General features: G+C 63.2%; 88 protein-coding genes, 1 tRNA gene and 4 riboswitches. Of the genes, 45 read left to right on the forward strand and 44 right to left on the reverse strand.

The genetic code is table 11. The annotated features are described in order from the left end of the window. Together gltA and gltX are read right to left on the reverse strand one after the other, a co-directional pair. Window positions 1-869 (reverse strand): citrate synthase (gene gltA, locus J0I79_RS05325; RefSeq protein WP_292855567.1); only part of this gene is annotated, 869 nt, incomplete at its 3' end. 182 nt (window positions 870-1,051) lie between these two features. Next, a complete protein-coding gene (gltX, locus tag J0I79_RS05330; RefSeq protein WP_292855568.1) occupies window positions 1,052-2,476 on the reverse strand; it encodes a glutamate--tRNA ligase in 1,425 nt (474 codons plus the stop codon). Between the two features lie 103 nt (window positions 2,477-2,579). Here gltX and J0I79_RS05335 point away from each other — a divergent pair, with 103 nt between their 5' ends. Next, the gene (locus J0I79_RS05335; protein WP_292855569.1) at window positions 2,580-5,039 is read left to right on the forward strand and encodes a ComEC/Rec2 family competence protein; all 2,460 of its coding nucleotides are present in this window, start codon (window positions 2,580-2,582) and stop codon (window positions 5,037-5,039) included. On the opposite strand, the gene lexA is transcribed toward J0I79_RS05335, so the two are convergent. From lexA to J0I79_RS05350, 3 genes are all read right to left on the reverse strand, one after another. Next, the gene (gene lexA / locus J0I79_RS05340; RefSeq protein WP_292855570.1) at window positions 5,033-5,791 is read right to left on the reverse strand and encodes a transcriptional repressor LexA; all 759 of its coding nucleotides are present in this window, start codon (window positions 5,789-5,791) and stop codon (window positions 5,033-5,035) included. The genes J0I79_RS05335 and lexA overlap by 7 nt on opposite strands. Window positions 5,792-6,151: 360 nt before the next feature. Beyond that, window positions 6,152-7,126, reverse strand: a complete 975-nt coding sequence (locus J0I79_RS05345) for a pyridoxal-phosphate dependent enzyme (RefSeq protein WP_292855571.1) — start codon at window positions 7,124-7,126, stop codon at window positions 6,152-6,154. Next, window positions 7,123-7,896 carry a GntR family transcriptional regulator gene (locus tag J0I79_RS05350; RefSeq protein ID WP_292855572.1) on the reverse strand — a complete coding sequence of 258 codons (774 nt, stop codon included), beginning with the start codon at window positions 7,894-7,896 and terminating at the stop codon, window positions 7,123-7,125. Before J0I79_RS05350 ends, J0I79_RS05345 begins: the two co-directional genes overlap by 4 nt. A 153-nt stretch (window positions 7,897-8,049) precedes the next feature. Here J0I79_RS05350 and J0I79_RS05355 point away from each other — a divergent pair, with 153 nt between their 5' ends. The 4 genes from J0I79_RS05355 (at window position 8,050) to kynU (ending at window position 12,075) form a co-directional block, all read left to right on the forward strand. Further along, window positions 8,050-9,036, forward strand: a complete 987-nt coding sequence (locus J0I79_RS05355; protein ID WP_292855573.1) for an ABC transporter substrate-binding protein — start codon at window positions 8,050-8,052, stop codon at window positions 9,034-9,036. A 63-nt stretch (window positions 9,037-9,099) separates the two neighbouring features. Next, window positions 9,100-9,879 (forward strand): ABC transporter ATP-binding protein, encoded by a 780-nt coding sequence (locus J0I79_RS05360; RefSeq protein WP_292855574.1) that lies wholly within the window; start codon window positions 9,100-9,102, stop codon window positions 9,877-9,879. A 6-nt stretch (window positions 9,880-9,885) separates the two neighbouring features. Continuing rightward, window positions 9,886-10,809, forward strand: coding sequence for an ABC transporter permease (locus tag J0I79_RS05365; protein ID WP_292855575.1), 924 nt, complete (start codon window positions 9,886-9,888; stop codon window positions 10,807-10,809). 18 nt (window positions 10,810-10,827) lie between these two features. Then, window positions 10,828-12,075: a kynureninase gene (kynU, locus tag J0I79_RS05370; RefSeq protein ID WP_292855650.1), complete on the forward strand. Its 1,248-nt coding sequence runs from the start codon at window positions 10,828-10,830 to the stop codon at window positions 12,073-12,075. 61 nt (window positions 12,076-12,136) lie between these two features. Here the strand turns inward: kynU and kynA are convergent, their stop codons facing one another. Next, complete coding sequence (gene kynA, locus J0I79_RS05375; RefSeq protein ID WP_292855576.1) at window positions 12,137-12,973, reverse strand: tryptophan 2,3-dioxygenase; 837 nt, start codon at window positions 12,971-12,973, stop codon at window positions 12,137-12,139. Further along, window positions 12,970-14,595, reverse strand: coding sequence for an AMP-binding protein (locus tag J0I79_RS05380; RefSeq protein WP_292855577.1), 1,626 nt, complete (start codon window positions 14,593-14,595; stop codon window positions 12,970-12,972). Before J0I79_RS05380 ends, kynA begins: the two co-directional genes overlap by 4 nt. A gap of 306 nt (window positions 14,596-14,901) precedes the next feature. On the opposite strand from J0I79_RS05380, the gene J0I79_RS05385 reads away from it, so the two are divergent. Continuing rightward, window positions 14,902-15,732: an alpha/beta hydrolase gene (locus J0I79_RS05385; protein WP_292855651.1), complete on the forward strand. Its 831-nt coding sequence runs from the start codon at window positions 14,902-14,904 to the stop codon at window positions 15,730-15,732. Between the two features lie 46 nt (window positions 15,733-15,778). Here the strand turns inward: J0I79_RS05385 and glp are convergent, their stop codons facing one another. Genes glp through J0I79_RS05410 form a run of 5 tightly spaced genes read right to left on the reverse strand, consistent with a single transcriptional unit; the run spans window position 15,779 to window position 21,185 of the window. After that, window positions 15,779-16,984, reverse strand: coding sequence for a gephyrin-like molybdotransferase Glp (gene glp, locus J0I79_RS05390; protein ID WP_292855578.1), 1,206 nt, complete (start codon window positions 16,982-16,984; stop codon window positions 15,779-15,781). Then, entirely contained in the window at window positions 16,984-17,466 is a 483-nt protein-coding gene (gene moaC / locus J0I79_RS05395; protein ID WP_292855579.1) for a cyclic pyranopterin monophosphate synthase MoaC, read from the reverse strand. The genes glp and moaC overlap by 1 nt, the downstream gene beginning before the upstream one ends. Before the next feature lie 2 nt (window positions 17,467-17,468). Further along, complete coding sequence (trpC, locus tag J0I79_RS05400; protein WP_292855580.1) at window positions 17,469-18,281, reverse strand: indole-3-glycerol phosphate synthase TrpC; 813 nt, start codon at window positions 18,279-18,281, stop codon at window positions 17,469-17,471. A 4-nt stretch (window positions 18,282-18,285) separates the two neighbouring features. Continuing rightward, window positions 18,286-19,296, reverse strand: coding sequence for an anthranilate phosphoribosyltransferase (trpD, locus tag J0I79_RS05405; protein ID WP_292855581.1), 1,011 nt, complete (start codon window positions 19,294-19,296; stop codon window positions 18,286-18,288). After that, complete coding sequence (locus J0I79_RS05410) at window positions 19,293-21,185, reverse strand: SurA N-terminal domain-containing protein (protein ID WP_292855582.1); 1,893 nt, start codon at window positions 21,183-21,185, stop codon at window positions 19,293-19,295. Before J0I79_RS05410 ends, trpD begins: the two co-directional genes overlap by 4 nt. A gap of 145 nt (window positions 21,186-21,330) precedes the next feature. Here J0I79_RS05410 and tpiA point away from each other — a divergent pair, with 145 nt between their 5' ends. From tpiA to J0I79_RS05435, 5 genes are all read left to right on the forward strand, one after another. Next, window positions 21,331-22,101 (forward strand): triose-phosphate isomerase, encoded by a 771-nt coding sequence (gene tpiA / locus J0I79_RS05415; protein WP_292855583.1) that lies wholly within the window; start codon window positions 21,331-21,333, stop codon window positions 22,099-22,101. Window positions 22,102-22,267: 166 nt separating this feature from the next. Continuing rightward, window positions 22,268-22,744: a preprotein translocase subunit SecG gene (gene secG, locus J0I79_RS05420; protein WP_292855584.1), complete on the forward strand. Its 477-nt coding sequence runs from the start codon at window positions 22,268-22,270 to the stop codon at window positions 22,742-22,744. A 212-nt stretch (window positions 22,745-22,956) separates the two neighbouring features. Next, window positions 22,957-24,093 (forward strand): L,D-transpeptidase, encoded by a 1,137-nt coding sequence (locus tag J0I79_RS05425; RefSeq protein ID WP_292855585.1) that lies wholly within the window; start codon window positions 22,957-22,959, stop codon window positions 24,091-24,093. Between the two features lie 215 nt (window positions 24,094-24,308). After that, window positions 24,309-25,946 (forward strand): CTP synthase, encoded by a 1,638-nt coding sequence (locus J0I79_RS05430; RefSeq protein ID WP_292855586.1) that lies wholly within the window; start codon window positions 24,309-24,311, stop codon window positions 25,944-25,946. Between the two features lie 127 nt (window positions 25,947-26,073). After that, window positions 26,074-26,619, forward strand: coding sequence for a DUF1697 domain-containing protein (locus tag J0I79_RS05435; protein WP_292855587.1), 546 nt, complete (start codon window positions 26,074-26,076; stop codon window positions 26,617-26,619). A 35-nt stretch (window positions 26,620-26,654) separates the two neighbouring features. On the opposite strand, the gene J0I79_RS05440 is transcribed toward J0I79_RS05435, so the two are convergent. After that, a complete protein-coding gene (locus J0I79_RS05440; protein ID WP_292855588.1) occupies window positions 26,655-28,112 on the reverse strand; it encodes an NCS1 family nucleobase:cation symporter-1 in 1,458 nt (485 codons plus the stop codon). An 85-nt stretch (window positions 28,113-28,197) separates the two neighbouring features. On the opposite strand from J0I79_RS05440, the gene J0I79_RS05445 reads away from it, so the two are divergent. Next, a complete protein-coding gene (locus J0I79_RS05445; protein WP_292855589.1) occupies window positions 28,198-28,722 on the forward strand; it encodes a DUF982 domain-containing protein in 525 nt (174 codons plus the stop codon). 81 nt (window positions 28,723-28,803) lie between these two features. On the opposite strand, the gene J0I79_RS05450 is transcribed toward J0I79_RS05445, so the two are convergent. Both J0I79_RS05450 and J0I79_RS05455 read right to left on the reverse strand, forming a co-directional pair. Beyond that, window positions 28,804-29,163 (reverse strand): nuclear transport factor 2 family protein, encoded by a 360-nt coding sequence (locus J0I79_RS05450; RefSeq protein ID WP_292855590.1) that lies wholly within the window; start codon window positions 29,161-29,163, stop codon window positions 28,804-28,806. Window positions 29,164-29,279: 116 nt separating this feature from the next. Further along, window positions 29,280-30,182, reverse strand: coding sequence for a LysR family transcriptional regulator (locus J0I79_RS05455; protein WP_292855591.1), 903 nt, complete (start codon window positions 30,180-30,182; stop codon window positions 29,280-29,282). Between the two features lie 262 nt (window positions 30,183-30,444). Between J0I79_RS05455 and J0I79_RS05460 the strand changes: the two genes are divergently transcribed. From J0I79_RS05460 to J0I79_RS05490, 7 genes are read left to right on the forward strand one after another with little or no spacing between them, the layout of a single operon-like run. After that, entirely contained in the window at window positions 30,445-31,959 is a 1,515-nt protein-coding gene (locus J0I79_RS05460; RefSeq protein WP_292855592.1) for a leucyl aminopeptidase, read from the forward strand. Window positions 31,960-31,994: 35 nt separating this feature from the next. After that, complete coding sequence (locus J0I79_RS05465) at window positions 31,995-32,900, forward strand: proline iminopeptidase-family hydrolase (protein ID WP_292855593.1); 906 nt, start codon at window positions 31,995-31,997, stop codon at window positions 32,898-32,900. A 17-nt stretch (window positions 32,901-32,917) separates the two neighbouring features. Beyond that, window positions 32,918-34,579 (forward strand): ABC transporter substrate-binding protein, encoded by a 1,662-nt coding sequence (locus tag J0I79_RS05470; protein ID WP_292855594.1) that lies wholly within the window; start codon window positions 32,918-32,920, stop codon window positions 34,577-34,579. Window positions 34,580-34,602: 23 nt separating this feature from the next. Continuing rightward, window positions 34,603-35,622: an ABC transporter permease gene (locus J0I79_RS05475; protein ID WP_292855595.1), complete on the forward strand. Its 1,020-nt coding sequence runs from the start codon at window positions 34,603-34,605 to the stop codon at window positions 35,620-35,622. Continuing rightward, complete coding sequence (locus J0I79_RS05480) at window positions 35,622-36,593, forward strand: ABC transporter permease (RefSeq protein WP_292855596.1); 972 nt, start codon at window positions 35,622-35,624, stop codon at window positions 36,591-36,593. Before J0I79_RS05475 ends, J0I79_RS05480 begins: the two co-directional genes overlap by 1 nt. Further along, window positions 36,590-37,549 (forward strand): ABC transporter ATP-binding protein, encoded by a 960-nt coding sequence (locus J0I79_RS05485; protein WP_292855597.1) that lies wholly within the window; start codon window positions 36,590-36,592, stop codon window positions 37,547-37,549. Before J0I79_RS05480 ends, J0I79_RS05485 begins: the two co-directional genes overlap by 4 nt. Before the next feature lie 8 nt (window positions 37,550-37,557). Beyond that, on the forward strand, window positions 37,558-38,544 hold the full coding sequence (locus J0I79_RS05490) for a dipeptide ABC transporter ATP-binding protein (RefSeq protein WP_292855598.1): 987 nt from the start codon (window positions 37,558-37,560) through the stop codon (window positions 38,542-38,544). Window positions 38,545-38,571: 27 nt separating this feature from the next. Here the strand turns inward: J0I79_RS05490 and J0I79_RS05495 are convergent, their stop codons facing one another. Both J0I79_RS05495 and J0I79_RS05500 read right to left on the reverse strand, forming a co-directional pair. After that, window positions 38,572-38,706 (reverse strand): hypothetical protein, encoded by a 135-nt coding sequence (locus J0I79_RS05495; protein ID WP_292855599.1) that lies wholly within the window; start codon window positions 38,704-38,706, stop codon window positions 38,572-38,574. Window positions 38,707-38,800: 94 nt separating this feature from the next. Further along, window positions 38,801-39,649 (reverse strand): hypothetical protein, encoded by an 849-nt coding sequence (locus tag J0I79_RS05500; protein WP_292855600.1) that lies wholly within the window; start codon window positions 39,647-39,649, stop codon window positions 38,801-38,803. 308 nt (window positions 39,650-39,957) lie between these two features. Continuing rightward, window positions 39,958-40,169, forward strand: a riboswitch (cobalamin riboswitch). A gap of 102 nt (window positions 40,170-40,271) precedes the next feature. Here J0I79_RS05500 and J0I79_RS05505 point away from each other — a divergent pair. Both J0I79_RS05505 and J0I79_RS05510 read left to right on the forward strand, forming a co-directional pair. After that, the gene (locus J0I79_RS05505) at window positions 40,272-43,166 is read left to right on the forward strand and encodes a ribonucleoside-diphosphate reductase subunit alpha (protein WP_292855601.1); all 2,895 of its coding nucleotides are present in this window, start codon (window positions 40,272-40,274) and stop codon (window positions 43,164-43,166) included. 97 nt (window positions 43,167-43,263) lie between these two features. Continuing rightward, entirely contained in the window at window positions 43,264-44,397 is a 1,134-nt protein-coding gene (locus tag J0I79_RS05510) for a ribonucleotide-diphosphate reductase subunit beta (RefSeq protein WP_292855602.1), read from the forward strand. A gap of 72 nt (window positions 44,398-44,469) precedes the next feature. On the opposite strand, the gene J0I79_RS05515 is transcribed toward J0I79_RS05510, so the two are convergent. Further along, complete coding sequence (locus tag J0I79_RS05515; RefSeq protein WP_292855603.1) at window positions 44,470-45,495, reverse strand: LysR family transcriptional regulator; 1,026 nt, start codon at window positions 45,493-45,495, stop codon at window positions 44,470-44,472. A gap of 110 nt (window positions 45,496-45,605) precedes the next feature. On the opposite strand from J0I79_RS05515, the gene J0I79_RS05520 reads away from it, so the two are divergent. Then, on the forward strand, window positions 45,606-46,928 hold the full coding sequence (locus J0I79_RS05520; protein ID WP_292855604.1) for an aromatic ring-hydroxylating dioxygenase subunit alpha: 1,323 nt from the start codon (window positions 45,606-45,608) through the stop codon (window positions 46,926-46,928). Between the two features lie 105 nt (window positions 46,929-47,033). On the opposite strand, the gene J0I79_RS05525 is transcribed toward J0I79_RS05520, so the two are convergent. Beyond that, window positions 47,034-48,455, reverse strand: a complete 1,422-nt coding sequence (locus J0I79_RS05525) for a short-chain fatty acyl-CoA regulator family protein (protein ID WP_292855605.1) — start codon at window positions 48,453-48,455, stop codon at window positions 47,034-47,036. Window positions 48,456-48,640: 185 nt separating this feature from the next. Here J0I79_RS05525 and J0I79_RS05530 point away from each other — a divergent pair, with 185 nt between their 5' ends. From J0I79_RS05530 to fdhA, 9 genes are all read left to right on the forward strand, one after another. Continuing rightward, on the forward strand, window positions 48,641-50,158 hold the full coding sequence (locus J0I79_RS05530; protein ID WP_292855606.1) for an MmgE/PrpD family protein: 1,518 nt from the start codon (window positions 48,641-48,643) through the stop codon (window positions 50,156-50,158). Between the two features lie 24 nt (window positions 50,159-50,182). After that, window positions 50,183-51,349, forward strand: coding sequence for a 2-methylcitrate synthase (prpC, locus tag J0I79_RS05535; RefSeq protein WP_292855607.1), 1,167 nt, complete (start codon window positions 50,183-50,185; stop codon window positions 51,347-51,349). A 9-nt stretch (window positions 51,350-51,358) separates the two neighbouring features. After that, the gene (gene prpB, locus J0I79_RS05540) at window positions 51,359-52,279 is read left to right on the forward strand and encodes a methylisocitrate lyase (protein WP_292855608.1); all 921 of its coding nucleotides are present in this window, start codon (window positions 51,359-51,361) and stop codon (window positions 52,277-52,279) included. Window positions 52,280-52,301: 22 nt separating this feature from the next. Further along, complete coding sequence (locus J0I79_RS05545; protein WP_292855609.1) at window positions 52,302-52,964, forward strand: epoxyqueuosine reductase QueH; 663 nt, start codon at window positions 52,302-52,304, stop codon at window positions 52,962-52,964. 157 nt (window positions 52,965-53,121) lie between these two features. Continuing rightward, window positions 53,122-56,931 (forward strand): methionine synthase, encoded by a 3,810-nt coding sequence (gene metH, locus J0I79_RS05550; RefSeq protein WP_292855610.1) that lies wholly within the window; start codon window positions 53,122-53,124, stop codon window positions 56,929-56,931. A gap of 70 nt (window positions 56,932-57,001) precedes the next feature. Further along, a riboswitch (cobalamin riboswitch) is annotated at window positions 57,002-57,203 on the forward strand. 117 nt (window positions 57,204-57,320) lie between these two features. Then, window positions 57,321-58,556, forward strand: coding sequence for an aromatic ring-hydroxylating dioxygenase subunit alpha (locus tag J0I79_RS05555; protein WP_292855611.1), 1,236 nt, complete (start codon window positions 57,321-57,323; stop codon window positions 58,554-58,556). Window positions 58,557-58,664: 108 nt separating this feature from the next. Continuing rightward, a riboswitch (cobalamin riboswitch) is annotated at window positions 58,665-58,871 on the forward strand. A 110-nt stretch (window positions 58,872-58,981) separates the two neighbouring features. Continuing rightward, complete coding sequence (locus J0I79_RS05560) at window positions 58,982-59,281, forward strand: hypothetical protein (protein WP_292855612.1); 300 nt, start codon at window positions 58,982-58,984, stop codon at window positions 59,279-59,281. A gap of 29 nt (window positions 59,282-59,310) precedes the next feature. Beyond that, window positions 59,311-60,372: a homocysteine S-methyltransferase family protein gene (locus J0I79_RS05565; RefSeq protein ID WP_292855613.1), complete on the forward strand. Its 1,062-nt coding sequence runs from the start codon at window positions 59,311-59,313 to the stop codon at window positions 60,370-60,372. Window positions 60,373-60,511: 139 nt separating this feature from the next. After that, window positions 60,512-61,702: a formaldehyde dehydrogenase, glutathione-independent gene (fdhA, locus tag J0I79_RS05570; protein ID WP_292855614.1), complete on the forward strand. Its 1,191-nt coding sequence runs from the start codon at window positions 60,512-60,514 to the stop codon at window positions 61,700-61,702. A 163-nt stretch (window positions 61,703-61,865) separates the two neighbouring features. On the opposite strand, the gene metE is transcribed toward fdhA, so the two are convergent. Continuing rightward, window positions 61,866-64,199, reverse strand: coding sequence for a 5-methyltetrahydropteroyltriglutamate--homocysteine S-methyltransferase (metE, locus tag J0I79_RS05575; protein ID WP_292855615.1), 2,334 nt, complete (start codon window positions 64,197-64,199; stop codon window positions 61,866-61,868). Between the two features lie 101 nt (window positions 64,200-64,300). Beyond that, window positions 64,301-64,519: riboswitch (cobalamin riboswitch) on the reverse strand. 343 nt (window positions 64,520-64,862) lie between these two features. Between metE and dusA the strand changes: the two genes are divergently transcribed. Beyond that, on the forward strand, window positions 64,863-65,858 hold the full coding sequence (gene dusA, locus J0I79_RS05580; RefSeq protein ID WP_292855616.1) for a tRNA dihydrouridine(20/20a) synthase DusA: 996 nt from the start codon (window positions 64,863-64,865) through the stop codon (window positions 65,856-65,858). A gap of 8 nt (window positions 65,859-65,866) precedes the next feature. Here dusA and J0I79_RS05585 read toward each other — a convergent pair whose 3' ends face one another. Together J0I79_RS05585 and J0I79_RS05590 are read right to left on the reverse strand one after the other, a co-directional pair. Beyond that, a complete protein-coding gene (locus J0I79_RS05585) occupies window positions 65,867-66,571 on the reverse strand; it encodes a TIGR02281 family clan AA aspartic protease (protein WP_292855617.1) in 705 nt (234 codons plus the stop codon). Between the two features lie 10 nt (window positions 66,572-66,581). Then, window positions 66,582-66,812: a DUF1289 domain-containing protein gene (locus J0I79_RS05590; RefSeq protein WP_013895544.1), complete on the reverse strand. Its 231-nt coding sequence runs from the start codon at window positions 66,810-66,812 to the stop codon at window positions 66,582-66,584. A 199-nt stretch (window positions 66,813-67,011) separates the two neighbouring features. On the opposite strand from J0I79_RS05590, the gene J0I79_RS05595 reads away from it, so the two are divergent. Then, the gene (locus J0I79_RS05595) at window positions 67,012-68,010 is read left to right on the forward strand and encodes a nicotinate-nucleotide--dimethylbenzimidazole phosphoribosyltransferase (RefSeq protein ID WP_292855618.1); all 999 of its coding nucleotides are present in this window, start codon (window positions 67,012-67,014) and stop codon (window positions 68,008-68,010) included. Between the two features lie 21 nt (window positions 68,011-68,031). Here the strand turns inward: J0I79_RS05595 and J0I79_RS05600 are convergent, their stop codons facing one another. Both J0I79_RS05600 and J0I79_RS05605 read right to left on the reverse strand, forming a co-directional pair. Continuing rightward, window positions 68,032-68,559 carry a GNAT family N-acetyltransferase gene (locus J0I79_RS05600; protein ID WP_292855619.1) on the reverse strand — a complete coding sequence of 176 codons (528 nt, stop codon included), beginning with the start codon at window positions 68,557-68,559 and terminating at the stop codon, window positions 68,032-68,034. 37 nt (window positions 68,560-68,596) lie between these two features. Further along, window positions 68,597-70,117 carry a HAMP domain-containing sensor histidine kinase gene (locus J0I79_RS05605; RefSeq protein WP_292855620.1) on the reverse strand — a complete coding sequence of 507 codons (1,521 nt, stop codon included), beginning with the start codon at window positions 70,115-70,117 and terminating at the stop codon, window positions 68,597-68,599. A gap of 75 nt (window positions 70,118-70,192) precedes the next feature. Here J0I79_RS05605 and J0I79_RS05610 point away from each other — a divergent pair, with 75 nt between their 5' ends. The 4 genes from J0I79_RS05610 (at window position 70,193) to J0I79_RS05625 (ending at window position 72,675) form a co-directional block, all read left to right on the forward strand. Then, the gene (locus J0I79_RS05610; RefSeq protein ID WP_292855621.1) at window positions 70,193-70,816 is read left to right on the forward strand and encodes a thermonuclease family protein; all 624 of its coding nucleotides are present in this window, start codon (window positions 70,193-70,195) and stop codon (window positions 70,814-70,816) included. A gap of 33 nt (window positions 70,817-70,849) precedes the next feature. Next, on the forward strand, window positions 70,850-71,461 hold the full coding sequence (locus J0I79_RS05615) for a glutathione S-transferase (protein WP_292855622.1): 612 nt from the start codon (window positions 70,850-70,852) through the stop codon (window positions 71,459-71,461). Beyond that, window positions 71,458-72,075, forward strand: coding sequence for a uracil-DNA glycosylase family protein (locus tag J0I79_RS05620; RefSeq protein WP_292855623.1), 618 nt, complete (start codon window positions 71,458-71,460; stop codon window positions 72,073-72,075). The genes J0I79_RS05615 and J0I79_RS05620 overlap by 4 nt, the downstream gene beginning before the upstream one ends. A gap of 108 nt (window positions 72,076-72,183) precedes the next feature. Continuing rightward, window positions 72,184-72,675, forward strand: a complete 492-nt coding sequence (locus J0I79_RS05625; RefSeq protein ID WP_006205209.1) for an Lrp/AsnC family transcriptional regulator — start codon at window positions 72,184-72,186, stop codon at window positions 72,673-72,675. 11 nt (window positions 72,676-72,686) lie between these two features. Here the strand turns inward: J0I79_RS05625 and J0I79_RS05630 are convergent, their stop codons facing one another. The 12 genes from J0I79_RS05630 to moaA form a co-directional block, all read right to left on the reverse strand. Next, complete coding sequence (locus J0I79_RS05630; RefSeq protein WP_292855624.1) at window positions 72,687-73,253, reverse strand: DUF3299 domain-containing protein; 567 nt, start codon at window positions 73,251-73,253, stop codon at window positions 72,687-72,689. A gap of 110 nt (window positions 73,254-73,363) precedes the next feature. Continuing rightward, window positions 73,364-74,068: a DNA alkylation repair protein gene (locus J0I79_RS05635; protein WP_292855625.1), complete on the reverse strand. Its 705-nt coding sequence runs from the start codon at window positions 74,066-74,068 to the stop codon at window positions 73,364-73,366. 6 nt (window positions 74,069-74,074) lie between these two features. Further along, window positions 74,075-74,944: an NAD(P)-dependent oxidoreductase gene (locus J0I79_RS05640; RefSeq protein ID WP_292855626.1), complete on the reverse strand. Its 870-nt coding sequence runs from the start codon at window positions 74,942-74,944 to the stop codon at window positions 74,075-74,077. A 109-nt stretch (window positions 74,945-75,053) separates the two neighbouring features. Beyond that, complete coding sequence (locus tag J0I79_RS05645) at window positions 75,054-75,878, reverse strand: ABC transporter permease (RefSeq protein WP_292855627.1); 825 nt, start codon at window positions 75,876-75,878, stop codon at window positions 75,054-75,056. Next, a complete protein-coding gene (locus J0I79_RS05650) occupies window positions 75,875-76,591 on the reverse strand; it encodes an ABC transporter permease (RefSeq protein ID WP_292855628.1) in 717 nt (238 codons plus the stop codon). The genes J0I79_RS05645 and J0I79_RS05650 overlap by 4 nt, the downstream gene beginning before the upstream one ends. 77 nt (window positions 76,592-76,668) lie before the next feature. Continuing rightward, window positions 76,669-77,454, reverse strand: coding sequence for an ABC transporter substrate-binding protein (locus J0I79_RS05655; protein WP_137931210.1), 786 nt, complete (start codon window positions 77,452-77,454; stop codon window positions 76,669-76,671). Between the two features lie 159 nt (window positions 77,455-77,613). Then, a complete protein-coding gene (gene mobB, locus J0I79_RS05660) occupies window positions 77,614-78,123 on the reverse strand; it encodes a molybdopterin-guanine dinucleotide biosynthesis protein B (RefSeq protein WP_292855629.1) in 510 nt (169 codons plus the stop codon). Continuing rightward, window positions 78,120-78,752 carry a molybdenum cofactor guanylyltransferase MobA gene (mobA, locus tag J0I79_RS05665; protein ID WP_292855630.1) on the reverse strand — a complete coding sequence of 211 codons (633 nt, stop codon included), beginning with the start codon at window positions 78,750-78,752 and terminating at the stop codon, window positions 78,120-78,122. Before mobA ends, mobB begins: the two co-directional genes overlap by 4 nt. Window positions 78,753-78,807: 55 nt before the next feature. Next, on the reverse strand, window positions 78,808-79,728 hold the full coding sequence (locus tag J0I79_RS05670) for a DMT family transporter (RefSeq protein WP_292855631.1): 921 nt from the start codon (window positions 79,726-79,728) through the stop codon (window positions 78,808-78,810). Window positions 79,729-79,906: 178 nt separating this feature from the next. Continuing rightward, window positions 79,907-80,266: a hypothetical protein gene (locus J0I79_RS05675; RefSeq protein ID WP_292855632.1), complete on the reverse strand. Its 360-nt coding sequence runs from the start codon at window positions 80,264-80,266 to the stop codon at window positions 79,907-79,909. Window positions 80,267-80,405: 139 nt separating this feature from the next. Further along, complete coding sequence (locus J0I79_RS05680; protein WP_292855633.1) at window positions 80,406-80,879, reverse strand: hypothetical protein; 474 nt, start codon at window positions 80,877-80,879, stop codon at window positions 80,406-80,408. 48 nt (window positions 80,880-80,927) lie between these two features. Then, on the reverse strand, window positions 80,928-81,923 hold the full coding sequence (gene moaA, locus J0I79_RS05685) for a GTP 3',8-cyclase MoaA (protein WP_292855634.1): 996 nt from the start codon (window positions 81,921-81,923) through the stop codon (window positions 80,928-80,930). A 198-nt stretch (window positions 81,924-82,121) separates the two neighbouring features. Here moaA and J0I79_RS05690 point away from each other — a divergent pair, with 198 nt between their 5' ends. Beyond that, a complete protein-coding gene (locus J0I79_RS05690) occupies window positions 82,122-82,475 on the forward strand; it encodes a DUF971 domain-containing protein (protein ID WP_292855635.1) in 354 nt (117 codons plus the stop codon). Between the two features lie 93 nt (window positions 82,476-82,568). Further along, the gene (locus J0I79_RS05695; protein WP_292855636.1) at window positions 82,569-83,180 is read left to right on the forward strand and encodes a pyridoxamine 5'-phosphate oxidase family protein; all 612 of its coding nucleotides are present in this window, start codon (window positions 82,569-82,571) and stop codon (window positions 83,178-83,180) included. A gap of 16 nt (window positions 83,181-83,196) precedes the next feature. On the opposite strand, the gene J0I79_RS05700 is transcribed toward J0I79_RS05695, so the two are convergent. Next, window positions 83,197-83,649: a MarR family transcriptional regulator gene (locus J0I79_RS05700; RefSeq protein WP_292855637.1), complete on the reverse strand. Its 453-nt coding sequence runs from the start codon at window positions 83,647-83,649 to the stop codon at window positions 83,197-83,199. A 47-nt stretch (window positions 83,650-83,696) separates the two neighbouring features. On the opposite strand from J0I79_RS05700, the gene J0I79_RS05705 reads away from it, so the two are divergent. Further along, window positions 83,697-84,608 carry an alpha/beta fold hydrolase gene (locus J0I79_RS05705; RefSeq protein WP_292855638.1) on the forward strand — a complete coding sequence of 304 codons (912 nt, stop codon included), beginning with the start codon at window positions 83,697-83,699 and terminating at the stop codon, window positions 84,606-84,608. 70 nt (window positions 84,609-84,678) lie between these two features. Here J0I79_RS05705 and J0I79_RS05710 read toward each other — a convergent pair whose 3' ends face one another. Together J0I79_RS05710 and J0I79_RS05715 are read right to left on the reverse strand one after the other, a co-directional pair. After that, complete coding sequence (locus tag J0I79_RS05710; RefSeq protein ID WP_292855639.1) at window positions 84,679-85,074, reverse strand: rhodanese-like domain-containing protein; 396 nt, start codon at window positions 85,072-85,074, stop codon at window positions 84,679-84,681. 65 nt (window positions 85,075-85,139) lie between these two features. Next, window positions 85,140-85,754: a TetR/AcrR family transcriptional regulator gene (locus J0I79_RS05715; RefSeq protein WP_292855640.1), complete on the reverse strand. Its 615-nt coding sequence runs from the start codon at window positions 85,752-85,754 to the stop codon at window positions 85,140-85,142. Window positions 85,755-85,854: 100 nt separating this feature from the next. Between J0I79_RS05715 and J0I79_RS05720 the strand changes: the two genes are divergently transcribed. Next, window positions 85,855-86,601, forward strand: coding sequence for a 3-oxoacyl-ACP reductase family protein (locus J0I79_RS05720; RefSeq protein ID WP_292855641.1), 747 nt, complete (start codon window positions 85,855-85,857; stop codon window positions 86,599-86,601). A gap of 212 nt (window positions 86,602-86,813) precedes the next feature. Continuing rightward, window positions 86,814-88,694, forward strand: a complete 1,881-nt coding sequence (locus J0I79_RS05725; RefSeq protein ID WP_292855642.1) for a murein L,D-transpeptidase — start codon at window positions 86,814-86,816, stop codon at window positions 88,692-88,694. A gap of 3 nt (window positions 88,695-88,697) precedes the next feature. On the opposite strand, the gene J0I79_RS05730 is transcribed toward J0I79_RS05725, so the two are convergent. The 3 genes from J0I79_RS05730 to J0I79_RS05740 form a co-directional block, all read right to left on the reverse strand. Further along, a complete protein-coding gene (locus J0I79_RS05730; RefSeq protein WP_292855643.1) occupies window positions 88,698-89,180 on the reverse strand; it encodes a hypothetical protein in 483 nt (160 codons plus the stop codon). A gap of 89 nt (window positions 89,181-89,269) precedes the next feature. Then, window positions 89,270-89,983, reverse strand: a complete 714-nt coding sequence (locus J0I79_RS05735; RefSeq protein WP_292855644.1) for a lysozyme inhibitor LprI family protein — start codon at window positions 89,981-89,983, stop codon at window positions 89,270-89,272. Window positions 89,984-90,159: 176 nt separating this feature from the next. Next, a complete protein-coding gene (locus J0I79_RS05740) occupies window positions 90,160-90,417 on the reverse strand; it encodes a PepSY domain-containing protein (protein ID WP_292855645.1) in 258 nt (85 codons plus the stop codon). A 221-nt stretch (window positions 90,418-90,638) separates the two neighbouring features. Between J0I79_RS05740 and J0I79_RS35105 the strand changes: the two genes are divergently transcribed. Further along, window positions 90,639-91,862, forward strand: coding sequence for a glycosyltransferase (locus J0I79_RS35105; RefSeq protein WP_366013843.1), 1,224 nt, complete (start codon window positions 90,639-90,641; stop codon window positions 91,860-91,862). On the opposite strand, the gene J0I79_RS05750 is transcribed toward J0I79_RS35105, so the two are convergent. Together J0I79_RS05750 and J0I79_RS05755 are read right to left on the reverse strand one after the other, a co-directional pair. After that, window positions 91,819-91,893 (reverse strand) — tRNA-Val (locus tag J0I79_RS05750). The two genes, J0I79_RS35105 and J0I79_RS05750, sit on opposite strands and share 44 nt — an antisense overlap. A gap of 137 nt (window positions 91,894-92,030) precedes the next feature. Continuing rightward, on the reverse strand, window positions 92,031-92,714 hold the full coding sequence (locus tag J0I79_RS05755; protein ID WP_292855647.1) for a phosphoglycolate phosphatase: 684 nt from the start codon (window positions 92,712-92,714) through the stop codon (window positions 92,031-92,033). A gap of 190 nt (window positions 92,715-92,904) precedes the next feature. Here J0I79_RS05755 and rpiA point away from each other — a divergent pair, with 190 nt between their 5' ends. Together rpiA and J0I79_RS05765 are read left to right on the forward strand one after the other, a co-directional pair. Continuing rightward, the gene (rpiA, locus tag J0I79_RS05760) at window positions 92,905-93,636 is read left to right on the forward strand and encodes a ribose-5-phosphate isomerase RpiA (protein ID WP_292855648.1); all 732 of its coding nucleotides are present in this window, start codon (window positions 92,905-92,907) and stop codon (window positions 93,634-93,636) included. Next, the coding region (locus tag J0I79_RS05765; protein WP_292855649.1) for a DUF2059 domain-containing protein at window positions 93,623-94,242 on the forward strand (620 nt) is incomplete at its 3' end. The genes rpiA and J0I79_RS05765, both read left to right, overlap by 14 nt.

Raw genomic sequence — 94,242 nt, forward strand, 5'->3', positions numbered from 1 at the left:
CCCAGCATGTTGAGCGCCGCCTCGTTGGCGCCGCCATGTGCGGGGCCCCACAGGCAGGCGATGCCGGCGGCGATGCAGGCGAACGGGTTGGCGCCGGACGAGCCGGCGAGACGAACGGTCGAGGTCGACGCATTCTGCTCGTGGTCGGCATGCAGGATGAAGATGCGCTCCATGGCGCGCGCCAGCACCGGATTGATCTTGTATTCCTCGCACGGCACGGCGAAGCACATGTGCAGGAAGTTCGCGGCGAAGCCGAGGTCGTTCTTCGGATAAATGAACGGCTGGCCGATATGGTACTTGTAGGCCATGGCCGCGATCGTCGGCATCTTGGCGATCAGCCGCATGGAAGCGACCATGCGCTGGTAGGGGTCCGAGATGTCGGTCGAGTCGTGATAGAAGGCCGACAGCGCGCCGACCACGCCGCACATCACCGCCATCGGGTGCGCGTCGCGGCGGAAGCCGGTGAAGAAGCGCGACATCTGCTCGTGCACCATGGTGTGGCGCGTTACTCGGTAATCGAAGTCGTCCTTCTGCGCCTTGGTCGGCAGTTCGCCGTAAAGCAGGAGGTAGCAGACTTCGAGGAAGTCGCCGTGCTCGGCCAACTGGTCGATCGGGTAGCCGCGGTGCAGGAGGATGCCGGCGTCGCCGTCGATGAAGGTGATCTCCGATTCGCAGCTCGCGGTCGAAGTGAAGCCGGGATCGTAGGTGAAGGCGCCGGTGGTGCTGTAGAGCGTAGCGATGTCGATGACGTCAGGCCCGACGGAGCCGCTTCGCACCTTGAACTCATGCGTCTTGCCGGCGAATTCCAGCTTTGCCGTGGCCTCCTGGGTCTTGCCGCCAAACTCAAGTTTTGTCGCAGCTTCGGTCATTGCAAACTCCTTTTTGTTTCCTCATGCCGGCAAAGGCAAATTCTGCAAAGCGACACGTCGAAATCACCGGAATGCGCTATTTGCGACCGCATTTTAGGAGGTGCGTGCCAGATTGGGCCAAGGGCTAATGTTGCACTGCGAAACGCGCCTTTCAATGCCAATCTTCTTAGGCCAGTTTGCTCCTAATCGATTTGATCCGCTATGCGCCCCAGGCTTTCCTCGCGTCCCAGCACGGCCAGCACGTCAAACACCCCCGGCGAGGTGCTTTTGCCAGTCAAGGCGGCGCGCAGAGGCTGTGCGACGGCGCCGAGCTTGTGGCCCCCGGCCAGAGCATAGTCGCGGATCGCGGCCTCGGCCGCGGCGGCCGTCCACTCGCCCGACAGCGCATTCAAAGCTTCGTGAGCGCCACGCAAAATCTTGCGGGCATCGGCATTGAGCAGAAGGGCCGCCTTGTCGTCGACCGGCAGCGGCCGCGTGGCGAACAGGAAGGCGGCGCCGTCGACGAGCTCGACAAGCGTCTTGGCACGCTCCTTCAAGCCCGGAAGCGCCGCCAGCAGCTGCGCTCTGTTCTTCTCGTCGAGCCGCGCCGCCATTGCCGGCCCGCCTTCGAGATAGGGCAAGGTGGCGATGAAGATATCGAACAATTCGGTGTCGGCCATGCGGCGCATATGGACGCCGTTCAAAGCCTCGAGCTTGGCGAAGTCGAAGCGCGCCGCGCCCTTGTTGACGTCGCCGATGTCGAACCAGGAGATCATATCCTTGATCGACATGACCTCGTCGTCGCCATGGCTCCAGCCGAGCCGCGCCAGGTAATTGAGCAGCGCCTCCGGCAGATAGCCCATGGCGCGATAGGCTTCCACGCCAAGCGCGCCATGCCGCTTCGAAAGCTTGGCGCCATCGGCGCCATGGATCAGCGGGATATGCGACATGGAAGGCACGTCCCAGCCCATGGCGTCGTAGATGACCGTCTGGCGAGCGGCATTGGTCAGGTGGTCGTCGCCACGGATGACGTGGGTGACGCCCATGTCATGGTCATCGACGACGACAGCATGCATGTAGGTCGGGTTGCCGTCCGAACGCAGGATGATGAAATCGTCGAGATCCTTGTTGGGAAAGCGCACCTCGCCCTGGACACGGTCCTGCACGACGGTTTCGCCTTCGGTCGGCGCCTTGATGCGGATCGCGCCCTTGATGCCGGCCGGCGCCTCCGACGGATCGCGGTCGCGCCAGTGGCCGTTGTAGCGCGGCGGCAGGCCTTTGGCCCGCGCCGCCTCGCGCATCGCCTCGAGCTCGGCCGGTGTCTCGTAGCTGTAATAGGCCTTGCCAAGTCGCACCAGTTCCTCGGCCACCTCGCGGTGGCGCGGCGCGCGCTCGAACTGCGAGACCGCGTCGCCGTCCCAGGAGAGGCCGAGCCAGGTCAGGCCGTCCAGGATGGCGGCCGTCGCCGCTTCGCTGGAACGCTCACGGTCGGTGTCCTCGATGCGCAGCACCATAGTGCCGCCTGTGTGCTTCGCATACAGCCAGTTGAACAGTGCCGTCCGCGCGCCGCCGATATGCAGGTAACCGGTGGGCGAGGGGGCAAAACGGGTGACGACCTTGTCGGACATGGAACTCTCGGTATGCATCTGAAACGGGGTGCTGAATGCGCGGACTTTCGCGCTTTGCCGGTTCATGTAGCATAGGGTGTCGAGGGCGCAAGGGGCAGACCCGATGACTGGAAGGGGCCGGGGCTCGGATCAGGGCGCGGACGCCATTGTCGGCGTCAGCGAACGATCCCTGTTTGCCAGCACCGCCCCGCTGCCGACGGCGCCGGCATCTCCGCCCGCGTTGCGGCCCGGCGACCAGCCCTTGCCGGCAGGCATCGATACGCCCGTCACCGTCAGCAAAACCGGCCCGGTCGTTCGCCTGCGCCGGCATCTCGGTCGGCTTTCGCCATCGGGAATCCGGGCAAGCCTAGCTTACGCCGCGACCCTGGAGCTTGATCGCGGCATTGCATTCCTGCTGGTGCCGGTGTTCCTGGCGCTGGGGGTGATCTCCTATTTCTCGCTGGCGGCTGAGCCCGGCTTTGTCCAGCCCATCGCCATCACCGTCTTCTTGACGGTCTGTGCGGTCGTTTCGCGATCCTGGCCCAGGACCCATCTGTGCTTCATCGCGGCGCTGCTTTGCGCCCTTGGCGTGCTTGCGGCCAAGATCGAGACCTGGCGTGCGGGAACCCGCATGCTGGGGTCCGAAATCGCCACGCAGGTCACGGGCAGGGTCGTGTCGATGGACCAGATGGAGACGGGGCGTATCCGGTTGACCATAGATGTGACGTCGACCGCGCGGCCGAAGCTGCGCTATGCGCCGGAACGCGTCCGCATTTCGGCGGTCAAGATACCGGCCGGAGTGAGGGCTGGTTCGCTTGTCAGTGGCTACGCCCGGCTGTTGCCGCCGACCGGCCCGGTGCGGCCCGACAGCTACGACTTCTCCTTCGACAGTTATTTCTCGGGCATCGGCGCCAGTGGATTCTTCATGGGCACGCCCAGGCTCGTTGCCGTTGCCGACAATGATGCACCGCTGCTGGCGCGCCTGTCGTCATCGGTCGAGAATGCCCGGCAGGATATTGCCGACCACATTCGAAGCCGTGTCGGCGGCGCCGAGGGCGAGATCGCCGCGGCATTGATGGTCGGGGTGCGCGCCGGCATCCCCGATGAAATCAACGAGGCGATGCGGCGGACCGGTATTTACCACATCATTTCGATTTCCGGGCTGCACATGGCGCTGGTGGCCGGCACCGTCATGATGCTGATGCGCGGCGCCTTCGCCCTGTTTCCGGATTTCTCCTCGCGCCGCCCGGTCAAGAAATACGCTGCGGCCGTGGCCCTCTTCTCGATCGCTGCCTACCTCGTCATTTCGGGTATCGTCGTTGCGGCCGAGCGCAGCTTCATCATGCTGGCGGTCATGCTTGTCGCCGTTCTGTTCGACCGTGCGGCGCTCACCATGCGCAATCTGGCGATCTCGGCCCTTGCGGTCATTGCAGTCTCGCCGCACGAAGTGGTCGGCCCAAGCTTTCAGATGTCCTTCGCGGCCACCGCCGCGCTGGTCGGCGCCTATGCGGGCTGGGCCGATCATCGCGCGGGAAAGGCAAGGCCGCCGCCGCCAAAACGATCGCCGCTCGGCTTCCTGATCCACCGGTTTCTGCTGGCGGCAGGCGGACTGGCTATGACCTCCATCATTGCCGGCAGCGCGACGACGCTCTTCGCGGTCTGGCACTTCCAGCGCGTCTCGCCGCTCAGCCTGTTCGCCAATCTGGCGGTCATGCCGATCGTCTCAGTCGTGATGTTCCTGTCGGTTGCCGCCGCCTTGCTGATGCCGTTCGGCCTGGACTGGCCGGCACTCTACCTGATGGGCAAGGGGCTGACGGCAATGATCGCCATATCGGCGTGGATATCGGAGTTCTCGCCTGTCGACGCGGTCGGGCTGATCTCGCGGCATTCCGTTCTCATGGTCACGGTTGCGCTGATCATCGCGACTATGGCCACGACCTGGCTCAGGCTGACGGCCATACCCTTCGCCCTTGCCGGCCTGCTGTCCGTTTCGGATACACGCACGCCGGACGTGTTGATATCGGAAGACGCCAGGCTGGTCGCGCTGCCAGTCGGAGGCGGCGAACTCGCGGTCAGCCGCGCCCGTCCCAATGGATTCACCGTCGACAATTGGAAACGCGCGCTGAAATCCGAGACCATCGTCCTGCCTGAAGCCTTCGGCACCGGGGACGGACAGTTCGATATCTTCGATCCCGCGCAATTGCCGGCGGGAGCCCCGTTCTATTGCCTTTCCGGTCTCTGCATGGCCCGACACCCAGCGGGCGCCATCATTGCCTATGTCGAAGATCGCAAGGACACATGGAAGGCCTGCGGCTATGCCAATTTGATCGTCGTCAACGATGCCACCGGCTACGATGCCTGCCACGATCCGATGGTTCTTGTCGTCACCAAGCGGCAGCTTGCCCGCAACGGGAGCGCCGCAATCTTCTTCGACCATCAGTCATCAACGGCTCCTGCCGAGATACAGTTTGCCGTCGACAGGCCATACCGGCCTTGGCACGAGCAACGGAAATTTTCTCGCGAGGCGAGGGGTTTGCTGCCCTATCAGAAACCTGAAAAGCCGGATGCCGTCCCTGCTCAATAGCGCCTGATGAGGCCGACGAGCTTGCCTTGCACCTTGACCCTGTCCGGCCCGAAAATACGCGTTTCATAGGCTGGGTTCGCGGCTTCGAGCGCAATCGAGGCGCCCTTGCGCCGGAACCGTTTCAGCGTCGCTTCCTCTTCGTCGACCAGCGCCACGACGATCTCGCCCGGGCTTGCCGTATCGGCGTTGCGGATGATGACGGTATCGCCATCGAAAATGCCGGCCTCGATCATCGAGTCGCCCTTTACCTCCAGCGCGTAATGCTCGCCACCCATGATCATGTCCGGGGGAACCGAGATCGAATGCGTCTGGTGCTGGATGGCGTCGATCGGTACACCGGCGGCGATGCGGCCCATGACCGGGATTGAGACGGCGGAAACGGCATCGTCGTCATTGCCGGCCGCCGGCACGCGCGATGGCGGCGTGGCCGGCTTGATCTGCCGGCCAAGACCACCTTGTCCGGGATTGACCTGACCGAGGCTGCCCTGGATGACGCTTGGCGAGAACTTCTTCGCCGCGTTGAGGCCGGGCGCGATCGAATCGGGCAACCGCAACACTTCCAGCGCACGCGCCCGGTTGGGCAGGCGCCGGATGAAGCCGCGTTCTTCCAGCGCCGTGATCAGGCGATGGATGCCCGACTTCGAGGCCAGGTCCAGGGCTTCCTTCATCTCGTCAAAGGACGGGGGGATGCCGCTTTCCTTGAGCCTTTCATGAATGAACATCAGCAGTTCATGTTGCTTGCGCGTCAGCATGGCGGCCCCCAAGGCATTGAACGAAGGGTCTGAACCAGAATCGAAAAAACAAACCCAGAACAAACACTATCTGTTCCAGTTGTGTTCCGCAACCGTTTAAAGTTTAGTGAATTTGTTAAGGCGGCTGAAATTATTTGGCCGCCGGAACGATGCCGAGGGTGGTGGCTTCCGAGACCCTCATGAGCCGCCATATTGAAATTGTTTTGGTTAATAGGCTGTGGCCTAGCCCCTGCAGAATCCTGGCCTCAATCGATCATGCGATCTTCAGGAGGCCGGTTTGCTCGCCTGGCAGGCCGTAGCCGCCGAGAACGAAACGAAGCCAAAACGCCAACTGTCGCGGGTGCGGAAATCCGGCAGCTTTCAAGCCGCCGGTATGGCTCCGGCCAGCACCTGCGCATAGGCGCCCGCATCGATATTGCCGCCTGATATGACGCAGACGACATTGCCGGTTGCCTGCTCGCTGGACAGGGCGGCGGCAAGCGATGCGGCTCCGGCGCCCTCGGCCACGATCTTCGCCTTAGAGAACAGAAGGCGCATAGCTTCCGTTACCTGATCGAGACTGACGGTTATGGCTCCGTCGATAAGCTGGTTCGCGACCGGCCAAAGTTCCGGCACCAGCGAGGGGCCACCAATGCTCTTGATGAAGGAAGGCCGCGTCGTGATCTCGACGATGCGGCCAGCCGCCAATGCGGCCGTGACCGGAGCCGCGTTTTCGTCCTCGACCGCGAGCACCCTTGTTTGTGGCCGCAAAACCTTGACCGCACTGGCGACCCCGGTCGTCATGCCGCCGCCACCGTAAGGCGTCAGCACGCAATCGACCTCGGGCAGGTCTTCGACGATCTCCAGGCCCATGGTGCCGTTGCCCGCCAGAACCGCCTGGTCGGTAACGGGATTGATCAGGAGTTCACCGGCGTCCGGTTGCTCGGCGCCGACGATGTACCGCCACCATGCCTCATGGGAAACGAAGCGCACCTCTCCGCCGAGCCGCCGAACGCCGTCGATCTTGGTCTGTGGCGCGCCGGCGTACATGTAGGCGGCCATCGGAACGCCAAGCGTCCGAGCCGCCCAGGCCATCCCGTAGGCCATGTTGCCGGAACTGACGGTCGCCACGCCATGTCTTAGCGCCTGGGCATCGCGCGACAGCAAGGCATTCAGCGCCGGCCTGACCTTGAAGGCGCCGATTGGCGACAACGTCTCGAGCTTGAGGAAGATACGCTGGTCGGCCCGGCCGAGATCGACGGGCAACAGCGGTGTTCGCGGCAGCCAGGCACCAAGCCTGTCACGCGCTGCAGCGATCTCGTCGGGCGTCGGTCGTCGCGTCGGCGCGAAACTCATCCGGAAACCGCTTTCAGGCTGCCGGCGCGTGCGGCGTAGGTGTTGGCGCCGGTGTCTTCGCTATGGACATAGACGTGCAGCGTGTAGCCGATATGCGCGGTCATCAGCGCCTTCGCCCGCTCGGCATCGCGATCGAGCGCGGCTTCCATGATCGCGGTGTGATGCTCGATCGCGATCGCCTCGCGCAGGGCATCCATTGCCTCGCCATAGCCGTCCTTGAGGCCAGCCGCCGCCCGCAGCGTCGGCGCCAGCCCTAGAAAGCGGTGATGTCGCCGTAACTGGTCCGCGATCGTCGAGCGGAAACGCAGCAGCCAGTTGGACGTCGCCGCGCTCAGCAGCGCCGCGTGGAACGCCTCATGGCTCTCGTCCCATTGGTCGACGGCCGCGTCGGAGGGATCGTCGACCGCGGTTTTGCAGCGGGACAGCCGGTAATGGGCGGTCACGACGGCATCTTCCCATTCGCGGCCGCCTTTCGCGATCGATTCCAGGAACAGCGGCAACTCGACGACCAGTCTCGCCCGCGCCAGATCCTCCAGTTCGGCACGGGAAACCGGGGCGACGGCAAAGCCGCGATTGCTGATGGCGGTGACGAGGCGTTCGGCTTCGAGTCGCGACAGGGCTTCGCGCAGCGGTGTCCAGCCAACGCCATAGGTGCCTCGCAGCGCACTGAGCTTGAGCGGCGCGCCCGGCATGAGGCGCGTGGTCAGGATATCGCGCCGCAGCAGCTGATAGGCCGCTTCCGTCTTGGTCGAATTGGTCTGGTCCTGCATCGCGATCCGTCCATCGTCGGGCTTGGAAAATTATATATGATGGGGAGACATGGCAAGAATTATATATAATGTTTGACATGCACCGACGGACTGCCCATGATCGCCGCAAGTGCCGTCCCGATGAGCGGCGCTAATCAAATCTGGGAGGAAATGATGTTGAAGTCGAAATCCGCTTGGCTATCGGGACTGGCCCTGGCAGGGGCATTGATGATCAGCGCCGGCAGCGCCGCGGCCGATCAGATTCGCATCGGTATTGCCAATTTCGGCGAGCACCCTCAGCTCAACGCCGCTATAGCCGGCTTCAAGAAGGCCTTGACGGACAACGGTTTTGTCGAGGGCAAGGACGTCGTCTACACGGAAAGCCACACGAACTTCGACGCCTCGCTGGTGCCGCAGATGATCGCCAAGCTTCAGGCTGAGCAGCCGAAGCTGATCTACACCATCACCACGCCTGTCTCGCAGATCGCCAAGAAGGCGCTCGCCGGCTCCGGCATTCCGATCGTCTTTGCCGCCGTCACCGATCCCGTGGCGGCCAAGCTCGTGCCGTCGTGGGATGCCGGCGACGAAGGCATGACCGGCGCCACCGACCTGCAGGACGTCGCCGCGGTCATGGCCTTCACCAAGAAGCTGCTGCCGAATGCCAAGCGCTTCGGCGTGCCTTACAATCCGGGCGAGGCCAACGACGTTGCCCTGATTGAAAAGATCAAGGAGGCGGCGCCGGCGGCGGGCTTCGAGGTCGTGGAAGTCGGCATCGACAACGTCAATGACATCCAGCAGCGCATCGCTTCGCTCGCCGGCAAGGCCGACGTGATCTATGGCCCGACCTCGAACCTGATCCAGCCGGCGATCGCGGCTGTCTCCGCGGCCGCCCGCCAGGCCGGCATCCCGGTCGTCAACGCCGACGACAGCGCGGTCCGCAACGGCACCGTGCCCGCAAGCTTCGCGGTCAACTATCAGCAGGTTGGTGTCAATGCCGGCAACATCGCCGCCGAAATCCTGAAGGGCAAGGACCCCAAGACGATCGCGCCGTCGCGTCCGGCCTACAAGGATCACATGGCAACGATTTCCCGCAAGGCGATGGCCGCCTTCGGCATCGAGATACCGGCTTCGATGGCCGATTGCGGCTGCATCGTCGACTGACATCGGCTTGCAAAAAGGGTGGCGGCGCCAAGTGCCGTCACCCCTTGATGTCAGGGAGGAACGATGCTGGAAATCCGATCCGCGCGCAAAGTGTTCTACAAGGGGCAGCCCGACGAGAAGGTCGCGCTCGACGGCCTCAGCCTGTCGCTGGCCACGGGCGAGTTCGGCATCGTCATCGGCTCCAACGGCGCCGGCAAGAGCAGCATGCTCAACGCCATTTCTGGCGCTCTCGTGCTTGATTCCGGCCAGATCCTGATCAACGGCGCCGATGTGACCGATATGCCGGTACACAAGCGCGCCGCGAAGCTGGCCCGCGTCTTCCAGGACCCGATGCGTGGCACCGCCGCCAGCATGACGGTTGCCGAAAACATGCTGCTGGCCGACCTGCGCAGCCAGAAACGCACATTGCGGCAGGGGCTGAACCCGGCCAGGCTTGCGGCCTACAGGGAGCGGCTTGCGATACTGGGGCTTGGTCTCGAGAACCGTCTCGATACGCGCGTCGACCTGCTGTCGGGCGGGCAGCGGCAATCCCTGTCGCTGATCATGGCGGTCGGCGGATCGCCCGACCTGCTGCTGCTCGACGAGCATACGGCCGCACTCGATCCGCGCACGGCCGAAATCGTCATGAGGGCGACGGTGCGCGCCGTCGACGCGTTGAAGCTGACCACGCTGATGGTGACCCACAACATGCAGCACGCCGTCGACCATGGCAGCCGGGTGATCATGCTCGACGCCGGCCGCGTCCGTCTCGAGGTTGCCGGCGAAGAAAAAGCGAATGTCACCGTCGCCGACCTGATCGGCCATTTCTCGGTCAAGACCGACCGCATGTTGCTGGCGAGCTGAACCATCATGGGCTTCATTCAGGACATTCTGACCAGCTTCGTCGCGATCATTCCGGTTACCCTGGCGCAAAGCCTGATCCTGGCCTTTGTCGTGCTCGGCATCATGATTCCGTTCCGCATGCTGAATTTTCCCGATCTCACCAGCGAAGGCGCGTTCCCGCTGGGTGGCTGCGTCTGCGGCGTCATGCTGGCTGCGGGCATGGCGCCGCTGACTGGCATCCTCGTCGCCTTTATTGCCGGCTTCGCGGCGGGCTGCTGCACGGCCTTCATCCATCTGCGTTTCCGCATCCATACGCTTCTCGCCGGCATCCTGATGATGACGATGCTGTACAGCATCAACCTTCGCATCATGGGCAAGTCCAACCTGTCGGTCTTCGGGTCGCCTACGGTCTTCGACTGGGTGCCTTTCGCGCGGCCGGGTTTCCCGGCGAGCAAGATCGTCGTCGCCGGTGCCCTCGCGCTCCTCGTCTTCCTGGCGCTCTACATGTTCTTCAGGACGGAAAAGGGCACTGCCGTGCGAGCCGTCGGCGCCAATCCCGACATGGCCGAGGCCCAGGGCATCAATGTCTGGGCGGCGACCATTGGCGGCGTCGGACTGGCGAGCGCGTTTTCGGCTTCGAGCGGCGCGCTGATGGTGCAGTCGCAGGGCTTTGCCGACGTCAATATGGGCCTGGGGATTCTGATCAACGGACTGGCAGCGCTGATGATCGGCGAGGCGGTTGTCGGCAAGCAGACGGTCTGGCGTCAGTTGCTGGCGCCGTTCGCCGGCGCGATCATCTATTATCAGCTGGTATCGTTCTGCCTTGCCGCCGGCATGCCGCCGCCAGACCTCAAGCTCGCGACCGGCCTCTTCGTGCTCGCCATGCTTGCCTTGCCCAGCCTCAAGCGCAGCCGTGGGCCGGCGCCCGCGCGCGAAGCGATCCGTGAATAAACAGGGACTGTCATGACCATGAACGCCACGCTCGATCTCGCGGCCGTCGAAGCCATGGATGCGGCCGATCCGCTGCGCACCATGCGCGACCGGTTCATATTGCCGGAGGGCGTGATCTATCTCGACGGCAATTCGCTGGGCGCTGCGGCCCCGGCCGTCTTCAGCGAATTGCAGAAAGCCGCGACGCAGGAATGGGCGCAGGACCTGATCCGTGCCTGGAACACCGCCGGCTGGTTCGACATGCCAGTCGCGCTTGGCGATCAAGTGGGGCGACTTATCGGCGCCGCGGCTGGCCAGACGGTGGTCTGTGACACGACGTCCATCAACATCTACAAGCTGCTGCATGCGGCGCTTGCCATGCGGCCCGACCGTTCGGTGATCGTTGCTGAGGGCGACAGTTTCCCGACCGATCTTTATATGGCCGAAGGCGTGGCTTCGACCCGTCCCGGAACACGGCTGCTGCTGGAAGGCGTCGACGCGCCGGCCATCGAGGAGCTGATCGACGAGCGTGTCGCCGTCATCCTGGTCAACCACGTCAACTACAAGTCCGGCCAGTTGCGCGACATGGCCGCGCTGACGCGCAAGGCGCATGATGCCGGCGCGCTGATCATCTGGGACCTTTGCCACACGGCCGGCGCCCTGCCGGTCGAACTCGACCGCGCCAATGCCGATTTCGCGGTCGGCTGCACCTACAAATATCTGAATGGCGGACCGGGCGCGCCGGCTTTCATCTATGCGGCCGAACGCCATCATGGCGCTGTCCGGCAGCCGCTGAGCGGCTGGTGGGGCCATGCGCGTCCCTTCGCCTTCGAGCAGGGTTTCGCCGCCGGCAACGGCATCCGCCGTTTCCTGTGCGGCACGCAGCCGATGCTCTCAATGCGGGCCCTGAAGGGGGCGCTCGACATCTGGGACGACGTCGACATGGACGCGGTGCGCAAGAAGAGCATCGCGCTGACCGACCTGTTCATCCAGCTTGTCGAAGCCAGGTGTGGAGCCTACGGCCTTGAACTGGAAAGCCCGCGTGATGGCAACCAGCGCGGCAGCCAGGTGTCTTTCCTGCATGCGCATGGCTACCAGGTGATGCGCGCGCTGATCGAGCGCGGCGTCATCGGCGATTTCCGCGCGCCGTCGACCATTCGTTTCGGCTTCACGCCGCTCTATGTCGGCTATCGCGACGTCTGGCGGGCGGTCGACGTGCTGGAAGATATTTTGCGGACCGGCGCCTGGCGGGAGGCCCGCTTCGCGGTGAAGACGGCGGTGACTTAGTGCATGTCGCCCAAAAGTGCCTAGCGGTTTTGGGACAACGACATGCACAAACAAAGGCACATCAGAGCCGGGTGCGGACCGTCCAGAGTTCCGGAAACAGCACGACCTCCAGCATCTTCTTGAGATAGGAGGCGCCTGAGGTGCCTCCCGTGCCGCGCTTCATGCCGATGATGCGCTCGACCGTGGTTACATGGTTGAAGCGCCAGCGGCGAAAATAGTCCTCGAAATCGACCAGCTTCTCGGCGAGTTCGTAGAGCATCCAGTAGCGCTGCGGGTCACGGTAGACGGTTTGCCAGGCGACCAGCACTTCTTCGTTCTCGACGCGTGTCTCGCGCCAGTCCGTTCGCTTCGCGTCGGCGCCGATGTCGAAGCCATTGCGCGCCAAAAGCAGCAGCGCCTCGTCATAGAGCGATGGCTCTGCCAGGATCGTCTCCAGCCTGTCGGTGAGATCCGGCCGGTGCTTGTGCGGTCCGAGCATGGCGAGGTTGCGGTTGCCGGCCATGAATTCGATGGCGCGATACTGCCAGGACTGAAAGCCCGAGGATTGGCCGAGCGCGTCGCGGAATTCGGTGTATTCGCTTGGCGTCATCGTGCGCAGCACGTCCCAGGCGTTGTTCAACTGCTCGAAGATGCGGGCGACGCGCGACAGCATCTTGAAGCTTGGCTCCAGGCGGTCGGCGCGGATGGAGCGGATCGCGGCGCCGATCTCGTGCAGGGCGAGTTTCATCCAGAGTTCCGATGTCTGGTGCTGGATGATGAACAGCATCTCGTCATGCGCCGATGACAGCGGCGCCTGTGCGTCCAGCACCTTTTCGAGATGCAGATAATCGCTGTAGGACATCCGCTCCTTGAACGACATCTGCGCGCCTTCGGACGCCGGATCGTAAGGTTCGCTCAATTGATCTTCTCCGTGCGCAGCCGGAAGCGCTGGATCTTGCCGGTCTGGGTCTTGGGCAGGGCGGCGATGAATTTCACCGATCGCGGATATTTGTAGGGAGCGATGGTCGCCTTGACGTGGTCCTGCAGCCGCTTGACGGTCAACGCGTCGGGCGCCACGCCCTGGACAAGCACGACATGCGCCTCGACGATTTCGCCGCGCTCAGTGTCCCGGGCACCGATGACCGCGCATTCGGCGACATCGGGATGGGACAGCAGCGCCGCTTCGACCTCCGGACCGGCGATGTTGTAGCCGGCGCTGACGATCATGTCGTCGGAGCGGGCGGCGAAGTGAAAGAAACCGTCTTCGTCTTGCGTGAACGTATCACCGGTCAGGTTCCAGCCGTCGCGCACATAGTCCTTCTGCCTGTCGTCGGCCATGTAGCGGCAGCCGGTCGGCCCGCGCACCGCCAGCCGCCCGGTCTCGCCCCGAGGCACCTCGCGCATCTCGTCGTCGACGATGCGCGCCTCGTAACCGCCCACCGGCTTGCCGGTCGAGGCGGGCTTCCTGTCGTCGAAGCGGTTGGAGATGAAGATGTGCAGCATTTCGGTGGCGCCGATGCCGTCGAGGATGGGCTTGCCGGTCTTTTCCGTCCATTCCTGGAAAACCGGTGCCGGCAAAGTCTCTCCGGCCGAGACGGCCACGCGCAGCGACGACAGGTCGGCGCCTTCGTCCATGGCCTTCAGCATGGCGCGGTAGGCGGTCGGCGCGGTGAAGGAGATGGTCGCCTTGTAGGTCTCTATGATGTGGATCATGTTGGGTGGCGTCGCCTGTTCCAACAGCGTCGCCGCCGCGCCGAAACGCAGCGGGAAAATGGCAAGTCCGCCGAGACCGAAGGTGAAGGCCAGCGGCGGGGAGCCGACGAAGATGTCGTCAGGCGTGGCCTGGAGGACCTCGCGGGCATAGGCATCGGCTATGATCAGCAGGTCGCGGTGGAAATGCATCGTCGCCTTCGGCACACCCGTGGTGCCGGAGGTGAAGCCGAGCAAGGCGACATCGTCGCGGCCGGTGTTGACGGCGGTAAAGGTGACCGGCTTGTCGAGGGCGGCGCGATCGAGTTCCGCATCATGGTTGGCGGTGCCGTCGAAGCCGATGACCTGCTTCAGGAACGCGCTGTCCTTGGCGCATGCCGTCATCTCGTCCATGAGCCTGGTGTCACAGAGCGCTGTGGTGATCTCCGCCTTGTTGACGATCTTGGTGAGCTCGCCGGCGCGCCGCATCGACATGGTGTCGACGACCACGGCGCCGACCTGGGTGGCGGCCAACCAGCACGCGACCATAGCCGGGTTGTTGGCGGAGCGGATCAGCACCCGGTTGCCGGGCTTGACGCCATAATTCTCGACCAGCGCATGAGCCAGCCGGTTTGTCCAGTCGGACAGTTCCTTGTAGGTGCGGCGCCGGCCATTGCCGATCAGCGCGGTATGGTCGCCCAACCCTTTCTCGACCAGCCTGTCGGTCAATTCGACGCCGGCATTGAGATGTTCGGGATAGTCGAAGCCGTCGAGCAGGAAGTCGGGCCACTGGTCCGGTGGCGGCAGATGATCGCGCGTGAACGTGTCGATATGCGCTGAAGGCCCAAGCATGTCGCCGCTACCCTATCTGGGGCCGGTGCGCCCAGGCATCCGGCCGGAGGTTATGGATCCGAAATTCCTGTCTTTCGCGGAAGGGTTCGTGCTGCCGGATACGCTCGCTCCGCCGTGTCGCCAATTGTGGGCGTCCACGGGTCCGGACAGCACAGCGGACCTCCCATTGCCGGCTGTTCGAAGAGCAGGATCGCACCAGTCGAAATTTGTTTCAAGCCTAAAATGTTTTACTCCGAAGCATTGACGCACGGCATGGCGGCGGCCATTGCTAGCGCGGAAACGATGCTGCTTTCTGGGAGGGTGCCGATGCTCGAGCATCGCATTGCCGATTGGGACAATGCCTACGCCAACGGGGTGAACATCGCCCGCAGCGACCGTTGGCCGGCGGCCTGGGCGCAACCGGCGCAGGCGTTTCGTAACGCATTGTCGGCGCAGGGCAGGGCACGGATCGACATTGCCTATGGCGATCGGCCGCGCAACCGGCTCGACCTCTTTCTACCCCGGGGAACCGCCAAAGGCCTCGTGGTGGTCATTCACGGCGGCTACTGGATGGAGACCGACAAGAGCCTGTGGTCGCACCTCGCCAATGGTGCCGTGGATAACGGCTTTGCAGTGGCGATGCCGTCCTACACACAATGCCCCGACATTCGCATTGGCGGCATCGTCGGTGAAATCGGCGCGGCGATCGGCAAAGCGGCGGCAATGGTCGATGGTCCGCTGATGCTGACCGGACATTCAGCCGGCGGCCATCTCGCCAGCCGCATGGTGACCACGACAACGCCGCTCGCCGCCAATGTGGCCGGGCGTGTACGCCACGTCGTCTCCATCTCGGGTTTGCACGATCTGCGCCCGCTCATGCGCACCGGCATGAACGCGGCGCTGGCAATCGACGAGGCCGAAGCCTTGGCCGAAAGCCCGGCATTGCTGCGTCCCATCGATGGTGTCCGCATAACCTGTTGGGCAGGTGGCGGCGAACGCTCCGAATTTCTGCGTCAGAACGCCCTGCTGGCCAATATCTGGACCGGCCTTGGCGCCTCCACCAGCGCTGTTGTCGAACCGAACCGGCATCACTTTGATGTTGTTGATGGTCTCGCCGATCCGGCGCATCCCCTGACAAGGATATTGATCTCGGAATAGTCGAGAGAATTTTCGGTTCGTTATCAGTGGTTTATCTGGCAGCCCGTCAGCGTAGCATCAGCACGCTGCAAGCGTCTCCGGCAGCGGATGCCGGGGCGAAGGGCGCTCGCACGATCAGCCCGTTGGCGTCGGAAAGCAGTCTCAACATCGAGGAATCCTGGATGCCGAACGGCGTCGCCACCAGTTGGCCGTCGTTTTCCCGGACCACGGCCCGCACATAATCCTGGCGCAGGTCATTGGCCGCCATTGCCGCGCCAAGCCGGGCCGGACGCACGTCGTGACGATGATCGCGGCCGCCGAGTTTTGCCAGAAGCGCCTTCAGGAAGAGTTGCGAGCAAACCAGGCTTGCAACCGGATTGCCGGGCAGGCCGATGCACCTGATGCCGCCGAGACGTCCGAACATCAGCGGCTTGCCGGGGCGCATGGCGATCTTCCAGAAGCCCAGCGTCATGCCTTCGCCGGTCAGAACGTCATGGATCAGGTCGTGGTCGCCGACCGAGGCGCCGCCGAGAGTGACGATGACGTCGGCGCCTGCTTCGACCGCCTTCCTGACGAGAGCAGCGATAGCCTCCGGCCGGTCGGCGGCGATGCCGAGATCGAGCGCGCGGGCACCGACCGACTGGGCGGCGGCGGCGACGCCATAGGCATTGGACGATATGATCTGGTCAGGCCCGAGGTCGCTGCCGGGCGGCAGCAATTCGTCGCCGGTGGCGATGATGGCGACCAGCGGCCGTTTCACCACGCTGACCCGGGGGTGGTTTGCCGAAGCGGTCAAGGACAGCGCAGCCGGGTCAAGCACGCGGCCTTTCTCCAGCAGCACGTCGCCTTTGGAGAAGTCGAGGCCGATCCGGCGGATGTTGCGCCACTCAGCCGTAGGCTCCGTCACTTCGATCGTGCCGTCGCCGAGATCCCGGACATTCTCCTGGATGACAATCGTGTCGGCGCCCTCGGGCACGGGCGCTCCCGTGAAGATGCGGACCGCCTGGTGCTGGCCGACCGTGCCGTCGAAGCCGCGCCCGGCCGGTGCCGTACCGACAACGGAGAGTTTCGCGGGGGCCGATGCCACATCGGCCGCGCGGGCGGCATAGCCGTCCATGGCCGAGGCGTTGAAGGGCGGCTGGGTACGCAAGGCCACCACCGGTTCGGCCAGAACCCGGTCGACGGCCTCGATAAGGGGAACGCTTTCGGCAACGAGCGGCGCGGCGCCATCGAGCAGGCGTTCGAGCGCTTCTGCGACGGGAACGAGCGCCATCAGGCACCCGCCTTGTAGTCGCCGGACTTGCCGCCCGTCTTCTCCACCAGCCGGATGCCGGAGATGACCATGGCACGGTCCGCGGCCTTGGCCATGTCGTATATGGTGAGGCAGGCGACGGAAGCAGCTGTCAGAGCTTCCATTTCGACCCCGGTCTTCCCGGTCACGCGCGCCAGTGCCGTGACCTTCAGGCCGGGCAGGGCGTGGTCAGGTTCGATGTCGACGGAGACCTTGGTCAGAAGCAGGGGATGACAAAGCGGGATGAGTTCATGCGCCTTCTTCGCCGCCATGATGCCGGCGATGCGCGCGGTGCCGAGCACATCGCCCTTCTTGGCGTTGCCGGCGAGGATTGTGTCCAGCGTCGAGGCCTGCATCGAGACGAACCCCTCGGCGATCGCGGTGCGGGTCGTCTCCTCCTTGTCGCCGACATCGACCATGTTGGCCTCGCCCTGCGCGCCAAGATGGGTGAGGGTGGCGGGCATTGTCAGATGGCCTCGGCTGGCGCCTTGCCGGTCAGCAGCATGCGCGTTGCCGCGGCGACATCCTGCTGGCGCATCAGGCTTTCGCCGACGAGGAAGGTGCCGATATTGCTCTTTTGCATCCTGAGGCAATCGTCATGGGTGAAGATGCCGCTCTCGCTGACCAGCAGCCGGTCGGCTGGGACCATTGCCGCCAGACGCTCGGATGTGTCGAGGCTGGTCTCGAAGGTTCTGAGATTGCGGTTGTTGATGCCGATCAGCCGCGACGACAGTTTCAGCGCGCGCTCCGTCTCGGCTTCGTCATGCACTTCGATCAGGGCGTCCATGCCGAGCTCGAATGCCGTCGATTCGAGCTCGCTAGCCAGGGCGTCATCGACACTGGCCATAATGATCAGGATGGCATCGGCGCCCCAGGCGCGAGCCTCATGGACCTGATAGGGATCGAACAGGAAGTCCTTACGCAGCGCGGGCAAATTCACCGCGTCGCGCGCGCTGGTCAGAAATTCCGGCGCGCCTTGAAACGAAGGCGCGTCGGTCAGCACCGAAAGACAGGCTGCGCCGCCCTGCTCGTAGGCCCGCGCCAGCGCCGGCGGATCGAAATCGGCACGGATCAGCCCCTTGGAAGGGCTCGCCTTCTTGATCTCGGCGATCAGGGCGAAACCGCCTGCCTTCCTCTTGCTCTCGAGGGCCGCCAGAAAGCCGCGCGGTGCGCTGGCGTCCTTCGCCCGCGCCTTGATCTCGGCCATGGGCACACGCGCCTTGGCCGCTGCGATCTCTTCGCGCTTGTAGGCCTCGATCTTGCGCAGGATGTCAGCCATCGCTCTACCCGTTCGAAACTTCGACCAGCCGGTCGAGCACCTGCAGCGCCCGGCCGCTGTCGATGGCTTGCGCGGCGAGCGCGATGCCGTCGCCAAGCGTCGTCGCCTTGCCCGCGATAACCAGTCCGGCGCCGGCATTCATCAGCACTGTGTCGCGATAGGCACCGGCTTTGCCGCCCAGCATGTCGCGCAAAGCCCCGGCATTGTAGGCGGCGTCGCCGCCGCGCAGTTCGTCCTTGGTGTGGCGCTTCAGCCCGACCTCTTCCGGGGTCAGGATGAAGCTGCGGATTTCGCCGCCGACAAGTTCGGCCACATGCGTCTCGCCGGTGGTGGTGATCTCGTCATAGCCATCGCCATGCGCGACCCAGGCATGCTCGGTGCCGAGAGCCTTGAGTGTCTCGGCGACAGGCATGATCCATTCCGGCAGGAACACGCCGACCATCTGCCTGAGGACGCCGGCCGGATTGGAGAGCGGGCCGAGCAGGTTGAAGATGGTGCGGGTGCCGAGCTCCACGCGGGTCGGACCGACATGTTTCATTGCCGGATGGTGTGCCGGCGCGAACATGAAACCGACGCCGGCCTCATGGATACAGCGGCCGATGAATTCGGGCGAGAGGTCGATCTTGACACCGAGCGCGATCAGCACGTCGGCCGCGCCGGTGAGGGAAGACAGGCCGCGATTACCATGCTTGGCGACGGGAACGCCGCTGGCGGCGATGACGAATGCCGAGCCGGTCGAAATGTTGACGCTGTGCGAATTGTCGCCACCTGTGCCGACAATGTCGATGGCACCGGGCGGCGCCTCGACGCGAAGCATCTTGGCGCGCATCGTGGCAACGGCGCCTGAAATTTCGCTAACCGTTTCGCCACGCACGCGCAGCGCCATCAGGAAACCGCCGATCTGGCCCGGGGTCGCGTCGCCCGACATGATGATGTCGAAGGCCTCGCGTGCTTCCTCAAAGGAAAGCGCGGTGCCTCCCGCCACCTTGGCGATGTGTGTCTTCAGCGCGCTCATCGTGTCGACGCTTGGGCCATGGCGGCCTGGTCGATGCGGACGTCATACTGCGTCTGCAACTGCGCCACCAACTGGTCGAGCAGGTCATCCGACATGCCGGAGGTGAAGGATTTCTGTGCGTCCTCCGGCACCGAACTGGCGTCGGCTCCAGCAGGCTCGAACACTTCCGCGACCTTGAACAGGATCTGGCCGTCGCCGGTGGGCGAGGGGATCAGGCCGGTGCCGCCATCGCCGACGCCGAACATCACCGCGGCGCCCTCCTTGCCGAAATCGGCATCGTCGGCTTCGCGCTTCAGGCCGCGCTTGGTCTGCTTTTCCAGCTTGAGTTCACCGGCGATGACGTCGAGCGTAGCACCCGCCTTGAGCCGCTTTTCGAGTTCCTCCGCCTTGGCGGAAAGGCGCTTGGCCGTCTCAGCCGCCGTCCAGTCGGCAACGACTTTCTGGCGCACCTCGTCAAGCGTACGGTCGCGGGCCGGTGTGATCGAATCGACCTCGTAGAAAACGAAGCCATTGTCCGCCGTGGTCAAAGCCTCGTTCTCGGTCTTTGGTTCGGCGTCGAATGCCGCCTTGATCAGCGACGGCGATTCCGGAAGGTCCTTGACGATGGAACCGTCCGGCCGCAGCCCATTGCGATCGATGGCGTCGATCGTGATGTCCTTCAGCTTCAGCTTGGCGGCCGCGTCGGCGAGCGAGCTGCCGGAGGCGCGGGTGTCCTCGTAACTGTCGTGTACGTCCAGGAGGATGCGGCTTGCTTCACCCAGCGCCAGGTCCTTGCGGATCTGATCGGACACTTCGGCGAGCGGCTTCACCACCTCGGGCTTGATCTCGGTGACGCGCAGCAACACCGGGCCGAAGGCGCCCTGGACAACCTGGCTGACTTCGTTGGCGTTGAGCGCGAAGGCCGCGTCGGCAACCGCTTTGTCGGCGATCTTGTCCTTGGCAAGCGTGCCGAGCAGCGTATCGGCAGGGGTCTTGCCTTCGGCGGTCACCAGCTTCTCGAAGGTTGCGCCGGCCTTGAGCGAATCGAGCGCCGCCTTGGCAGCGTCCGGCGTCTTGAACACCAACTGCTCGATCGTGCGCATCTCGGGCGTGGTGTAGCGCGCCTTGTTCTTGTTGTAATCGTCGCTGACCTGCTGATCGGTGACGGCGGTGGGATCCGCGATGTCCACCGGTTCCAGGCGGACATAGGAGAATTTGCGATACTCAGGCGCGGCGTAGGCCTTCTTGTTGGCCTCGAAATAGGTCGACAGCACACTGTCGCTCGGCGCCTCGATCGGCTCGACGAGCGTCTTCGGCAAAACCAGGTAGTCGACAGTACGGTCTTCACCGCGATAAAGCGCCACCGCCTTGAAGAACGCGTCCGGCGCCTTGAGGCCATCCGAGACCGCCTCGACGATCTGCTGGCGCACGGCCACCTGGGCGCGGTTCTTGAGGTAATCCTCGGGCCGCATGCCGACCTCGCGCAGCAGGTATTCGAACGTCCTCCTGTCGAACTGGCCGCCTGGACCCTTGAAAGCCGGATCCTCGCGCGTCAGCTCGGCCAGCCGGTCCTTCGACAGGCCGAGACCCAGCTTGCGCGCCTGTTCGTCGAGCACTGCGCCGGAAACCAGCTGCGACAGCACCTGATTGTCGATGCCGAGCGCCTTGGCCTGCTCGTGGGTGAGGCGTTGACCAAACTGCTGCGACATGACGGACAGCTGGCGGTCATAAGCGAGGCGGTATTCGTTGATCGAAACCTTGGTGCCGCCGGCGGTTATGACCGTGTCATGACCGGCGAAGCCGCCCATCAGACGGCCGGAGATGCCCCAGACCAAAAAGCTGAGCACCAGCAAAACCAACAGACCTTTCGCGACCCAGGTACCCGCCGCGTTTCTCAATATACCAAGCATCGCTACTTCCGATTTATGCGCAGTTTTCCGGGTGCGCCGAGTCTGAAACAAGCGCAATAGCGCCCTTCCGGTCCACTGTCGATTGCTTTGTGGCCTGATTTTGGTAGTGAGGGCGCTGCTTAATGTCGCCCGGAGACACTGCCCCATGACCCCTGGAATTCGTCCGCTCGTCGCAGGCAACTGGAAAATGAATGGCACCAGTGCCTCCCTCAACGAACTCAGGATGATCGGCAACGGGTTCATGAGCGGGCTGGATGCCGAAACCGAGGCGCTTGTCTGCGTCCCCGCGACGCTGCTTTCCCATGCCGCGGAAATCCTGTCGCGCACGCCTGTCCATGCCGGCGGCGAGGACTGCCACCCCAAGGAAAGCGGCGCCTACACCGGCTGTATCTCGGCCGAGATGTTGAAGGACGCGGGCGCCAGCCATGTCATCGTCGGCCATTCCGAGTGCCGCGAACAGCGCGGCGATGATGATGCCACGGTCCAGGCCAAGGCCGCGGCGGCATGGCGCGCCGGGCTCGTGGCCATCGTCTGCATCGGTGAGACGCGGCAGGAGCGTGAGGCTGGAGCCACGCTCGACGTGCTGTCGCGCCAGATCGCCGGGTCGGTGCCGCCGAGCGCCACGCCGTCCAACACCGTCATTGCCTATGAGCCGGTATGGGCGATCGGCACCGGGCTTACGCCTACGGTTGCCGATGTCGCGGAAGCACATGCGCATATCCGCGATAAACTGGCTGAGAGGCTTGGCGCCGCTGCTGCCAGGATGCGCATTCTCTATGGCGGCTCGGTCAAGCCCTCCAACGCGGTGGAACTGCTGGGCGTCAGGAATGTCGATGGCGCGCTGGTTGGCGGCGCGAGCCTGAAGGCGGCTGATTTCCTCGGCATCGCGGAAGCCTATCGCAACATTTCGGAGTGAAATTCCAGACAAGGGCGGGTCACGTCGCGCCCAAATTCGTTGTAAAGGGCGCGTTGCTTCCCATATTCCGGCCACGGGCTTGGAAATGCCGTGAAAGCATTGTATTGAGCCGCCTCCAATTCACCGGTCGTGTCCACGGCCGGACAAGGCCTTGCCAGGATAAATTATGCAAACCGTACTGATCGTCATCCATCTCATGGTCGTGCTCGCCCTGGTCGGCGTGGTGCTGCTGCAACGCTCCGAAGGCGGCGGCCTTGGCATTGGTGGCGGATCGGGCTTCATGACGGCGCGTGGCGCCGCCAACGCATTGACCCGGGCAACGGCGATTCTGGCGGCGGCGTTTTTTGCGACCTCGCTGACCTTGTCGATCATCGCTCGTTATGGCGAAAAGCCGATCGACATTCTCGACCGCGTGCCCGCGACTTCTGACAACGCCGGCAAGGGCGTGCTCAACCAGTTGCCAGGCACGACCACGCCTGCGCCCGCGGGCACTACCGCGCCGACGCCCCCGTCCGCCAACGACAAGCCGGCGACGCCGCCGGCCAACGCTCCGGCACCCGCGCCGGCCTCCGGTTCGACGCAGCCGGCAACAGGCGGCGCCACCAACACGGCCCCGGCTGCGCCGCAGGTTCCGAACCAGTAAGCTTTTCCCGTTCTAAACCGCGATCTGTTGTCGTTTGACCACAGTCGCGGCAAATGCGGTGCCATCACGAAGATTCGACGGGGGCTGATGCGCCCCTGCGCTTGAGGCATCCGCGCTTATTCGACTATAGATTGCACGCGGCATTTTCGGTGTCCTTGGGGGGCGCCGGGCGACGCCGTGGGCAACAAGCATTGAACGATCGGATCTTCGCCATGCAGCTTCGCAGCTTCATTTTCCTGGGACTTTGCGCCGTGTTCGGCATGAGTTCCTCGGCCTACGCCGGCATGCCGGCAACCATGGCCGCTCAGCAGTCGGTATCGCTTGAAAGAACCGACGCCATCAATGTCGCCGTCAAGAGCGACGCGTCGCAGTTGAGGCTCCTCAAGAAGAAGAAAAACCCGACGCCGGACGATCTCGCCCAGATCAAGAAGATCGAAGCCAAGATCGCCGCCGACAAGGAAGATGCCAAGGCCAAGGCGCTCGAAGCCAGGAAATTGGCGATGCGCGAGGCCGCGAAGGCCAGGGCGGAAGCCGATCGGCAGGCTTTCCTGGCCCAAAAGGGTCAGAGCGCAGCGAAAACCACGGAAGTGGCCGAGGCCAAGCCGGCCAAGAAGACCACCAAGGTCATCGAGCCAGTGGCTCCAATAGCGCCGATCCAGTCGGCCGAACCGATTCCGGCCGAGGCGATGAACGTCGCGTTGACCGGCAACAATGGTGAACTTCGCAGCGAAGCGCCCGGCCAGAAGCAGAACACCAGCGGCGGCGGCCTGTTTGCCGGCCTGTTCGGCGGGCAGGCATCGTCGTCCTCGATCGACTATCTGCCCGAGACCCGGGCGCTGGACGCCGCACTGGCCAAGAAGGACGCCAAGAAGCCGTTCAAGGTGAAGCCGGAATTCGTGCCGCAGGACGTTGAATTCACCGGCTACGACGCGGGCACGATCGTCATCGACACCAGCGCTCGCCGGCTCTACCTCGTCGAATCGTCCACGACGGCTCGTCGTTACGCCATCGCGGTCGGTCGCGAAGGGTTGCAGTTCAAGGGCACCGTCGCGGTTGGCGACAAGCAGGAATGGCCGCGCTGGATCCCGACGCTCGACATGCAGAAGCGCGAGCCGAAGCATTACGGCCAGTACAAGGACGGCATGAACGGCGGCGGCCAGAACCCGCTCGGCGCCCGCGCCATCTACCTCTATGACGGCAAGAAGGATACGCACCTGCGCATCCACGGCACGATCGCTCCGCAATCGATCGGAACCAGCGCCTCGAATGGCTGCTTCCGCATGATCAACGAGCATGTCATGGATCTCTACAGCCGCGTCAGGATCGGCACCAAAGTCGTCATCATCTGACGTTTCAAGCATCATGCCGAAAGGGCCGGTTCAGCCGGCCCTTTTGTTTTGCCCGTTCGCGATCGGGCCCGTTCGATCGTGATCCCTGGATGAACGGAAACCGTTTGTCCGAGAAAGCCTGACCTCTTTTCGGGGTCATGGTCCAAGCGCCTTTTTGGGAAAAAGCCCTCGCGGCGGTTTTTTCTCTGGCGGAATCAATCTGGCCGCGTTAAGCGATGACTCCCATGGCGCGATATGTATTCATCACTGGCGGCGTGGTTTCCTCACTCGGAAAAGGCATAGCCGCAGCGGCCCTTGGGGCTCTCCTGCAGGCGCGAGGCTATCGCGCACGCATCAAGAAACTCGATCCATACCTCAATGTCGATCCCGGCACGATGTCGCCTTACCAGCATGGCGAGGTGTTCGTGACCGATGACGGCGCCGAGACCGACCTCGATCTTGGCCACTACGAGCGGTTCACCGGTCGTTCCGCCAACCAGCAGGACAACATCACCACCGGCCGCATCTACAAGAACATCATCGAGCGCGAGCGGCGTGGCGACTACCTCGGCGCCACGGTGCAGGTGATCCCGCACGTCACCGACGAGATCAAGAACTTCGTCCTCGACGGCAATGACGACTATGATTTCGTGCTGTGCGAAATCGGCGGCACAGTCGGCGACATCGAGGCGATGCCGTTCCTCGAGGCGATCCGGCAGCTCGGCAACGATCTGCCGCGCAACAACGCCGTCTATGTGCATCTGACCTTGATGCCCTACATTCCGACGGCCGGCGAACTGAAGACCAAGCCGACCCAGCACTCGGTCAAGGAACTGCGCGGCATCGGCATCGCGCCCGACATCCTTCTGGTGCGCGCAGACCGGGCGATCCCCAAGGAGGAGCGCAGAAAACTGTCGCTGTTCTGCAATGTCAGGGAAAGCGCGGTTATCCAGGCGCTCGACGTGCCGCACATCTATGACGTGCCGATGGCCTATCACAAGGAAGGTCTCGATTCGGAAGTGCTGGCCGCCTTCGGCATCGACCCGGCTCCGAAGCCGCGCATGGAGCCCTGGCAGGCGGTGTCGAACCGTATCCACAATCCGGAAGGCGAAGTGACCATTGCCATCGTCGGCAAGTACACCGGCCTCAAGGACGCCTACAAATCGCTGATCGAGGCGCTGTCGCATGGCGGGCTCGCCAACCACGTCAAGGTCAAGCTCGACTGGATCGAATCGGAGATCTTCGAGAAGGAAGATCCGACGCCGTGGCTGGAAAAGGTGCATGGCATCCTGGTTCCCGGCGGCTTCGGCGAGCGCGGCTCGGAAGGCAAGATTCTGGCGGCGAAGTTCGCGCGTGAGCGCAAGGTGCCATATTTCGGCATCTGCTTCGGCATGCAGATGGCATGTATCGAGGCCGCGCGGTCGCTCGCCGGCGTCGAACATGCATCCTCGACCGAGTTCGGCCCGACCAAGGAGCCGGTCGTCGGTCTGATGACGGAATGGCTGAAGGGCAACATGCTGGAGAAGCGCAGGGCAAGCGGCGATCTCGGCGGCACCATGCGGCTTGGTGCCTACCAGGCCGAACTCGCCAAGGGGTCCAAGATCGCCGACATCTATGGCGACACGCAGATCTCCGAACGCCACCGGCACCGCTACGAGGTCAACATCGACTACAAGCAGCGCCTGGAGGATTGCGGCCTGGTGTTTGCCGGCATGTCGCCGGACGGTGTACTGCCGGAAACGGTCGAGTACCCCGACCATCCCTGGTTCATCGGCGTGCAGTATCACCCAGAGCTGAAGAGCCGGCCGCTCGAACCGCACCCGCTGTTCGCCAGCTTCATCGAGGCGGCGGTGGAGCAATCGCGCCTGGTCTAATGCATGTCGCGCAAAAGTGACCTCGGTTTTGCGACAACGACATGCATCAAACAATGACCTAAAGCGCGTCGTGTGAATCCGTTTTCATGCGACGCGCTTTAGGCGGCGCCTGAACGGAGCACGCCGCATGCCAACCTACGTCGCGTTGCTCTACAGCATCGGGCTGGGCGAAGGCCGGCGTCTGGTCATGTCCGACCTCAAGGCGATGGCGCAGGAGCTGGGCTTCAAGAATCCCCGCACGCTGGTGGCCACGGGCAATCTCGTCTTCGAGGCACGCACAACCAGCATTCCCAACCTGGAGCGGCGGCTGGAAGCGGCCTTCGAACAGACCTTTGGCCGCCATGTCGATATCATCGTGCGGGGTGCTGGAGACTGGCTGAAGCTGGCCGCCGCCAACCCGTTTCCGGCTGAATCCGCCGATACCGGCGATCAGGTCGCGGTGCGGGTGATGCGGGAGCCGACATCGGCGGACGCCGTTGCCGCACTCCAGGCGCGTGCCGCCGAGGACGAGAAGATACTCTGGGTCGACGGCGACATCTGGCTGGTCTTTTCGCGCGAGCGTCCTACCTCGCGGCTGCTTGCGGCCGCCAACCACAAACGCCTGGGCATCGGAACTTCCCGCAACTGGAACACCGTGCGCAGGCTGGCGGAGATGGTAGGCAGTAGGCAGTAGAGAGGGTTCATTGCCCAATCCCTATTGCCTCACCTTCAAGCCTTCGCTGTCCTGGCGCCGGCGCCAAGAGCAGCAGTGCGCAGCACGTAGTAGATGATGCCGGCGATGGCGACGCCGAAGAACCAGCCATAGACGCCCCACCAGGACGGCAGCCAGTTGGTGAAGTTCGGCAGGATCGAGGAGAAGACCGCACCGATGCCGGCAGCGATGAAGGCGTTGACGTGCCAGCCGCCCTGGAAGCGGAATTCGCCGTCCTCGCGATAGAGGGCTTCGACGTCGACCTCACCTTTGCGGATCAGATAGTAGTCGACCATCATCACACCGAAGATCGGTCCCATCGTCGCGCCGATGATGTTGACGAAAGAGGCTGCGCTGCCTTCCCATGGCGCGAAGGGGTAGAGCACAAGTGCGATCAGCGCCGCGATGTAGCCGCCCTTCTTGAAGTCGATCTGGCGCGGGAACACATTGGAGAAATCGAAAGCCGGCGAGACGAAGTTCGCCACGACATTGATTCCCAGCGTCGCCACCGCGAAGGTAAGGGCCGCCAACGCCGCCAGGAACCAGCTATCGAATTTGGCCGAAATCTGGTCGGGATGGAGCAGCACCTCGTGGTAGACGTCGTAGGCCGCGATCGTGGTGACGCCGGCGACCAGCGAAAACAGGATAAGGTTCACCGGCAGGCCCCAGATGTTGCCTTTGCGTAGCGCGGCCTGGTCAGGTGCGTAGCGAGCGAAGTCGCAGAAATTCAGATAGAGCGCCGAGAAGTAAGTTACCCAGATCGCCGCCACGGCAAACAGCGAGGTCCATGAACCGGGCTCTCCGGGCACACCGGCATCCTTCGTCTTCTCCTTCAGCACATCCATCGGGATATCGCTGGTAAAGGCAAAAGTCCCTGATTTGATGCAGAGATAGACCGCGAGCAGCAGCATCATGACCCAGACAGCCGGACCGGCCCAATCCTGGAAGCGGCGCACTGTCTCCATGCCTTTCTGGATGATCAGGAGCTGCAGCGCCCAGATGACGACGAAGCAGATCACCTCCAAGCCTGAATGGCCGAGAAAATGCGTGTTGGCGTTGAAATCGGCAAACCATTGCGAGCGGATCAGCAGCGCCACGATAGCTCCGGAAGCGGCTGCGGTCTGTGCGCCATACCAGAAGCAGGCGACGATGGCCCGCACCAGTGCCGGTATGTTGGCGCCCCAGATACCGAAGGAAGCGCGGGCAAGCACGGGGTAGGGCACGCCGGTCTTGACCCCGGCATAGCCGACCATGTTCATCAGCGCGTAGATGATCAGCGAGCCGATGCCTATGGCGATGATGAAGTTGACGAAGCCGCCGCAGAACAGGAACAGGCTGGCGGCGAGGTAATAACCCCAGAGGCTGTGGACATCGGATGTCCACACGTTGAAGATCGAGAATGGCCCCCAGTTCCGAACCTTGGCCGGGGCGAGGTCCTCATTGTATAGGTCAGGCGATGCGCCCTGTATCGTCATTGCATGTCCCCTTCTTACATCACGCGCCCTCACGCGTTGACCGAGGAGGTTACGCCTGACGTTGGGGAACCGACAAGCAACCGATTTGCCGGCTTTGACCTTAAAGATATTCAACGCGAACCGCGATTATCGGCGGACCGTATCGGTGGATCGCCTTTTCGAACGCTGCCTTGATTCGATGGCTCACAGCGATCTCACTCAAAAAAATGCAGCCTGCAGAAAAATTTCATTTTTCGCGGAACCAAAGGGCGGCCCGCTCGTTTCATTTGGTTCGATCGAGCATGGCACGGTCGACCGGGAGGAAACGATGGACTACCTGCATTTCTTTTCGCCAGTGCGGATATCGCGCGGGCAGGGGCATCCTGTGGAAGAAGTGGACAGTGTCGCCGAGGCGATGGTTTTCCTGCGTAAGTGGCCGACGGGACGGCGCGGCCCTGTGTATCAATGCGCGCTGAACTGTTGCGCGGCCGCCTTGTCCGGACAGATGTCGGCCGAGGAGGCAAGGAAGGCCTTCACCGGCTTTGCCCGCATTACCCGGCTTCTGGACGACGACATGGCGTTGCCGATCGGCGGCAGCGGCATGGCAAGCATTCACGCGCTCCGGCGCTAGGCGCCGAGGTTTTTCGACATAAATCGCGCGCCGCCACCGGCGCGGGTTGGAGGTTTTGTCCCGCGATTATCCGCCGGATCGTCAACCGACAGAATACCGGTCAATAACCCAGAGCCAGGATCCGTCGGGCTGGCGTCGCGCCACCTCGCTGGTCACGTCACCGTCTGGAAGACGGGTCGAGGTCAGGGCAAGGTCGCCGCATATAAGCGCAGGCCGCTGCTCACCCACTGCGAATTTCCGTCCCGAATTGACGATCTCCTTATAGTAGCCGTGAATGGCCTCCAGGCCTCGCACGAACCGTCCTTCTCCACAGTCTATGACCGCATCTGGTTCGAACAGGGCCGTCATGCCGTCGACATCGCCCGCGTGCTGCCGCGATATCAGCTGAGGTTCGAGCTCCTGGGGATCGTAGACAGGTTTTCCTGTGGCTGGATGGTTCATCATGGCCTCCGCTGTCGTCGCGGATGGTCTAGCACAGTGGTTCTCCAGCCGTTGGCGGCAGGTGACGGAATCTGCTGGAGCAGTTCAGGGCGCGAGGCAGGCAGGGTCGTTGAGAGCTAGGCGATGGCCATTGCACGCTTATGGTCGGCGACTTCGGAAAGCAGCCAGTCCTGGAACAGACCGGTGCCTGGCTTGTTGCCGATGCTACGGCGCTGGTGCAGGTAGATGCCGGCCGGATAAGTGTGGCGGGCCGCAAACGGGGCAACGAGCTTGCCTTGCTGAAGAAGATCCTGAGCCATCATGGTGTCGGCAAGCGCAATGCCGGCTCCGTTGATCGTCTCACGCATGATCAGCGTGCAATCATCGAGCGTCGTGCTGGATTTCGGCGTCGTGTCCAGAACGCCTTCCTGTTCGAGCCACCGCTTCCATCGCATGGTCTCGCACTCATGGATCAGGTGGTGGTTGACGAGATCGGCGGGGGATCGCAGCGGCACCGGCCCGTCGAGCAGCGAAGGTGCGCAGACCGGCGTCAGCACCAGCGGGATCAGCAGCGTCAAGGCAGGGCCGGCCTTGTAGACGAACTCGTCGACAATGGCCAAATCGAAGTTGGCGCGCTTGCCCGACGTCGAGATTTCCAGATCCACCGACGGATGCAGCTTGCGAAAATGCGGCAACCGATCCGCCAGCCAGAGATTGAGAACCGCAGGCACGCACAGAACCCTGACACGTTGCGTCCTGCTGTGGCTCGGGCCGCCGGCGAGGCTGACATCGTCGGTGGCGCGCCAGATTGCCTCAAACGCTTCCGATAGGCCGCGCGCATAGTAGGAGCCCCTGGTGGTGGGCGTTATCTGGCGAAAGCCGCGCTCGAACAGATCCTGGCCGAGATTCTTTTCAAGCGCACGGATGTGACGGCTGACAGCCGAAGGCGTCAGGTGCAATTCTTCCGCTGCGTCCTTGATGCTGCCGAGGCGTGCGGCGGCCTCGAAAGCCCGCATGCCGTTGAGGGAGGGTAGGGCCATTTGCCGATCATGAATTATCGATTGAGTTTTTGTCAATCGACTTGGGCAAAATTGGCGTTTGATCGCCTTGGTCGTTCGGGGATACCCAAAGGCAAGAGCAACTAAGTCGTCTTACGAAAACGACTATTCGGGGACTTCGGTACCATTTCACCAACGGCGGCGGCCGGTTTGACCAGCCTCCACCGGTGGCGGGCGAAGCATTGCGCGCGTCGCGCGCGATCGCCTCGGCCAGGGTCGCCCGCAACGAGGAGAACGCCAGCCTATGCCTCAGTCGCCAGCGCCGGTCTTTGAAACGGCGGACGAGATTTCCGCGGAAGCCTCTGTCGTCGTGATCCTGCAAACTGCCCAGACCGGATTTGGTCCACGGGCGGCGGCGCTCGATGCTCAAATGGGCGGAATTCTGTCGCGTGCCTGCTCCGATCCGGCCGCGTTGGACGAATCCGGCGCCTGCATTGATCTTATTGCCCCCAAGGCGATGTCGGCCCGGCGCGTGATCATCCTGGCTTTGGGCAAAACCGAAGCCGTGACCGCGCTGTCTCTGGCCCGTGCCGGTGGTTCGCTTGCCGCACATCTGGAAACCAAGGGCGAATGCGCGGCGACGCTTGTCCTGGACCCCATCGCTGGCGTCGACTTGCTGCCTGAGGAAATCCTGGCGCGCGTGGCGCTTGGCATGCGGTTGCGGCGCTATCGCTTCGATATGCGCAACCGGCGCCAGGGCGCGGGGGCCGACCGGACCTTGCGGGTACAACTGATTGGGGCGTCCGGCCCGGACCTCGCCAAGGCCTTGACGCGGACCAATGCCATCGCCGACGGCGTCGAATATGCGCGGACCCTTGTCAACCTGCCGCCGAACCATCTTCATCCGGACAATTTCCAGGACCATCTGGAGCCGTTGCGCGAAGCCGGCATCGACGTCGAGATCCTTGATGCCGCCCGGATGAAGGAACTCGGCATGAATGCGATCCTGGCCGTGGGCTCGGGGTCGGTGCGCCCGCCGCGCGTCGCGGTGCTGCGATATCGCGGCAAGGGTGCTCCCACGCAGCCGATGGCCTTCGTCGGCAAGGGCGTCTGTTTTGATTCCGGCGGCCTCTGCATAAAGCGCGGTGAGCAGATGTTCGACATGAAGGCTGATATGGGCGGCGCGGCCGTCGTGGTTGGCCTGCTTATCGCGCTCGCCCGGCAAAACAGCCCTGTGCACGCCGTCGGCGTCCTCGGCATTGCCGAGAACATGCCCTCAGGCACCGCGCTCAAGCCGCGCGACATCATCACGACGGCATCCGGGCAGACCGTCGAGGTGTTCGATACCGACGCGGAGGGCCGCCTGATCCTGGCGGATTGCCTTCACTATGCCGCCTCGCGCTTCAACCCCTCGGTCATGGTCGACCTGGCCACGCTGACCTATTCGGTGATGCGCGGCCTCGGATCGGTATTCGCCGGCCTTTTCAGCACCGACGATGCCATCGCCTCGCGCATGATCGCGGCTGGTGAAACAGTCGGCGAGCGGTTCTGGCAATTGCCGCTCGACCGGGCTTATGACGAAGGCCTGCAATCCCCCTTCGCCGACATCCGTCACCACGCCAAGGACATGGAAGATGGCGACGCGCCTTACGCCGCGGCTTTCCTGCGCCATTTCACCGAAGATCGTCCCTGGGTGCATCTCGACATCGCCGGCAAGGAACTCGCCGACAAGGATCGGCCGCTGGGCCGGGAAGGCGCCACCGCATTCGGAGTCCAGATGCTGGAAGAATGGGTCCGGTCCAGCCGCGCGGCGAACTGAGGCGGCAAATGTCTTCAAGCGAGCAGGGAGCCAGCATGTCATCGCAGATTGCCAGCAGGGAAGGCCGAGCCGCCTTCGGTCGTTACGAAACCTGGTATCGGGTCTCCGGCGACCTCGAATCCGGCAAGCCTCCGGTGGTGATCCTGCACGGCGGGCCTGGCGCCGCGCACAATTATGTCGATGCCTACAAGCTTCTGGCCCGCAGAGGGCGCGCGGTCATTCATTATGATCAATTGGGCTGTGGCAATTCCACCTTGCTGCCCGAGAAGGGCGCTGACTTCTGGACGCCGAGGCTTTTCATCGACGAACTCGAAAACCTCGTCGACCATCTCGGTATCCGCCCAGGCTTCCACGTGCTTGGCCAAAGCTGGGGCGGCATGCTGGGCGCCGAATATGGGGTGATCCGGCCGAAGGGCCTGAAGTCGCTGACCATCGCCAATTCACCGGCGTCCATGAAGTTGTGGGTCGAAGAGGCCAACCGGCTGCGCGCGGACCTGCCCGCCGATGTGCAGGAGACGCTGACTCGTCATGAACAGGCGGGTACGACGGACGATCCGGCCTACCAGGAGGCAACGATGCGGTTCTACGAACGGCATGTCTGCCGGGTCGTGCCTTTCCCGTCTGAAGTGACCGAGACATTCGCCCAGATCGTCCGCAATCCGACCGTCTATCATCTCATGAACGGGCCGAACGAGTTCCACGTCATCGGAACGCTGAAGAACTGGAGCATCATCGACCGCCTTCCGGCCATCGATGTTCCGACGCTCATCATCTCCGGACGCCATGACGAGGCAACGCCGGCAACCGTCCAGCCTTTCAAGGACGGCATCGAGGGATCGCACTGGGAGATATTCGAGCATTCCAGCCATATGCCGCATGTCGAGGAGCAGGATCTCTGCATGCGGGTGGTGGGAGACTTCCTGGACCACAACGACAACTGAGAAAAGGGGAATACGACATGAAGAAACTGCTTCTGGCCGCGTCAGCGGCGGCATTGCTGGCCGGCGCATGGCTGGCCCCGGCACAGGCCGAATATCTCAAGGAACACCGAGGCGGTACCATTCGCCTGCTCGCCCGTTCCGCGGCGGGAACGCTCGATCCGCATATCAACTACACCGACCAGGGCTGGCAGATGTACCAGCCGATCTATGACGGCCTCGTCGCCTTCCGCAAGGCCGAAGGCATGGACGGCTTCTCCGTCGTCGCCGACCTGGCCGAAGCGCTGCCGACGCTCAGCAATGACGGCAAGACCCTCACCTTCAAGCTGCGCAAGGGCATCAAATTCTCCGACGGCAAGGATCTCGGCGTGAAGGACGTCGTCGCTTCCTTCCAGCGTATCTTCAAGGTCTCCGGACCAACCTCGGGCACCTTCTATGCCGGTATCGTCGGCGCCGACAAATGCCTCGCGGACACCAAGAGCTGTACGCTCGACGGCGGTGTTGTCGGCGACGAGGCAACCGGCACGATCACCATCAATCTGACCAAGCCGGACGCCGAAATCCTCTACAAGCTTGCCTTGCCGCACGCTGTCGTCCTGCCGGCGGACACACCTGCGGAGGACATGGGTTCCAAGCCCATTCCCAGCACCGGCGCCTACATGATCTCGGCTTTCGACCCCAACAAGGGCATGACGGTCACCCGCAACCCCAACTTCAAGCAGTGGAGCGAGGAAGCCCAGCCGGATGGCTATCCGGATGTGGTCCAGTATGATTTCGGCCTCTCCGAAGAGGCTGCGGTGACGGCGATCCAGAACGGCGAAGCGGACTGGATGTTCGATGCGCTGCCCAGCGACCGGTTGGGCGAGCTCGGCAGCAAGTCCATGGACCAGCTGCACATCTCGCCGCTTTCGGCCTGGTGGTACGCCCCGCTGAACAACCGGCTCGCGCCCTTCGACAACGAAAAGGCCCGTCAGGCTGTCGCCTACGCGATCGACCGCAACACGCTGGTCAAGCTGTTCGGCGGCAAGGTGCTTGCCTCGCCGGTCTGCCAGGTTCTGCCGCCGGACTTCCCCGGCCACGAGGACTATTGCCCTTACACCAAGAACCCCGGCGCTAAATGGTCGGCTCCCGATCTCGATAAGGCCAAACAGCTTGTCGAGGAGTCGGGCACGAAGGGCCAGAAGGTTACGATCATCGTCGAGGACACGGCCATTTCGCGTTCCATTGGCGTCTATCTGCAGAGCGTGTTGACCAGCATCGGCTATGTCGCCGACGTCAAGCCGATCTCGTCCAACATCCAGTTCACCTACATCCAGAACACCAATAACAAAGTGCAGATGTCGGTCACCCAGTGGTATAAGGACTATCCCGCGGCCTCGGACTTCCTGAACATCCTGTTCAGCTGCGCCTCCTTCCGTGAGGGTTCGGATGCTTCGATCAACATCGCCGGCTTCTGCGACAAGGATATCGACGCCAAGATGCAGAAGGCGCTCGACCTCGGCGTGACCGATCAGAAGGCCGCCGACAAGCTGTGGGCGGAAATCGACAGGCAGGTAACTGACAAGGCACCGGCGGTCGGCCTGTTCACGCCCAAGCGGCTCGACTTCGTGAGCAAGCGCGTGGGCAACTTCAAGTTCAACCCGCAGTTCAACTGGATGATCACCCAGTCCTGGGTGCAGTAAAGAACCGCCGGAGGAACACGTCCGTGTCGAATGAAGCTGTAGCCGTCGTGCCGCGCAAGACGCGCGGCCCGTGGGCCGTCGCGTTGACCAAACTGACAAGGGACAGGGCCGCCATGACGTCCCTGGTCGTGTTCCTCCTCATTGTTCTCGCCTGTTTCAGTGCGCCCCTTTATGCGAAATGGGCAGGCGTGGACCCGTTCGCCTCCACGCTCGACGCCGTCATCCAGGTCGATGGCGCCGACGTTCCCGTGATGGAGCAGTCGACGGAAGGGCTTGGGCTTGGCTACACGCCGATAGGCCCGACCTGGCAACTCGGCAATTACTTCCTTGGAGCGGATAGCCAGGGGCGCGATGTCATGGCCAGGTTGCTCTATGGCGGTCTGAGCTCGCTGCTGATTTCGGGTGCGGCTACCATCTTCACCCTGATCCTTGGTACCGCGGCGGGATTGATTGCCGGCTATTTCGGCGGCATCACGGACACGGTGCTGTCGCGGTTCCTCGACGTGCTGTGGGCGTTCCCGATATATCTCTTGGCGATTTCACTCTCCATCGTCACCATCGCGCAAGGCATCTCGATCGGCCCGATCGAGATCCAATCCGGCAGCCTGTGGCTGCCGGTCATCATCATCGGCATCGTCTACGTGCCTTATGTGGCGCGCCCGATACGCGGCCAGGTCCTGTCGCTGCGCCACAGCGAGTTTGTCATGGCCGCGATCAATCTGGGCGTGCCGGGGTCGCGCATCTTGTGGCGTGACATCCTGCCCAACATCACCACGACCCTCATCGTCTTCGTGCCGCTGATGATGGCGTTGAACATGCTGACGGAATCGGCACTCTCCTTCCTCTCGATCGGCGTGCAGCCGCCGGCGGCGAGCTGGGGCACCATCATCCAGGACGGACAGGCGCTGCTCTACACGCGGCCGCTGGTGGCTCTGGTGCCGGGCCTGGCGATTGCCGTTTCGGTGATGGCGCTCAATGTCTTCGGCGACGGGCTGCGTGATGCGCTCGACCCGCGCTCCAAGGTCCGGCTGGGGCGCGACTGATGATCTACGCCATCCTCCGCCGTTTCGGTCAGATGCTGTTCGTCATGTTCGGCATTTCGGTCATCGTCTTCCTGATCTTCTTCGCCACCCCGGGCTCCGACCCGGCGGCGCGTATCGCCGGCCGCAACGCTTCACCCGAAGTGCTGGAGGCGGTGCGTCACTCCTTCGGCTTCGACCGGCCGCTCTACGTGCAGTATGTGACGATGATGGAAAAGATCTTCGTCACCGGTGATCTGACCTCTTTCGTCAATCGCGGCTGGAAGGTGGTGCCGGCGGTGATGGATTCGATCCCCGTCACGCTCTCGCTGGTGTTCGGCGCTGCGGTTCTCTGGGTGGTTGTGTCCATCGTCATCGGCATCGTTGCCGCGGCCACCCGCGACAGCTGGCTCGACAAGCTGCTGATGGCGCTGGGGCTGCTCGGCATTTCCATGCCGGTCTACTGGCTGGGCGAGGTGATGAACCTGATTACCCAGAGCCGCTATCACGACAGCTGGGCATTCTCCTGGGTGCCGCCGCTCGGCTACAAGAACTTCTCCGACGACCCGAAGGGCTGGTTCCTGACCCTGGTCATTCCGTGGATCACGCTGGCCATCCTCTATATCGGCATCTACGGGCGCGTCCTGCGCGCGGCCATAATCGAGTCCATGCAGGAGGACTATATCCGAACGGCCCGCGCCAAGGGCCTGTCGGAGACCCGCATCCTGCTGCGCCACGCCTTGCGCACCTCGCTTATCGCCTTCGTTACCTTGTTCGGCCTCGACTTCGGCGCGCTGGTCGGCGGCTCAGCGCTGCTCACCGAAGTGGTGTTCGGATTGCACGGCATCGGCAAGCTTACCTACGACGCGCTGCAAAACCTCGATCTGCCGATGATCATGGCAACGGTGATGTATGCTTCCATGTTCGTTGTCGTCGCCAACGCGGTGGTCGATTTCGTCTATATCCTTCTCGACCCGCGCCTGAGGACATCATGATACTTTCGGTGCGCGACCTCAAAGTATCCTTCCGTACCAATGATGGCCTGGTTCGAGCCATCGATGGCGTCTCCTTCGATCTCGATGAAAGCGAGATCCTCGGTGTCGTTGGCGAATCCGGATCCGGCAAGACGGTGTCCCTGCTGGCCGTCATGGGCCTTATCACCGATCCCAACGCCACCATAGAAGGGTCCATCCGCTACAAGGGGCGCGAACTCGTGGGATTGCCGGCGCGCGAGCTGAGACGCCTGCGCGGCAACGAGATCGCGATGATCTTTCAGGATCCGATGACGGCGCTGACGCCGGTCTACACGATCGGCTGGCAGATCGCCGAACAGATCCGGGCGCATCGCCGCGTCAGCAAAGCCAAGGCTATGGAACGGGTCGAGGAACTGCTGGCGGAGGTGAATTTTCCCAACCCGCATGAGGCGATGTCGCGCTATCCGCACCAGCTTTCCGGCGGCATGCGCCAGCGGGCCGTCATTGCAATGGCTTTGTCTTGCAATCCGGCCCTGCTGGTGGCGGACGAGCCGACGACGGCGCTCGATGTCACGGTGCAGGCCGGCATCCTCGACCTCGTGCGCAAGCTGCGTGCGACCCACAAATCGGCGGTCGTGTTCATCACCCACGACATGGGCGTGGTTTCAGAACTCGCCGACCGGGTGATGGTCATGTACGCCGGCCGCGTCGTCGAGCGCGGCAGCCGCACCGAGCTGTTTTCCGACCCGCGACACCCCTACACGCGCGCACTGCTCGGCTCTATTCCACCCCTGACCGGCGAAAAGCCGCGGCGCCTGCCGGCCATTCCCGGCTCTCCGCCGTCTTTGCTGCGTCTGCCCAAAGGCTGCGCCTTCGGTCCGCGATGCCCGGTTCGCTACGAGCCTTGCGAAACCGAGAAGCCGGCCCTCGGCGCCGGATCGCATCCCGCCGCATGCTTCCGGGTGGCGCAGGCATGAGCGAACCAATGACAGATACCGACCGCCCGATCCTCGAGACGCGCGCGCTTGCCAAGCGCTTTTCGATCGGCACCCGTTTTTCCGCCGAAGGCCGCCGCACCGTGCATGCCGTCGACAACGTGTCGCTGACGGTACGGCATGGCGAGACCGTAGGCCTGGTCGGCGAATCCGGCTGCGGCAAGTCCACGCTGGCGCGCTGTCTGGTGCGCCTCTACGACATTTCAGACGGCAAGCTTTTCTTCGAAGGCGACGACATCACCTCGAAATCGCTTTCCGAACTCCGGCCGCTGAGGCGCCGCCTGCAGATGGTTTTCCAGGATCCGTCGGCCTCGCTCAATCCGCGCCGGCGTGCCGGCGATCTGGTGGCCGAGCCGCTGCGTATCCATACGAAACTGTCCTCGGCCGAGATCAACAAGCGCGTTGCCGAACTGTTCGACCTCGTCGGACTGTTGCCGGACCATGTCGTGCGCTTTCCGCACGAGTTTTCCGGCGGCCAGCGCCAGCGTGTCGGCATCGCGCGGGCGATCGCGCTCAATCCCGATCTGGTCGTGCTGGACGAACCGGTGTCAGCGCTCGACGTTTCGGTGCAGGCGCAGATCGTCAATCTGCTGGCCGACCTGCAGGAGAAGCTGAAGCTTACCTACATCTTCATCGCGCACGATCTGTCTGTGGTTCGGCAGGTTTCGACGCGCATCGCGGTGATGTATCTCGGCTCCATCGTCGAGGAGGGGCCGGCCGAAGAGGTCTTTGCCAAACCGGCCCATCCCTACAGCCAGGCTCTCATCTCGGCGGTTCCTGTCGTCGAGACCACGCCCAGCGGGACACGCAAGCGCATCATCCTCACGGGCGACGTGCCGAGCCCGCTCAAGCCGCCGTCCGGCTGCCGCTTCCACCCCCGATGCCCGATCGCGGTGGACCGGTGCCGTACCGAGCGGCCGGAATTGAAGGAATACCGGCCCGGTCGCAGGGTCGCCTGTCATTTTCCGACGCTGTAGCAGCAAAGCAGCCGTGAACGGCACGGCTCATTTACGGCGGGCTGTCGGCGTTTCTTCATTCCTGCGCAATGGAACGGTGTCACGATCCAAAGCCGGCGCGATGAAGCCGTTGACGCCTTCGCTGATCATGAGCGAGACATCGCCGACATCCGTTGCCGCCACCGGGCACCCCATGATCTGAGAATCTTCCGTGACCAGCTCTTCGCCAGCAGCGTAAAGACAGTGCGCATCGGCGGCAGGGAGGGCGCCACCATGCTCACGCCCACTCCGCGCTCCACAGCGCTTCATGCGCCGGGGCCGGGATTCGCAGCGCCGGCGTGAACGCCGCGATCGAGGCCGGTAACTGAACGAATTGGCTTGGATAGAGCGCCGCAAGCGCCAGTTTGTCGGCGGCCGACCCGATGGGCAACAGCGAACGCCGGGGCTCGATTGGCGCGGCGAGGGCTTGGAAGCGTGCTAACCCGGTTACACGCGCTCGCCAGACTGCCGCGTAGTGCAGATCCTCGTAGAACGCTACGCGCCAGCGCTCCCGCAAGGCCTCGTAGTGGCGCAGCACGACCTTGAGCACGACGAGATGATCGATATGCCCGCCAATAGCGGCTGGACAGAAAAGCCACGGCCGCTGATCTTCCGTCCGTTCTTGCGCGGCCGCGAGTATCGCCTCGATGATGAGGCCGTCCAGTCGCCGCGCATCTTCATCCGCCCCGCTGGTGTCGAATGGGTCGTGGCCGCGCAGCGGCGCCTCATCGAACCCGCCGAGAGACAGGTGCAGACCAGCCTGTCGCGCGAACGCCTGCTCTTCTCGCTGGCGCAGGCCGGAAATGGCCTCGATGCGGTCGTCGCCTCGCGCCGCGACCGTCTCGGGCCGTGCCACGTAGGCCGATCTGGAGAACAGCGTCAGAAGAACACCTTGCCGCCGCCTTCGCGCGAAGGCTCCGAGCGAAAAGCAGATGTCGTCGCAATGCGGCGACAGGTAGAGATCATGTCTAGAAGCTTCGGCAAGGCCAGGCGGGGTAGGGCGCCAGCGTGAGGCCAAATCCTTCGAGATGAGATTGAGATTGCGCAAAGCCGTCGGGCCGAAGGACGCGATCGCGTTCCAACTCATGCTACTTCAGTCCACCCGGCTGCGGAGAAATTCACTCACGGGCATCCTCATGCAAGCTAAGCCGCTGCGTGGCAAGGTACATTTCTGGGCGGGTTTGGAGATAAGCAATATCAGTTAGTTGCGGGTGATCGTGTGCAAAAGTCGCACACGAAAGTTCTGCTCGTCTCCTTTTTTCGCTAGCACGACGGAGCCACAAACGGTCCGCTGCGAACGCTGTTAGCCGACGATATTGGCCGCTCCCTGGTGGACGGGTGTGGATTAAGCACGTTGGGTGCACCCAACTATTGACAGGCAGGCACCTTGCCACGCTACATATAGTCAATCGTGGTTCTTTCGAGTCTGTTCGGGCTCGGAAGCTAAGAGGGAAGCCGGTGAGCGATTTCGCAATGCCGGCGCTGCCCCCGCAACTGTAAGTAGTGAGCTTTTGTCGAGTAACGCCACTGGCGCTCCGTGCGCTGGGAAGGCCGGCAAGAGTGACGACCTGCGAGCCAGGAGACCTGCCGCGATGAACTTGAACGTCCACGGGCGGGGTGTCCCGGTGGTGCGCTTGCTGCGGCTGTCCGTACAGCTGTAGCGAATGCATGCGCCAAGGCCTCCGTCTCCAACACCATCGGGGATCATGATGCCGGCGCCTTCCACCACCCACACCAACGGGACCGAACGGGTTCCTTTTCCTATCATCGATACAGCAACCCAGCCTTCGCAGCCGGGCTATCAGGTTATCCGCCGCAACGGCTCGGTGACGCCTTTCGACGCCACCAAGATCGCGGTTGCGCTGACCAAGGCTTTTCTTGCGGTCGAGGGTTCGGTGGCGGCCGGCTCGCGGCGGGTACACGACGTGGTCGAGGAATTGACGGCGCAGGTTTTTGCCGCGCTGACGCGCCGGGCCGATACCGGGCGCACCTTCCACATCGAGGAGATTCAGGATCAGGTGGAACTGGCGCTGATGCGCAGCGAGCATCACAAGGTGGCGCGCGCCTATGTGCTCTACCGCGACGAGCGCAGCCGCGAGCGCCAGGCGGAGAAGAACAGCCCCACCGTGCCGGCGCCGGCGGCGCTGCAGGTCAAGGCCGAGGACGGCAGCCTGTCGCCGCTCGACGAGGCGCGGCTGCGGCGCGTCATCGACGAGGCCTGCGCGGGCCTCGACGCGGTTTCGGCCGAAACGATCCTCACCGAGACCCGGCGCAACCTCTATGACGGTATCACGCTGGATGAACTCTCGCTGGCGCCGATCCTGGCGGCGCGCACGCTGGTGGAAACCGAGCCGAACTATGCCTTCGTCAGCGCCCGTCTGCTGCTCGACCGCCTGCGGCGCGAGGCGCTGAGTTTCGTTTCGGGTCGCCCGGAACAGGCCACGCAAAGCGAGATCGCGACCCGCTACGCCAGCTATTTTCCGCAGAGCATCGCCACCGGCATCAAGGCCGAGCTCATCGATCCGGAACTCGGACGCTTCGACCTCGCGCGGCTTGGTGCGGCGCTGAAGCCGGAGCGTGACCTGCAGTTCCAGTTCCTTGGCCTGCAGACGCTTTACGACCGCTATTTCCTGCACACCAAAGGCAAGCGCTTCGAGCTGCCGCAGGCCTTCTTCATGCGCGTCGCCATGGGGCTCGCCGGGCGCGAGATCGACCGCGAGGCGCGCGCCATCGAATTCTACGACCTGTTGTCGTCCTTCGACTTCATGGCCTCGACCCCGACGCTGTTCAATTCGGGCACGCTCAGGCCGCAACTGTCCTCCTGCTTCCTCACCACGGTGGCCGATGACCTCGACGGCATTTTCAAGGCGGTGAAGGACAATGCGCTGCTGGCCAAATATTCTGGCGGGCTGGGCAATGACTGGACGCCGGTGCGCGGACTCGGCGCCCACATCAAGGGCACCAATGGCGAGAGCCAGGGCATCGTGCCGTTCCTGAAGGTGGCCAACGACACCGCGATCGCCGTCAACCAGGGCGGCAAGCGCAAGGGTGCGGTCTGCGCCTATCTCGAAACCTGGCATGTCGACATCGAGGAGTTCCTCGACCTCAGGAAGAACACCGGCGACGACCGCCGCCGCACGCACGACATGAACACCGCCAACTGGGTGCCGGACCTGTTCATGAGCCGTGTCGAGGCCGATGGCGAGTGGACGCTGTTCTCACCGGATGAGACATCGGACCTGCACGACCTCTACGGCAAGGCTTTCAAGACCGCGTACGAAGCCTATGAGGCCAAGGCTGAGACGGGCGCGATCAAGGTGTTCAGGAAGGTCCGCGCGCTCGACCTCTGGCGCAAGATGCTGACCATGCTGTTCGAGACCGGGCATCCCTGGATCACGTTCAAGGACCCCTGCAACATCCGCTCGCCGCAGGGCCATATCGGCGTGGTGCATTCGTCGAACCTGTGCACGGAAATCACGCTGAACACCTCGAAGGACGAGGTGGCGGTGTGCAATCTGGGCTCGGTCAACCTTGCCAACCACATCGCGAAGGACGGGCTCGATCTCGCGCATCTGGCGCGCACGGTCGGCACGGCCATGCGCATGCTCGATAATGTCATCGACATCAATTTCTACACCATCCCGGAAGCGCGCCAGTCCAACCTGCGCCACCGTCCGGTCGGGCTCGGCCTGATGGGCTTCCAGGACGCGCTGCAGGCGCTGCGCATTCCCTATGCCTCGAAAGAGGCCGTCGCCTTCGCCGACGCCAGCATGGAAGCGATCGCCTGGAATGCGATCTCGGCCTCTTGCGATCTCGCCGCCGAGCGCGGACGCTATCCGAGCTTCGAGGGATCGCTGTGGTCGAAGGGTGTGCTGCCGATCGACTCGATCCGCCTTGTGTCCGACGCGCGTGGCACGGTCGTCGACATGGACGGCTCGTCGAGCCTCGACTGGGAAAGCCTGCGCAAGCGCGTCAGGAAGACGGGCATGCGCAACTCCAACACCATGGCGATCGCGCCGACGGCGACCATCTCCAACATCTGCGGCGTGGCGCAGTCGATCGAGCCGGCCTACCAGAACCTGTTCGTCAAATCGAACATGTCGGGCGACTTCACGGTGGTGAACGCCTCGCTTGTGCACGACCTCAAGGCGCGCGGCCTGTGGGACGAGGTGATGATCTCGGACCTGAAATATTTCGACGGCTCGCTCGGCCAGATCGACCGCGTTCCCGACGACCTCAAGGCGCTCTACGCCACCGCCTTCGAGATCGACTCCGCCTGGCTGATCGAGGCGGCGTCGCGGCGCCAGAAGTGGATCGACCAATCGCAGTCGCTCAACCTCTACATCGCCAATCCCTCGGGCCGGAAGCTCGACGAGCTCTATCGGCTGGCCTGGCGCATGGGTCTGAAGACAACCTACTACCTGCGCTCGCGCTCGGCCTCGCATGTCGAGAAATCGACGCTGAAGGGCACGGACGGCAAGCTCAACGCGGTGTCGTCGGTGGCGGTCCATGCCGCCCCGCCCGCGCCGATCGTCATCAGCGAGGGCGCCGCGTGGGGTAAGGCCTGCGCCATCGACGATCCCGAATGCGAGGCGTGCCAGTAGGCGGCGAAAGCCGAGGTGACAGCCGATCTCCCCCACGAGGGGGAGATTGGCAGCGTCACCGCCGCGCCGTCTCAATAACGAACTGAAGGAAGAAAAAATGCTCGACTGGTCAGAACCCAAAGCGCCGCCCGCCGGTGCGCTCGCTCCTCTCCCCGCGGCGGAAAAGGCTCCGCTCGCCGATGTCACCGGCCTCGGCCTCATCGAACGCGGCGGCGGTCGTGTTCGTGTCGACGACAAGCGCATGATCAACGCGCGTGCCGATGTTAACCAGCTGCTCCCGCTCAAATATCGCTGGGCTTGGGAAAAGTACCTCAACGGCTGCAACAATCACTGGATGCCGACCGAAGTGTCGATGCAGGCCGACATCGCGCTGTGGAAGTCGAAGGACGGGCTGACCGATGATGAGCGGCGCATGCTCAAGCGCAATCTCGGCTTCTTTGCCGCCTCGGAATCGCTGGTCGCCAACAACATCGTGCTCGCCATCTACCGGCATCTCACCAATCCCGAATGCCGGCAGTACCTTTTGCGGCAGGCCTTCGAGGAGGCGATCCACACGCACACTTTCCAGTACATCGTGGAGAGCCTGTCGCTCGACGAGGGTGAACTGTTCAACATGTACCGCGAGGTGCCGTCGATCACCGACAAGGCGGCCTGGGCGCTGAAGCACACGCAGCATCTCGACGATCCGGATTTCCGCACCGGCACGCCGGAAGCCGATCAGGCGTTCCTGCGCGACCTCGTCGCTTTCTACGTCATCTTCGAAGGCATGTGGTTCTACACCGGCTTCGCGCAGATCCTGTCGCTGGGACGCCGCAACAAGATGGTGGGGATCGCCGAGCAGTACCAGTACATATTGCGAGACGAATCCATCCACCTGAATTTCGGTATCGACGTCATCAACCAGATCAAGATCGAGAACCCCCATCTGTGGACATCGGCCTTCCAGGACGAGGTGCGCGGCATGATCTCCCAGGCCGCGGCGCTCGAGGCGGCCTATGGCCGTGATACGATGCCGCGCGGGTTCCTCGGCCTCAACGCGGCACTGTGCGAAACCTACATGCACTTCATCGCCAACCGGCGCTGCGCCCAGCTTGGCCTGCAGCCGGTATTCGCCGAGGTGGAGAACCCGTTCTCGTGGATGTCGGAGGCGATGGATCTGAAGAAGGAGAAGAACTTCTTCGAGACGCGCGTTATCGAATACCAGAACGGCGGCGCGCTGGCCTGGGACTGACGGCTGCGTCGGCATCGCAACGCACCGGCGGGCGTTTCCGGTTGGGGCAGGGGGCTATTGCGCCAAGAGTATTCAGTGGACCGGCGCGTGGTCTCCTGCATGGACAGACGCGTAATGGCGCACGACCCAGGACCGGAACAGCGCGACAGCCGGATCGACCATGTCGTCCGGATGGACTGTGAGATAATAGCCGAACCCGGTTTGGCTGGTCGTCTGCGGGAAGGGAGTCACAAGGCGGCCGTCGGTAAGCTCGGCCGCGAACATGGCGGGATCGACCAATGTCACTCCGCCGCCGGCCATGGCATGTTGCACGGCAAGCGCTTCGGTCTCAAAGGCAAGCCCGCGCACGGCGCCCAGGTCGATGCCGCAATGGCGCGCGTGGATCGACCAGAAGATATCGAAGGGCTCGCCCTCCAGCTTGACGTGCAGCAGTTCGTTCGCGCGCAGGAAATCGGCAAGGCCGAGGCCTTCCGCCCGAGCCGCGATCTGTGGCGCGCAGGCTGGTGTCTGGTTGATCATCCAGAGCGGATCGCGAATGGCGTCGCCGACATGAGGCCGGTCGAAAACAACCGCGATATCGACGCTGCGTCCCGCCGGCAGCCCGACCCCATTGCTGCTCGATATGTCGATCGGCACGCCGGGAAACGCGCGGCGGAACTCTGCGATCAGCGATAGCCCCGCGACATGCAGGAATGTCGGCGGCATGTGAACCTTGAGGATGCGGCCGCTGGGGCCCGGCTCGCGCCGCAGCATCTTCAATGTCTCTTCCATGCGGTCGAACGAGGCCGTCACCACCGGCAGCAATGCGGCGCCGGCAGCGGTCAGCGACATGCCCTGCGCGCGTCGTTCGAGCAGCCGGCAGCCGAGATATTCCTCCAGCCGCCCGACATGCCGGCTCAACGCGCTCTGCGAGATATGGAGTGCGGCGGCCGCACCGGTGAAACTGAGCCGTCCGCCGACCGCCTCGAAGGCTCGCAGCGCGTTGAGCGGCAACCAGACCCGGCCGCCTCTCTGCTCCACACCTGACTCAGCGACGGCCTCGGCGCTCGCATCTTCGACGCAGACGAGCGGCGCACCACTGCTCTCACTGTTGCTCATCATCGCCTCCGCCGCTTCGCTTCTTGCCTGTATTCGATAGGGTTATCTAAAAACGCAATTTGAACAGTTCCAGACTGAGGTGCAAAGATTGCCCAAAAGGGGAAACCGCCATGCTCGATCTGGAAAGAATCCGCGACCTCGTCAACCAGCGCCGGTCCGGTCATACGCTGCCGCAGGATCTCTATAATGGTTCGGAGGTGTTCAAGTTCGATATCGAGGCCATCTTCGGTCAGTCCTGGATTCTAGCGGGCTTCACTTGTGAGATCCCGAGGCCGCGCGGCTATCTGGCCGTCACGATCGGTGGCTCGCCGGTGGTGATCACACGCGACGGTGAGGGCGTCTATCGCGCCTTCCACAATTCTTGCCGTCACCGCGGCGCGCAGGTTTGCGCGGACGGTGCAGGTGGGCGCGCGCGGCTCACCTGCCCTTATCACCAGTGGGTGTATGATCTCGACGGCAGGCTTGTCCATGCCCGCAATATGCCTGAAGATTTCGAGCCCGCCGAACATGGGCTGCGGCCATTGCATGTCGAAAACGTCGCCGGGGCGCTGTTCGTCTGCCTCTCCGAAACACCACCTTCATTCGCCCGTTTTCGCGCCGATCTCGAACCGCTGCTCGCCCCGCATCGGCTGGAGGGGGCCAAGATCGCCTTCCAGAACACGCTGGTCGAGCGCGGCAACTGGAAGCTTGTGATGGAAAATGCGCGTGAGTGCTATCATTGCGGCGTCAGCCACCCCGAACTATGCCTGACCTTCCCCATCGAGAGCAGTATTGATGGACATTTCACGGCGGCCGAGGATGCGCATTATGATGCTTTCGTCGCCCGCGTCGAAGAAGCCGGGCTCGGCAAGGGCCCTTTCATCGGACCATGGTGGCAGGTCGAGCGTTTTCCTCTGAACAAGGGCCATGCTTCGCTCACGATAGACGGTGCGCTTGCCTGCAGGAAGCTGATGGTCGAGGGCGCCGGCGACATAGGCTCGCTGCGCTGGGCCATCGAGCCGCACAGTTTCTGCCACTCGACCGCCGATACCACCGTCTATTTCAGCGCCATGCCGACGGCGTCGGGAGAAACCGTGGTGACCTGTAAATGGCTCGTCCACAAGGACGCGGTGGAGGGCGTCGACTACGACGTCGAGCATCTCACCGCCTTGTGGAACGTGACCAATCTTCAGGATCGCGACCTCGTGGAAAACAACCAGCGCGGCGTGAATTCGGTCGGCTATATGCCTGGACCCTACAGCCTGCCCGACGAATCCTATGTCCAGCGTTTCTCCGACTGGTACTGCGACAAGGCCATGGATTACATCGCTTCACGAACAGGCGTGGACGGCCGTCCGATCGAACTGCGCGGCGTAATTTCCGGCGCTGTCGAGAGCCCGCCGGGCCAAGTGACGCATGCGGATCAAAGCCGGCTTCCGCTCGGGCAGCAATAACAGAGCTACGCGGCGCCAGAAGCCTGGATTGTCTGCCAAAAAATCCGTTCTCATGGACACCCGGGCTACGGCTCGATGCGATATCGTAGCGCCGGGCGTCAAAAGTCAGCCCGTCGAATACGGCGCGAACGAGCTTTGGCTGTCGTCGACCATCAATGTCCTCGTCAGCGGCGGGAAGGCTCGTTGCGGGCAGGCCGGGCGCTCGCAGACCTTGCAGCCGGCTCCGATCAGCGTGCGCGCGGCCGGATCGTCCTGGACGATGCCTTGCGAATAGACGAGACGGCCAGCATGGTGCAGGTCGCAGCCGAGGCCTATGGCGAATGTCTTGGCCGGCGCTCGAAAGCCGCCTCGCGAACTCTCCACCATGCGCGCCACCCACAGGTAGGCGCGTCCGTCCGGCATCTCCGCCACCTGCGTCAAGATCCGGCCGGGGTTGGAGAAGGCATCATAGACGTTCCACAACGGACAGGTGCCGCCGACGCGCGAGAAGTGGAAATCCGTTGCCGATTGCCGCTTGGATATGTTGCCGGCGCGATCGACGCGGATCAAAAAGAAAGGCACGCCGCGCGCCTCAGGACGCTGCAGGGTGCTCAGCCGGTGGCAGACCGTCTCGAAACCAACGCCGAACTCGCGGCCGATCAGGTCGATGTCGTAGCGAAGGCGCTCGGCCAGTTGCAGGAACGGCTGATAGGGTAGCGTCAGCGCGCCTGCGAAGTAATTGGCAAAGCCGATACGCGCCAGCGAGCGCGCCTCCTCGTTCGAGAAAGAACCGCTGGTAACCAGTTCGTCCATCAGGCCACGCTGCTCGAGGAAGGCGAGTTGCGTTGCCATCTGGAACGCCTGCTGGCTGCGCCGCAGTCCGCGCGACAGCCACAGGGTCCGCGTGATCGGGTCGTATCTGCGCTGCACGGAAGAACCGATGTCGTCGGCAAGGTTGGCCAGCCGCACGCCGTGTAGTGCTTCCAGCCTGCCTGCCAGGGCTGGCCCCATCCGGCCCAGCGGCATGCCGAGCTCGCGGGCAACGGCTTCGGCGGCGCGATCCAGCCCATCGACATAATTGCGGCTGTCGTAGAAGAAATCGCGGACCTCCTCGAATGGCGTCGACGGCGCGCTGGCGAAGCCTCCCTGCCTGTCGTCCCCCAACCGGGCGGCGTAGGCCGCCGCCTGGTCGCTTGCTTGCTTCAGTCGGCGGCCTTGGGAGATGAAGGCGCGGGCGAGCGCAGGCATGTTGCCGGCAAGCTCTCGCAGGTCGGCCGCCGAGACGGGTTCGCCGATCGCGGGATCCGACAGCGCCTCGCGCAACTCGCCGATCAGCCGTGCATCGTCATCGTCGGAGAAGAACTGGACATCCGTGCCGAAGACGGCGTTGAGCTTCAGCAGCACCGAGACGGTCAGTGGCCGCTGGTTGTTCTCGATCTGGTTTAGGTAGGACAGCGAGATCGACAGGGCGTCGGCCAGAGCCTGCTGTGTCAGCCTGCGCTCCTCGCGCAGCCGCTTCAACCTTACACCCATGAATGCCTTCTTCACGCGTTACCTCGCTGCCAACCTCTTCGCAAACTTTGCAATTTCACAGAATTCCCTTCGCAAACCTCTGCATTTTCAGTGATTTACGAATTTCACTCTAAGTGGATATTGCGGAGTTGAAAAGCCTGCAGGAACAGCACGGCAGGCCTGCTCAACAGAGATCAACCAGCGTTCGAGGACATTGCCACGTGAAGTCGCATACAGTTCGCACCTATAAATCCGCCGAGGCGCTGGCGCGCGAGGACCAGTTGGCCTGGAAGATCGCCGCGGTCGCCGCCGACGCCGTGCCGCTGGACGCGGATGTCGTGGAGATGATCGGCAACCGCATCATCGACAATGCGTCGGTGGCCGCCGCCTCGCTGGCGCGCCACCCCGTGGCGAGCGCGCGGGCGCAGGCTCTCGCTCATCTCTACCAGCCGGGCGCGACCGTGTTCGGCCTGCCGGCGGCAAAGCGGGTATCGCCGGAATGGGCCGCCTGGGCGAACGGCGTGGCGGTGCGCGAACTCGATTTCCACGATACGTTCCTGGCCGCCGACTATTCCCATCCTGGCGACAATATCCCGCCGATTCTGGCGATAGCCCAGCATTGCGGCCTGTCGGGCGCGCAACTCGCCATGGGCCTCGCCGCGGGTTACGAAATTCAGGTCGATCTGGTGAAAGGCATCTGCCTGCACGAGCACAAGATCGACCATATCGCCCATCTCGGGCCGTCGGCCGCCGCCGGCATCGGCGCGGCGCTGGGTCTGCCGACCGAAGTGATCTATCAGGCCGTGCAGCAGGCTCTGCATGTCACCACCACCACGCGCCAGTCTCGCAAGGGCGAGATTTCAAGCTGGAAGGCCTATGCGCCCGCTTTCGCCGGCAAGATGGCCGTCGAGGCCGTGGACCGGGTGCTTCGCGGCGAGGGCGCGCCGTCGCCGGCCTGGGAGGGCGAGGACGGGTTCATCGCCTGGCTGCTCGGCGGGCCGAAAGCCGAATACCGTGTACCGCTGCCGGCGAAGGGGGAGGCCAAGCGCACCATCCTCGACACCTACACCAAAGAGCACTCGGCCGAATACCAGAGCCAGGCGCTGATCGACCTGGCCCGCCGCATGGGGCCGCGTATCGGCGATCTCTCAAAGGTGGCGGGCATCCTCATCCATACCAGCCACCACACCCACAATGTGATCGGCACCGGCGCCAACGATCCGCAGAAGATGGACCCGAAGGCCAGCCGTGAAACGCTCGACCACTCGATCATGTACATCTTCGCCGTCGCGCTGGAGGATGGCGGCTGGCACCATGAGCGCTCCTACGCACCGGAGCGAGCGAACCGGCCGGCGACAGTGGCGCTATGGCGCAAGATCAGCACCGTCGAGGACCCGGAATGGACGCGGCGCTATCACAGTCATGATCCCAGGGAAAAGGCATTCGGCGGCCGCGTCGTCGTCACGCTCGCCGATGGCCGCGTCATCGAAGACGAACTTGCCATCGCCGACGCCCATCCGCTGGGCGCGAGGCCCTTTGCCCGGCCCGACTACGTCAACAAGTTCCGCACGCTGGCCGACGGGATCGTCACCAGAGCCGAGCAGGACCGTTTCCTGGTGACGGTCGAGCACCTCCTGGACCTCAAGCCGGAGGAACTGACGGGGCTGAACTTCGCCGTCGAGGCCGACAGGCTGGGGCCGGCGGCGGCCACCGGAATTTTCGATTGGAAGCCGCTCTAACTCATTGTTTCAGGGGAGGACGACATGACCACACCCGCGCCCAAGAAGTCGGTCGCGCTGTCCGGCGTCATCGCCGGCAACACGGCGCTTTGCACAGTGGGGCGAACCGGCAACGACCTGCACTATCGGGGCTATGACATTCTCGACATCGCCGAGACCTGCGAGTTCGAGGAGATCGCGCATCTCCTCGTGCATGGCACGCTGCCGACCCTGGTCGAACTCGCGGCCTACAAGGCCAGGCTCCGGGCGCTGCGCGGACTGCCGCAGGTGGTGAAGCGGACGCTGGAACTGCTGCCGGCCAGCACGCATCCGATGGACGTGATGCGCTCGGGCGTTTCGGCGCTGGGCTGCGCGCTGCCCGAGGCGTCCGACCACAACCATCCGGGAGCCCGCGACATCGCGGACCGGCTGTTGGCATCCTTGGGTTCGATGCTGCTCTACTGGCACCATTTCGCTCACAACGGCCGGCGCGTGGAGGTCGAGACCGACGACGAGACGATAGGCGGGCATTTCCTTCACCTGCTGCATGGCTCGGCGCCCAGGCCCTCGCATGTCAAGGCGATGCATGTCTCGCTCATCCTCTATGCGGAGCACGAGTTCAACGCCTCGACCTTCACCGCGCGCTCGATTGCCGGAACCGGCTCCGATTTCTATTCGGCGATCACCGGCGCGATCGGCGCGCTGCGTGGCCCAAAGCACGGCGGCGCCAACGAGGTGTCCTACGAAATCCAGAAGCGCTACGCCCATCCGGACGAGGCGGAGGCCGATATCAGGCGCCGCGTCGAGGCCCGGGAAGTGGTCATCGGCTTCGGCCATCCCGTCTATACGCTCGCCGATCCGCGCAACAGGGTGATCAAGACCGTGGCAAGGCAACTTTCGGTGGACGCGGGCTCGACCAGGATGTTCGACATCGCCGAGCGCATCGAGACGACCATGGCCGACGCCAAGAAGATGTTCGCCAACCTCGACTGGTTCAGCGCCGTCTCCTACCATATGATGGGCGTTCCGACGGCGATGTTCACGCCGCTGTTCGTCATCTCGCGCATGTCCGGCTGGGCGGCGCATATCATCGAGCAGCGGCAGGACAACAAGATCATCCGTCCATCCGCCAACTATACCGGGCCGGACAATGTGGAGTTCGTGCCGATCGAACGCCGCGGGCGCGCCAATGCCGGCCAGAAGGCGGCCTGAGGAAAAGACATGCCCTATCTCGTAGCTTCCGACCTTCCCGAACAGCCTGCCGGCGAGCGCTTCCGGATGCTGGTCGAGCGTGGCGGGATCCTGCCGCTGCCCGGCGCGCATAATGGCATGGCCGGCCTGCAGGCGAAGGCGGCGGGCTTCGAGGCGCTCTACCTTTCGGGCGCGGCGATGACCGCGTCGATGGGACTGCCCGACCTCGGCATCATCACGGTCGACGAGGTGGCGTTCTTCATCCGCCAGATCTCGCGCGCAAGCGGGCTGCCGCTGCTCGTCGACGGCGACACCGGCTACGGCGAGGCGCTCAACGTCATGCACATGGTGCGCAGCTTCGAGGATGCCGGCGCGGGCGCGGTGCACATAGAGGACCAGCTGCTGCCCAAGAAATGCGGCCATCTCAACGACAAGAAGTTGGCCGACGCCCACGACATGGCGGCCAAGGTCGCCGCCGCCGCCAGGGCGCGGCGCCATCTCTACCTGATCGCGCGCACCGATGCGGCGGCCAGCGAAGGGCTCGACGGCGCGGTGGCGCGTGCTCGGCTCTACATCGAAGCCGGCGCCGACGCGATCTTCCCCGAGGCGCTCAATACGGCGGAGATGTTCCGGACCTTCGCCGCGCGCATGCCCGGCGTGCCGCTGCTGGCCAACATGACCGAGTTCGGCCGCACGCCGTTCTTCACCGCGTCGGAGTTCCAGGAGATGGGCTACCGCATGGTGATCTGGCCGGTTTCGTCGCTGCGCGTCGCCAACAAGGCGCAGGAGAGACTCTATACGGCGATCGCCCGCGACGGCGGCGCCCACCGCATGGTCGAGGCGATGCAGACCCGCGCTGAACTCTATGCGACGATCGGCCTGCACGACTATGAGGCACTCGACCAGTCCATCGTGCAGACCATCATCCCGGAAGGCATGCCGCAGCGTTGAAAAAGCTGCCGAAGACCGTTTCATGACCGATTTCGAGCGGCCGATCCTCACCCCGCCGGATGGCCACCGCAAGGTGCTGCTGCATTCGTGTTGCGCGCCTTGTTCGGGTGAGGTCATGGAGGCGATGCTGGCGTCCGGCATCGACTACACGATCTTCTTCTACAACCCCAACATCCATCCCGAGCGTGAGTACCTGCTGCGCAAGGACGAGAATATCCGCTTCGCCGAAACGCACGGCGTCGGCTTTGTCGATGCCGATTACGACAAGGACAACTGGTTCGCACGCGCCAAGGGCATGGAATGGGAGCCGGAGAGGGGCATCCGATGCACAATGTGCTTCGACATGCGGTTCGAGCGCACCGCGCTGCATGCGCATGAGCACGGCTTTCCGGTGATGACCAGTTCGCTGGGTATCTCGCGCTGGAAGAACATGCAGCAGATCAACGATTGCGGCCACCGTGCGGCCGCGCCCTACCAAGGGCTTGCCTATTGGGATTTCAACTGGCGCAAGGGCGGCGGCTCGGCGCGCATGATCGAGATCAGCAAGCGCGAGGAGTTCTACCAACAGGAATATTGCGGCTGCGTCTATTCGCTGCGCGACACCAACCTGCACCGGCGCCAGCAGGGGCGGGAGCCTATTGAACTCGGCAAGATGTTCTACAGCCGCGCCGAAGAGAAATCCTGACCGACGACCCGACCGCGCCGCTCCCGTTAAATCTGTCGACGCTGCGGCGGTCGCGGTTCGCGAGCGTCAGGCTGATCGATTGTCTTGCGGAAATCGTATGTTGACATAAAGATGTCCTTATGTGATGGCTTATGGGAAGTCGCCATAAGGACAAAAGATGTCGCATAGTACGTCCTCTCTGGACGATCTGTTCGGTCCCGTCGCGGAGAAATCCGACGGGTCAGAGGTGCTGGCCGCGCTTCAGGCTGCGGCGCGCGAACGCATCCTGATTCTCGACGGCGCCATGGGCACGCAGATCCAGGGGCTCGGATTTGACGAGGACCATTTCCGCGGCGAGAAGTTCGTCGGCTGCGCCTGTCACCAGAAAGGCAACAACGACCTTCTGATCCTCACTCAGCCGAAGGCGATCGAGGAGATCCATTACCAGTACGCCATTGCCGGCGCCGACATCGTCGAGACCAACACCTTCTCCTCGACATCCATAGCCCAGGCCGATTACGGCATGGAAAATGCGGTCTACGAACTCAACCGCGACGGGGCGCGGCTGGTCCGCCGCGCCTTGATCCGCGCGCAGCAGGAAGACGGCAAAAGGCGTTTCGTGGCCGGCGCGCTCGGGCCGACCAACCGCACCGCCTCGATTTCGCCCGATGTCAACAATCCGGGCTACAGGGCGACGTCGTTCGACGAACTGCGCATCGCCTATGGCGAGCAGTTGCGCGGCCTGATCGACGGCGGCGCCGATATCATCCTGATCGAGACGATCTTCGACACGCTGAACGCCAAGGCGGCGATCTTCGCGGCGGAGGAAATCTTCATCGAAAAGGGCATCCATCTGCCGCTGATGATATCGGGCACGATCACGGACCTGTCCGGAAGGACGCTTTCGGGGCAGACGCCGACCGCCTTCTGGCATTCGGTCCGCCATGCCAGGCCGTTCAGTGTCGGCCTGAACTGCGCGCTGGGCGCCGCCGCCATGCGCCCGCACCTGGCGGAATTGTCGGGCGCGGCCGAAACGTTCACCTGCGCCTATCCGAATGCCGGCCTGCCCAACGCCTTCGGCCAGTATGACGAGAGTCCCGATTTCATGGCTGCCCAGGTGGAGGAATTCGCCCGCGACGGTCTGGTCAACATCGTGGGTGGATGCTGCGGCTCCACGCCCGACCACATAAGGGCCATTGCCGAGGCGGTCGCGCGCCACGGGCCGCGCCGCCCGCCCGAGACGCAGCCGTTGATGCGGCTTTCCGGGCTCGAACCCTTCACGCTCACCAAGGATATCCCCTTCGTCAATGTCGGCGAGCGCACCAATGTCACCGGCTCGGCCAAGTTCCGCAAGCTGATCACCGCCGGCGACTATGCGGCTGCCCTGGACGTGGCGCGCGACCAGGTCGTCAATGGCGCGCAGGTCATCGACATCAACATGGACGAGGGCCTGATCGATTCGAAGAAGGCGATGGTGGAGTATCTCAACCTGATCGCCGCCGAGCCCGACATCGCGGTGGTTCCCGTGATGATCGACAGTTCCAAATGGGACGTCATCGAGGCCGGGCTCAAATGCGTGCAGGGCAAGCCGATCGTCAACTCGATCTCGATGAAGGAGGGCGAGGAAGCCTTCCTGCATCACGCAAGGCTGTGCCGCATGTATGGCGCCGCCGTCGTGGTGATGGCCTTCGACGAGCAGGGCCAGGCGGACACCAGGGCGCGCAAGGTCGAGATCTGCACGCGCGCCTACAAGCTGTTGACGCAAGAGGCGGGTTTCGCGCCCGAGGACATCATCTTCGATCCCAATGTCTTCGCGATCGCCACAGGCATCGAGGAGCACGACAATTACGGTGTCGACTTCATCGAGGCTGCCGGCGAGATCACGGCAACGCTGCCGCATGTCCATATCTCCGGCGGTGTCTCGAACCTGTCCTTCTCGTTTCGCGGCAACGAGCCGGTGCGCGAGGCCATGCACGCGGTTTTCCTCTACCACGCCATCCAGCGCGGCATGGACATGGGCATCGTCAATGCCGGCCAGCTGGCCGTTTACGAATCCATCGATCCGGACCTGCGCGAGGCCTGCGAGGATGTCGTCAACAACCGCCAGCCCAAGGCGGGCGGCACGGCCACCGAGCGCATGCTGGAGATCGCCGAACGCTACAAGGGCACGGCCGGCAAGGAGGGGAAGGAGCGTGACCTTGCCTGGCGCGATCTGCCGGTCGAGCAGCGGATTTCGCACGCGCTCGTAAACGGCATCACCGAGTTCATCGATGCCGACACCGAAGAGGCGCGGCTGGCCGCCGCACGTCCCCTGCATGTCATCGAAGGGCCGCTGATGGCCGGCATGAATGTCGTTGGCGACCTGTTCGGCGCCGGCAAGATGTTCCTGCCGCAAGTGGTGAAGTCCGCGCGGGTGATGAAGCAGGCCGTCGCGGGCCTGCTGCCCCACATGGAGGCCGAGAAGCTGGCCAACGGCGCGAACGGCCTCGACAATGGCGAGCGGCAGACGGCGGGAAAAATCCTGATGGCGACGGTGAAGGGCGATGTCCACGATATCGGCAAGAACATCGTCGGCGTCGTGCTGGCCTGCAACAATTACGAGATCATCGACCTCGGCGTCATGGTGCCGGCGGCAAAAATCCTGCAGACGGCGCGCGACGAAAAGGTCGATATCATCGGCCTGTCCGGCCTGATCACGCCCTCGCTGGACGAGATGGTGCACATGGCCTCGGAGATGGAGCGCGAGGGCTTCGACATTCCGCTTCTGATCGGCGGCGCGACCACCAGCCGCGTGCATACGGCGGTGAAGATCCACCCGCGCTACTCCAAGGGGCAGACGGTCTATGTCACCGACGCCAGCCGCGCCGTCGGCGTGGTTTCCGCGCTTCTTTCCAACGAAACGAAGGCCGGATATGTCGAGACCGTCCAGGCCGAGTACAAGAAGGTCGCGGACGCGCATCATCGTTCGGAGGCCGACAAGCAGCGGCTGCCGCTCGCCAAGGCCAGGGCCAACGCCCACAAGGTCGACTGGTCGGCGTATCAGTCGCCGAAGCCTACCTTCACCGGCGTGAAAGTGTTCGACAGCTGGGATCTCGCGGAACTCGCCGGCTATATCGACTGGACGCCTTTCTTTCAGACCTGGGAGCTGAAAGGCCGCTATCCCAAGATCCTCGAGGACGAGGCGCAGGGGCCGGCCGCTCGCCAACTTTTCGAGGATGCCCAGGCGATGCTGCAAAAGATCATCGCGGAAAAATGGTTCGCGCCGAAGGGCGTCATCGGCTTCTGGCCAGCCAATGCCGTGGGCGACGACATCAAGCTGTTCACCGACGAGGCGCGGTCGCACGAACTGGCGACCTTCTTCACGCTGCGCCAGCAACTGACCAAGCGCGACGGCAAGGCCAATGTCGCGCTGTCGGATTTCGTCGCGCCGGTCGACAGCGGCAAACCGGACTATATCGGCGGCTTCATCGTCACCGCCGGTATCGAGGAAGTGGCGATCGCCGAGCGTTTCGAACGCGTCAATGACGACTATTCCTCTATCATGGTCAAGGCGCTGGCCGACCGCTTCGCCGAGGCCTTCGCCGAGCGCATGCACGAGAAGGTGCGCAAGGAATTCTGGGGCTATGCGTCCGACGAGGCCCTGGCGCCGGAGGAACTGATCGGCGAACCCTATCGCGGCATACGCCCGGCGCCCGGCTATCCGGCGCAGCCCGACCACACCGAGAAGAAGACGCTGTTCGCGTTGCTCGATGGCGAGCGCAATGCAGGGGTAAGCCTGACCGAGAGCTACGCGATGTGGCCGGGCTCGTCGGTGTCCGGCATCTATCTGGCGCATCCCGAAAGCTATTATTTCGGCGTCGCCAAGGTCGAACGCGACCAGGTCGAGGACTATGCCCGCCGCAAGGCCATGCCGCTGGCCGAGGTCGAACGCTGGCTAGGGCCCATCCTCAACTATGTGCCCCAGCACTATGCGGAGGCTGCGGAGTAGGTACACCGCTCTGTCGTCTTTTGCTTCGGGCGGCGTCGCTTTCCTGTGAACCACGGGCGGGCTTCGATGGTTAGATAATCGGGCTTAAGGTGCCCGGCCGCGCGGCGGCGGGGATAATTGGGAAGCCGGTTCGATGCCGGCGCTGCCCCCGCAACGGTAGCGGAGTTCTGTCTCGGCGAATGCCACTGGGCGACAAGCCCGGGAAGGCGCCGGGACTTGTCCGGAAGGACGGCTCCGAAGCCCGGAAACCAGCCTCGAGCCTGTTGAACTCGACTGATCGCGGTGGGCGGTCAAGGAGGCGGAAGTGCTCGGGCATGGGTCTATCGACCAAGCACCCGTGCCTTCAACCCTCTCCGCCACCGCGCAGTCCTTGAGCGCGAGGACGGAACGTGGACGTACGCACCGACATGCTGAGCCGGCTTGGGAACCGCAGCCCCGGCTTCACCCTGGAGCAGCCTTTTTACATCGACCCCGAATACTTCAAGGTTGACATGGAGCTGATCTGGTATCGCGACTGGCTGTTCGTCGGCCATGACTGCGAGATCGCCAAACCCGGCAGCTTCTTCACCGTCCAGGTTGGCGACTATCCCATCGTGATCGTGCGCGACCAGAAGGGCGACATCAATGCGTTCCACAATTCCTGTCGCCATCGCGGCAGCCGTGTCTGCACGGCCGACAAGGGGCAGGCGGCAAAGCTCGTCTGTCCTTACCACCAATGGACCTACGAACTGGACGGCAAGCTGCTGTTCGCCAGACAGATGGCCGACGGCTTCGACAAGAGCCAGTTCGGGCTGAAGCCGGTCGCCTGCGAAAGCGTCGGCGGCTACATCTTCATCTGCCTGGCGAAGGAGCCTTCGGATTTCGCGCCGACGCGGGCGGCCCTGGGACCTTATCTCACGCCGCATCGGCTGAGCGAGGCCAAGGTCGCCTTCGAGAGCACGATCATCGAGAAAGGCAACTGGAAGCTGGTCTGGGAAAACAACCGCGAGTGCTATCACTGCGCGGCCAATCACCCGGAACTGTGCAAGACCTTGTCCGAGGCGCCGGGCCTCGTCGGCATCGATGGCGATCCTGAAATGATCGAGCATTGGGACGCATGCGAAGCCGTAGGCCTGCCGAGCAGGTTCCACATCGATCCGGCCGGCCAGTATCGCGCCACGCGCGCGCCGCTGCTGCGCGATGCGCTGAGCTACACCTTGACCGGAAGGCGCGCGGTCAGGAAAAACCTCTCCGACAGCGTGCCGCTCGAGCGGATCGGCTCGTTGATGCTGTTCCACTATCCCAACACATGGAACCATGTTCTCGTCGACCAGGCGGTCTCTTTCCGGGTCATCCCGATCAGCGCCACCGAGACCGCGGTGACGACCAAGTGGCTGGTGCACAAGGATGCGGTCGAGGGCGTCGACTACGACCTCGAGGAACTCATCCATGTCTGGCAGGAAACCAACGACCAGGACCGCCGCATCGTCGAGGAAAATGCTTTCGGCATCCACTCGCCAGCCTATGAGCCCGGTCCCTATTCGGCGGTGCATGAAGAGGGGCCGATGCAGTTCGTCGACTGGTATGCGCGGTTCATCGGGCCAAGGCTGGAGGACCGCAATTTGGGCCTGCGCAACGTCGCCTGACGGCTCGGCCTGATCCAGCGGCAGAGGTTTGCTGGACCAACGGGCCAATTGTCGTCTTTGCGTTTGGCCAATGTCGTTTTCGTATGGACGGCAGCCGGACCCCGGTGATTAGATCGCCATGTTCAAGGTGCCCTTCGGCTGTCCGGCCGGAGGGATAATTGGGAAGCCGGTGAGAATCCGGCGCTGCCCCCGCAACGGTAGCGAAGCTTACGTTTCGACTTATGCCACTGGGTCCGAAAGCCCGGGAAGGTGTCGAAACGGGTCCGCAAGGACGGCTTCGGAGCCCGGAAACCAGCCTCGAACGAATTGGAACTCGACTGATCGCGGTGGGCGGTCAAGAGGCAGATGCGGATCGGCCGAAAGGCCGACAGGTCCGTGGCTTTCCTCCATCACCACCAGGTTCAGTCCTTGGCAGAAGGACGAACATGGATTCGTACAATGAAGTATCCGGGCTCGCCCCCGGCAGGCCGGGCGCCCAGCACGAGCCACGCAAGCGCGATCCGGCGACGATGGCCGCCGTTTCACCCTTGCCTCCACCGGAAGAGGTTTTCGCCGATTGGCTGCTGTCGGTGCCGCATGACGCCGATCTGGCGCACGCGGCGAGATGCCAGATCGATCTCATCGACCGACGCCTTTCGCTGCATCCCGACGTGCAGGTGTTGCGCACGCTGCTTGCCGCCGTTGCCGGCACCAGCGTCCGGGCCGCACCCGTAACCAACCTCTGAAGTCCCGCATTCTGAAAAAGGAATATCCAATGTCTGCCAAATCACCCATCCCGGCAAAGCGCGGCCTGCTCGAACGCCTCGACACCGACGCCGTCATCTGCGCCGAGGGCTATCTGTTCGAACTCGAACGCCGTGGCTATCTCCAGGCCGGGCCGTTCGTGCCCGAGGTCGTCATCGAGCATCCCGAAGCCGTGACGCGCCTGCACGAGGACTTCGTCCATGCCGGCTCGGAAGTCGTCGAGGCTTTCACCTATTACGCGCACCGCCAGAAGCTGAAAGTGATCGGCCGCGAGGACATCCTCGAGAAGATCAATCGCCAGGCGCTGCGCATCGCCAAGGATGTGGCGGACCGCGTTGGCGACCTGATGGCCGGCAACATCTGCAACACCAATGCCTATGAAGCCACGGACAAGAAGACCCATGATGCCGTGCGCGCCATGTTCGAGGAACAGATCGGCTGGGCAGTGGAGGAGGGCGCCGACTTCCTGATCGCCGAGACCATCGACTGGTATGGCGAGGCCGAGATCGCTCTCGACGTGATGAAGAAGACCGGTCTGCCGACCGTGGTCACGCTTTCGGTCCACCGCGAGGAGAAGATGTTCGATGGCGTCTCCGTCGTCGATGCCTGCAAGCGGCTGGAGGCCGCCGGCGCCGATGTGGTCGGGTTGAACTGCCAGCGCGGACCGAAGACGCTAATGCCGGTGGTGCGCAAGGTGCGCGATGCCGTGTCCTGCCATGTCGCCTCGCTGCCGGTGCCCTACCGCACGACCGAAGCGGAGCCTACCTTCCAGTCTCTGACCGACCGCGCCTGCTCCTGCATTCCCGGCAACCGGCCTTTCCCGACCGCGCTCGATCCGTTCACCTGCAATCGCTACGAATGCGCCGAATATGCCCGCGAAGCCTACGATATGGGCGTGCGCTACATCGGGCTCTGCTGCGGAGCGGCACCCCATCATATCCGCGCGGTCGCCGAGGCACTGGGCCGCACCGTTCCGGGAAGCCGTTATTCGCCCGACATGTCGAAGCACGCTTTCTTCGGCAGTGATGCGGCGATCCCGGACGCATACAAGGGCCGCCGCGTCGATATCTGAATGCGCTTCGTGCCCGGCCGATCGCGATGGAGACGGGAGTAGCGTCGCATCGGCTGGCATCACGGGAAACAGTTGCACCTGAACAAGCAGCCCGGCGGCGGACCGCCGGGCGGGAAGTCAACAGCAAGGGAGGAAGTCCATGAGCAGGAACAGAGGCGTGGTCTATGTCGGACCGGGCAAGGTGGAGGTGCGCGACATTCCGGATCCGGTTTTCGCGGCGCCGGACGGGCGCAAGATCGAGCATGCCGTGATCCTGAAAGTGATCTCCACCAATATCTGCGGCTCCGACCAGCACATGGTGCGCGGCCGCACCACGGCCGAACCCGGCCTGGTGCTCGGCCATGAGATCACCGGCGAAATCATCGAGAAAGGCAGCGATGTCGAGATGCTCGAGGTCGGCGACATCGTGTCGGTGCCCTTCAACGTCGCTTGCGGCCGCTGCCGCTGCTGCAAGGCGCAGGACACCGGCGTGTGCCTCACCGTCAACCCGGCGCGTGCCGGCGGCGCCTATGGTTATGTCGACATGGGAGGCTGGATCGGCGGTCAGGCCCGCTACGTGACGGTTCCCTATGCCGATTTCAACCTGCTCAGGTTCCGCGACCGTGACCGGGCGATGGAGAAGATCCGCGACCTCACCATGCTTTCAGACATCCTGCCGACCGGCTTCCATGGCGCGGTGAAGGCCGGCGTTGGGGTGGGGTCCACCGTTTATGTCGCGGGCGCTGGCCCGGTCGGTCTTGCCGCCGCCGCCTCTGCGCGCATTCTTGGCGCTGCGGTGGTCATGATCGGCGACTTCAACAAGGAGCGTCTGGCGCATGCGGGCAAGGTCGGCTTCGAGCCGATCGATCTTTCCGCCAGTGACCGTCTAGGCGACATGATCGCCGAGGTGACGGGTAGCAACGAAGTCGACTGCGCAATCGACGCGGTCGGCTTCGAGGCGCGCGGCCATAGCGGCGGCGAACAGCCGGCCGTTGTGCTCAACCAGATGATGGAGATCACCCGTCCGGCGGGCTCGATCGGCATTCCCGGCCTCTATGTGACGGAGGATCCCGGCGCGGTCGACAATGCCGCCAAGCACGGCAATCTGTCGGTGCGTTTCGGCCTCGGCTGGGCGAAGGCACAGTCGTTCCATACCGGGCAGACTCCCGTCGTGAAATACCATCGCCAGCTGATGCAGGCGATCCTGCACGACCGCTTGCCGATAGCCGACATCGTCAACGCCAAGGTGATCAGCCTGGAAGAGGCGGTGCAGGGCTATGAGAGTTTCGACCAGGGCGCCGCACGCAAATTCGTGCTCGACCCACACGGCGACATCCTGAACGCTGCCTGACGGCCCGCGTCCTGGAGCGGTTCAGCGTTTGATAGAATCGCTGACCCGCTCTAACTATCTGTTTTTACGCAATTCCGGACGCAAAACCGCTTCGCACTTTTGCTGGAATTGCTTTGGCCGAGGTAACGGTGCCGCCAACTATCTGCTGGCGGCACCTGACCGATTAGGCAACTGTGCGCAATTGCCTCGCCGCTTCCACCATATTGACCAGCGCCGGCCGAACCTCTTCCCAACCACGTGTCTTGAGGCCGCAATCGGGATTGATCCACAGTTGCGTGTCGCTGAGGCGCTCACGGGCCAGCGTCATCAGATCGATCATCTCGCCGACTGCCGGGACACGAGGTGAGTGGATGTCATAGACGCCGGGACCGATCTCATTCAGATACTTGTGGGTCCGGAAGGCGTCGAGAAGCTCCATCTTCGATCGTGATGTTTCGATCGAGATGACATCCGCGTCCATGGCGCTGATCGCATCGAGGATGTCGTTGAATTCCGAATAGCACATATGGGTATGGATCTGCGTGCCGTCACCGACGCCGGAGGAGGCGAGGCGGAAGCAGTCGACAGCCCAGTCGAGATAGGTCTTCCAGTCGGATTTGCGCAGTGGCAGGCCTTCACGCAAGGCTGCTTCATCGATCTGGATCATGGCGGCCTCCGCCGCTTCGAGGTCGATAACCTCGTCGCGAATGGCGAGCGCGATCTGGCGGCAGGTCTCGTTGCGCGGGATGTCGTCGCGCACGAATGACCAGTTCAGGATGGTCACTGGCCCGGTCAGCATGCCTTTCATGGGCTTTTGCGTCAGCGATTGCGCGTATTGCCACCATGCGACCGTCATCGGCCGCGGCCGCGAGACGTCGCCGAATATGATTGGCGGTCGGACGTAGCGAGATCCATAGCTCTGCACCCAGGCATGCCTGGTGAATGCGAAGCCCGAGAGCTGCTCGCCGAAATACTGCACCATGTCGTTGCGTTCGAATTCGCCATGCACCAGCACGTCGAGGCCGATTTCCTCCTGCCAGCGGACGGCCGCGGCGGTCTCCCTCTCCAGGAAGGACTGATAGTCGATATAGCTCAATTCGCCCTTGGCGTGGTCGGCGCGCGCCTTGCGCACCTGCGCGGTCTGCGGAAACGAACCGATCGTCGTGGTGGGAAAACTCGGCAGGCCGAGCTTCCGCGCCTGGAGCTCTTGGCGCGTGGCGAAGTCGCTATGCCGGTGCCGCATGGTCTCGGTGACGCCCAGCAGGCGCCCCTCGACCAATGGATCGTGAACCTTGAGCGACGATGCGCGCGATTGAACGGCTGCGGCCGATGCCTGCAACTCCTTTGAAACCACATCCTTGCCAGCGCCAAGCGCATCCGCAAGCAGCGTGAGTTCGTCCATCTTCTGGATCGAAAAGGAGAGCCAGGATCTGAGGTCAGGGTCCAGGCCGGTTTCCAGTTCCACGTCGATCGGAACATGGAGGAGCGAACAGGACGGCGCAATCTCGATCCGGTCGAGCGGCCAGCCAGCCACGATCGGTCTGATGTGGTCGAGAATGGCCGGCAGGTCCGCCCGCCAGACATTGCGACCGTCGATCAATCCGAGCGACAGGATCTGGTCTTTACGGGAGAGGCGGGAAACCGGCTCAAGCTGTTCCGGTGCCCTTACCAGGTCGACGTGTAACCCGGCCACCGGCAAGGCAAGGGCTGTTTCCAGATTGTCGCCCAGGCCGCCGAAATAGGTGGCCAGCATGATGTTGATATCCGGCACCGTCGTGGAGAACCGCTGATACGCAAGTTCGAGGCCGATACGCTCGGCCGGGTCGAGGTCGAGGGCGAGACAGGGCTCATCGATCTGCACCCACCTGGCGCCGGCTTGCGACAGTTGCTGAAGGAGTTGAACGTAAACCGTTATCAGCCTCGGCAGCAAGGATATCGGGTTGAAACCGCCACCACGCGATTTGGCCAGCTTGAGAAAGGTTACCGGCCCAAGAATGACTGGACGCGTGCGGATACCGAGAGCCGCCGCCTCACGAAACTCGCCGAGCGGCTTGGTCGAACAGAGTTCAAACGTCTGGTCGGCCGACAATTCGGGGACCATGTAGTGATAGTTGGTGTCGAACCACTTCGTCATCTCGAGCGCTGCGACACCGTTGGCATGAGGGCCATGATTGCAGGCAGCGGAGTCATGATCGCCCTGATTGCCTCGGGCCATCGCGAAATAGACATCGAGCGGAACCTCGCCGCCGGTCCAGCCATATTCTTTCGGGATCGCGCCGACCATGACGGCCGTGTCGAGGACATGATCGTAAAGCGAAAAATCGTTTGACGGGATTTTCGTGATGCCGCGATCCCGCTGCTCGATCCAATTTGCGGCGCGGAGTTTCTTGGCCGCTTCGAGCAGGTCGGCGGCCGAGGTTTTCCCGGACCAATAGCTCTCCAGCGCAGCCTTGAGCTCGCGGCGACGGCCGATGCGAGGAACGCCAAGAGTGGCGACCGGAACTGTAGGAATAGACATGGCATACCCCATTTGGTTGGGGGCATGGGTCAAGCGGATGCGTGCAAGGGAAGGCGGCCGAAGCTGCCATCTGCATGCTACCACCGGGACACCCCGCCCGTGGACGTTCAATTCGTCGGGGCAGGTCTCCTGGCTCGCGGGTCGTCGCCCCTGTCCGTCTTCCCAGGCCGAACGCCTCAGTGACTTGTTGGACAGCGGCTCGCCGCTCACAGTTGCGGGGGCAGCTCCGGTATCGCTGTGGCCAAGGCCATGCTCACCGGATTCCCTCTTAGCTCCAGTCGCTCTAATACGATTGGAGAACCACGACGGGCGCATATTCGGCCAGCGCAGCATCGATGTCAAGAAAGATATAAAGAGATGCTTATGTCGTTATAGACATGGCGAAAGAGGACGGCCGTCATGCCGCCGATGGCTTGCCTACGATAAGTTCCCCGAAGGTTTTCAAACGCGCTATACGGGACTCGGCCGGCGTCTCCCCGCGATCGGCTTGGGGCTCCGTTTCGGTCGCCCAACGCGGTTTGTCGTCATAGCGCAGGAAGGTCTCGCTGACCTTTGCGATGGATTTGGACAGGTCAGGACCCGAACGAGAGCTGAAAAAGGTCGTATTCTGGCGTAAATTCGTGTGAACTTGGTAGGCTCCAAGATTTTGCTGTTAGACGAAAAATGTTGAAAAATCAAGACCATAGAGTAGCCGTCGCCCCCATGATGGACTGGACGGACCGCCATTGCCGGTTCTTCCATCGCCAGCTGACGACGCGCGCGCTGCTCTACACCGAAATGGTGGTGGCTGACGCAATCATTCATGGCGCGCGCGAGAAGCTCCTCGCTTTCGACGGGGTCGAGCATCCGGTCGCGCTGCAGCTCGGGGGCTCCGATCCGGCAAAGCTCGCCGAGGCGGCCCGCATCGGCGAGGCCTTCGGCTATGACGAAATTAACCTCAACGTGGGCTGTCCGTCCGATCGCGTCCAGTCGGGCATGTTCGGCGCCTGCCTGATGAAAGTGCCCGACCTCGTCGCCGACTGCGTGGCGGCGATGAAGGCGGCGGTCAATATCCCGGTTACCGTCAAATGCCGGATCGGTGTCGACGAACAGGATCCGGAACCAGCGCTCGATGCGTTGGCCGACGGCGTTTTCGATGCCGGCGCCGATGCCTTGTGGGTGCATGCGCGCAAGGCATGGCTGGAAGGGCTGAGCCCCAAGGAAAACCGCGACATCCCGCCGCTGGACTATGATAGGGTCTATCGGCTGAAGGGCAGAAAGCAAAATAAATTCATTGGTATAAATGGTGGCGTTCAGTCGCTTGAAGAGGTGCGGGCGCATCTTGGCCATGTCGACGGCGCCATGCTTGGCCGCGCCGCCTACCACACACCGGGCATTCTCGCCGGCGTCGACGCTGCTTTCTACGGCGCGACGCCCGGGACATTTGACTTCGCATCGCTGATCGATGCGATGGCGCGATACGCGGCGCGCCACATCGAACAGGGCGGCCGGCTTGGTCATGTCACCCGTCATATGGTCGGGCTGTTCCATGGGTTGCCCGGCGCACGTCGTTACCGCCAGATACTCTCCACCGACGCGACTCGGCCTGGCGCAGGTCCGGACGTGCTGAAGACGGCGTTCGCGGCCGTCGAGCTTGATCGGGCGGCGGAAGCGGCCTGACTCAAATCTCAGTCCCTGAGGATCATCCGGTCGCCGCGCACATCGAAGCCCGACAGCGAGCCGATGAAGTTCATGCCGAGCAGGCTTTGGCTGAGCATGCCGGGTGCGGCCACCATCACCGACATGTCCTTGCGCACGATGCCGCCGATCGCCACCTGGTCGGTCCTGACGGCCGCGGCACGCGCCATGCCGTTGGCGGTCGAAACCGGGATCGTGTAGTTGAGCGCCGCCGGATTGAACCCCGCGGCCTGTGCGTCTTCCGATGTCAGCACCGTGCTGGTGGCGCCGGTGTCGACGACGGCCCTGACCGGATTGCCGTTGACCAGGATGCGTGCCTCGAAATGACCATTGTCCGCCTTGTCGAGCGTGACGGTTGCATGGCCGTTCTCGACACCGAGTGCCAGTGGGCTGCCGGGAACCAGGCCGGCGGTCACACGGCTGGCGACGTCCTGCAACTCATAGCGGTACTGGTAGCCGGCAATCAGCGCCAGCACGATGGCCGCCCAGGCGCCGAGGTTGCGGACCGTGGTTCCCAACGGCGTCGATCGGAGCAGGCCGGCGCCGACAAGGGCGCCGAAGGCACCGAACCATATCAAGCGGCTGAAATCGTAATTCTCAATGCCGAGCGTGCTGCCGGCGGAATCGTTGAGCATGAGCAGAGCTGCCCCCACGCCGATCACCGCCATCAGTACCCAGAACAGCCGGTTGCTCATACGTGCCTCGCTAGAGTGCGTCGCGTTCGCGCGCCATGCGGGTGCGGCGCGTTTCGCGGCGCGGCCGGCGCTCGACGGTCTCAAGCCGGGCTGGCAGCTCGGCCATAACGCTGCGGCGCGTCTCCGGTGTCATCCCCATCCAGGCGCCGATTTCCTCACGCGTGCGACCGCAACCGAAGCAGAAGCCGGTTTTCATGTCGATGGAACAGACCAGGATGCAGGGGGATTCGATGGCCGTCATCACTTTCTCTCGAGGGACCCGGTCGGGAATCCGCTCTTCCACCTCCACATGGTGCAACGCTAAGGCCAATGCAAGCCCTCGCGATCGCGCCTCCCGCGGTCGGCCTCGCGGCAATCGAGGAGGACGGTCAGGGGAGGTTGTGCCGATCACACAAGGCGGGTATGCCGCTCACCAGTTCCAGGAATGATTTGCCCGCGACATGACCAGTGCCCTGCCTTTCGACGATTTTCGTAACCTGCTGGACAAGCTTCCGGCAGCCGACGCCACGGCCGAGGCACGGGTGCGCACGCTGTTTGCCAAGGCCGACAAGCCGCGAGGCTCACTTGGCCGTATCGAGGATGTCGCTGCCTGGCTCGCTGCCTGGACCGGCCGGGCTCCGCCCGCCGTGACAAAGCCCCTGATGGCGGTCTTTGCCGGCAATCACGGTGTTGTCAGGCATGGCATTTCACCCCGCCCGGTGGCGGCGACGGCCAATGAAGTCGAGCTTTGCGCGGCCGGTGGCGCCGCGATCAACCAGATCTGCATCGCCAACGATCTTGGGCTGAAAGTCTTCGACCTCGCACTGCATATCCCGACCGCCGACATCACCGAGGATGCCGCCCTCGATGAACGCGGCTGTGCGGCAACCATGGCCTTCGGCATGGAGGCGATTGCCGGCGGCACGGACCTGCTTTGTCTCGGCGACCTCGGGGTTGGCAATTCGACTGTCGCTGCTGCCTTGCTCGCCGCGCTGTTCGGGGGCGCGGGCGCCGACTGGGTCGGGCCTGGCTCGGGCGCCGATGCGGCGATGCAAGCCCGCAAGGCCGATGTGGTCGATGCCGCGCTGGCTTTTCATCGCGGCCACCTCGGCGATCCGCTCGAAGTGCTGCGGCGCGTCGGCGGGCGCGAATTCGCGGCGATCGCGGGCGCGATCCTCGCGGCGCGCATGCAGAAGATTCCTGTGCTGCTCGACGGCCTTGCGGCAACGGCTGCCGCAGCGGTTTTGCATGCCGTGAATCCTGCTGCGACCGATCATTGCCTGCTTGCCAGCCTGTCGCCGGAGCCCGCGCATGGCCGGGCGGCCGAGCACCTCGGGCTGCGCCCGCTGCTCGATCTCAGCATAAGCCACGGCGAAGGAGCAGGGGCCGCTCTTGCCGCGGGCCTGGTCAAGGCAGCGGCACTTACCAGCTCGGGCATGGCCGCGGCGGTGCGTGGCTAGAGCCCAGCAAGAGTTGCGGTTTCAACGCAGGCGATTTGGTATCCGGTAGACCACGGCCGTGTATTTTGCATTGGAGCGGCTGCCGACAACCGAGCCTCCAAGGCTTTCGGCAACTTTTCGGCTGGCGATATTCATTTCCGCGACCGGATATTCAAAACACTCCGGGTCGAGGTGTTCGATCGCCCATTCGGCAACAGCGGCCACAGCCTCTCCGCCGATGCCTCTTCCCTGAGAATCTTCCCTGATCCAGATGCCGAGCTCCGGGCATTGGGTCTTCGCCGCGTGAAGGCCGACAAGCCCGAGACAGCGATGATCCGCCAACGAACGCACGACGAAATGCAGATCCGACCCATCGACGATCGGCGCCAACCAGGATCGCCATACCTTCGCAAATTCCGCAGCCGATCGAGGCGCCTCCCACTGCATGAAACGGGTTATCGCCGGGGTGATGGCCGTAAAGACCTCTTCGGCATCGGCAGCCGTAAACAGCTTCAGGCGAAGCCGCTCCGACCGTATTTCAACGAGGCTGGCGTCCCAATCCGTCGTCATCGCGTTTCCGTTGTGGGTTGCGCGCACGCCGAAGGCGCTACCGCCGCCTGGCCGCGACGGCGGCGGTGGGCAGCGCCGGCAGTTCTTCCATCACCCGGCTCAGCGGGAAGATGGCGATCGCCTCCGTACCCTCGCGAAGCTTGGAGTGAAGCTCGAACTCGCCGCCATGCATGGCGAGCAATCCCTGCACGATCGGCAGGCCAAGGCCGGTGCCCTGTTCGGCGCTCTTGATCGCGATCGAGCCCTGGCCGAAGGCCGAAAGCACGACCGGGATTTCGTCCTCGGGAATGCCGGGACCATTGTCCCTGATCGAAATATACTGGCCGCCGCCGGCGGTCCAGCCGACGCGGACACGGATTTCCCCGCCGGTGGCGGTGAACTTTATGGCATTGGACAGAAGGTTGAGCGTGATCTGGCGTACCGCGCGCTCGTCGGCGAACAGTCGCGGCAGGGTCTGCTCGAAATCCTGGACGACACGTATGTCCTTGTTGCGCGCCTTCAGCTCCATCATGTGGCAGCAGTCTTCGACGATGTTGAGCAGCATCACCGGCTCCTCATTGAGCTGGTAGCGGCCGGCTTCGATGCGCGAAAGGTCGAGGATTTCATTGATCAGGTCGAGCAGGTGCTGGCCGGAATCATGCACGTCATGGGCGTAGTCGCGATAGGTCGGGTTGCTCATCGGTCCGAGCACCTCATTCGCCATCACCTCGGAAAAGCCGAGGATGGCGTTGAGCGGCGTGCGCAATTCGTGGCTCATCGAGGCGAGAAAGCGCGACTTCGCCAGATTGGCGTCCTCGGCGCGGCGCCGAGCCTCGTCCGACATCGACTTGGCCGTCTCCAGTTCGGCGATCAGGGCGTCCTTTTCGGAGCGGAACGACAACAGCATCAGCGAGGAACTGTTCAGGTGCCGGGCGACGTAGGCGAAGAAGGGCAGGGACAGGACGAGCAGTGCGGCCATGATCCCCTCGACCGGCATCCACAGCCTGTAGCCGGCATAGGCATAGAGCGCCACCGGAACGGCAAAGGTCGCAAGCAGCGCGCCGCGCAGCGACGAGGCCATGACCGCGGTGCCCGCCATGGCAAACAGCAGCACCACCGCCTTGATCACCTGGAACTGCTCGACAGCGCAGGCGTCGCAGCCCAGCAGGACGAACCAGGCCCAGCCGAGGCCACAGAGGAAGTGACCGACGAGGAATTCCCTTCGCGCCTGCAGGGGGTTGAGCCCGGACGCTTCGGTGCGTTCGATCCTGCGCGCCATGAAGGCGACGATCGTATAGCAGGTGAGTGTGAACAGCGCCCACAATCCGATCTCGTTGCCGACGCCGACAAGCCGGCCCGCCGCCGCGATCGCCAGCACAAGCAGCGGAATGACCACCGCGCCGCCCGTCATCGCCCGGGCGTGGAGCTTCAAAAGTTCGCGGTCGAAATCGGGATTGCCTGCCTGCTGCGAAAGACGGTCGCGCGTCTTGCGGACCGCGCGCGCGACATCGCTGTTGCGATGCCGTTTCATGCGGTCCACAATGAACTTGTCCGCTGTGTTCGAGCGTTGCAAGGGCATCAAAAACTTCAATTTATGCGTGCAGCGGTTTCAAGTGTTAAGCTACGTTCGAATGATTAACCAACCGTTTGCCATATGAGCTTTTACCGGTCGCCAAACTCGCGCCGGCGGTATGCGGCGCCGCGCCCGAGAAGCCTGTGGCACAGATTGGCGGATTATGGACTGGCGGCCATTATTCTGGGGCTGCTGATCCTGCTGGCGGCCCGCCTCGACCGGGTGGAAACGCGCAGCACACAAGGTGCGGCAATCATCAATGACGGCGATTCGATCACGCTCGGCACGGAGCGTATCCGCATGCGCGGCATCGATGCGCCGGAGTACACCCAGACCTGCCGCAGGAACGGCGCCGATTATCCCTGCGGCACGCTGGCGCGACAGTCGCTGGTACGGCTGATCGCGGGGCGGCCAGTCACCTGCAGCGGCTGGCAGAAGGATCGCTACGGCCGGTTGCTCGGCGACTGCAAGGCCGGCGACACCAACCTTAACCGCGCCCAGGTCGAAGCGGGCTGGGCGGTGGCCTACGGCGATTTCGAGCGCGAGGAGGCCGCAGCTCGCGCCGCGAAGGCTGGCATCTGGGCGGGTACGTTCGACATGCCAAAGGACTGGCGAGCCAGCCATCACGGCCAGGTCGTCGAGCGAAAGCACGGCACGCTGGCGTCGATCGGCGACGCGGTGCGCGAAATTTTTCGTTTCTGGTAAGGCGTATCGGCTTCGATGACAAAGGAGGATCAAATGAAGCTCTTCGATGGCGGGCGGGCGCCTAATCCGCGCCGGGTTCGTGTTTTCCTCGCCGAGAAGGGAATCACGGTCCCGATGGTGCCCATCGATATGGGGGCGCTGGAGCATAGGAACCGGGTGGTCAGCGAGCGCAACCCCTTGCAACGCCTGCCGGTGCTGGAACTCGACGACGGTACCATCCTGACGGAATCCGTCGCCATCTGCCGCTATTTCGAGGAGTTGCATCCGGAGCCCGCGCTGTTCGGCCGGGGCGCGCTCGGCAAGGCCAGGGTCGAGATGTGGCAGAGGCGGATGGAGTTCAACCTGCTTAGTTGCGTCGCCCAGGCCTTTCGGCACATCCATCCGGCGATGAAGGAGTGGGAGATTCCGCAGATTCCCGAATGGGGCGAGGCCAACAAGCCGAAGGCTGTCGAGTTCCTGAAGCTCCTCGATGGCGAACTGGCGAACCACGAATTCGTCGCCGGTGATGCCTATTCGATTGCCGATATCACCGGTCTGGTGGCTGTCGATTTCATGAAGCCTGCACGCATCAAGGTGCCGGAGAAATGCACCAATGTGTTACGCTGGCATGAGGCGATTTCCAGCCGGCCGAGTGCCGCCGCTTGAGTGCTGACCTGGACAGCCTGGCGGCGAAAATCAGCAGTTGCCGCGTCTGCGTCGAACATCCGATCGGGCGGCCCTTGCCGCACGAGCCGCGACCGGTGCTGCGGCCGTCGTCGAGCGCGCGCATTCTCATCGCCGGCCAGGCGCCCGGAACCAAGGTGCATCTGTCTGGCATGCCGTTCACGGATGCTTCCGGCGACCGTTTGCGCGACTGGCTTGATGTGACCAAGGACGAGTTCTACGACACCGAAAAGTTCGCCATCGTGCCAATGGGTTTCTGCTTTCCCGGCCAGGATGCCAAGGGCGGCGACCTCCCGCCCAGGCGCGAATGTGCTGCGACTTGGCTCGCACCCTTGATGGCCCTGATGCCGGCAATCGACATGGTGCTGACAATCGGCATCTACGCGCAGAGCTGGCACATGGGCGCCGCGCGCCGCTCTTCCCTGACGGAAACGGTGATGGACTGGCGTGCGATATGGGAGAATTCCGCCGGCCGCAAAGTGCTGCCGCTGCCGCATCCCTCCTGGCGCAACACGGGGTGGCTGAAGCGCAATCCGTGGTTTGAAATGGATTTGCTGCCTTTCCTGCGATCGGAAATCCGCTATCGCATTGGTTAGTCATTCAGCAAGAAATCACTCGCATTTGCGACGATCGGCAGAATTTCTTTCTTGTTAAAGCCGGAAATAAGAGGGAATATGGGGAAACTATTCCCTCAGGAGCTTCCGATGGACCGCCTTGACCGAAAAATTCTTCGCCTCCTGCAGGAGGACGCGACGCTCGCGGTCGCCGATGTCGCCAAGAAAGTCGGCCTGTCCACCACGCCGTGCTGGCGCCGCATCCAGAAGCTCGAGGAGGAGGGCGTCATCAAGCGGCGCGTCGCCATCCTCGACCATGAAAAGGTCAATGTGCGTGTCACCGTTTTCGTGTCGATCCGCACCAATTCGCACAGCCATGAATGGCTTCGGCGGTTTTCCGAGGTCATCCAGGAGTTTCCCGAGGTGGTCGAATTCTACCGCATGAGCGGCGACGTCGATTATCTCCTGCGCGTCGTGGTGCCCGACATTGCCGCGTACGACGCTTTCTACAAGCGGCTGATCGCCAAGATCGAGATTCGCGACGTGTCGTCTTCCTTCGCCATGGAGCAGATCAAGTACACGACCGAAATCCCCCTCGACTACATGGTGCTGGACAAGGAATCGGGCGCCAACGCGGCCTGAGACAGAGCTCGTTAGTTCTTCTTTTTGTTGAGGAAACTCCAGGGCGAGTTCACCGGCAAGGTGATGGTATCAGGCACTGTGTCGACGCTCGCCACCTCCGCCTTGCGCACGCTGTAGCCGGACTGGATGACGCTGACGCCATCGAGGATGAACAGCTGACTTTTCTCCATGTCCGGTTTCAGGGAGCCAGTGACGGCGACAGGTTCGTAGGCTTCCGACATTTTGTAGGGATGGGCTGGCGTTACCAGAACGATCTGGTTGGGCGGCGGCGTTGGCATATGGCTGCACGCACCGGTCCAAGGCACCAGCAGGAATTGATAGACGAGATCCCCGTCGCGATCCACAGGCAGTGCATAGCCGGCTAATTGAACGGTTTTATCCTCGAGATTGACCGACAGTGTCTCGCCGTGATCCGGCAGTTTCGCGGCGATCATGGGCAGGCCGGCGTCTTCGGCGATCGCCTGGGTTGCCGGGCGCAGATCCTTCCAGAAGATGTGCATGGTTTCGGCGGAGGCACCGGCCGCGGGCGCCGAGAGTAGGGCCGCGAGCGCCAGGATCGATTTGAGATGGATGCTCATGCCGCTTCCTTTGCCCGGGAGTAAAGACGCCGGGGCCGATGACGTCAATGCTCGGGCCGGATCACATGTCGGCGAGAGCCCGCCATGGCCGTTGCCGGGAAACTGCCTTGTCAGTTTCCTTTGGCTGCGATCCGCGCAATCGTCTTGGCATCCGACAATTCCTTGACAGCGTCCTTGCCGATCCAGCGTTCCGTCCTGTTCGCGGAGCTTGCCAGTTTCTGCGCCAGGCCGAGGGCAGGGGCATGCAAACCGGCCGACCGCTTGCCGATCTGCCGCAACGCCCAGTTGACCGCCTTCCTGACGAAATTGCGTTCATCGCCCGCATGCGCCTCGATCAAGGGCAGATACGACAGGAAGGTCGCGTCCGGCTCCTTCTTCAGATGCACGGCAGCCCATGCCAGCATGGCGAACGCCGTACGGCGGACGAATTCGCGGTCATCTGGCGCGAACTCCTTGATCAATTCGTGCCAGAACGGCGTATCGACGAACAGGTCCGAGACAGTATCGACGATCTCCCAGCTATCGAAATCGCCAGCCCAGCGACGGCATTCGTCGATTGCGATCTTCTTCGGCTCACCCGTGAACGCAGCCATCAGTCGCGCTTCGCGAATGCCGCTGTCCCAAAGCGCCAACGACCGCTCGTGGTTGCGTTTCACCTTGCGCGCCAGGGGACGCAAGTCCGTATTGCCGACACCGAGCGCCGTCGCCGTATTGATGCCGAACCGCGTCATGCCCAAGCGGTTCTCCTCGGTGCCGATCGCGCGCAGATGGTCGACAATATCCTGCGCGGTCCAGCCTGGGGCGGGCAGGGACATCGCCGCCTACTTCTCCAGCCGCGCCAGCAGCGAGGATGTGTCCCAGCGCTTGCCGCCCATGGCCTGCACGTCCTTGTAGAACTGGTCGACAAGCGCGGTCACCGGCAGGCTGGCGCCATTGCGGTTTGCTTCCGCGAGGCAGATGCCGAGATCCTTGCGCATCCAGTCGACGGCAAAGCCGAAATCATATTTGCCGGCGTTCATCGTCTTGTGCCGGTTTTCCATCTGCCAGGAGCCGGCCGCGCCCTTGGAAATCACCTCAATGACCTTCTCGATGTCGAGCCCGGCCTTCTTGCCGAAATGGATGCCTTCCGAAAGGCCCTGCACAAGTCCGGCGATGCAGATCTGGTTGATCATCTTGGTCAACTGGCCGGCGCCCGCAGGCCCCATCAGCCCGACCATGCGGGCATAGGCGTCGATGACCGGCCTGGCCTTGTCGAAAGCAGCCTGCTCGCCGCCGACCATGACGGTCAGCACGCCGTTCTCGGCCCCGGCCTGGCCGCCGGAAACCGGTGCGTCGAGAAAGGAAAATCCGCCAGACTGGGCGGCTTGAGCCAGTTCACGCGCGACCTCGGCCGAAGCCGTGGTGTTGTCAATGAAGATGGAGCCCTTCTTCATCGCCTGGAAGGCGCCTTCCGGGCCTGTCGTGACCGAACGCAGATCGTCGTCATTGCCGACGCAGGAAAAGACGAAATCCTTGCCCTCGGCGGCTTGCGCCGGCGTCGCGGCGGAACTGCCGCCATGTTGGGCAACCCACTGTTCGGCTTTCGCGCGGGTGCGGTTGTAGACGGTGACGTCGTGGCCGCCCTTGTTCTTCAGGTGCGCGGCCATGGGATAACCCATGACGCCAAGACCGAGAAATGCCACCGATGCCATTGTCCATCCTTCCGGGAAACAGGATTTGAGTTGGCGAAGCTCTAGGCCCTGTGGCGGATACGTCAAGGTACGCACCGCCCGATCGGCTGGCACAGACCGGCCCGGCAACTCAGCGGTGCAGATGTACTGTGATCCGGCGCTCGATCCATTCGACGCCATGGCGCAGAATCTCGACCATCACCAGATAGACGATGGCGACCCAGACATAGGCCTGGAAATCGAAGGACTTGGCATAGGCGAGCTTTGCGTTCCCCATCAGGTCGTAGACGGTGATGATGGCCACGATCGCCGAGGCCTTGATCATCAGCACCAGTTCATTGCCGTAGGGCCGCAGCGCCACGATGATCGCCTGTGGCAGGACCACCTTGCGCAGTGTCTGCAATTTGTGCAGGCCGAGCGAAGCCGCTCCCTCCCACTGGCCCCTCGGCACACTCTCGATGGCGCCGCGCAGGATCTCGGCCTGATAGGCGGCCGTGTTGAGCGCGAAGGCAAACACGCCGCAGTTGAAGGCCTCACGGAAGAACCACCACAGACCCACCGATTCGAGCTGCACCCGGAACGAACCCAACCCGTAGTAGATCAGATAGACCTGGACCAGCAGCGGCGTGCCGCGGAAGAAATAGACGTAGCAGTAGGCGAGCCCGGACAAAAACCGGTTCCTGGACATACGGCAATAGGTAACGGGCAATGAAAGGATGGCCCCAAGAATCATCGAAATGACCACCAGCGCCAGCGTGGTTCCCAATCCCTGCAGATAGGCTGGCGCGTATCTGGCGAAGAACTCTCCGTTCCAGGCGCCGATCAGATAGGCGATGATACCGAAGCCGAAGGCGATCCAGAAACCAACGAGCAGATAGCCGATGATACGCGCGCGTGGCCAGCCGCGCGCCTGTGGCGGAGGCCGGTCGACATCGATGGCTTGGCTGACGCTCATCGTGCCTCCCTCCGTCCCAGCGAACGCAGGATAAATCCGGTGGCGATCGACGAGAGGATGGCCAGGGCAAGAAAGACCAGCGCCGCGAAACTGTAGAAGAGAAAGGCATGCTTGGTGACGCGTGCCGCAACGCCGGCATTGCGCAAGGTCTCGGCAAGATTGACGACGGAGACCAGGGCCGTATCCTTGAGCAGGCTCAGCCAGCAATTCTCGAGGCCTGGAAAGGCGATGCGCAGCAGCTGCGGCAGGATAACCTTGCGCATTGTCTGCCATTTCGACAACCCAATGGCGTAGCCGCCCTCATACTGGCCCTTGGGAATGGCGCGAAAGGCGGAAAGGAAAACCTCGCTGCTGTAGGACGAGAAGATCAGCGACAGCACGATCATGCCGGCAATGAAGCTGTCGACATCGATCGTCGCCTCCGGCTTGAACAGCCGGATCACATATTGCAGCAGGATGGGCATGCCGAAGAAGAACAGGAAAAGTGTCACCAGTTCCGGCAGGCCGCGAAAGACAGTGGTGTAGATGTTGGCCGCAAGCCGCAGCGATGGTTCTTCGGACTGCTTGGCCCAGGCAACGAAAAAGCCGATGGTCAGGCCGATCGGCAGCGTCGCCAGAGCGAGCGCGATGGTGACCAGGGCGCCATAGGCAATATCGTCACTCCAGCCATCGGGTCCCCAACTGAGCAGTGTCCATATGCTTTGGGCTGGCATTGACGGGTCTTGTCTCCACGATGGTCAGAGATAAGCGAAGGGCGGCGGGGTGTCCCCCGCCGCCCTCGGCATAATGATCAGGACTCGCTGCCGTAGACGTCGAACTTGAAGTACTTATCGTTGATTTCCTTGTACTTTCCATTCTTCCGAATGGCGTCGATGGCGGCATTGAGCTTGTTGACCAGGTCGGTCTCGCCCTTGCGTACGGCAATGCCGGCGCCCGGTCCGAAGATTTCGACCGGTTGCGGCTTCGGCTGACCGAGGATCTTGCAGCAGGCGCCATCAGGCGAATCCAGCCACTGCTGCAGGACCACGATATCGTCCTCGATGGCGTCGAGACGGCCGTTGGCGAGATCGGCCTGTTCCTCGGGGCTGCTCGGATAACCCTTGACCGTGCTGTCGGTGTAGGTCTTCGAGGCATAGTTGAAGTGGGTGGTCGTCGTGGCGACGCCGATCGTCTTGCCGGCGAGATCTTCCTTGGTCACGCCCTTGAGCGTGGAATCCTTCGGCACGGCGATCGCCGACGGCGTGTTGTAGTACTTGTTCGAGAAGTCGACCTTCTCCTTGCGCTCGGGCGTGATCGACATCGAGGCGACGATGGCGTCGAACTTGCCGGCCTGCAGCGCCGGGATGATGCCGTCCCAATCCTGCGCGACGAAGGTGCACTTGACCTTCATCTCATCACAAAGCGCCTTGGCGATGTCGATGTCGAAGCCGACGAGCTGGCCGTCGGAGGTCAGATTGTTGAAGGGCGGGTAGGCGCCCTCGGTGCCGATCCTCAGGGTCTTTTCCTGGGCTTGGGCTACGCCGAGCGTCAGCAGCGCGGCCGATGCGGCGAGCGCGATACGCAGTGCAATACGCATGATAGTCCTCTCTTTATGGTCCCGGCCGTCGTTCCGAAACGGCTCTGTGGGGCGGTGCTTTTGACCGCCCGCTGGGCGCGATACTCCCACTCTTTCCAAGAAAAAAGCAACTGCAAAACCGCGAAAATCGGTAATGACGTTCTGCCGTTACGTTACATCTCAAGCAACGAGGCCGGTCGTGCGCTCGATGAAGTCGACTATCGATTTCGCGTCGTCGAGATCGAACACCGGCAGGCTCCCGTCCGCGACGGCGAAATCGGCGGCGACGGCAACAATATTGGGATCATTTGCCGAAAGCGGCGTCTGGTCCTTGGCGTCCATCCGCCGGGTTTCGATCTTGCGATGCGATTCGCGCTTGTAGCCTTCCACCAGCACGATGTCGCAAGGTGCCAGCCGTGACAGGATGGCATCCAGCGGCGGCTCGTCCTCGCCGCGCAACTCGTGCATCAGCGCCCAGCGATTGCCGGACACGATCGCGACCTCGGTGGCGCCCGCTTGACGATGACGAAAGGAGTCCGCGCCCGGCTTGTCGATGTCGAAATCATGATGGGCATGCTTGATCGTCGAGACCTTCCGGCCGCGGCGCACAAGCTCCGCGACCAACTTCTCGGTCAGTGTTGTCTTGCCGGAGTTCTTCCAGCCGGTGATGCCGAAGACGGGTCTGCTCATGGGCTCATGCTCTGCAACAGGCGTTCCGCTTGGGCAAGGTCGTCAGGCAAATTGATGTTGAAGAATGGATCGATCTGACTTTCCCCGGCTTGCCGGAGCGGAAATTCCACCTCGACGTGACCGTGACGCTCGATGAAGGCGGAGACGCGCCTGTTGTCCTCATCGACCAGGAAACGCCGCAAAGCCTCGCGGCATCCGACCGGCCACAGCGCGAAGGTGGGGTGCTGCCGCCCGGCCGAGCAGGGGACGGCGATCGCACCGGGCTGCTTATCCGCTGCCGCGGTCAGGCGGCAGACAAGCTCCGGCGGCAGGAAAGGCGTATCGCCGGCGGCCGTGACGATTGCCTTGCATGACGTGTAGGCGGCGGCCCATTCGAGGCCGGTCAGGACGCCGGCAAGCGGTCCGGCAAAACCTTCGACAATGTCGGCGAGAACGGGCAGTCCGAAAGCGGAAAACCGTGACGGGTCACCATTGGCGTTCAGCGCCAGGGTTTCGGTCTGCGGAGCCAAACGCGACAGGACCTGGTCGAGCACGCAACCATTGCCGAGCGGCAGCAGGCTCTTGTCGCCGCCGCCCATTCGCCTCGACTGGCCGCCGGCCAGAATGACGCCTGCTATGCCTGACTTCATGTGGCGGAGCCTGTACGCATACGGGCGAAAATCGCAAGCCGCTTCAAGAGGGCGGCTAAATGCCGTCCGGCGCCATTGCCGGGCCGGTGCTCTCGGCGACGATCCTGCGCCGGCCGACAATCCGCTCGCGATAAAGCGCATAAAGGCCCGAGCCGACGACGATGGTGGCGCCGGCGATCATCGGCATATCCGGGAAGTCGCCGAAGACGATGAGGCCAAGCAGGATGGACCAGAGGAGCGCCGTATAACGGAACGGCGCGATGAAGGAGATTTCGCCCGAGCGCATCGCCATGATGATGAACTGGTAGCCGATGAGAACCAGCACCGCCGCCAGCGCCAGTAGCGCCGTGCTTTGGCCTGTCATGGGCGTCCAGCCGCCCATCGGCGACAACAGCACCGCGCCGACGATGGTCATGGCAAATGCGGTGGCGGTCGAGACCAGCATGGTCGGTATGGTTTGAGGGATGCGCTTGGTGGCGAGATCGCGCACGGTGCAGCATGCGACGCTGGCCAGGGCCCAGATAGAATAGCTGCTGAACCCGTCGAAGCCAGGCCGCACAATGACCAGCACGCCGACAAAGCCGGTGGCGATCGCCAGCCAACGACGCCAGCCCACCGTTTCGCCGAAAAACAGCGCGGCGCCCATCGTCACCGCCAGCGGCAGCGCCTGGAGAACGGCAGACACACTGCCGATCGGCAGATGGGCAAGCGCCACCAGGAACGACACCGTGCCGCCGGCTTCGCCAAGCACACGCAGCGCCACCAGCGGCTGCAGCATCCGGCCTAGTTCCGAAAGCGCACCACGCTGCCAGGCGAGCACGCCGACAAAGAGCGACGCAAATGCCCCCCTGATCAGCATGACCTGCGCCATGTTCATTGAATGCGACGAGTATTTGGTGATGGCGTCGTTGAGCGTGAAGCCAACCATCGCCACCATCATGAACAACGCGCCGCGAAGATTAGGTGAAAGGGGCACAATGTCTACCGGTTGCCTAGGCAAGCAAGCCTGTAACAGTCCGCTGCGAAACAGCAATGGCAAACAGCTGTGCCAGCACCAAGTAGTATCATCCCCGGCGTGAATTCAGTCTTGCATCAGGTACGCCCGTTTCGGAAGGCGACCACGCCTCCCGAAAGCCAACCGGCCGCAAGGATGGCTATTTCTTCGGCGTCAGCACCTCGGTGCCGTTACCGTCCTTGCCGGCGATGGTCCACAGGCCATGCAGCGAGCCATCCTCATCGACCTTGTAGACGACGAGGCCGATATCCTTGCCCATGACGTAGCCGGCGGAAAAGGCGTCGTCATTGCGCATGCAGATGCCGTCGGAGGATGAACCGCCGGTCTCCCAATGGATCGTGCAGGTGGTTTCGCTGGTCAGCGTGATCGTCGCCTCGCCGCCATATTTCGAGCCATCGAAATTGGTGCCGGCGACGGTATAGGTGCCGCCGATCGACTGAGCCGCCGCGGGCAGAGCCGTGAAGCCGAGCAACGCAAGACAAAGAATGAGTTTGCGCATGACGTGTTCCCCCAATGAGCGAAGAGCCGCTTTGGGGGCCGAGGCTAGGCCGGAACAAGGCGGTCGTAAATCGGGCAGCGGTTCGCGAACCAGACTTTTTCTGGGATGTGGCGCGAAACACTCACTGCCCCCAAAATGCTCACCGTGCCTTGAGGCTGCCGGCAATGGCGCTGACGAGCGGATCGTATTTCGATTTCAGAGCGGGCGGGTAATCGATCCAGACCGTGCGGATAACGCCATCCCGGCCGAACAGCCGCCGCTCGTAAAAGATCTTTCCATCCTTCAAACCCGACAGCACCGCCCAGTCTTTGCCGGTCTTGCTGTAAGTGACCTCATAGCCGGGCTCCTTGCTTGTCTTCTCTTCGGCGACAAAGCCTTTCGGAGTGTCGTTGTCGACGTTGAAGATGCCCGAACATGTCAGGCTGGCGCCGTCCGCGCTCAGCCACACCTGTCCGTCACCGTTCTCGGGCTCGGGCTGACGATCGTTGAAGATTTCATCGGGAAAGGTGCAGACGGTGCCGAAGCGTTCGTTCACATAGGTAAAAGGTGCGGCCATCGCCGGGACAGCCGTTAGCGCAGCCAAAAACACCAGGGTTACCTGACGACGCTTCATTCGTGCCTCCATGTCCGGAAGCCATCCTGCACCACAATGGCGCAGAAATCAGCCGCCCGTGACGCTCATATGCCTGGAAACGGAGGGTCGGCTGGTGCGGCGGTCGATAACGAAATCATGCCCCTTCGGCTTGCGGCCGATGGCCTCGTCGATCGCGTTGGCGAGAAGGTCATTGCCCTCGGACGCGCGCAACGGCGCGCGCAGGTCGGCTGCATCCTCCTGGCCCAGGCACATGTAGAGTGTGCCCGTGCAGGTCAGCCTGACCCGGTTGCAGCTTTCGCAGAAATTATGCGTCATCGGCGTGATGAAGCCGAGTTTCCCGCCGGTCTCGGCGACATGGACATAACGGGCCGGCCCACCGGTCTTGAAGGGGATATCGCTCAGCGTGAACTGTCGCTCCAGCGAAGCCCGCAGCAGCGACAGCGGCAAATACTGGTCGGTGCGGTCGGCGTCGATCTCACCCATCGGCATGGTCTCGATGACGGTGAGGTCCATGCCGCGGCCATGCGCCCAGCGCATCATGTCGGGGATTTCGGCGTCGTTGAAATCGCGCAGTGCCACCGCGTTGAGCTTGACCTTCAGCCCGGCCGCCTGAGCAGCGTCTATGCCCGCCATCACCTTGTCGAGATGGCCCCAGCGCGTGATCTGGTGAAACTTGTCGGCATTGAGCGTGTCGAGCGAGACATTGATGCGCCTGACGCCGCAATCGACGAGCTCGGCGGCGAAACGCGACAGCTGCGAACCATTGGTGGTGAGCGTCAGTTCCTCCAGCGCGCCGCTGTCGAGGTGGCGCGACAGCTGGCGCACCAGATGCATGATGTTCTTGCGCACCAGGGGCTCACCGCCGGTGAGACGCAACCTTCTGACGCCCTTTTCGATGAAGACGGTGCAGAGCCGGTCCAGTTCCTCCAGCGACAACAGATCCTTCTTGGGCAGGAAGGTCATGTCCTCGGCCATGCAATAGGTGCAACGGAAATCGCAGCGGTCGGTGACCGACACGCGCAGGTAATTGATCGTGCGACCGAAGGGGTCGATCATGTCCATGCTTCAAGCGCTTCCCGTGGCCGTGAGCGGCTTCGTTATATACTGCTATGTGATACGAAGCGGGCGGCCATTCAAGATACCGCTTCTCGATCTTTGGTAACATCCCGGAGCCGACACCAAGTGTCGGTCGTCCCATCGGGCCTTTTCCCATCCGGCGAAGCGGCGTAGGGAGAGGAAAACGATACGGGATCAGATCATATGACCGCGCCAAAGGAACTCAGGGTCTCCAGGGACCGCAAGCTGCTGTCGGTCACCTTTCCCAATCACCAGCCATTCGAATTGCCGGCGGAGCTGTTGCGCGTTGCCTCGCCATCGGCCGAGGTGCAGGGCCATTCGCCCGATCAGCGAGTGACGGTTCCGGGCAAGCGAAACGTGGCCATCCTCAAGATCGAGCCGGTCGGCAACTATGCCGTGCGCATCACCTTCGATGATTTCCATGACACGGGTATCTTCACCTGGAATTACCTGCACACGCTCGGCCATGAGAAGGATCAGCGCTGGAACGCCTACCTGGCGGAACTTGCGGAAAAAGGCCTGAGCCGCGACCGTTGATTTCAGTGTCTGAAGACTCGTCTCAACCGAAGACCTGTCGTCTAATCGTCACGGACATGGCGTAGCGCCGGCAAAGGTTCGGAGGACGCAAGGATGTCGGTCATCACCTCGGTCGAGCAGTTGGAGGCCCTTTACGGCCTGCCTGGCGAAGCCTCGCTGGTCAAGGAACTCGACCATGTCATCCCTGAATACGCAGCCTTCATCGAAGCCTCGCCTTTCGTTGCTCTCGCCACAAGCGGACCGGAGGGGTTGGATTGTTCGCCGCGCGGCGATCTCGCCGGCTTCGTGCGCATCGTCGATCCGAAAACGCTGATGATGCCGGACCGGCGCGGCAACAACCGTGCTGATTCGCTGAGAAACATCATCCGGGATCCGCGCGTCGGGCTGCTGTTCCTGGTGCCAGGCTCCGGCACGACGCTGCGCATCAACGGCCGGGCTCACCTGACCACCGACGCCTCGCTTTGCGCGTCGTTCACCGTCGACGGCAAGCCGGCCCGTTCGGTGACCATCATCGATGTCGATTCGGTCTACTTCCAGTGCGCCCGCGCCATCGTGCGGTCGGAACTCTGGAATCCGGCCAGGCATGTCGACCCGAAATCGCTGCCGACGCCCGGAAAGATCCTCGAAATCACCAGCCGCAGGAACATCGACGGCGAAACCTACGACAAGGAATGGCCGGAGCGGGCAAAGAAGTCGATGTGGTGACAGGCCGAAGGGCGGATTACGCTTCCTTCAGCACCTCGTAGATCTTGCGCATCTGCTCGCCGATCATGTCGCACTGTTCCGGCGTCGACTGGCTCATCGCTTTCTCGATCAGCGCCATATGCACTTTCAGCGCCTGCATCAGCAGCGCTTCGCCGGCTTCGGTCAGGGCAAGCCGCAGGATGCGTTTGTCCTTCTCATCGGCTTCCCGGCGAACAAGGCCGCGTGTTTCGAGTTGCGGCAGCAGCATTGTGATGTTGGAGCGGCCGACGAGCAGCTTGCGGGCAAGATCGTGCTGCGACATGCCGGGATGGCGATAGAGGTTCATCAGCACGTCGAGCTGTGCCGGCTTGAGGTCAAGCGGCGCAAGCTTCACCGCCAGCGTGCGCTCCAGCACATGGCAGGCGCGCGCCACCGCGACCCAGTTGCGAAAACGCGGGTTGTCCCAGGGTAGCTCTTGTTTATTGTTCATCTTTGAACTATTATGTTCATGCTTGAACGTATGGATGGATTCTCACTATGGCATCATTCGGGCTGAAGGTCATCCGAGGCGTGTTTGGTGCGGCCGAACATATCGCGCCACGCATCACCGGGCGCGCAGCGTTCGAATTGTTCTGCCGCACGCCCGGCGCCAGCACGCTGACCGATGGCGAGCGGCGCGCCATCGCCCGCGCGACGGATTTCATGGCTGAAGCGCGCCACCATCGGCTGAAGACCAAGACCGGCTGCGTGATGGTGCATGAATTCCGGCCGGAGCCGGGCAGGGCGCCCGCTGGCACCGTGCTTGTCGTTCACGGCTGGCGTTCGCGCACCGAATATATGCGTGCCTTGATCGAAGGCTATCGCGCGGCCGGCTACCGTGTCGCCTCACTCGACCTGCCGGGCCATGGCCATTCACAGGGCCGGCATCTCAACATGGTCAATGCCGTCGACGCGGTGCGGGTTGCCGGCGAATGGTTCGGCCCGTTTGTCGCCGCGGTCGGGCATTCCTTCGGCGGCGCCGTTGCCGCCAACGCCATCGCCGGCTCCGTCAAGAACGTCCCGCCGCTGGCGGCTGCAAGCCTTGTGCTGATCGCGGCCCCGAGTTCCTTGCCAGCGATCTTTGCCGACTTCAGCCGCATGCTCAATGTCGGCCCCCGCTCGCAGATCGCCATGGCGGATCGTGTCGAACACCTTTCCGGCCGGCCGTTGCACGAATTCACCGGCGACCGGCAGCTCGCCCAGGCGCCCGTGCCGACCCTGGTCATCCATGCGCCTGACGATCGCGAGGTGCCGGCCGAACACGCAAAGCGCTACGCCGGTGCCGGCGGCCATGTGCGGCTTCACTGGGCGGATGGTCTCGGCCATCGCCGCATTCTTGCCGACAAGGGTGTGGTGGAACGCGCCGTTGCGTTCGTCGCTGAACGTCGCGAGCCGTCAGTGCTGCATTGAGCCGAGGTACTCGTTTCATGCATGTCGTTGTCCCAAAACCGCTACGCACTTTTGGGCGACATGCATTGGGCTATTTCTTCTTGTCGCCAGGCTCGACCGGCAGTCCAGCCGCCTTCCAGGCGGTATAGCCGCCAAGAATGTGCTTGACGGGCGACAGGCCCATATCCTGTGCCGTCTTGGTGGCCAGCGCCGAACGCCAGCCGCCGGCGCAGAAGAAGACGAAGCTTTTTCCCGAGGCAAAGAACGGCTTGTGGTAGGGGCTTTCGGGATCGATCCAGAATTCCAGCATGCCGCGCGTGACATGTTGGGCGCCGGGAATCCTGCCGTCGCGTTCAATCTCACGGGGGTCGCGCAGGTCGACGAAGATAGTGCCTTCGTCCTCGAGCAGTCCTGCCGCTTCCTCCGGCGAAACCACTTCGATCTCGGCATTCGCCTCGTCCAGCAGCTCGCGATACCCCTTTTTCACAGGCTAGTCCTCCCCGCCGCGCATTGGCTGGCTGTCTGAATTTCCACCACAATGGCCAGCGTTTGTCACGCCTTCTCGACGCCCGCGAGCGTGTGCCAGGCTGCCATTGCTCCCGCGACCGTCGCCATCAGCGCGGTGCACGAGGCACCGTCGCGCGCCTGGATCGACATGCCGTGCTGTACCGTGGCGAAGAAGGTCGCGGCGGCGCGGGAATCGAAGTCGATTGGCAATTCGCCTTCTGCGACACCTCGCTCGAGGCGTTTCTGCAGGGCGGAATGGTTTTCAGCGCGGCGGCGGCGCAGATCGGCGCAGATGAGACCGCTGGTGGAATCCTGATGCAGCGCGCCAAGCGTGATCAGGCAACCCTGCGGCCGGTCGGCCTGCGAATAGGCCTTCGCGGTGCGGGTCAGAAACAGCTCGATCGCCTCACGCGCCGTCGGCGCCTCCTCGAGAGCCAGCCAGATATCTGGCCCCTCGACGCGCGAATAGAAGTCGGTGGCTTCGAGGAACAGGGCCTCCTTGCTGCCATAGGCGGCGTAAAGGCTGGGCGAATTGATCCCCATGGCCGTCGCCAGGTCACTGATGGACGCCCCCTCGTACCCCTTGACCCAAAACACGTCCATCGCGCGCCGCAGCGCCGCGGTTCGGTCGAAAGTCCGAGGGCGGCCTCTTTCCGACATGGCGTCCTTTTCTGTGTTGATCGATACATAAATGAGTTGACGCGGTTGGGCAAGCCTGCCAGGTATTTATGTGTCGATCATTACATAAATGGAGAAGCCAATGTCTTCCAAGAATTTGAACGGCAAGGCCGCGCTGGTCACGGGCGGCAGCCGCGGCATCGGAGCGGCGATTGCGCGAAGGCTCGCGGCCGATGGCGCCAATGTCGCGCTGACCTACGTTCATGGCGAGGAGCAGGCGCGGTCGGTCGTCGCCGAGATAGAGGCCAGGGGTGGCCACGCCATCGCGCTCAAGGCCGATAACCGCGACGCGGTGGCCATGGAAAAGGCTGTCGACGATACGGCGGCGGCCTTCGGCAGGCTGGATATCCTGGTCAACAGCGCCGGCATCTGGCGTGCGGCCCCCATCGACACGCTGTCGCTTGCCGATTTCGACGAGACAATGTCGGTCAATCTGCGGGCTCCGTTCATCGCCTCGAAAGCCGCGGCACGGCATATGGGCGAGGGCGGCAGGATCATCTCGATCGGCAGCAATCTGGCCGAGCGGGTCACCGATACCAGTCTGGGCGCCTACTCCACCAGCAAGGCGGCGCTGGTCGGCCTGACCAAGGCGCTGGCGCGCGACCTCGGTGCGCGCGGTATCACTGCTAACATCGTTCACCCCGGTTCCACCGACACCGACATGAACCCCGCCGATGGCCCGCATGCCGAACATCAGCGCCGGAAGATGGCGACGCCGCGCTTCGGCAAGGCTGACGACATCGCCGGCATGGTCGCGTGGCTTGCCGGTCCGGAAGGGCGTTTCGTGACTGGTGCCGCGCTGACCATCGATGGCGGCGCCAACGCCTGACATCCCTCAAGTGCTCCGGGCTGGAGCGGAGTCACCGTTCGCTCCGGCCGTAACGATGTTGTGAAACCGTTCTGCAACAGGCTTTCGGAAATTTATGAAAGCTTAACGAAATCGGTATGAATCGGTATAGTCGCGCCTTACATCCGCCATGCGGTGAGCGGGACGGTTTAGCGTGCGGAACGGGAGCCGGTTGCGGCCGGAGCGGGTGATTCATGAAATTCCTCCGAAACAAAGCAACCGCGATGCCGGTGATGGCGATCACGGCAACCCTCGCCCTAGGCGCGCCCCAGGCAGGCGCGCAGGGGCTCTTCGACATGCTGTTCGGCGGCGGCATCAAGCATCAGCCGCAAGGCGAGTTTCCGCCCCCGCCAAAGCATAAGCCAAAGGCGCCGGCCGGCGGCGGTGGCGGCGTAAAGATCAGCAGCCCTTCCTATTACACTTACAAGGCCGACAAGTTGGTGCGTGTCGACTTCTCGGCGCTTTCGGCAGCGCCCCAGCCCGCAACACCGCAGGACGCCGCATTCGTTCCGTCCGCTACCGGGGCGGCTTTCCACGATGCCATCGCGGGCCTGAGCGATTACGAACTCTACGCTGAACCCGATATCGCCAAGGCGTTGATCGCCTATTATTCGGCCAATCCGGACTTCATCTGGGTCAGCGGCACCGGTCTTAACAATCGCGCGCAGGATGCCGTGCGGGTGCTGGGCGAGGCCGCGAGTTACGGCCTGACGCCCGCCGATTACACGGTCGACGTGCCGGCGGCGAGTTCCTCCTCCGCGGACGACGCGGCCAAGCTGAAAGAGCTCGTCCGCTTCGAGATGGCGCTGTCGGCGCGTGTGCTGCGCTACACCCGTGACGCCCAGAGCGGCCGTGTCGATCCCAACCGGATGACCGGTTACTATGATTTTCCGGCGAAGCCCCTGGACATGGCCGGCGTGCTCAAGACGCTGGCGCATACGCAGGAGGTTCGCACCTACCTCGAATCGCGCCATCCCCAGAACGCGGAATACCAGGCGCTGCGCGTCGAACTGGAATCGCTGCAGGCAAGTGCTGAAAACGAGATCGTCGTCGACCCCAAGCTGCTGCTGAAGCCGGGGCAGACCAGCCCCGAATTGCCGAAGCTGCTTTCGCTCATCGCACGCAACCTCGACGACGATATGGGCGGCACCTATGGCGAGATGCTGTCGCGGCTGGTGACCAGCGAGGTCTACGTTCCCGAACTCGTTCCGCTGATCAAGGCGGTCCAGCAGAAGGAAGGCATGAAGGGCGACGGCGTCATCGGTCCGCGCACGGTGGCCTTGCTGGCGGGAACGTCGAAGGCCGACAGGCTGCTGAAGGTGGAGGTTGCGCTGGAGGAACTGCGCTGGCTGCCTTCCGATCTCGGCAGCCCCCGCGTCTTCATCAACCAGCCGGCCTTCACAGCGAGCTACATCGACAATGGCCAGGAGCAGTTGAAGACGCGCGCCGTCATTGGCCGCGTCACCAACCAGACGGCATTCTTCTACGACCAGATCAAGCAGGTCGACTTCCATCCCTACTGGGGCGTGCCGCAGTCGATCATCGTCAATGAGATGCTGCCCAGATTGCGCAGCGATCCCGGCTATCTCGACCGTGCCGGCTACGAGGTGACGGATTCGCGCGGCAAGCGCATTCCCTCGTCGGCGGTCAATTGGGGCGCCTACGGCGCCAACATCCCCTACAATGTGCGCCAGCAGCCGAGCGAGGCCAATGCGCTGGGTGAGCTGAAGATACTGTTCCCCAACAAGCATGCGATCTACATGCACGACACGCCGCAGAAATCCTTCTTCAAGCAGGATATGCGCGCGCTGAGCCACGGCTGCGTGCGCCTGCAGGATCCGCGCGGCATGGCGGCCGCGGTGCTCGGCACGTCGGTCGACTATGTCGCCGAAAAGCTCAAGCACGGACACTCGACCGAGGATGTGACACGCAAGATTCCGGTCTATGTCGCCTACTTCACCGCCTGGCCCGACATGTCCGGCAAGGTCGAGTATTTCAACGACGTCTATGACCGCGACAGCCGGCTGAAGCAGGCGCTCGATGCCACCGAGGCGGTGCGCTCACCGTCGAGCTGATCCTCAACGCTCCGAGATCGGACGCCGGAAGCCGGCGTCCCTTCCGGCGATCAGCCAGTAGACAAACCCCGCAACCACGCCGGCGCCGGCAATGATGCCGATATCGGCCCAGCGCTCCGGGTCCATGTCCCCAGGCGCGCTCGGCCAAAGCAGGAAGAAACCGCCGGCGGCAGCGGCGGCGCCGAAAAACATGTGCAGCAGAAAATTCCGCAGCGCGAAGAGCTCGGCAATCAGCGCGAAGATCAGCGTCTGCAGCGCGGTCACCACGACCGTCAGGAAATAGACGAACATGCCGAGCGGCGGCACCAGCAACACCGCGATCGGCGTGACACCCATGGCGTCGAAATACTCCGGTGCGCCGGGCAGGGAACTGAGCGCGGCATAGATCGCCACCACCGCGATCAGGCCGACCAGCACGGCGACGAGATAGCCGGCAAGCATCATCAGGATGCGCTTCAAAACATGCTTCGCCGTCGCCATGCCCATCCCCCAATGCGGCGCAGTCAACCCCGCCAGTCAGCCATCAAAGACGGTGCGACGCAAGAGGAGGCGTGGCCAGCGCCGCTTTCGTGAGCTCAGGCGCCACCGCACATGTGCTGCGAGTCCGGCAGGGTCCAACTTCCTTTGGCGACCAGGTCGATGGAATAATAGACGCGGCCGCGATCATCGTCCTTTGGGCAATCCCTGGGAATCGAGATCAGGCACATCACCACCGGTTCGCCAACCTTCGAAGCGACCAGTCCGGGCTCGCGGTCGTAGGACACAGCCCCGCCGCCATTGGTGAAGGTGGCGGCGCTGCCCGCATCCGGCGTGGCTGTTTCCAGCGGATCGTCGCCAAGCCGGGCGGTCAAAGTCTTGATATGCGTGGATGCGCATTGGCCGATCGCCGAGGGCAGGGGATCATCCCTGTTGCCAGGATTGCGAGCGGCTGCGTCCAGCGCCTTCTTGCCGATCAGCGCGATGTTGTAGTCCTCTACCCATGACGGCGCAGTGCCATAGGTCTGCAAGGCGTTGTTGAGCGCGCTGACGATGCAGGCCGTATCGCTGTTGCAGGCGTTGCGATCGGCGATCAGCCCGCGCGCGATCTTGTGCTTGTCGCCGCCGAAGGCCGGCTCGAACCCCTTGTAGGCCTTGGCGACCAACAGATCGATAGCCGACAATTGCGGGTCGGCGCAGATCGCCTTCTCCGCCGGCAGGCTTGCCTTGGCGCAGTCGAAGGACGGCCCATTGGCCAGCGCAGGGGAAACGGCAAGAAAGCCGCCGGTCAGAAGGACGGCGAGGGCGAGCAAGACATTTGTTCGAACGGAAAATCGCATGCATGCCCCCAAGCCAACAGGATTGCCCAAAGCGCGGCCCGCGCCGACGGACATATCATGCTCGAAGAATGGACATTTTTAGGCGAGCCCGTTTGTCAGGCAAGCCGAAAGGGCCTCCTGCGAGAACCGCAAGCGCGGCGTTGCGATCTTTATTTCGTTTCGCCCGTTACGGGATCGTAGGTGACTTCGACCTTCGCCTTGTCCGAGGTGTAATAGGTGACGGTATAGGCGCCGTTGTCCCAGTCGACTTCCTTCACATAACGGAAGCCGTCGCGCTGCTCGACCTTGGCGATGATCTCCGACAGTTTCTTGGCATTGGGCGGCGGCAGCGGCGCATCATCGGCCGCAAGAACCGGGCCGGCCGCCAGCAACGATGCCGCGCACGCGACGAGAACCAATCTGGACATGGATTTTCCCTCATACTTGAACGCTGGGAAACGCTCGAACCTGGCTGTTTGTTCCCGCCACGAGGCCAGCCGGATGCCCCCAAAAAGGGCCATGCGTTCCAATTCCGGATGCGCTAATATATTGGCGGGGATTGTGGGGACCAGTACCGGAAATGAGACGTCTTCTGTTCGTCGGCGGCAGCCCCGAGCCGGGCGGCTTGCAGATTCACACCGCCGATGTGATGCAGGCTATTGCCGCACTCGGACATTGCGTGGCGATGGTCAGTCCGGAAAGAGACCATTTCGCGAAAATCACTCCCCGTGACAAAATACCATTCAGCAGGATCAGGCATCTCTCGGTCGGCCGGTTCCACAAACGGCCCCTCCTGAATGCTCCGATGAGAGCTTTCGCGTTGGCATCCGCGCTGATCCGGCACAAAGGCTACGATGTCGTTTTCTGTCGGGGCAGGTTTGCCGAAACCCCCGGCATGGACATGCTTCTGGCACGGGCCTTTGGCAGGACGGTCTATACGATTGAACACTCGCCATCGGCGGCGGAATGGCCATTCCTGATGTCGAAGCGCCGGTATGGGCGCGTCATGGGCCGATGCCTGCGCCGGGTCATCACCGTCTCCGCCGAGATCGCGGAAATCGCGGCGCGCGAGTTTCAGATATCCGCCGACAAGCTGTGCATCTGCCGCAACTGGGTCGACCCGGGATTTCACCCTGTCTCCGAGGACCGCAGACGCCTGGCTCGCCAGCGGCTGGGTCTGCCGCAGGATTCGACGGTCATCGGATATCTCGGCCGCTTGAGCGCGGACAAGCGCGTCGATGTTCTCATCGAGGCCTTTCGGCAACATCTCGCTCGGCAAGAGCAATCCAGTTCCGTGCTCATGATTGCCGGAGAGGGCTCGTCCAGGGCCGCTCTGCAGGAACAGGCGCGGCTGGCCGGGATAGATCATCAGGTCCGGTTTGTCGGCTGGCAGACAGATCCACGCGATGTTCTTGAGTTGCTCGATCTGTTTGTCCTCCCGAGCCTGGTGGAGGGATTTCCACTCGCACTCATGGAAGCCATGTCGAGCGGGCTGGCCTGCCTGGCTCATCCGATGTCGAGCACCGGCGAATTGATCGAAAGCGGTCGGAACGGCATTCTTGTCGACATGTCGGGCCCGGAACTGCTGGCCGACGAATTGACCAAGCTTCAGGATGCCGGCCGGAGCCATTGGATGGCGATGGGCCAAGCCGCGGCCGGCACGATCGGCCAGTGTTTCTCCCGCGACATCAGGCTGCACGCGGTGCTGGGCGCCCTCGACATCGCCCTGGACGTCGCGGATGTGCCGCCGCCGTATAATCGTGCAATGGAGTATCAGGCTGGAAAGGCCAAACCGCGTGGCAAGCCGCTGTCTTCATCCACCGAGGGGATGGTGGGCGATGCAGGGATTGAACCTGCGACCCCACCCGTGTGAAGGGTGTGCTCTCCCGCTGAGCTAATCGCCCGCTCGTTGCCCGAAGGCCAAGCGAGCCGCGATATAAGGGAGGCGTGCCGGTTAAGTCAAGGCGCTGTTTGGCGTTCTTATGACGATCGGATTGCCATCATTTCGGGCCGCTTCGGACAGTCTGCCAGGCACTGTCGTTCAATGCCCGGCAGCCGCAATCAGCCTTTGCGCCAGATCCGGCGTCAGTTCATCGAAATGCGAGATCACGACCGACGGCTCGAATTCGCGCACATGACGGTCTGTGTAACCGAAATCGACCGCCACGACAGGTATGCCGGCGGCCTTGGCGGTGTCGATGTCGGTTTGCGAATCGCCGACCATCAGCGCACGGTGCGGATCGCCGCCGGCCCGCCTGATCGTTTCGATCAAATGGCGCGGATCGGGCTTGCGGAAGGCGAACGTGTCCTGTCCGGCGATGGCCGCGAAATGCCTCGTCAGGCCGAGCGCCTCGATCAGCGCCAGCGAATTGGCTTCATATTTGTTGGTGCAGATGGCCAGGAGATAGCCGGCCTTTTCGAAGCGATCTATCGCCTCGATAACACCGGGGTAGGGGCGTGATTTGCCCGGAATATTGTCGGTGTAGTGATCAAGGAACAGCTGCAGCAGCCGGTCGTGTTCGGCGACATCCAGCGAGCGTTGCTGGGCGGCGTGCGCCCGCTCGATCATGACGCGGCCGCCATGGCCGACGAAGCGCTTGAAGCCGGCTTCGTCGACAGCCGCGAGTTCGCTGGCGGCAAGGCTGTGATTGAGGCTGTCGAGCAAATCGGGCGCCGTGTCGATCAGCGTTCCATCAAGGTCGAACACGATGATTGGGCGGGTCATGATCCATCCTGTGGAGAATTGTACGCTAGTCACGCGATAGCGGCTGCGGCTCGTCTAGGCAAGCGCGCCCGGGCGGCCGGGCAAGGGCCTTGACCCCGGTGAAAGGCTTCGACCACGGTCAAAAGCTTTGACCCGGCCGGCAAAAATGCTAGGAGCCCAAACCACAAGGTCTCCGGGGCGGTACACCAGCATGGATGCAAGGCAGTTGAAGGTCGAGGCCGCGCGCGCCGCCCTTGCTCATGTCACCGATGGCATGCGGCTCGGCATCGGCACCGGCACCACCGCCGAGGAGTTCGTGCGGCTGCTGGCCGACAAGGTCGCGACCGGCATGACCATAACAGGCGTGCCGACCTCGGAACGCACCGCCTCGCTCTGCCGCGAACTTGGCGTGCCGCTGTCGACATTGGAAGAAACCCCGGAGCTCGATCTCACCGTCGACGGCGCCGACGAGGTCGATCCGGAACTGACCTTGATCAAGGGCGGCGGTGGCGCGCTGCTGCGCGAGAAGATCGTGGCGGCGGCCTCGCAGCGCATGATCGTCATCGCCGACCGCTCCAAAATGGTCGAGACGCTCGGCCGCTTTCCACTTCCCATCGAAGTCAACCAGTTCGGCCTGCGTGCAACCGAGATCGCCGTCGCCGTGGCGGCGGCAAAACTCGGCCTAGCCGGCCCGGTGACATTGAGGATGACGGGAGGCCAGCCTTTTGTTACAGACGGCGGCCATTTTATCCTCGATGCATCTTTTGGCCGCATTCCGGATACAAGAGCGCTTTCGAATGCTCTCCACGCAATTCCAGGCGTGGTTGAGCATGGTCTTTTCATCGGGCTGGCGTCAGTGGCCATCATCGCCGGCGGCGACGGTATCCAGACCGTCCATGCCGCCCGAAAACCAGGGAGTTCTACCGACCATGATGTTGCATAACCGGGTTCGCAGCCTTTGCGCCGTTCTGGCCGCTTCGGCTGTTTTCGCCTTCTCCTCACCGGCGTTTTCGCAGGACGTAACGGAATCGCATCTGAAGGCTGCCCGGGCGGCGGTCGCGGCGATCCACGCGACCGACCCGTTCGACAACATCCTGCCACAAGCGGCGGCCGCGCTTGAATCGCAGCTCATCCAGAAGAATCCCGACATGCAGGAACTGATCGGCAAGACGATCAGCGAGAAGGCTCTTGGGTTGGCCTCGCGCCGTGCCGATCTCGAAAAGGAAGCCGCTCTCGCCTATGCGAAAGTATTTTCCGAGAAGGAGCTCAATGACATCGCCGCCTTCTACAGTTCCGATGCCGGCAAGAAGCTGCTCGACAACGGCCCGACCGTGACCCGTGAATTGGTCAAGGCCGCCGATATCTGGCAGAACGGTGTTGGACGCGATCTCGCCCAGCAGGTTGGCGAGACACTGGCCGCGGCTGCCAAGGCATCAGCCCCCGCCACGCCGGCGCCCGCCGATGGGGCGGCCCCGGCCGACAATGCGGCTCCTGCCGATGGTGCCGCGCCGGCCGACGGGTCGGCTCCCGCCGACAATTCGGCGAACTG

It is taken from the genome of Mesorhizobium sp. (assembly GCF_017306585.1).
GTDB lineage: Bacteria > Pseudomonadota > Alphaproteobacteria > Rhizobiales > Rhizobiaceae > Mesorhizobium.

Excerpts from the sequence above, each read along its gene's own strand:
- gltX (WP_292855568.1), bottom strand. The coding sequence starts at position 2,476 with ATGTCCGACAAGGTCGTCACCCGTTTTGCCCCCTCGCCCACCGGTTAC.
- J0I79_RS05335 (WP_292855569.1), top strand. The coding sequence starts at position 2,580 with ATGACTGGAAGGGGCCGGGGCTCGGATCAGGGCGCGGACGCCATTGTC.
- lexA (WP_292855570.1), bottom strand. The coding sequence starts at position 5,791 with ATGCTGACGCGCAAGCAACATGAACTGCTGATGTTCATTCATGAAAGG.
- J0I79_RS05345 (WP_292855571.1), bottom strand. The coding sequence starts at position 7,126 with ATGAGTTTCGCGCCGACGCGACGACCGACGCCCGACGAGATCGCTGCA.
- J0I79_RS05350 (WP_292855572.1), bottom strand. The coding sequence starts at position 7,896 with ATGCAGGACCAGACCAATTCGACCAAGACGGAAGCGGCCTATCAGCTG.
- J0I79_RS05355 (WP_292855573.1), top strand. The coding sequence starts at position 8,050 with ATGTTGAAGTCGAAATCCGCTTGGCTATCGGGACTGGCCCTGGCAGGG.
- J0I79_RS05360 (WP_292855574.1), top strand. The coding sequence starts at position 9,100 with ATGCTGGAAATCCGATCCGCGCGCAAAGTGTTCTACAAGGGGCAGCCC.
- J0I79_RS05365 (WP_292855575.1), top strand. The coding sequence starts at position 9,886 with ATGGGCTTCATTCAGGACATTCTGACCAGCTTCGTCGCGATCATTCCG.
- kynU (WP_292855650.1), top strand. The coding sequence starts at position 10,828 with ATGAACGCCACGCTCGATCTCGCGGCCGTCGAAGCCATGGATGCGGCC.
- J0I79_RS05380 (WP_292855577.1), bottom strand. The coding sequence starts at position 14,595 with ATGCTTGGGCCTTCAGCGCATATCGACACGTTCACGCGCGATCATCTG.
- J0I79_RS05385 (WP_292855651.1), top strand. The coding sequence starts at position 14,902 with ATGCTCGAGCATCGCATTGCCGATTGGGACAATGCCTACGCCAACGGG.
- glp (WP_292855578.1), bottom strand. The coding sequence starts at position 16,984 with ATGGCGCTCGTTCCCGTCGCAGAAGCGCTCGAACGCCTGCTCGATGGC.
- moaC (WP_292855579.1), bottom strand. The coding sequence starts at position 17,466 with ATGCCCGCCACCCTCACCCATCTTGGCGCGCAGGGCGAGGCCAACATG.
- trpC (WP_292855580.1), bottom strand. The coding sequence starts at position 18,281 with ATGGCTGACATCCTGCGCAAGATCGAGGCCTACAAGCGCGAAGAGATC.
- trpD (WP_292855581.1), bottom strand. The coding sequence starts at position 19,296 with ATGAGCGCGCTGAAGACACACATCGCCAAGGTGGCGGGAGGCACCGCG.
- J0I79_RS05410 (WP_292855582.1), bottom strand. The coding sequence starts at position 21,185 with ATGCTTGGTATATTGAGAAACGCGGCGGGTACCTGGGTCGCGAAAGGT.
- tpiA (WP_292855583.1), top strand. The coding sequence starts at position 21,331 with ATGACCCCTGGAATTCGTCCGCTCGTCGCAGGCAACTGGAAAATGAAT.
- secG (WP_292855584.1), top strand. The coding sequence starts at position 22,268 with ATGCAAACCGTACTGATCGTCATCCATCTCATGGTCGTGCTCGCCCTG.
- J0I79_RS05425 (WP_292855585.1), top strand. The coding sequence starts at position 22,957 with ATGCAGCTTCGCAGCTTCATTTTCCTGGGACTTTGCGCCGTGTTCGGC.
- J0I79_RS05430 (WP_292855586.1), top strand. The coding sequence starts at position 24,309 with ATGACTCCCATGGCGCGATATGTATTCATCACTGGCGGCGTGGTTTCC.
- J0I79_RS05435 (WP_292855587.1), top strand. The coding sequence starts at position 26,074 with ATGCCAACCTACGTCGCGTTGCTCTACAGCATCGGGCTGGGCGAAGGC.
- J0I79_RS05440 (WP_292855588.1), bottom strand. The coding sequence starts at position 28,112 with ATGACGATACAGGGCGCATCGCCTGACCTATACAATGAGGACCTCGCC.
- J0I79_RS05450 (WP_292855590.1), bottom strand. The coding sequence starts at position 29,163 with ATGAACCATCCAGCCACAGGAAAACCTGTCTACGATCCCCAGGAGCTC.
- J0I79_RS05455 (WP_292855591.1), bottom strand. The coding sequence starts at position 30,182 with ATGGCCCTACCCTCCCTCAACGGCATGCGGGCTTTCGAGGCCGCCGCA.
- J0I79_RS05460 (WP_292855592.1), top strand. The coding sequence starts at position 30,445 with ATGCCTCAGTCGCCAGCGCCGGTCTTTGAAACGGCGGACGAGATTTCC.
- J0I79_RS05465 (WP_292855593.1), top strand. The coding sequence starts at position 31,995 with ATGTCATCGCAGATTGCCAGCAGGGAAGGCCGAGCCGCCTTCGGTCGT.
- J0I79_RS05470 (WP_292855594.1), top strand. The coding sequence starts at position 32,918 with ATGAAGAAACTGCTTCTGGCCGCGTCAGCGGCGGCATTGCTGGCCGGC.
- J0I79_RS05480 (WP_292855596.1), top strand. The coding sequence starts at position 35,622 with ATGATCTACGCCATCCTCCGCCGTTTCGGTCAGATGCTGTTCGTCATG.
- J0I79_RS05485 (WP_292855597.1), top strand. The coding sequence starts at position 36,590 with ATGATACTTTCGGTGCGCGACCTCAAAGTATCCTTCCGTACCAATGAT.
- J0I79_RS05490 (WP_292855598.1), top strand. The coding sequence starts at position 37,558 with ATGACAGATACCGACCGCCCGATCCTCGAGACGCGCGCGCTTGCCAAG.
- J0I79_RS05500 (WP_292855600.1), bottom strand. The coding sequence starts at position 39,649 with ATGAGTTGGAACGCGATCGCGTCCTTCGGCCCGACGGCTTTGCGCAAT.
- J0I79_RS05505 (WP_292855601.1), top strand. The coding sequence starts at position 40,272 with ATGCCGGCGCCTTCCACCACCCACACCAACGGGACCGAACGGGTTCCT.
- J0I79_RS05510 (WP_292855602.1), top strand. The coding sequence starts at position 43,264 with ATGCTCGACTGGTCAGAACCCAAAGCGCCGCCCGCCGGTGCGCTCGCT.
- J0I79_RS05515 (WP_292855603.1), bottom strand. The coding sequence starts at position 45,495 with ATGAGCAACAGTGAGAGCAGTGGTGCGCCGCTCGTCTGCGTCGAAGAT.
- J0I79_RS05520 (WP_292855604.1), top strand. The coding sequence starts at position 45,606 with ATGCTCGATCTGGAAAGAATCCGCGACCTCGTCAACCAGCGCCGGTCC.
- prpC (WP_292855607.1), top strand. The coding sequence starts at position 50,183 with ATGACCACACCCGCGCCCAAGAAGTCGGTCGCGCTGTCCGGCGTCATC.
- prpB (WP_292855608.1), top strand. The coding sequence starts at position 51,359 with ATGCCCTATCTCGTAGCTTCCGACCTTCCCGAACAGCCTGCCGGCGAG.
- J0I79_RS05545 (WP_292855609.1), top strand. The coding sequence starts at position 52,302 with ATGACCGATTTCGAGCGGCCGATCCTCACCCCGCCGGATGGCCACCGC.
- metH (WP_292855610.1), top strand. The coding sequence starts at position 53,122 with ATGTCGCATAGTACGTCCTCTCTGGACGATCTGTTCGGTCCCGTCGCG.
- J0I79_RS05560 (WP_292855612.1), top strand. The coding sequence starts at position 58,982 with ATGGATTCGTACAATGAAGTATCCGGGCTCGCCCCCGGCAGGCCGGGC.
- J0I79_RS05565 (WP_292855613.1), top strand. The coding sequence starts at position 59,311 with ATGTCTGCCAAATCACCCATCCCGGCAAAGCGCGGCCTGCTCGAACGC.
- fdhA (WP_292855614.1), top strand. The coding sequence starts at position 60,512 with ATGAGCAGGAACAGAGGCGTGGTCTATGTCGGACCGGGCAAGGTGGAG.
- metE (WP_292855615.1), bottom strand. The coding sequence starts at position 64,199 with ATGTCTATTCCTACAGTTCCGGTCGCCACTCTTGGCGTTCCTCGCATC.
- dusA (WP_292855616.1), top strand. The coding sequence starts at position 64,863 with ATGTTGAAAAATCAAGACCATAGAGTAGCCGTCGCCCCCATGATGGAC.
- J0I79_RS05585 (WP_292855617.1), bottom strand. The coding sequence starts at position 66,571 with ATGAGCAACCGGCTGTTCTGGGTACTGATGGCGGTGATCGGCGTGGGG.
- J0I79_RS05590 (WP_013895544.1), bottom strand. The coding sequence starts at position 66,812 with ATGACGGCCATCGAATCCCCCTGCATCCTGGTCTGTTCCATCGACATG.
- J0I79_RS05595 (WP_292855618.1), top strand. The coding sequence starts at position 67,012 with ATGACCAGTGCCCTGCCTTTCGACGATTTTCGTAACCTGCTGGACAAG.
- J0I79_RS05600 (WP_292855619.1), bottom strand. The coding sequence starts at position 68,559 with ATGACGACGGATTGGGACGCCAGCCTCGTTGAAATACGGTCGGAGCGG.
- J0I79_RS05605 (WP_292855620.1), bottom strand. The coding sequence starts at position 70,117 with ATGCCCTTGCAACGCTCGAACACAGCGGACAAGTTCATTGTGGACCGC.
- J0I79_RS05610 (WP_292855621.1), top strand. The coding sequence starts at position 70,193 with ATGAGCTTTTACCGGTCGCCAAACTCGCGCCGGCGGTATGCGGCGCCG.
- J0I79_RS05615 (WP_292855622.1), top strand. The coding sequence starts at position 70,850 with ATGAAGCTCTTCGATGGCGGGCGGGCGCCTAATCCGCGCCGGGTTCGT.
- J0I79_RS05625 (WP_006205209.1), top strand. The coding sequence starts at position 72,184 with ATGGACCGCCTTGACCGAAAAATTCTTCGCCTCCTGCAGGAGGACGCG.
- J0I79_RS05630 (WP_292855624.1), bottom strand. The coding sequence starts at position 73,253 with ATGAGCATCCATCTCAAATCGATCCTGGCGCTCGCGGCCCTACTCTCG.
- J0I79_RS05635 (WP_292855625.1), bottom strand. The coding sequence starts at position 74,068 with ATGTCCCTGCCCGCCCCAGGCTGGACCGCGCAGGATATTGTCGACCAT.
- J0I79_RS05640 (WP_292855626.1), bottom strand. The coding sequence starts at position 74,944 with ATGGCATCGGTGGCATTTCTCGGTCTTGGCGTCATGGGTTATCCCATG.
- J0I79_RS05645 (WP_292855627.1), bottom strand. The coding sequence starts at position 75,878 with ATGAGCGTCAGCCAAGCCATCGATGTCGACCGGCCTCCGCCACAGGCG.
- J0I79_RS05650 (WP_292855628.1), bottom strand. The coding sequence starts at position 76,591 with ATGCCAGCCCAAAGCATATGGACACTGCTCAGTTGGGGACCCGATGGC.
- J0I79_RS05655 (WP_137931210.1), bottom strand. The coding sequence starts at position 77,454 with ATGCGTATTGCACTGCGTATCGCGCTCGCCGCATCGGCCGCGCTGCTG.
- mobB (WP_292855629.1), bottom strand. The coding sequence starts at position 78,123 with ATGAGCAGACCCGTCTTCGGCATCACCGGCTGGAAGAACTCCGGCAAG.
- mobA (WP_292855630.1), bottom strand. The coding sequence starts at position 78,752 with ATGAAGTCAGGCATAGCAGGCGTCATTCTGGCCGGCGGCCAGTCGAGG.
- J0I79_RS05675 (WP_292855632.1), bottom strand. The coding sequence starts at position 80,266 with ATGCGCAAACTCATTCTTTGTCTTGCGTTGCTCGGCTTCACGGCTCTG.
- J0I79_RS05680 (WP_292855633.1), bottom strand. The coding sequence starts at position 80,879 with ATGAAGCGTCGTCAGGTAACCCTGGTGTTTTTGGCTGCGCTAACGGCT.
- moaA (WP_292855634.1), bottom strand. The coding sequence starts at position 81,923 with ATGGACATGATCGACCCCTTCGGTCGCACGATCAATTACCTGCGCGTG.
- J0I79_RS05690 (WP_292855635.1), top strand. The coding sequence starts at position 82,122 with ATGACCGCGCCAAAGGAACTCAGGGTCTCCAGGGACCGCAAGCTGCTG.
- J0I79_RS05695 (WP_292855636.1), top strand. The coding sequence starts at position 82,569 with ATGTCGGTCATCACCTCGGTCGAGCAGTTGGAGGCCCTTTACGGCCTG.
- J0I79_RS05700 (WP_292855637.1), bottom strand. The coding sequence starts at position 83,649 with ATGAACAATAAACAAGAGCTACCCTGGGACAACCCGCGTTTTCGCAAC.
- J0I79_RS05705 (WP_292855638.1), top strand. The coding sequence starts at position 83,697 with ATGGCATCATTCGGGCTGAAGGTCATCCGAGGCGTGTTTGGTGCGGCC.
- J0I79_RS05715 (WP_292855640.1), bottom strand. The coding sequence starts at position 85,754 with ATGTCGGAAAGAGGCCGCCCTCGGACTTTCGACCGAACCGCGGCGCTG.
- J0I79_RS05720 (WP_292855641.1), top strand. The coding sequence starts at position 85,855 with ATGTCTTCCAAGAATTTGAACGGCAAGGCCGCGCTGGTCACGGGCGGC.
- J0I79_RS05725 (WP_292855642.1), top strand. The coding sequence starts at position 86,814 with ATGAAATTCCTCCGAAACAAAGCAACCGCGATGCCGGTGATGGCGATC.
- J0I79_RS05730 (WP_292855643.1), bottom strand. The coding sequence starts at position 89,180 with ATGGGCATGGCGACGGCGAAGCATGTTTTGAAGCGCATCCTGATGATG.
- J0I79_RS05740 (WP_292855645.1), bottom strand. The coding sequence starts at position 90,417 with ATGTCCAGATTGGTTCTCGTCGCGTGCGCGGCATCGTTGCTGGCGGCC.
- J0I79_RS35105 (WP_366013843.1), top strand. The coding sequence starts at position 90,639 with ATGCAGGCTATTGCCGCACTCGGACATTGCGTGGCGATGGTCAGTCCG.
- J0I79_RS05755 (WP_292855647.1), bottom strand. The coding sequence starts at position 92,714 with ATGACCCGCCCAATCATCGTGTTCGACCTTGATGGAACGCTGATCGAC.
- rpiA (WP_292855648.1), top strand. The coding sequence starts at position 92,905 with ATGGATGCAAGGCAGTTGAAGGTCGAGGCCGCGCGCGCCGCCCTTGCT.